122 protein-coding genes (1 of these 122 running past the window's edge) are annotated in these 115,343 nt (G+C 47.9%); 76 read left to right on the plus strand and 46 right to left on the minus strand.

All coding sequences use genetic code 11. The features are described from left to right. From N836_RS76285 to N836_RS42360, 3 genes are all read left to right on the plus strand, one after another. The coding region (locus N836_RS76285) for a hypothetical protein (RefSeq protein ID WP_023070615.1) at positions 1–381 on the plus strand (381 nt) is incomplete at its 5' end. Positions 382–537: 156 nt separating this feature from the next. Further along, on the plus strand, positions 538–981 hold the full coding sequence (locus tag N836_RS42355) for a hypothetical protein (RefSeq protein WP_023070616.1): 444 nt from the start codon (positions 538–540) through the stop codon (positions 979–981). Positions 982–1,084: 103 nt separating this feature from the next. Then, positions 1,085–1,438 carry a hypothetical protein gene (locus N836_RS42360; protein ID WP_023070617.1) on the plus strand — a complete coding sequence of 118 codons (354 nt, stop codon included), beginning with the start codon at positions 1,085–1,087 and terminating at the stop codon, positions 1,436–1,438. Here the strand turns inward: N836_RS42360 and N836_RS42365 are convergent. Together N836_RS42365 and N836_RS42370 are read right to left on the minus strand one after the other, a co-directional pair. Then, a complete protein-coding gene (locus N836_RS42365) occupies positions 1,435–1,857 on the minus strand; it encodes a hypothetical protein (protein WP_023070618.1) in 423 nt (140 codons plus the stop codon). The genes N836_RS42360 and N836_RS42365 overlap by 4 nt on opposite strands. Further along, positions 1,854–2,150 carry a hypothetical protein gene (locus tag N836_RS42370; protein WP_023070619.1) on the minus strand — a complete coding sequence of 99 codons (297 nt, stop codon included), beginning with the start codon at positions 2,148–2,150 and terminating at the stop codon, positions 1,854–1,856. Before N836_RS42370 ends, N836_RS42365 begins: the two co-directional genes overlap by 4 nt. 157 nt (positions 2,151–2,307) lie before the next feature. On the opposite strand from N836_RS42370, the gene N836_RS42375 reads away from it, so the two are divergent. The 16 genes from N836_RS42375 (at position 2,308) to N836_RS77835 (ending at position 17,370) form a co-directional block, all read left to right on the plus strand. Continuing rightward, complete coding sequence (locus tag N836_RS42375; RefSeq protein WP_023070620.1) at positions 2,308–2,724, plus strand: hypothetical protein; 417 nt, start codon at positions 2,308–2,310, stop codon at positions 2,722–2,724. Continuing rightward, positions 2,721–3,158 carry a hypothetical protein gene (locus N836_RS42380; protein ID WP_023070621.1) on the plus strand — a complete coding sequence of 146 codons (438 nt, stop codon included), beginning with the start codon at positions 2,721–2,723 and terminating at the stop codon, positions 3,156–3,158. Before N836_RS42375 ends, N836_RS42380 begins: the two co-directional genes overlap by 4 nt. Positions 3,159–3,161: 3 nt before the next feature. Beyond that, the gene (locus tag N836_RS42385) at positions 3,162–3,410 is read left to right on the plus strand and encodes a hypothetical protein (protein ID WP_023070622.1); all 249 of its coding nucleotides are present in this window, start codon (positions 3,162–3,164) and stop codon (positions 3,408–3,410) included. A 29-nt stretch (positions 3,411–3,439) separates the two neighbouring features. Further along, positions 3,440–4,390, plus strand: coding sequence for a hypothetical protein (locus N836_RS42390; RefSeq protein WP_023070623.1), 951 nt, complete (start codon positions 3,440–3,442; stop codon positions 4,388–4,390). Beyond that, positions 4,378–4,623 (plus strand): hypothetical protein, encoded by a 246-nt coding sequence (locus N836_RS42395; RefSeq protein WP_023070624.1) that lies wholly within the window; start codon positions 4,378–4,380, stop codon positions 4,621–4,623. The genes N836_RS42390 and N836_RS42395 overlap by 13 nt, the downstream gene beginning before the upstream one ends. Continuing rightward, entirely contained in the window at positions 4,610–5,293 is a 684-nt protein-coding gene (locus N836_RS76290) for a hypothetical protein (RefSeq protein ID WP_023070625.1), read from the plus strand. Before N836_RS42395 ends, N836_RS76290 begins: the two co-directional genes overlap by 14 nt. A gap of 53 nt (positions 5,294–5,346) precedes the next feature. Beyond that, positions 5,347–5,589 carry a hypothetical protein gene (locus N836_RS42405; protein WP_023070626.1) on the plus strand — a complete coding sequence of 81 codons (243 nt, stop codon included), beginning with the start codon at positions 5,347–5,349 and terminating at the stop codon, positions 5,587–5,589. After that, a complete protein-coding gene (locus tag N836_RS42410; protein WP_023070627.1) occupies positions 5,586–11,072 on the plus strand; it encodes a phage tail tape measure protein in 5,487 nt (1,828 codons plus the stop codon). Before N836_RS42405 ends, N836_RS42410 begins: the two co-directional genes overlap by 4 nt. Next, entirely contained in the window at positions 11,072–11,569 is a 498-nt protein-coding gene (locus N836_RS42415) for a hypothetical protein (protein WP_023070628.1), read from the plus strand. The genes N836_RS42410 and N836_RS42415 overlap by 1 nt, the downstream gene beginning before the upstream one ends. After that, positions 11,566–13,716 carry a hypothetical protein gene (locus N836_RS42420; protein ID WP_023070629.1) on the plus strand — a complete coding sequence of 717 codons (2,151 nt, stop codon included), beginning with the start codon at positions 11,566–11,568 and terminating at the stop codon, positions 13,714–13,716. Before N836_RS42415 ends, N836_RS42420 begins: the two co-directional genes overlap by 4 nt. Before the next feature lies 1 nt (position 13,717). Further along, positions 13,718–14,059, plus strand: coding sequence for a hypothetical protein (locus N836_RS42425; protein WP_023070630.1), 342 nt, complete (start codon positions 13,718–13,720; stop codon positions 14,057–14,059). Positions 14,060–14,148: 89 nt separating this feature from the next. Further along, complete coding sequence (locus N836_RS42430) at positions 14,149–14,808, plus strand: endo-1,4-beta-xylanase (RefSeq protein ID WP_161634922.1); 660 nt, start codon at positions 14,149–14,151, stop codon at positions 14,806–14,808. After that, positions 14,808–15,491 carry a hypothetical protein gene (locus tag N836_RS42435; protein WP_023070632.1) on the plus strand — a complete coding sequence of 228 codons (684 nt, stop codon included), beginning with the start codon at positions 14,808–14,810 and terminating at the stop codon, positions 15,489–15,491. Before N836_RS42430 ends, N836_RS42435 begins: the two co-directional genes overlap by 1 nt. Continuing rightward, a complete protein-coding gene (locus N836_RS42440; RefSeq protein WP_023070633.1) occupies positions 15,491–16,294 on the plus strand; it encodes a hypothetical protein in 804 nt (267 codons plus the stop codon). Before N836_RS42435 ends, N836_RS42440 begins: the two co-directional genes overlap by 1 nt. Then, the gene (locus N836_RS42445; RefSeq protein ID WP_023070634.1) at positions 16,294–17,211 is read left to right on the plus strand and encodes a hypothetical protein; all 918 of its coding nucleotides are present in this window, start codon (positions 16,294–16,296) and stop codon (positions 17,209–17,211) included. Before N836_RS42440 ends, N836_RS42445 begins: the two co-directional genes overlap by 1 nt. 33 nt (positions 17,212–17,244) lie before the next feature. Continuing rightward, entirely contained in the window at positions 17,245–17,370 is a 126-nt protein-coding gene (locus tag N836_RS77835; protein ID WP_268744296.1) for a hypothetical protein, read from the plus strand. A gap of 301 nt (positions 17,371–17,671) precedes the next feature. On the opposite strand, the gene N836_RS42455 is transcribed toward N836_RS77835, so the two are convergent. From N836_RS42455 to N836_RS42505, 10 genes are all read right to left on the minus strand, one after another. Beyond that, complete coding sequence (locus N836_RS42455) at positions 17,672–18,004, minus strand: hypothetical protein (protein ID WP_023070636.1); 333 nt, start codon at positions 18,002–18,004, stop codon at positions 17,672–17,674. Continuing rightward, the gene (locus tag N836_RS42460; RefSeq protein ID WP_023070637.1) at positions 18,001–18,324 is read right to left on the minus strand and encodes a hypothetical protein; all 324 of its coding nucleotides are present in this window, start codon (positions 18,322–18,324) and stop codon (positions 18,001–18,003) included. Before N836_RS42460 ends, N836_RS42455 begins: the two co-directional genes overlap by 4 nt. Positions 18,325–19,014: 690 nt before the next feature. Further along, complete coding sequence (locus N836_RS42475) at positions 19,015–19,524, minus strand: hypothetical protein (RefSeq protein ID WP_023070640.1); 510 nt, start codon at positions 19,522–19,524, stop codon at positions 19,015–19,017. After that, complete coding sequence (locus tag N836_RS42480; protein ID WP_023070641.1) at positions 19,521–19,805, minus strand: hypothetical protein; 285 nt, start codon at positions 19,803–19,805, stop codon at positions 19,521–19,523. Before N836_RS42480 ends, N836_RS42475 begins: the two co-directional genes overlap by 4 nt. Positions 19,806–19,935: 130 nt before the next feature. Beyond that, a complete protein-coding gene (locus tag N836_RS42485) occupies positions 19,936–20,484 on the minus strand; it encodes a hypothetical protein (protein WP_023070642.1) in 549 nt (182 codons plus the stop codon). A 46-nt stretch (positions 20,485–20,530) separates the two neighbouring features. Next, positions 20,531–22,300, minus strand: a complete 1,770-nt coding sequence (locus N836_RS42490) for an ATP-binding protein (protein ID WP_023070643.1) — start codon at positions 22,298–22,300, stop codon at positions 20,531–20,533. Next, a complete protein-coding gene (locus tag N836_RS42495; protein ID WP_152532038.1) occupies positions 22,300–23,136 on the minus strand; it encodes a hypothetical protein in 837 nt (278 codons plus the stop codon). The genes N836_RS42490 and N836_RS42495 overlap by 1 nt, the downstream gene beginning before the upstream one ends. A 10-nt stretch (positions 23,137–23,146) precedes the next feature. Next, on the minus strand, positions 23,147–23,728 hold the full coding sequence (locus tag N836_RS0136945) for a hypothetical protein (RefSeq protein ID WP_031291493.1): 582 nt from the start codon (positions 23,726–23,728) through the stop codon (positions 23,147–23,149). 210 nt (positions 23,729–23,938) lie between these two features. After that, on the minus strand, positions 23,939–24,448 hold the full coding sequence (locus N836_RS42500) for a hypothetical protein (protein WP_023070646.1): 510 nt from the start codon (positions 24,446–24,448) through the stop codon (positions 23,939–23,941). 2 nt (positions 24,449–24,450) lie between these two features. Continuing rightward, entirely contained in the window at positions 24,451–24,705 is a 255-nt protein-coding gene (locus N836_RS42505) for a hypothetical protein (RefSeq protein WP_023070647.1), read from the minus strand. 192 nt (positions 24,706–24,897) lie between these two features. On the opposite strand from N836_RS42505, the gene N836_RS42510 reads away from it, so the two are divergent. After that, on the plus strand, positions 24,898–25,239 hold the full coding sequence (locus tag N836_RS42510) for a hypothetical protein (protein ID WP_023070648.1): 342 nt from the start codon (positions 24,898–24,900) through the stop codon (positions 25,237–25,239). 581 nt (positions 25,240–25,820) lie between these two features. Here N836_RS42510 and N836_RS42515 read toward each other — a convergent pair. After that, entirely contained in the window at positions 25,821–26,327 is a 507-nt protein-coding gene (locus N836_RS42515; RefSeq protein WP_023070649.1) for a DinB family protein, read from the minus strand. Positions 26,328–26,605: 278 nt separating this feature from the next. After that, complete coding sequence (locus N836_RS42520) at positions 26,606–26,992, minus strand: response regulator transcription factor (protein ID WP_023070650.1); 387 nt, start codon at positions 26,990–26,992, stop codon at positions 26,606–26,608. Positions 26,993–27,117: 125 nt separating this feature from the next. Here N836_RS42520 and N836_RS76895 point away from each other — a divergent pair, with 125 nt between their 5' ends. Beyond that, complete coding sequence (locus N836_RS76895; protein ID WP_023070651.1) at positions 27,118–27,273, plus strand: hypothetical protein; 156 nt, start codon at positions 27,118–27,120, stop codon at positions 27,271–27,273. A gap of 68 nt (positions 27,274–27,341) precedes the next feature. On the opposite strand, the gene N836_RS42525 is transcribed toward N836_RS76895, so the two are convergent. Continuing rightward, positions 27,342–27,536 carry a heavy-metal-associated domain-containing protein gene (locus tag N836_RS42525; protein WP_023070652.1) on the minus strand — a complete coding sequence of 65 codons (195 nt, stop codon included), beginning with the start codon at positions 27,534–27,536 and terminating at the stop codon, positions 27,342–27,344. 1,150 nt (positions 27,537–28,686) lie between these two features. Here N836_RS42525 and N836_RS42530 point away from each other — a divergent pair. After that, positions 28,687–29,472, plus strand: a complete 786-nt coding sequence (locus tag N836_RS42530) for a hypothetical protein (RefSeq protein ID WP_023070653.1) — start codon at positions 28,687–28,689, stop codon at positions 29,470–29,472. A 278-nt stretch (positions 29,473–29,750) separates the two neighbouring features. After that, the gene (locus N836_RS42535; protein ID WP_023070654.1) at positions 29,751–30,641 is read left to right on the plus strand and encodes a restriction endonuclease; all 891 of its coding nucleotides are present in this window, start codon (positions 29,751–29,753) and stop codon (positions 30,639–30,641) included. A gap of 74 nt (positions 30,642–30,715) precedes the next feature. Here N836_RS42535 and N836_RS42540 read toward each other — a convergent pair whose 3' ends face one another. The 4 genes from N836_RS42540 to N836_RS42555 all read right to left on the minus strand — a co-directional run bounded on the left by N836_RS42540 (position 30,716) and on the right by N836_RS42555 (position 32,985). Then, on the minus strand, positions 30,716–31,297 hold the full coding sequence (locus tag N836_RS42540) for a hypothetical protein (RefSeq protein ID WP_023070655.1): 582 nt from the start codon (positions 31,295–31,297) through the stop codon (positions 30,716–30,718). After that, on the minus strand, positions 31,294–32,193 hold the full coding sequence (locus tag N836_RS42545; RefSeq protein ID WP_023070656.1) for a hypothetical protein: 900 nt from the start codon (positions 32,191–32,193) through the stop codon (positions 31,294–31,296). Before N836_RS42545 ends, N836_RS42540 begins: the two co-directional genes overlap by 4 nt. A gap of 174 nt (positions 32,194–32,367) precedes the next feature. Next, positions 32,368–32,652, minus strand: a complete 285-nt coding sequence (locus N836_RS42550) for a hypothetical protein (protein WP_023070657.1) — start codon at positions 32,650–32,652, stop codon at positions 32,368–32,370. A 12-nt stretch (positions 32,653–32,664) separates the two neighbouring features. Continuing rightward, the gene (locus N836_RS42555) at positions 32,665–32,985 is read right to left on the minus strand and encodes a helix-turn-helix domain-containing protein (RefSeq protein WP_023070658.1); all 321 of its coding nucleotides are present in this window, start codon (positions 32,983–32,985) and stop codon (positions 32,665–32,667) included. 185 nt (positions 32,986–33,170) lie between these two features. On the opposite strand from N836_RS42555, the gene N836_RS42560 reads away from it, so the two are divergent. The 5 genes from N836_RS42560 to N836_RS42575 all read left to right on the plus strand — a co-directional run bounded on the left by N836_RS42560 (position 33,171) and on the right by N836_RS42575 (position 35,290). Next, positions 33,171–33,596: a hypothetical protein gene (locus N836_RS42560; RefSeq protein WP_023070659.1), complete on the plus strand. Its 426-nt coding sequence runs from the start codon at positions 33,171–33,173 to the stop codon at positions 33,594–33,596. Next, positions 33,593–33,802, plus strand: coding sequence for a hypothetical protein (locus N836_RS42565; RefSeq protein ID WP_023070660.1), 210 nt, complete (start codon positions 33,593–33,595; stop codon positions 33,800–33,802). Before N836_RS42560 ends, N836_RS42565 begins: the two co-directional genes overlap by 4 nt. A 61-nt stretch (positions 33,803–33,863) precedes the next feature. Beyond that, the gene (locus N836_RS76295; RefSeq protein ID WP_023070661.1) at positions 33,864–34,040 is read left to right on the plus strand and encodes a hypothetical protein; all 177 of its coding nucleotides are present in this window, start codon (positions 33,864–33,866) and stop codon (positions 34,038–34,040) included. 4 nt (positions 34,041–34,044) lie between these two features. Then, positions 34,045–34,359 (plus strand): hypothetical protein, encoded by a 315-nt coding sequence (locus N836_RS42570; RefSeq protein ID WP_023070662.1) that lies wholly within the window; start codon positions 34,045–34,047, stop codon positions 34,357–34,359. A gap of 52 nt (positions 34,360–34,411) precedes the next feature. Then, positions 34,412–35,290, plus strand: a complete 879-nt coding sequence (locus N836_RS42575; RefSeq protein ID WP_023070663.1) for a hypothetical protein — start codon at positions 34,412–34,414, stop codon at positions 35,288–35,290. Positions 35,291–36,124: 834 nt separating this feature from the next. Here N836_RS42575 and N836_RS42580 read toward each other — a convergent pair. The 3 genes from N836_RS42580 to N836_RS42590 form a co-directional block, all read right to left on the minus strand. Continuing rightward, complete coding sequence (locus tag N836_RS42580; protein ID WP_023070664.1) at positions 36,125–37,321, minus strand: RNA-guided endonuclease InsQ/TnpB family protein; 1,197 nt, start codon at positions 37,319–37,321, stop codon at positions 36,125–36,127. Positions 37,322–37,521: 200 nt separating this feature from the next. After that, on the minus strand, positions 37,522–37,851 hold the full coding sequence (locus N836_RS42585) for a hypothetical protein (protein WP_023070665.1): 330 nt from the start codon (positions 37,849–37,851) through the stop codon (positions 37,522–37,524). Between the two features lie 29 nt (positions 37,852–37,880). Then, entirely contained in the window at positions 37,881–38,126 is a 246-nt protein-coding gene (locus tag N836_RS42590; protein WP_023070666.1) for a hypothetical protein, read from the minus strand. A gap of 432 nt (positions 38,127–38,558) precedes the next feature. Here N836_RS42590 and N836_RS42595 point away from each other — a divergent pair, with 432 nt between their 5' ends. After that, complete coding sequence (locus N836_RS42595; RefSeq protein WP_023070668.1) at positions 38,559–39,446, plus strand: helix-turn-helix domain-containing protein; 888 nt, start codon at positions 38,559–38,561, stop codon at positions 39,444–39,446. A gap of 128 nt (positions 39,447–39,574) precedes the next feature. On the opposite strand, the gene N836_RS42600 is transcribed toward N836_RS42595, so the two are convergent. Beyond that, the gene (locus N836_RS42600) at positions 39,575–39,967 is read right to left on the minus strand and encodes a hypothetical protein (protein ID WP_023070669.1); all 393 of its coding nucleotides are present in this window, start codon (positions 39,965–39,967) and stop codon (positions 39,575–39,577) included. Further along, positions 39,951–40,145 carry a hypothetical protein gene (locus N836_RS42605; RefSeq protein ID WP_023070670.1) on the minus strand — a complete coding sequence of 65 codons (195 nt, stop codon included), beginning with the start codon at positions 40,143–40,145 and terminating at the stop codon, positions 39,951–39,953. Before N836_RS42605 ends, N836_RS42600 begins: the two co-directional genes overlap by 17 nt. A gap of 733 nt (positions 40,146–40,878) precedes the next feature. On the opposite strand from N836_RS42605, the gene N836_RS42610 reads away from it, so the two are divergent. Beyond that, complete coding sequence (locus N836_RS42610; protein ID WP_023070671.1) at positions 40,879–41,241, plus strand: hypothetical protein; 363 nt, start codon at positions 40,879–40,881, stop codon at positions 41,239–41,241. Positions 41,242–41,251: 10 nt separating this feature from the next. After that, positions 41,252–41,593 carry a hypothetical protein gene (locus tag N836_RS42615; RefSeq protein ID WP_023070672.1) on the plus strand — a complete coding sequence of 114 codons (342 nt, stop codon included), beginning with the start codon at positions 41,252–41,254 and terminating at the stop codon, positions 41,591–41,593. Positions 41,594–41,599: 6 nt separating this feature from the next. Here the strand turns inward: N836_RS42615 and N836_RS42620 are convergent, their stop codons facing one another. From N836_RS42620 to N836_RS75585, 13 genes are all read right to left on the minus strand, one after another. Next, entirely contained in the window at positions 41,600–41,788 is a 189-nt protein-coding gene (locus tag N836_RS42620) for a hypothetical protein (protein WP_023070673.1), read from the minus strand. Then, positions 41,788–41,940, minus strand: coding sequence for a hypothetical protein (locus N836_RS76300; RefSeq protein ID WP_023070674.1), 153 nt, complete (start codon positions 41,938–41,940; stop codon positions 41,788–41,790). Before N836_RS76300 ends, N836_RS42620 begins: the two co-directional genes overlap by 1 nt. Beyond that, positions 41,937–42,221 (minus strand): hypothetical protein, encoded by a 285-nt coding sequence (locus tag N836_RS42625; protein ID WP_152532039.1) that lies wholly within the window; start codon positions 42,219–42,221, stop codon positions 41,937–41,939. Before N836_RS42625 ends, N836_RS76300 begins: the two co-directional genes overlap by 4 nt. A gap of 75 nt (positions 42,222–42,296) precedes the next feature. After that, a complete protein-coding gene (locus N836_RS42630; protein WP_023070676.1) occupies positions 42,297–43,130 on the minus strand; it encodes a hypothetical protein in 834 nt (277 codons plus the stop codon). Beyond that, positions 43,127–43,303, minus strand: a complete 177-nt coding sequence (locus tag N836_RS76305) for a hypothetical protein (protein ID WP_023070677.1) — start codon at positions 43,301–43,303, stop codon at positions 43,127–43,129. Before N836_RS76305 ends, N836_RS42630 begins: the two co-directional genes overlap by 4 nt. Positions 43,304–43,350: 47 nt before the next feature. Beyond that, the gene (locus N836_RS76310; protein WP_023070678.1) at positions 43,351–43,515 is read right to left on the minus strand and encodes a hypothetical protein; all 165 of its coding nucleotides are present in this window, start codon (positions 43,513–43,515) and stop codon (positions 43,351–43,353) included. 220 nt (positions 43,516–43,735) lie between these two features. After that, positions 43,736–44,086, minus strand: coding sequence for a hypothetical protein (locus N836_RS42635; RefSeq protein ID WP_152532040.1), 351 nt, complete (start codon positions 44,084–44,086; stop codon positions 43,736–43,738). Positions 44,087–44,137: 51 nt separating this feature from the next. After that, positions 44,138–45,517 (minus strand): recombination directionality factor, encoded by a 1,380-nt coding sequence (locus N836_RS42640; protein ID WP_023070681.1) that lies wholly within the window; start codon positions 45,515–45,517, stop codon positions 44,138–44,140. A gap of 223 nt (positions 45,518–45,740) precedes the next feature. Next, a complete protein-coding gene (locus N836_RS42650; RefSeq protein ID WP_031291500.1) occupies positions 45,741–46,004 on the minus strand; it encodes a hypothetical protein in 264 nt (87 codons plus the stop codon). 99 nt (positions 46,005–46,103) lie between these two features. Next, positions 46,104–46,316, minus strand: coding sequence for a hypothetical protein (locus tag N836_RS76900; RefSeq protein WP_023070684.1), 213 nt, complete (start codon positions 46,314–46,316; stop codon positions 46,104–46,106). Between the two features lie 73 nt (positions 46,317–46,389). Next, complete coding sequence (locus N836_RS42660) at positions 46,390–46,650, minus strand: hypothetical protein (RefSeq protein ID WP_023070685.1); 261 nt, start codon at positions 46,648–46,650, stop codon at positions 46,390–46,392. Between the two features lie 70 nt (positions 46,651–46,720). Next, a complete protein-coding gene (locus N836_RS42665) occupies positions 46,721–47,155 on the minus strand; it encodes a hypothetical protein (protein ID WP_023070686.1) in 435 nt (144 codons plus the stop codon). 150 nt (positions 47,156–47,305) lie between these two features. Continuing rightward, a complete protein-coding gene (locus tag N836_RS75585) occupies positions 47,306–47,506 on the minus strand; it encodes a hypothetical protein (protein WP_152532041.1) in 201 nt (66 codons plus the stop codon). A 268-nt stretch (positions 47,507–47,774) separates the two neighbouring features. Between N836_RS75585 and N836_RS75590 the strand changes: the two genes are divergently transcribed. Both N836_RS75590 and N836_RS42675 read left to right on the plus strand, forming a co-directional pair. After that, positions 47,775–48,467, plus strand: a complete 693-nt coding sequence (locus N836_RS75590; RefSeq protein ID WP_152532042.1) for a hypothetical protein — start codon at positions 47,775–47,777, stop codon at positions 48,465–48,467. 2 nt (positions 48,468–48,469) lie between these two features. Next, a complete protein-coding gene (locus N836_RS42675) occupies positions 48,470–49,702 on the plus strand; it encodes a helix-turn-helix domain-containing protein (protein ID WP_023070688.1) in 1,233 nt (410 codons plus the stop codon). Between the two features lie 2,056 nt (positions 49,703–51,758). Here N836_RS42675 and N836_RS42690 read toward each other — a convergent pair. From N836_RS42690 to N836_RS42705, 5 genes are all read right to left on the minus strand, one after another. Next, positions 51,759–52,502, minus strand: a complete 744-nt coding sequence (locus N836_RS42690) for a hypothetical protein (RefSeq protein WP_023070692.1) — start codon at positions 52,500–52,502, stop codon at positions 51,759–51,761. Positions 52,503–52,686: 184 nt separating this feature from the next. Further along, a complete protein-coding gene (locus N836_RS42695; protein ID WP_023070693.1) occupies positions 52,687–53,367 on the minus strand; it encodes a Rho termination factor N-terminal domain-containing protein in 681 nt (226 codons plus the stop codon). Then, a complete protein-coding gene (locus N836_RS42700) occupies positions 53,358–54,698 on the minus strand; it encodes an AAA family ATPase (protein ID WP_023070694.1) in 1,341 nt (446 codons plus the stop codon). Before N836_RS42700 ends, N836_RS42695 begins: the two co-directional genes overlap by 10 nt. Positions 54,699–55,094: 396 nt before the next feature. Next, positions 55,095–55,244 carry a hypothetical protein gene (locus N836_RS76315; RefSeq protein WP_023070695.1) on the minus strand — a complete coding sequence of 50 codons (150 nt, stop codon included), beginning with the start codon at positions 55,242–55,244 and terminating at the stop codon, positions 55,095–55,097. A 124-nt stretch (positions 55,245–55,368) separates the two neighbouring features. Then, positions 55,369–55,728 (minus strand): helix-turn-helix domain-containing protein, encoded by a 360-nt coding sequence (locus N836_RS42705; RefSeq protein ID WP_161634923.1) that lies wholly within the window; start codon positions 55,726–55,728, stop codon positions 55,369–55,371. A gap of 494 nt (positions 55,729–56,222) precedes the next feature. Between N836_RS42705 and N836_RS42710 the strand changes: the two genes are divergently transcribed. The 18 genes from N836_RS42710 (at position 56,223) to N836_RS42780 (ending at position 65,782) form a co-directional block, all read left to right on the plus strand. Further along, the gene (locus tag N836_RS42710; RefSeq protein WP_023070698.1) at positions 56,223–56,459 is read left to right on the plus strand and encodes a hypothetical protein; all 237 of its coding nucleotides are present in this window, start codon (positions 56,223–56,225) and stop codon (positions 56,457–56,459) included. Continuing rightward, positions 56,452–56,823, plus strand: coding sequence for a hypothetical protein (locus N836_RS42715; RefSeq protein ID WP_023070699.1), 372 nt, complete (start codon positions 56,452–56,454; stop codon positions 56,821–56,823). Before N836_RS42710 ends, N836_RS42715 begins: the two co-directional genes overlap by 8 nt. Beyond that, on the plus strand, positions 56,820–56,990 hold the full coding sequence (locus tag N836_RS76320) for a hypothetical protein (RefSeq protein ID WP_023070700.1): 171 nt from the start codon (positions 56,820–56,822) through the stop codon (positions 56,988–56,990). The genes N836_RS42715 and N836_RS76320 overlap by 4 nt, the downstream gene beginning before the upstream one ends. After that, the gene (locus N836_RS77380) at positions 56,987–57,229 is read left to right on the plus strand and encodes a hypothetical protein (RefSeq protein WP_235071019.1); all 243 of its coding nucleotides are present in this window, start codon (positions 56,987–56,989) and stop codon (positions 57,227–57,229) included. Before N836_RS76320 ends, N836_RS77380 begins: the two co-directional genes overlap by 4 nt. Further along, positions 57,226–57,525, plus strand: coding sequence for a hypothetical protein (locus N836_RS42720; protein ID WP_023070701.1), 300 nt, complete (start codon positions 57,226–57,228; stop codon positions 57,523–57,525). The genes N836_RS77380 and N836_RS42720 overlap by 4 nt, the downstream gene beginning before the upstream one ends. A gap of 66 nt (positions 57,526–57,591) precedes the next feature. Further along, entirely contained in the window at positions 57,592–57,768 is a 177-nt protein-coding gene (locus N836_RS76325; RefSeq protein WP_023070702.1) for a hypothetical protein, read from the plus strand. Between the two features lie 35 nt (positions 57,769–57,803). Continuing rightward, positions 57,804–58,898, plus strand: coding sequence for a hypothetical protein (locus N836_RS42725; RefSeq protein ID WP_023070703.1), 1,095 nt, complete (start codon positions 57,804–57,806; stop codon positions 58,896–58,898). Then, positions 58,888–61,263 carry a replicative DNA helicase gene (dnaB, locus tag N836_RS76330; RefSeq protein WP_023070704.1) on the plus strand — a complete coding sequence of 792 codons (2,376 nt, stop codon included), beginning with the start codon at positions 58,888–58,890 and terminating at the stop codon, positions 61,261–61,263. The genes N836_RS42725 and dnaB overlap by 11 nt, the downstream gene beginning before the upstream one ends. A 9-nt stretch (positions 61,264–61,272) precedes the next feature. After that, a complete protein-coding gene (locus tag N836_RS42735; protein ID WP_023070705.1) occupies positions 61,273–61,590 on the plus strand; it encodes a hypothetical protein in 318 nt (105 codons plus the stop codon). Beyond that, positions 61,587–61,826, plus strand: coding sequence for a hypothetical protein (locus N836_RS42740; RefSeq protein ID WP_023070706.1), 240 nt, complete (start codon positions 61,587–61,589; stop codon positions 61,824–61,826). The genes N836_RS42735 and N836_RS42740 overlap by 4 nt, the downstream gene beginning before the upstream one ends. Beyond that, positions 61,823–62,254, plus strand: a complete 432-nt coding sequence (locus N836_RS42745) for a hypothetical protein (protein ID WP_023070707.1) — start codon at positions 61,823–61,825, stop codon at positions 62,252–62,254. Before N836_RS42740 ends, N836_RS42745 begins: the two co-directional genes overlap by 4 nt. Before the next feature lie 10 nt (positions 62,255–62,264). Beyond that, complete coding sequence (locus N836_RS42750) at positions 62,265–62,975, plus strand: hypothetical protein (protein WP_023070708.1); 711 nt, start codon at positions 62,265–62,267, stop codon at positions 62,973–62,975. A gap of 39 nt (positions 62,976–63,014) precedes the next feature. After that, positions 63,015–63,251 carry a hypothetical protein gene (locus tag N836_RS42755; RefSeq protein ID WP_023070709.1) on the plus strand — a complete coding sequence of 79 codons (237 nt, stop codon included), beginning with the start codon at positions 63,015–63,017 and terminating at the stop codon, positions 63,249–63,251. Between the two features lie 3 nt (positions 63,252–63,254). Further along, positions 63,255–63,623, plus strand: coding sequence for a hypothetical protein (locus N836_RS42760; RefSeq protein WP_023070710.1), 369 nt, complete (start codon positions 63,255–63,257; stop codon positions 63,621–63,623). A gap of 2 nt (positions 63,624–63,625) precedes the next feature. After that, entirely contained in the window at positions 63,626–64,171 is a 546-nt protein-coding gene (locus tag N836_RS42765) for a hypothetical protein (protein WP_023070711.1), read from the plus strand. Beyond that, positions 64,171–65,286: a DNA-methyltransferase gene (locus tag N836_RS42770; RefSeq protein WP_023070712.1), complete on the plus strand. Its 1,116-nt coding sequence runs from the start codon at positions 64,171–64,173 to the stop codon at positions 65,284–65,286. Before N836_RS42765 ends, N836_RS42770 begins: the two co-directional genes overlap by 1 nt. Then, a complete protein-coding gene (locus tag N836_RS42775; protein WP_152532043.1) occupies positions 65,250–65,471 on the plus strand; it encodes a hypothetical protein in 222 nt (73 codons plus the stop codon). The genes N836_RS42770 and N836_RS42775 overlap by 37 nt, the downstream gene beginning before the upstream one ends. Next, positions 65,471–65,782: a hypothetical protein gene (locus tag N836_RS42780; protein ID WP_023070714.1), complete on the plus strand. Its 312-nt coding sequence runs from the start codon at positions 65,471–65,473 to the stop codon at positions 65,780–65,782. The genes N836_RS42775 and N836_RS42780 overlap by 1 nt, the downstream gene beginning before the upstream one ends. Before the next feature lie 52 nt (positions 65,783–65,834). On the opposite strand, the gene N836_RS42785 is transcribed toward N836_RS42780, so the two are convergent. Beyond that, the gene (locus N836_RS42785) at positions 65,835–66,998 is read right to left on the minus strand and encodes a tyrosine-type recombinase/integrase (protein WP_023070715.1); all 1,164 of its coding nucleotides are present in this window, start codon (positions 66,996–66,998) and stop codon (positions 65,835–65,837) included. Between the two features lie 227 nt (positions 66,999–67,225). Here N836_RS42785 and N836_RS42790 point away from each other — a divergent pair, with 227 nt between their 5' ends. From N836_RS42790 to N836_RS42810, 5 genes are all read left to right on the plus strand, one after another. Further along, positions 67,226–69,757, plus strand: a complete 2,532-nt coding sequence (locus N836_RS42790; RefSeq protein WP_023070716.1) for an EAL domain-containing protein — start codon at positions 67,226–67,228, stop codon at positions 69,755–69,757. 226 nt (positions 69,758–69,983) lie between these two features. After that, positions 69,984–71,267 (plus strand): polyamine aminopropyltransferase, encoded by a 1,284-nt coding sequence (speE, locus tag N836_RS42795; RefSeq protein WP_031291509.1) that lies wholly within the window; start codon positions 69,984–69,986, stop codon positions 71,265–71,267. Between the two features lies 1 nt (position 71,268). Further along, positions 71,269–72,384, plus strand: coding sequence for an agmatinase family protein (locus tag N836_RS42800; protein ID WP_023070718.1), 1,116 nt, complete (start codon positions 71,269–71,271; stop codon positions 72,382–72,384). A gap of 210 nt (positions 72,385–72,594) precedes the next feature. After that, on the plus strand, positions 72,595–74,781 hold the full coding sequence (locus N836_RS42805) for an NHLP family bacteriocin export ABC transporter peptidase/permease/ATPase subunit (RefSeq protein WP_023070719.1): 2,187 nt from the start codon (positions 72,595–72,597) through the stop codon (positions 74,779–74,781). Positions 74,782–74,917: 136 nt separating this feature from the next. Further along, entirely contained in the window at positions 74,918–77,815 is a 2,898-nt protein-coding gene (locus N836_RS42810; RefSeq protein ID WP_023070720.1) for an NHLP bacteriocin export ABC transporter permease/ATPase subunit, read from the plus strand. Positions 77,816–77,835: 20 nt separating this feature from the next. On the opposite strand, the gene N836_RS75145 is transcribed toward N836_RS42810, so the two are convergent. From N836_RS75145 to N836_RS75600, 3 genes are all read right to left on the minus strand, one after another. Beyond that, complete coding sequence (locus N836_RS75145; RefSeq protein WP_081716786.1) at positions 77,836–80,841, minus strand: NACHT domain-containing protein; 3,006 nt, start codon at positions 80,839–80,841, stop codon at positions 77,836–77,838. 125 nt (positions 80,842–80,966) lie between these two features. Continuing rightward, positions 80,967–81,881 carry a metal-dependent phosphohydrolase gene (locus N836_RS42815; RefSeq protein ID WP_200867378.1) on the minus strand — a complete coding sequence of 305 codons (915 nt, stop codon included), beginning with the start codon at positions 81,879–81,881 and terminating at the stop codon, positions 80,967–80,969. A 161-nt stretch (positions 81,882–82,042) separates the two neighbouring features. Continuing rightward, positions 82,043–82,222, minus strand: coding sequence for a hypothetical protein (locus N836_RS75600; RefSeq protein WP_023070723.1), 180 nt, complete (start codon positions 82,220–82,222; stop codon positions 82,043–82,045). 440 nt (positions 82,223–82,662) lie between these two features. Between N836_RS75600 and N836_RS42820 the strand changes: the two genes are divergently transcribed. The 20 genes from N836_RS42820 to N836_RS42915 form a co-directional block, all read left to right on the plus strand. Next, on the plus strand, positions 82,663–84,528 hold the full coding sequence (locus N836_RS42820) for an AAA-like domain-containing protein (RefSeq protein ID WP_023070726.1): 1,866 nt from the start codon (positions 82,663–82,665) through the stop codon (positions 84,526–84,528). A gap of 32 nt (positions 84,529–84,560) precedes the next feature. Next, the gene (locus N836_RS42825) at positions 84,561–87,959 is read left to right on the plus strand and encodes a GAF domain-containing protein (protein WP_031291514.1); all 3,399 of its coding nucleotides are present in this window, start codon (positions 84,561–84,563) and stop codon (positions 87,957–87,959) included. A 687-nt stretch (positions 87,960–88,646) separates the two neighbouring features. Further along, positions 88,647–89,870, plus strand: a complete 1,224-nt coding sequence (locus tag N836_RS72775) for a HupE/UreJ family protein (protein ID WP_023070728.1) — start codon at positions 88,647–88,649, stop codon at positions 89,868–89,870. 59 nt (positions 89,871–89,929) lie between these two features. After that, positions 89,930–91,036 carry an ornithine cyclodeaminase family protein gene (locus N836_RS42835; protein WP_023070729.1) on the plus strand — a complete coding sequence of 369 codons (1,107 nt, stop codon included), beginning with the start codon at positions 89,930–89,932 and terminating at the stop codon, positions 91,034–91,036. A 30-nt stretch (positions 91,037–91,066) separates the two neighbouring features. Next, on the plus strand, positions 91,067–92,215 hold the full coding sequence (locus N836_RS42840) for an acyl-CoA dehydrogenase family protein (protein WP_023070730.1): 1,149 nt from the start codon (positions 91,067–91,069) through the stop codon (positions 92,213–92,215). Positions 92,216–92,224: 9 nt separating this feature from the next. Further along, positions 92,225–93,838 (plus strand): amino acid adenylation domain-containing protein, encoded by a 1,614-nt coding sequence (locus N836_RS42845; RefSeq protein ID WP_023070731.1) that lies wholly within the window; start codon positions 92,225–92,227, stop codon positions 93,836–93,838. 85 nt (positions 93,839–93,923) lie between these two features. Beyond that, on the plus strand, positions 93,924–94,163 hold the full coding sequence (locus N836_RS42850; protein ID WP_023070732.1) for an acyl carrier protein: 240 nt from the start codon (positions 93,924–93,926) through the stop codon (positions 94,161–94,163). Positions 94,164–94,165: 2 nt separating this feature from the next. After that, positions 94,166–99,640, plus strand: coding sequence for a non-ribosomal peptide synthetase (locus tag N836_RS72780; protein ID WP_023070733.1), 5,475 nt, complete (start codon positions 94,166–94,168; stop codon positions 99,638–99,640). Next, the gene (locus N836_RS42860) at positions 99,640–102,417 is read left to right on the plus strand and encodes a non-ribosomal peptide synthetase (RefSeq protein ID WP_023070734.1); all 2,778 of its coding nucleotides are present in this window, start codon (positions 99,640–99,642) and stop codon (positions 102,415–102,417) included. The genes N836_RS72780 and N836_RS42860 overlap by 1 nt, the downstream gene beginning before the upstream one ends. A gap of 1 nt (position 102,418) precedes the next feature. Continuing rightward, complete coding sequence (locus tag N836_RS42865; protein WP_031291520.1) at positions 102,419–103,144, plus strand: methyltransferase domain-containing protein; 726 nt, start codon at positions 102,419–102,421, stop codon at positions 103,142–103,144. Between the two features lie 2 nt (positions 103,145–103,146). After that, a complete protein-coding gene (locus tag N836_RS42870) occupies positions 103,147–104,523 on the plus strand; it encodes a glycosyltransferase (RefSeq protein ID WP_023070736.1) in 1,377 nt (458 codons plus the stop codon). Further along, complete coding sequence (locus N836_RS42875; RefSeq protein WP_023070737.1) at positions 104,520–106,457, plus strand: condensation domain-containing protein; 1,938 nt, start codon at positions 104,520–104,522, stop codon at positions 106,455–106,457. The genes N836_RS42870 and N836_RS42875 overlap by 4 nt, the downstream gene beginning before the upstream one ends. 2 nt (positions 106,458–106,459) lie before the next feature. Next, positions 106,460–109,060, plus strand: a complete 2,601-nt coding sequence (locus N836_RS42880) for an alpha/beta fold hydrolase (protein ID WP_023070738.1) — start codon at positions 106,460–106,462, stop codon at positions 109,058–109,060. Between the two features lie 265 nt (positions 109,061–109,325). Further along, positions 109,326–110,486 (plus strand): glycosyltransferase, encoded by a 1,161-nt coding sequence (locus tag N836_RS42885; RefSeq protein ID WP_023070739.1) that lies wholly within the window; start codon positions 109,326–109,328, stop codon positions 110,484–110,486. Positions 110,487–110,566: 80 nt separating this feature from the next. Then, positions 110,567–111,577 (plus strand): sulfotransferase family protein, encoded by a 1,011-nt coding sequence (locus tag N836_RS42890; RefSeq protein WP_023070740.1) that lies wholly within the window; start codon positions 110,567–110,569, stop codon positions 111,575–111,577. Between the two features lie 335 nt (positions 111,578–111,912). Next, the gene (locus N836_RS42895; RefSeq protein ID WP_023070741.1) at positions 111,913–112,407 is read left to right on the plus strand and encodes a DUF1097 domain-containing protein; all 495 of its coding nucleotides are present in this window, start codon (positions 111,913–111,915) and stop codon (positions 112,405–112,407) included. Between the two features lie 36 nt (positions 112,408–112,443). Continuing rightward, positions 112,444–113,427 (plus strand): CobW family GTP-binding protein, encoded by a 984-nt coding sequence (locus N836_RS42900; RefSeq protein WP_023070742.1) that lies wholly within the window; start codon positions 112,444–112,446, stop codon positions 113,425–113,427. Positions 113,428–113,558: 131 nt separating this feature from the next. Further along, positions 113,559–114,302, plus strand: coding sequence for a nitrile hydratase subunit beta (gene nthB / locus N836_RS42905; RefSeq protein WP_023070743.1), 744 nt, complete (start codon positions 113,559–113,561; stop codon positions 114,300–114,302). Positions 114,303–114,341: 39 nt separating this feature from the next. Continuing rightward, entirely contained in the window at positions 114,342–114,965 is a 624-nt protein-coding gene (gene nthA / locus N836_RS42910; protein WP_023070744.1) for a nitrile hydratase subunit alpha, read from the plus strand. Positions 114,966–114,968: 3 nt separating this feature from the next. After that, on the plus strand, positions 114,969–115,343 hold the 5' portion of the coding sequence (locus N836_RS42915) for a nitrile hydratase accessory protein (RefSeq protein WP_023070745.1). The gene runs 6 nt beyond the window's last position; 375 of the gene's 381 nt are visible here — the first part of the coding sequence; the start codon lies at positions 114,969–114,971; the stop codon falls past the right edge of the window.

Genomic DNA, 115,343 nt, shown 5'->3' on the forward strand with positions numbered 1-115,343 from the left:
AAAATAAAACCAATTATCTTTGGGGTTGTTTTATGGATACTTATTGTCATACTTGTATCAATACAAGCCCTCATCTTCCCTATTCAAGATGCTGGAATTTGGTCACCAGTGCCACTAACAATACATTTCGTCACTGTGATTCTTGCTGTTTTAGTTATGTCATTTTGGTATTATAAATCAAGCGAAAAACCAAACGGATTTCTCTTAGGTTTTATCTGGCTTGTTATAGATTTGATTTTAGAATCCGCTATAACAATTCCAATGTTTGTCCTTCCATCTGGTCAAACCCACCTAAGTTATTTTTTCAGATGGGACTTATTGGTTGATTTTGCAATCATAGTAATAACTCCTGGAATATATAGGTTGGCAAAAAAGAGATAGCAAACCCACCCCTGACGCTCATTGCTTCGGGGGTTATTTGTTGGGGATGCTCAATACCCTCAATAGATAGCATTAACCAAAAGTCTCGTATTGCAAAAACGTCCTGATCGCTGAACACGCTCCGGTAACCTTGGATGCAGTTTCCCAGGCATTACCATGAGAGCCCCCACAGTTATCGCTTTGTTGTCAGTACTCACGATCGCAGTCCCCACCCCTGTTCGTGCCTGCTACATGGATATGGGAGGCGAGCGCATCGATCTAAGTCATATGTGTGGGGATGGTTCGGGGTCTACACCTGCGCCTGCACCTGCTGCTGAGCCCACACCCCCTGCCAGAGAGGAGCCAGCATACATAAGGCGGGAGGATCTGGCGAGCTTTCAGGTAATCCGCATCAACTCTAACGGAGAAGCAACAGGGCGGGTAAGCTTCACCCGGTCTGCGCCACAAGGGGCCACTGTCCGGGCTTATGTCCGTTTCATGGATGGCACTCGGCGCTATGTTGGGCGGGCTACTCGCACCCGAGGCCAACGCCGGATAGAGATTCAGTTTTGGTTACCCCCTGGCACGTCGGTTAGTGAGGTTGAGGGCGGGGTGAGATAGGTTTGGGTGCGATCGCACTGGCCAAAGGTCTGGGGTTGTGCAGACGCCCGGACAGCTAGGGATCAGATGTGGACAATGGGGGTGCTGAGTTTGGTGTGTAGCTATGCCTGATAAGCCAAAACCTAAAAGCTTTCAATTGACCGGAACAGAGGCCATCACGCCGGAAGCCCTTCGCGGGTTGTTGGGGCTTTTGCTGCTTGGTGGCGTAATTTCCTTCTACTTCTTGGGTGGACTGGATTGGTTGACAGCTAGGGAGGTTGACAGCCTGTATGTGGAAACTGCCGAGGATCTGGAAAGCCAATATCGCTTGATGGGCTCTGAATCTTCAGAAATGGATAAATGCGTTCAGGCTGGGGTTGTTGCACAGGCATGGTTGCAGGCGGAGGATCAAGGCAGTTATCGAACCTGGAAAGCTACTGAAAAAAGTCACTGTGAAGCGGCTGGGATTCAAAATTAGCAGATTACTGAGAGAAGATCTTCATAGTCAACAATCTTTAAGTCGTGCCACTCGTCACTCATCAGTCCGATGCGGTCTTCAGCCGTAAACTTGACTGCTAAGTGATCTACGGCATCTTTACCATACTTGTATATCAAGTCTTCGTGTCTTGGTAAATTCCCAAGCAATGGGCACTCTCTGAGTTTATCCACTACATAGTCATATACCGGCCATGCTGTTTTCCAGTGAGCGCTAGAAGCCAAATCCACGGCGTTCAAACCTGCATCCGTGAAGCCCTCGCTAGACTGTTGGATGTCAGCGAAAACGCTGTTCCAGGAATCCCATTTGTAGATAAAGTCATTAATTGCGGGCTCGCAAAAAGAATCTACTGGGAGCCGGATAAGACAGGCTGAATGTTGAACTTTGCAAAGTAAATTCATAGCCGAATCTGCTCCTGTAAGTATTTACTCCACACCTGTCCATGGGTCAATCCATAACGCTGTTGTGCTGCTGCTAATCGTTGTTTGGCCATCGGTATGGTGCAGTCTAACGCCTGAGCTATCTGTTCCCACCGCTCCACACCACATTGGTGGAGCAGCTCGGCAAACAAGGCTACGGGGTCTACTCCCCAGGACTGAGCCATCATCAGCAAATCGACCAACTTAATGTCAGTACGACCGCTTTCTCTATCCCTTAGAAAGGTGTCTGCCATTCCAAGTTCAGCGGCAGCCATATACCTAAGGGATTTGCTGTATTTTTCGCGAGTCTTTTTTAAAGCCTCTCCTAATTGTTTGTCGTTAGGTAACAATTGGTGATCACGATTTGCTCAGGAATGCCCTATTTTAGCTTGCACATCTGCAAGATTGTAGGCGTAGGTCTATTCCTTGCCTGTGTCTCTCAAGTGGAAGCCGCCCAAACTACCCGCTAACAAAACGGCTCAGTACGCGAACACGGCTGACCATGCACTGATTGTGCATAATGGCGCTGTGCTGCGAGGTGGGACGCGCATTCCTGGACGCAAGTTTATGCTGAATGCGATCGCGGGTAACTTTGGCTTTGATGATGACTTCAGAGCGGTTGAGGTTTTTGCTGATGCCTACCAAGAGACAGGTAGCTTTGCTCGTGCATTTAGGGCAACCGCTCAACAGGGCCAGAAAGAGATTAAAGCCGCCTTTGGGTATAAGTGGGCTTGGCCTTCCGGTAGAGCCACTAAACGCCGTAATGGCGAAGTGGTGACATCTCCCAGAAACATTATCGATACAGGTGAGCTTAAGCGGTCTCAGCAGCCAGTGAGGTTCTTGCCATGAGTGCAAATTTTGCTGATGCGGTTGAGTTGAGTGAATACCTGGCCAATATCTTGAGACCGCACTTAGGAGAGTGGAAGGATGGTAGCCCCAGAGTACATATCATCCCGCCCGAGCCAGAACTGCCGGGCAAGGTTAAAGCTGATACCGCCAGCCAATCAGAGCTGGAATGCATCATTTTTCGTGTGGCTGAAGGTGAGCCCAGATCAATGAGTGGTGGTCAGAAGTATCGAGAGCCAGTGTACCAAATCGAGCTAGTCAATTACCTCGACAATACTAAACTTGCTCACGCGATGAACGTGATTGACGCGGACGCTCGCATTATTTCAGCCCGTCCTCGAACGTATCTGCCTGCTAACACCCAAACCTATGAGCAATGTCGTTATTACGTGCGGACTGCTCAAGTGATCAACAAAGTCGTTTACACCCCTTCTTAACTCATGCCTGAATTAAAAGATTTCTACGTCGTTCGTCATCCCAACAATCAATTTGAGCCAACCCAAGGCAAAGAGCCCACGGGGTTTATTGCAAGCGCTAAACGTTTTTCAAGTATTGCCGAGGCTGAAAAAGGCGCTAGTGAGGGCGCTGTTGGCATCAGTCTCTATGGTTATGAAGGTGGTAAACCTATTCCCCTGAAACACATGCCCCTAAGCCAGGGCAAGACTGACAACGCTAAGCCCACCACATAAATCTATTTCTCATAGGAGTTCTCAAAACCATGGGTTTCCCTACGATTTCTCAGCTCGTATCAGATGACCGAGCGAGTGTATGCCCTATCCCTGATAGTCGCACTTTGCCAATCCCTTATACCATTGACTCTGACGCAGCAGCGGGGGCAGGTGCAGGCACGCTTACATTGTCTTTGACGACGGCTGATGGAGCAGCAGCGGGGGCGAGCGATCGCGCAGAATTAGAACATGATTCAGAGATTTTCTTCCCTAGCTCTAATACAGTCGCCGTGGATGGCGCTGGAGTATTAGGGAGGCGTACGATCAGTGTTGATGATGGGGCGCTTGGATTGCCCACAAATTTGGTGCAGGTCGGCGATTACATTAAATTTGCTGGCCATGCTCAGAGGTACTTGATCAAAGAACGAACTGCAGGTGCTACTGAATATACGCTTCGCCTTGACCCTGCTCTTAAGGCAGTTCCCGCCGATGATGAAGCCGTCACCGTTTACAATGTTGTCCGACTAAATCTGGGCACTGGTATTCAGTTCGTAGATATTACCAGTGCCGGGGCAGCGGTCCCAGTAACAGGCGTCAAGTATCCTATGGCAGGCCCTGTGACATCGCTGACGGTCTATGAGATGCGTCAACTGTTGGGTGTAACCGACATGTCTCCTACGCCGACGGTGGCCTCCACGGAAGTGACCGACATGAAGTCTAAGGCCAACATTCAAGGCGACACTACGTTTGACCTGTCCATCTCTGGGGTTGAATTCAACGGAAATAGTGGGCTTGGTGAAGTGGTGCTCCCATCGTTGTTGGACGGAGATGACACGAGCATTGGCGTCTATTTTATCTATGTGAACCAAGACGGCAAACGTATTCAGGATACTGGCTCATTCACAGCCTCTGGCGGTGCTGGCCCTGTGGAAGCTGCTCGGACCTATGAGGTAACCGTGTCTGCAAACCTGGGCGACAACTTTGAACGATGGCAGCCATAAAGCTATTGCAGTCCCCCCGCCTGACCTTGGTCAATTCTGTGATTGAAAACGGGTTAATCAAAGCAGGCTGGGTGTATTCACTCGGCTTGCTCGGCTCCGTGGAACCAGTACAGGGAGATGGCCAGCAGTATCAGGTAAGCATTCCCGAATTCATGCAGCAAGACCCCAGTGGTGGGGAGTTGTTTGAAGCTAACGACACTATTGATTTTTTCTTAGCCAATGGACAACAATGAGTTCCTAGAAAATCTACGCAAACAATCCCGCCCAGGATTCAACAAACTGGAGCGAGATTGGTACTTTAATCGGTTTCAGGCTGAAGCAGGAAAAATTGAGGCACTGAAACAACTAGCCGAGCAAATTTCAAAAGCTCTTAATGAGCCATTGGACCAAGTAACGAGCTGGATCGTCCGGTCTTCGGCCAATGACACCGAGGCTATGGGTAAGCTTACTAAATGGCTTCCTGATATTGCTCGACTAGAAGATGAGGCTAAGCGCTCCAACCAAGCTGCCAGCCGGGATATGGCAGGGATGATTCTGTGCTCCCGGTTATCTCTGGAGTGGGTGGTTAACCACAAAGAACGGCTTGAAGAGACCTATTTGATTGAGTTCCCTAACGCTGATTGGGAAGGGTTGCAATCTCAAAAACCTAGCAAGTTCCTTGGCTCCGAAGGACGCTGGAAGGTGATTAATGCCATTACAGATATGCTCCCTGGCAGCATCATCGAAGAAATTGCAGACTATGCCATGAACGAATTGTTCGATGGCAAACGCCCAGAACCAGAGCCCGAGGAAGCGCCTGAGGATGTCATAAAAAAGCCAGTACCCGAGTCCAGCGAGCCAGAGAGAATAGGGCTCGATTCGATGAGTATTTCTGGGGGCTCTACCTTACCCTCTGCGAGCTAAAGATCAGCGATCCGTTGTGGCATTGGGACAGCATTCTTACCCTACCCATTCGAATGGTGCATGACTTTGTTGAAGAGATGCGTCGCCGTGACACTGCAACTCAAAACCGTGCTCAATTTGCGATCGCATCCTTTGCGGCCACCCATGGCAAAGACTGGAAGCCTCAAGATTTCCTCCCCTGGGCAACTGAACAACCTGTAGCCGCTGACACCTTAGCTGTTCTCCAAGAATTGGTCGATGCTGGAGAACTTAGTCCACGGGCAGAAGCCGCCGCTAGAGCGAGACTCAAGGCATGACTTCCTTAGGCGAATTAACCCTAGATTTAAAGCTCGACGACAAAGCCTACAACAAAGGTATTGCTGAAGCTCGCAAAAAAGCAGAGGCAATGGACCGAGAGTTTGTATCTGTGCTTCGGGCAGACACTAAGAACTTTCTGGCAGCCTTTGAGCAAGCGGAACGGGTTAAGAATCGGCTAGACCGAGTTATCACGGCTGAATTCAGAGTAAATACTAATCAGATCCGTGGAGCGCTGGAGATTGCCGAGAATGCTCGACGTGAGTTCAAGAAAACTCAAAACACAACATTTACAGCTGACAATAGTCAATTCCTGGCGGCTGTTAAAGAGATTCGGGCAGCTCGCCGGAACATTGACAAACCCATCAAGGTAAAAATTGGGGTTGAGATCCAAGGATTATTTAACGCGGTCAATAATGCGACTAGGGCCATTGCCAGGCTTAGGAAGCCAGTCGCGGTCACATTCACTGCTAACGATCGCGCCCTACGACGCACGCTCAACAGCATTGACAAAGCAACAGCGCGATTGGGTAAGCCGGTTAGTGCCAACTTCAGGGCCAAGGCGGATCAGTTCTTTAAGGTATTTCGCAATGTTGAGGCTGCCAAAAAACAGGCATCAACTGACGTTGTTGTTAATTTTAAGCCCAGGAATGAAAGCAGCCTGCTGAGCACTTTAGAGCGAGCAGAAGCCGCTCGCAAACGATTGACTGGCACATCTACGGTGGTATTGCAGGCAGACGCCCGAAAGTTTTTTAGGGCTATTAAGCTGACTGAGTCCGCAAAAAAGGACTTCCGATCTGCTGCTACCACCACGCTAAATGCCAACGCCACTAAATTCTTTAGGGCTATCAAGGCAGCCAATGAGGCTCGCAAAACACTGTCTAAAACTATCACGGTAGAGATCCGTGCAAATGCGACTCAGTTTTTTAGAGCGGTCAAGCGAGCTGAGAAGGCGAAGCAAGATTTTCGATCAGCCGCTACTACCGAATTTAAGCTAAACGCTAATAAGTTTTTCAAAGGCATTCAGCAGGTTGAACGCGCTCGCAAAACGGTAACCAAGGATGTCACGGTCAATATCCGGGCTAATGCTACTCAATACTTCAGAGCAGCTAAACGCATTGAGCAGACCAAGAAAGATATTCGGTCCACGGCTACCACTGAGTTAAGACTGAATGCCAATAAGTTTTTCTCGGGGCTGAAGCGAGCAGAACAGGCCAAGAAGTCTGTTGTGAGAGATGTCACCGTAAGGCTCAAGGCTGACGCTGGCCAGTATTTCCGCACCACCAAGCGGATAGAATCTGAGAAGAAAAAGTTTCGTGGGACGGCTACCACAGAATTAAGGGCCAACGCCAGTCAGTTTTTTAGAGCCACCAAAACTGTCAAAGAGCAGAAAAAAGAATTAGGCAAACCAGTCTCTACAACGCTGCGACTCAATAAAGAGCAGTACCGACAAGATCTTAGGGCAGCCCGCACCGACACCCGAGAGTTTAAGCGTGAATTTGGAACTGGTCAGTTTCGATTACCACGGGTTAATAGCCGTGAGTTTGAGCGCAGCATTAGGGATGCTGGGAGTCGAGGGCGAAACGTCTTAACTGGGATCTTCCAGGGGATCGGGCAAGAAATATTTCAGACAATCACCACTGCGCTCACGGCTGCCTTATCTGCACCGATCCGGCTGGGTGGAGGTGCGATCGCAGCATTCTCTGATGTAGAAGCAGGATTGGTAAACTTTGAGGCCAAGGCCCGTAGCTCGGTTGACAGTGCAGAAGAGTTGGCTAGAGTGTCTGCTAAAGTCGCTGATGAGGCTGAACGTATTGGTATTGAAACCAGCAAGACTCCGGCTCAGGTGGCTCAAATTGCTACCCGCATGATCGAGCTGGGGGCAACAGCAAACCAGGCAGCCAACAACGTTGATGGAGTTATTACAGCCTTAGAGGCTACCGGCTTTACAGACATCGACAAGACTGCTAAATCATTTCAGTTAGCGGCCAATGTATTTGGCGAGTCCTCAGAAGAGTTTGCCGATAAACTGGCCTTGCTCACTTCGAGCACAGCCGTCACGACAGCAACCGATGTAGAGCAAGCCTTTGGTAAAGCTGGGGGTGCGTTTCGGGCAGCTGGCCAGGACTTAGAATCTTTATTGGCATTGTTCTCTGGCTTCAGATCGGCAAGTGGCCCAGAGATTGCGGCAACGGCCACCCGAAACGCTGTAGCTAAACTGCTGCCCCCAGCTGAACGGGCTACCGAGATTATCGATAAATTGGGCATCACCTTATTCGACTCTGCGGGTGAGGCACTACCCATCCTGGATGTCTTGGAAGACCTTAAGAGCAGGATTGAGGATTTACCTCAAGAAGAACGCCTGAGATTCTTACAGCGCGTCTTTGACCGTCGTAGCGCCTCTGAGATTGCTCTTATCCTGGAGCAGCTTGATACTGTTAGATCTACCTACGATGGACTGCGGGAGGACTCCGAGGGCGTTGCTAAGCAGCTGCAAAAAGATCTGAATCAAGGTATAGGCGCAGCGGTTAACCGTTTGGGCGGAACCATCCAAACACTGGCAGGAGCCTTTGGTGAAGCATTAGGGCCTGGAGTAGAAGCTTTGATTCGGGGGCTGACTGGGGCATTAAACACGGTAACGGAGGCCGCAGCTGGTGGTTTATTTGATCCCTTGACTGAATCGGTCGAACGGTTTTTTGTTGCAATCAGTGGGACAAGTTTATCTAACCTACTGGATCAACTAAGAGCTGGGGAGGGACCAGTAGACGGACTGGGACGCGCATTTGTTCGCGTTGCCGACACAATTCAAGGTGCTTTGGCTTCTGTGATTAATGGGTTTACTAACTTCATCCAAAACAACCCTGATGCACTAGGTAATTTTGTGGATGGCTTCGCTGATGGATTTAGTCGGACATCAGAAACGATTGGTCAGATTGCTGGGCAGCTGATACGCATTATTCAGCCTATTGGTGAGATCTCTCAAAATCTATTCTCTGGATTACTTAATCAATCTAAATCGTTGGTGTCAGTGTTCAGTATTTTTGGGAATGTCGTTACGCCACTGCTAGGGATACTTGAGACCTTGTCTGAGAATTCTGTTCTCGTTGATTTTGCATTCAAAGGTATCCTTGCCCGAATGATTGCAATTAACGCCGTGAATTTTGCTGGGACTTTAGCGGGCATCGCAACAGGGCTAGTCACTGTTGCTTCAAAAGGTTTAGCTGCAGTCAAAATATTGACAGGAGCGGCAGCTGCAGGAAAAGGCTTAGCGGCATTCTCGGCGGCGGCTGGCCCAGTCTCTGCCTTAGCAACAGCATTAGGAGGGCTAGCGATCGCAGCAGGCGTTGTGACTGCCGCTCTTGGCGTATTAGTTGGGGTTTTAGCCGTCATAGAATCCATTCGAATTACGGCAATAAATAATGAGATTGAAGCCTTGGCAGGTGCGACAAACACATTAGGCGATGCCAGTATTAATGCGGCTCAGGGGCTGAAAAATGCCATAAAAGAAGCCAACGCAGAACGAGCTGAAGGGCTAGATATTGATCAGCAGGCATTGCAGCAGCGCATTAAATTAGCTGAGGAAGAAAAAAAGGCATTGCTGGCACAGCGCCGAGATCTAGAAGAGCGTTTGTCTAAGGCAGGGAACGGATTATTTGGTAACGCTTTTGGTATTGCCGATGCCCAACGTGGGGCACTTGAGAACCAGATCAAAGAGACGGAGGCTGCAGAAAAAGCTCTCAACAGTCAGATTGAATCTGCCAATGAACTTCTGCAGGTTGAGCAAGATCGACTACGGAAAACAGACGAGTTGCGCCAGCAAGACCTAGAGTCATTCCAGGAAAATGAGCAAGCCAAACAGGAGTCTGCTGAAAAACGACTAGAAGCCGTTGAAGCCGACGTTAAAGCGGCCAATGCCCGCATCAATCAATCTGAAGCGGAGGCGATTAATGCCGTACTAGAACAGCAGCTTAATGGACTGGATGAGGATACGGCGGCCCAACGCATCCGAGAAATTGAGGCTAGAGCTGCTGAAGAACGGGTTGCCCAAAAACGCAAAGAGCTGGATGAGATCATTCAACTCGAAGCTGATGGTGTTTTAGAAGCCGAGAAAGCCTCTGAGAAAAAAGCTGAAATTGAAGCTCAGCGAACTCAGTTAGTAAGGCAGCAATTAGAAGCTCAGATTCAGGCCCAAAAAGAAGCTGAAGATAGGCGGCGTGATGAGGCGGTCAGGGCATTTAATGAATTTAATGAAGCCGCTAATCGTGCATTTGAGGAACAGTCCAATGCATTGCAAAAACAGCTAGATGCTCAGATTGATGCAGAGAAACAGGCATTTGAAGAGCGCGAAAAGCTGCTAAAAGATGAATTTGAATTTAGGGAGGAACAACTCAAAAAGCAGCAAGAAATTGAAGACGAAGCCCTTAAGAAGCGGCTTGATGCTCAGAAGGAAGCCTTAGCCGAGCAACAGCGGCTTGAAAAAGAAGCGAACGACCAAAAACTATCGGCTGTCGAGCGGTTTGTGGATCGACAGCTGCAATTAGAACAAGCTGCCGACAGTGAAGAACGGAAGCGGCTAGAGGAACAGTTTGCCAATGAAGATGCCCAAGCTAAACGCCGTAGCGAACTAGAAGAGAAGGCGTTACGGAGATCTGATCAAATTGCTGGCCGAGAGCGTCGTCGTCGTGGGGACCCAGTTAGCCCCATCGATCAAGCCCGGCGGGAATTTGACGACGATCAGCAAGCCGAGGCTGATCGGCTGGCAGCTCAACAAGAGGCTGTTCAGCAAAAAGTAGAGGCTCGCCAGGCTGAGGCTCAAGAACGGCTAGCCCAACAGCGTGAGGAACAAGAGCTGAGGCTGGCTCAACAGCGGGAAGCACTGGAGCAGCAACAGCAGCAGCGCCGAGAGCAATTAGAAGCCCAAATAGCCAACGATCGCCGCACACTAGAAGATGAGCTGGCTCAACGCCGCATTGAAGCCGAAACAGGACTGCAGCAGGACCGAGCCGCATTCGCAGCAAACCAACGCCAGCTAGACATCAACGCCGCTAACGAAGTCGCCCGTATACTGTCAGCCGCCAGACCCCAGACACTAACCGCCCGTCGTCATGGTGGTCCGGTCAGCCCTGGTAGTTCATTCCTCGTAGGAGAAGCCCCACACATTGGCCCTGAGTTGGGCGTATTTAGTGGTAAGCCATTCTTATTCACTCAGCCTACAATCCTGCCCAATCCACCCCAGGGACAAATCTACAGTCCAGAACAAACCAAACGAATCATGAGGGCTACCCCGTCGGCTGCAACCACTGGTGGGAATGGTGAGAGTGCTGCGATCGCAAACGAAATCCGTCAACTTCGCCAGCAGGTGGGCCGCATCCGTGAGGTGATGCCTTTGCTAGATGCCCTGGCCCAGAACATAGCCAACGATACAGGGCAGATGGAGCGAGATCGTCTGTTTGAAAATGCCCGCTGGCGGCTAGGGGGCATTTAATGGCGTTGTATTTGCAGTTGAAGTTAGGATCTCTGACTGTTCGGTTCAAAGGAGCCATTTTTGAAGATGGTGAGCTCCCCAGGGCTGTCGATCCTGAGCTAGCCGGAGAAACCACTTATTCCAATGAGGGCGGGGTGAGTGTTAGCGGTAGCTCTTTTCACCCCAAACATTTGTGGACTTGGGCCGTGGCAACACGAACCATTTGTGTTACGCAACCGGATTTACCTGATCAAGTCCGAGAGCTATGGTCTGAGTACGATCGCTTGCGGAGAGCTAGACTAAATCCCCAGATTGAACTAGAAGATGGGACGCAATACTTCTTTGAAAACACTCCGCGCACCCGAGCCCTTGCCACAGATGCCAGTGAAATTGCAACATCCACAGGACGCATAAAGTACTATTCAAAATACTATGTGACTTTTGCTAGGCCACCTGTTTTTCAACAGGGTGAAGGTTTCACAATTCAGCTAGCTGAGGGGGATATCTTCTCAGCATGACTATCGCCAACACTAGCGCCCGCTCCCTTCAAATCCTCATCGGCCCCGATCTACAAGACTGGTCGGCCCACTACGGCGCGTTCACTCCCGGCTACACCTCCCTGGGCGATGAAAGTGATCCTGGCAAAATCCCCATCCAAGCCCAGCTAGAGATAAAGCCCGCCTACAACACCCCCGAATCCATCGATCCACTGCTCAACCCCATCCGATGGCGTGTAGGACAGGATGTGCAAATACGCCCCCGCAACGATGCGAACACCGCGTGGCTGACAGTGCCCTGGACACACCTAAAGATTGTCGCCAACCCCAGCCGACCAGGGCGGGGCAGTCTGATCCTTGAACTGGGCTGTAAGGTGCTGTGGAGTAATCAGAGCAAGTTCGACGACGATCGCTCCGGGATTATTTACGGCCAAGCAGAGACCGCTGATGCAGTAGGACGTCGTTTGCTTCTGGCTAGCGATGTCAACCCAGCGAACATCAACCTTGGAACGTGGCCTTATTCAATAGATCGCCCCATCGGCAAACGGGGCCAGAATAGCTACCTCAATCAACTGGCGGACCTGGCCTATGCCAATGACTGGCGCTATCTCCATCAGAACTCCAGTGGCCAAATCACAGCCACTGAATTGTCGTTGGCTTCGACGGGAGCGATCGCAACCATAACCCGTGGCCAGAACGATCTCGTCTACGAACCCAACCCTGACCCAGAGCGTCCCGCAGAAATCACCAAGGTGGCTGGGCTGGGGTATGAGTTGGGGACCATCGAAAATCCGTCGGTGGACATTCAGGATGAGACCATAAATTTCAACGACCTGAGCTCTAACAGCTTTGGTGAGGGAATCGCTGTACGAACGATCACTACCACAAGTTTCACGACTGGCGCAAACCCCACGAAGACAACGCGGGTGCAGATCTTCCAGGCTGAAGCGTTGATGTTTCAGAACCCAACTATCCCCTCACAGTTGAGGGAGTTCAGCGATGAAACAGAAACCGAATATTATGAAACAGGCAAACAAGACCCAACCACAGCCCGTCTCACACAACGCATCCGCACAAAACTTCAGAACGGGCGGACGCTAGACCCCCGTGACGAGATCTTCAACATGCGGGAGATCGAACGGGACCAGGAAGACATCACCTATGGCTCGGGCGAACCGATGGAGCGCTACCGGTTCACGGCGAGCCAAGCGGCTATCATCCTCGATGAAAACGCCGAAAACCCATGGGACAGAATCACGGTTGAAGATTTAGATTTTTCGTGGTCTGAGCACGCCACCGGCAAGTACGACCGAGTTGATAAAGCCAAAGAACCACTGATCAGAATTCGCTCAAACATCAACCGAGAGTTGGCGAACCCCGATGCTCTCCTTACCAAAAACCGCAACTATAATCGCTCCCGCCCCAACAAACCATTTGACACCCAGTATTTTGATGCTGGTATTGATGAAAACCAGTCCGAGTTCACCGGCACTGCCAATTACATGCCCCCCGGTGGCCCATCCGGCTACGAGAAAGAACGACTTTACACCGTGGCCAATGGGATGGCCTTTAGTGATACCCAGATGCAAACGCTTGCGGCTAAACACCGCGACCTAGCTATTGGCCGAGAGCGGGGGTACGCGATCGAGCTGGCGATTAATGATGCGCTGTTGATGTCTCCGCCGTTGCCTGAGATTGATGTGGTGGATGTCGACGGGCGCACCTACGCCTACAAAGGAGATGCGCTGACATTTGAATTCCTCCAGGCCAGGGCAACGGCGGGGTGTTCTGGTATTTGGATTGGTGGGGGGTATCAGCAGGCGATTAACCTTGCCGGACAGCTACCTGCTATTCAGGTTTCTGTTGATATCTTCCGAAGCAACATTGATATTACTGGGCAACTACCTGCCATCAGGGTGGACGTAGCGGTTGTTGCCACGATTGATATAGCTGGACAGTTGCCTCAGATCCAGGTTGAGGTCGATGTGCAGGAAGACGTTGGCGGCGGCTCCAGCTGGTTTGATATTGATACAAATCAGGACTGGCTTGACATCGACACAAATCAAGATTGGCTGGGGATTGGCACAGGCTCAACAAGTTGGGCGGGGATAAGTCAGCAAGAGTGGCTAGCGTTAAATACAAATCAAGACTGGATAGGAGTCGAGTGATATGGCGGCAGGTTCAACGGTGGCTGATTTCACGACATTAGAAGGATTGACTGGGGTTAGTGACAATGACTGGTTTCTTGTTATTTCCCAAGGCTATGGCCGATATGTTTACGACTCGGCGGGCACTGCGGCGGCCAATGGTGATATCACAAGAGTCCATGGGGCAGGTGGCCGATGGTATGCGAGCGGACAAATTTTCTCAGACAACATTCCTAGCGGCCCCGCTGAGCTACCTGTTCAGGTAAGCCGAACAGAGCCTGGCTCAACCGGAGGTAAGGAGATTAATCGCATTTACTGGAACGGCGGCGGCGGTAATTCAACATGGAATAGCGAATCAATTTGATGATAATAGGCTCCAAATATATTCACAAAAATCCACTCCTTCATAAGGATTTCCAGCACATCACACTATGCGCATGGTCAGAGGGTTCGATGCATCGAGGGAGTGCCAAAGAATTACTCAAAGATCTGCAAAGCCAGGGCAACATTATCCATGGCCACAACATCCTAGATAAACGCCACAAGCCTAAGGTTTCCACCCTAGAAGAACTTATGGGATGGGTTCGCAATAAAATTGAAGGTATTACAGGGGTTCATTCCTGGGATGTGTTGAACGAAGTTATGGGCAATTTCCCTGATGATTGGCTTTTAGCTGTGCTGGAAGAGATGCGAAAACTACAGCCAGATAGTCTTTTGCTTTGGAATGAATACGCTCTTAAAAACAGGGACTATTGGGATCGACTTATACAATTGGCTGCGATCGCAAAATCCCATGGGCTGTTAGACGGAGTGGGCATACAGCGACACATCAATCTTCGAGGAAAGCTCCCATATTCTGAGGTACTCAAGCCAGCTTATTCGTTAGAATGCCACTTAAAAAGCTGGGTAAACGAAAGACGATTGAGCTATGAAATAAACCGAATTCATGAGCTAGGGTTGCTATGCCATATTTCAGAGGTTTCAATTTGTTGCTTTCCATGGCAGAGATCTGTCGCTCAGAGGTTTCTAGAAAGGCTGATCGAGATTTCCAGAAATAACGATGCATGGAAGTTAACACTATGGGGTTCCCCTGCAATTAAGGAGATTAGCTAATGCCTTACTCAACAGCGGCAATCAATGCAGCCATCAATGCAGTTGGGGCGCTTCTAGATGTGGGTAGCGCAGGCAGCCCAACCGCTGAATTCACTAACCAAGATGGCTCAATTGTTTATCTTTCGCAACCCTTAGAAAACGATGCATTTGGCGCTGCTGTTGGGGGGCAGATAACCGCCAATATCCCAGCAGGCAGCATAACTGGATTGGTAGATGGTTCAGCAGGGTATATCCGATTCAAAAACAGGGATGGGGTTGTTGTTGACGCTGAAACTGCTGCAGCTGACGCGGTGACAGCGTTAATTGCGGTTGGAGCTGGCAACCCTACAGTAGAGATAACTAATAGCGATGCTTCGATTGTTTTTGGCAGCATCAACCTAGATGCCACACCGTTTGGAGCTGCGGTTAGCGGGGTGGCTACTGCTAATTCACTCCCCAAAACATGGGCAGCCACAGCAACCGGGACCGCAACACACAAACGCTGGAAGGATGGGGATGGGTTCGTTGTTGGAACTGAAGCCCTGGCCTCTCCCGCTACGATTGAAAGTGGCAGAGCCTATACCTCAAATAGCATTACCTTTTCATCCCCTGGGATAAACTCACTGCTTACAAATGCAATCTCGGTGACAACAGGGAACTCCTACACCACCAACTCAATCACTCAGACTCAACCCGCAAGCTAATGGCCGCTATTGATAGAGTCCTAGAAGCCACAAAACAACGGCGACAGGCAACCCTCCAATTGATAACTCAGCGATCTGATCTGCCAGTTGAGGAGATTTATGCAGGCGATCGCAGGTTCCGCCAGGTTGGTGCTACAGGTGGGTACCTTGGTAGGAATCGGCCAAAGCGCATCAGTCGTAGCATTGGCGAATCCGTCGACTCACTGCTATCTGGTGAGAGCGGGGATGTGGATGACCAAGAGCTTAGGCGAATTGTTGATGACCTATCCCAAGCCTTACGGGTGGTGGCCAATCGGCGCGGGATTCTCCTGTATCAAGGCGATGAAGCCACTAATCCAAACGACGATCCTAACGATGAAGATAACGAGGGCGAGAACAGGGCATATCAGCAGTACGATAATCAGCTAGTGGCTACTGGCAGTGAGCCCAGAGAGGGGGCGCTCTACCGACATGTCCCAGCAACAGCGACTGAACCCGAGAAATTTGTTCCAGTGGCCATGCATGAGGACCAACATGGGCAGATTCAGTCACCAACGGTCAGCCAGACAATATGTGTGATCACTGGTGCAGAATACCGCAGTAAAATCACTAAATTCTCGCTTAAGCTAGTCGGGGGAGCGACAGTGACAACGCGAGTAGACGACGATACCAATCTAACTGTCGGCACCTCTCCGGACGAAACTACGGTGACTTTTAGTCAAGGCATTGGGACGGTGATTGATAAAGACCAAAGCCTTGAATTCACTGTCACAGCTACGAATGGTTCTGCGATCGCTTGGTCTGTTGGTTATACAAAAATCTGATGAGCCGACGCTGGTTTAATTTAATTGAATCTACAAAAGGCCGTCTTGAATTTTTGGCTTACAAAATAGTTGGCTCCACACGCGAAGAATGGTGGATAGGAGGGATTGAAGATCCCAGGCTGTTGTATGCAGTCGACTATTCATTTGTCGACACAGGTAGCCGTTTTAGCTTTCACCAGCGTGGCAATAGCGGCAACGCAATTGTGATTGTGACAACCGAGCCAATCAACGACGACGACGATCCAAACCTTAACTTTCAGTTTGATATGTCTGGGGCTGTAACGGCTCAGTTTGCTCCAGGTGTTCTCCCTCCTAATTTAATGGTTGTGGACCGAGGTTGGGGCATGGGCTACCAGAGGGATGTACCAACGGAAAATGAAGGCAATCGAATTCATACGGCCTACCTTAACTTTTCTGAGGTTAGGCAAGATAGCTTGAATTCTTTGGGCTACGCAATCCCGCTTGGTCTGCCTGGAAGACTATATACACTCCCGTCTTACCCAACACCTGAGGCTGACTACAGAACCAATGAAACTGCGTTTGGTCGCGGACTACCTTCAGTAGCATACGATCACGCCTTAATCACTAACTCTGCGACAGGTACATTCAACCTGCAGGCTTACTACAGTGCAGCAACCGGGGAGTTGCCATTAGTGGGCGACACCATCCAAACAATTAGAACCTCTGTTGCTAGAGGCGTCGCCCATAATGCATACTACAACCACCCGTTTGTTTATGTCGTTGATGGATTTGTCTCAAACTCAAACCCAAACCCACAAAACATTACGCTGAACACATACAGACTGGAAGTAGGACAGGCAAATGTCACCGGCTCATTGGAGTCAACAGAGGTACTGCAGCCGAAAGGGTTTGATGATCCGGATTTGATTGTTTTTGGGGTACTGATCCGGGTTTAAGCTTGAGATCAGTCTCATCGCCAATCGCATCCTATGGGTGGCAGCACTCCCCAACGAAGCCGCCGCACTCGACCCAAACGGGCATTCGGTGATTCAGTACGCGGTGAAGTAGCCACCTCCTGGGCACCCTACAACCAACCCCACAACCACAACCCATGACCACCCCCGAAGGACTCACCCCCACCGAATACAAGGAAATCGTATCCGACGCCGCTGCTGATGCCGTAATAGACTGCGGGGCGTATTGCTTCGGCGGGGGTGATGTGGGTGTTAGGCCCATCCTCAAATCGGGAATTCTTGATTTGGCAAACAATAAAACCATCGCCCCCGCTAGGACCCCTGAACGCTAGTGGGGGTTTTTGTTTGATCCGAGTCGATTGCGTGCTGACAACAAAAAAGCCGCTTACTACAGCGGCTCAGACTATCAGTGAGATCGTCAATCAAATATCTAAGCAACAGCTTATCCTTTGGTCACCATATGTGACAAGTCTTCCCCGAGGATATCCGAAACAGCTTCATCCAGCCCCACCTTAAACCGGTATCCATTGGGGCACCATATCCAGCAGGTGGGATAGCCAGGGGCGGGCAGTGCATCATAGCCACGACCTTGGATTCGGAACCCAACAGAGACTTCACCCCCGACCCGATCCGCAAATAACGCACCATTACACTTTTGGGCGACCACTTTATTAACCAATGCCAAAACACTGCGGATGTCTTGGGGATTGCGGTTGGCAGTTGCGATCGCTTTTCGAGCGAGATTGATGCCTGCGAGGATGGAACCTAGTCTCATGCCTGCCCCCCGCTAAATACATCCCCAAACTTTTCTTTGATTGAGAGGATCTCATCACGCATGGTTTGCACTTCTGCGGGGGAGATGATGTCGTCCTCTAAGATTTTCTCAAGCCCATCGACACGGCTTTTGATGTAGCCGAGTGTACTTTCTAGCTGAGAAAAGCGCTTTTCAATCCTGGATTCAACTTGATCAGCGAGAGTGTCTAATTGCTTCAGCTTATCCTTGACAGAATCCCTGGAGAAGATGGCAGTCGCAGCGACAGAGACGAGGCCCACTGTTCCAATCAGGGCTTCTAATACGGCTGGATTTTCTAACATAGTAACGATTGAAAGCGGAGTATTCACCCACAGGATAGCCTAGATGCTTGCGATGTGGCTGTTCCTATTTAAAGACAAAACAAAAAGACCACCCCGAAAGGCGGCCCTAACCATGATGAGGCATAGCCCCACTTGTTCCCTTGTACGCCCCCATTCTAGCCAAAGAAAAAGCGCCGCCGAAAGCTCCCAGGCAGCGCTTATGATTGTTCCCGTTGCGGAGTGTTGGTTGGTACTACAGCGGGGTGGGTGGGGGTTCCGGGGAGATTATCTAGGTTGCCCTGTCGCTTAACTGATTAACGATCTCCGCGCAGAGATCTGTTAAGCCTGATTTCTTAATTCGACCACCACCCCATGGAAGTGCCGCTGAGTACCCAATAGCTCTACCTGGGTCTACTTCGGACATTATCGGTTTAATGTCGAACTTGCTAAAAATATTCTGGGCCGCAGCCAACTTGATCGTTCCTTTCTTCCACATAATCCTATTCTCCAATTACACTACACAACCCATTTGCTATTTAAATAAACTTGATCGTTCGCATGAACTGTTTTTGACTTTGGCCACGCTTCATTGATTGCGTCGTAAGTTATTCGGTAATGAGCACATGCTTGATTCATCGCGTCGTAGTCGTCCTCTGCATAACAGAAGAATGAATCGCCGTTTAGTAGCCCAACAAAATAAATTTCCACCATTCAACCTCCAATCACTTCAAAAACTAACACCCCAACCCCCACCAACCCGACCCACACCAGCAATGTCCCCAGGGCATCTCGCAGCCGCACTCGTCTCCGCTGCTTTCGTTTCGCCCACACCAGCCACCCCATGGCACCCAGTTTGCCAAGCCAGGGGCGATCGCAATTCCAAAACCATGGATAACTCGTATCGTTCCATGGGGGCCGAAATTCTTTGATGTATCGATTTTCTTGTCGTACATAGTCCAGGGTCTTTATATAGGCGATGTGTGATGCCCTGAGAGACGCCAGCCAATACCGCCCATGCCTGCGATCGCCTGTGGCATTCCAGCGCTGGTGGATATTTTTAGATAGGCCAATGTATAGAGTTTGGCGGCCACGCATAACAGCGTATAGCCCTGGGATTTCAGGTAACTGATCATGGGCGGAAAAGCGTATCCGTTGCCATCGTCGGGGATGGGCTAGGGTGGAGAGGGGGACGGATGGCCAGAGGGGGATTGGGAGTGTCATTCGAAATCAGGCCCCGACGCATCGCAATCCCATGGCCAGACAATATCACCACTTTCATCCCGCGCTGCCTCGCACCGCAGCTCATTACCTCTAGAATCCTGCGTTGTGGTCGTCGATGACTCAGGGCTATCTGTCGTCGTGGTCACAGTCCCATTGTCGTTATTGGTCGTCTCAATCCGATGGGGCCGACCGGTATTACCCGCACCCTTGGCTAGGACAGGGGGTGTCAGGGCAGGGATGATTAGGGTTAAAGACAAGAATAGAAAGATTGGGTTTTTCATTGGTTTGTTTTCCACCAGTAACAACGGTATTCAATTTCACTAGCTGCCGACGCCTCAACGCAAAAGTTGGTATTGGCGTACCAGCCTATTAATGCGCCGAGGATGAGAGGGATGAAGAAGGGGCGGGGGTTCATTTCATCCCCCACTTGGCTAAGCGCTTGAGTACGGTGGCCCCAGCATTAACAATAGGATTTTCGTATTGAATGTCTTCAAGACTGACAGGCTCAAGCTCCCAGCTTTTTTTCGTGGTATCCCATCCCTTTACCCACATCAAGCGCCGGTTGAATGACACTACATCCCCAGCTTGTAATTGATGCGATCTCAATAAAATGGTCTGATCTCCTCTTTGAACGCTGATAAAACCTTCTGGAAACTTTCCTCGAAATTCCGTTGGCTGTGCGCTTCTCGTTTGATGAGGCGATATGTTGCTCTCTATGTATTCAAACAATGGATAAAACATCTCATCGTCGACATCTAGCGCAATTGCTAGTGCATCAACGCAAGTTTTAACCTCGCTATCCGAAAGTTTGATAGCCGAAACCTGACCCAAACTCTCAATGCCATCAAGAAGCTGTTGATATTCGCTGCTCAGGTTAGGAACCCCAGATTGATGTGCGAGCTCTTCTGCTACCTGCAAGGCATCTATCAGCAAATCTATGTTTTTCCCTTTCAATATCATGAACCTGTGCTCCCAGTGAATTGAGGTGTGTAGGGTTAGACATTTGTTATTCAATGCCGTAAGCTTCAGCGGCAGGCAGGTACATGATGCGCAACCCAGGCGAACCCTTAATCACCTTGAACTGATCTGGGTACATGCTCTGGAGAGACCTGCAAATATCTTCCATAAGGGGATAATAACCCTCTCTTTCAGACGGTTCTGTTTCAGATTTTTTTTCACCGCTAAAGCACTGAGCTGCCATCTTGATGGTGATACTTGATGTACCGTTTCCGATAGCGCACTGCTTACGAATTTCGTTAGCGACCCTTTCTAAGGCATTGACCCACTCTTCGATTTCGTCTTCGTCGCCTCCGTCATCGAGAAAATCAGAAGGAAGCTCGTAATTATTTGGCTTATCTAATCGAGCGTCTAACTCAGGAAATAGCTCTAAAGCGCTGTGAACATAACAAGGGACCATATCTCCTTCGCGGCCTTCCACTTTGACAAACTTCAGCCAATCAGGCAGCTTAATTACCTCTCCTGTGCTCTCGTAAGCATTACTTTGAGCTTCCAAGACGTGGTATGTCCCTGAAGGATATTTGCCAGTTTTTTTATAGTCTGCACCCACGCTTCTGGCCCATAAAGCGCCTAACATCAGAAGTTCAGACTTGGCTTGATCTGAATATCCAGCAGGAATACCCATGGATGTGGCTGTTTTGCCATGCATCACTAGCCGAACGCAGCCCCCAGTCTTAGCAAACCCTGTCATCAAGTTGTTCCAGAGATCCGTACTAGACTGTTTGCCCATGGACCTCAATGTCTTAGTGCATTCGTCCAGAAACCAAATCCGATCCCTGGCTGAGCCCTTCTTTAAAGCACTAATTTCTTTGATGACCGCCTGATACCCTTGTTTGCCAGTGTCGATATCGCCGCCATAGATTCGCGTAAATTTAACCGGATAGATATCATCATCGCAGGTCACATAGGTAATCTGTTTATCATTGAGCGCTGACTCAATGATGGCCAAAATCATCAAGATAGTAGATTTTCCTGACCCTTGATTTCCGGTTGCACCAATCATGCGATCGCCCACAAATTGTTCTATGTCGCAGCCAGCGGATTTTAGCTCACGCAGCAAAATGGTGGCCCGCTCCTGTTTGGTTTTTGAAAGAAACTCAGGGGATACCCCGTGGTCATCAAAAATCGACCGTGGAGCATTGTCGTCTATACTCCAATCGTTATCGGATGATTTAGTACTGTACTGAGGGGTCCAAGACGATATTTCGCCATCCGGTTCTTCCTCATCGTCATCAATCGTCAAAACTTCGTAATCTGTATCAATAGCAGGTTCAATAACGTCTTTCTCTCCTTCAGCAGATTCTTCACTATCGCCTTCAAGCATGTTTTTTAAGACTGAAGACGTTTTTTCTTTAACTAAGGGATCAGCCGTTTCCGGAACTCCTTTACAAAGAGCTTCTAAGTCCTCCCACTCATCATCTGTGAGCCAGTCCCCAATCATGTCATCACGGATGTCTTCCTTAAACTCAAAGAACCGCTTGATAGCAAAGTAGCCGTTTCCACCCGTCCCGACACCAAACAAAATTACCGCTAACAAGGCTCCGCCTCCGCTAGCAAGCGCAACCGCACTGAGACCCAAAGATGTTGCAGCTCCCCAAGTCAGGAACGAAAACATTCGCGATGTCTCTCGCTCCTCAGCAATATCTGCATAAATATCGGTTGGAGAAACCCTCCCCTCCCTCAAATTCTGAGATAATTCTGCGATCGCTTGAGATTTTTCCTCAGGCAGCAATGCGTCAATGGACGGATGTGACAGCATCAATTGACATCTCCTTTAAATAATCGAACTCCTTTACGAACCAAGCAGAAACACCAAACAGCAAGCCATAGGAAGAACAACGTTATCGAGCCACGCATGACGTTAGTCCAGTCGATTCCGGTAGCCCATACCGACCAACCGCCTTTAAGCGGTGGAGCGGCATACAGTACAACTCCCCCATCAATGCAGAAGCAGGCAAACTGAACGACCCTCAAGCCAAAAATAAAAGATTCATAGTATCGGTTGTAATCCTCAATCATGGATGTCACCAATGATGAATCCCCTTGCTGAGGGTTGATTTTTTTAAATTTACGAAAGCTGCTAATGATGGACTTTCTTAATCGTGGTGAATGCTTGATCACCGTTGGAGCAATTTCACCTGACTGCAGCAACAAGAAAATGATGATGAATCCAAAACCGTAGGTTGTGATAACCAGTGCGTGAAGCACACTGGCGGCAATATCTAAAAAGAACGCCAGGAGATCACGCAGGAAACTCCCATACTTCCAGTCCTCAACAATACCAGCCCCCATGCGTTTCCAATCGATCACCTGCGACTCGCCAACTTTTCGCCCAAGCTCCGCATAGATATGGGCTCCTTGAAACAGGAGCCACCCAATCAACACGATTAGCAAAAAGCACAAAATAATACATACTGTGCTGCCTGGCGTGAAAATAGCTCCTAGCTTTGGAGCCTTGAATTTAGACGTTTTACGAGAACGAGGGGTCTTAGTATCAGACTTCTTTTTTTTGGAGTATTTCTCCCTCAAGTTACTGAGTTTTTGGGTTGTTGTGTCGGAACTTTGAGTTGCTCCATCGCCAGCAGCAGCTACCACGGCTTTCTCCTTACTGATCAATTTGAATCTCTGAACGATGCGCCCTTGGGTTCCAGTCCGCTGCACTGGCAAACCTGTTGTTTACGATGTCCATGTCCGTCGCCCTGGCCACGGTGCTCATATCCACATAGCCGTCCGGACCAATTTCAGCCGTTGTGCCGCGATCGTCACAGACTTCTGTCTTCGGCGGAAACGGCTTGCCCGTGTTTTTATCGATGGGTCGAAAATCCGTCGTGATGACGGCGACCTTGCTGGCATAGCGTTCGCCCGGCTCTTTCGGGAGAAACGTAATGATGCACCCAGAGTAAAAACGAATATGGGCTTGACGAGCTTCCAGCTCACGAGCTTCTAACTCGGCTTCCAGCGCTTCAGCTTTCGCTTTTGATTCTGCAGCCAGCACTCTGGATTGAAATTCTTGCCGATCTTGCAGCTGGCTAACCTCAGATTTCATCTCCCGGAAGTTTCGGCTCGACGGAGTGAATTGCATGGCGATGGAAACAGCAATCGCAGCTCCACCAACGAACAATACCGGTCCACGGTCTGCTGTCCGTTGCGGGCGTTTTCTATTGACGGCTTTTTGACGACGTGACATGACTTTAAAATCGACCTAGTTCGCTAAACAATTTATAAGTTGACAATGAGCAGGACAGGACTGAATTTAACCCCCTACAGGGAACCTTGCCTGCTACGATCTCCTGTGCCTGCTAAAACCTTCCTGTTCCTTTAGATGAAGGGTTTCGGCTGTTCCTGCAAATTATCTACAGGAGGTCAACCAGGATCTTGACACTCCTGTAGATCCTGCTCACTTTGCAGGGCCTAAAACAGCCTGATCTAGCCGCGCTTTTTGGGCGGGGCTGAGGAGATTTGCAAACGTTTTCGGGTCTGGGAATTTGGGCGCTGATAAATTTGTCAACAAATCCCCTCCTTCCAAACGCTCAAACTCAATGGACACCGTGGCGTCAGCTTGAACCGATTCTCCTAATTGGTAAGTTGAACGCCGTTTGGCCAGCATGCTTTCTAGCGTTGAGCCATTTAGCATACATTCCTCTCTATACGCGATCGCATCAGCGGCGCTCTCCAGTTTCCGCTCAAGCCCTGTGATGACATCAACTTTTTTCTGCAGTTGGTGCCCAAGAGCAGCCGCTGCAGTATCAGAGAAGGCCAGGGATGCCTCTTTAGCTTGTTCTGCAGACTCGCTAGGGGCAGTACTGGGTGCTTGTACCTGATGTGATGCTTGAGATTGAGTGCGATCGGTCGAAAAGCCTTGACCTGCAGTGGCTTTAGCTTTTTTCAAGTCTTCTGTTGTTCTCACAATTAAATCTCCTTAAGTAAATCGAAGTGAACGTCAATGAAGTGGTTGATGTTTCTGCCTGAGCGCAGCCAACCAGCCAAACTAACCAGTGCATCCAGCTGTTTGCCGGTATAAGTCCCAAACTCGCAAGGATGAATGTCTAGCTTCTGACGCCAACGACGAATTGTTCTAGAAGCAACAGATCTTCCAGTTTCTGACTTGATGCAGAGCTTAACTTCTGCTGCCGTAAAACCATCATTTAAGACCTGAACATTCATTGCCCCTTAAGTCTCTCCTTTAAAAGGTTTCAGCGATTTGGTGACCTACCTGTGTCCGGTCGACGACCTAGGTCATGCCTAGGTCATGCCGCCACTAAAGACAAGGATAATTCAGAAAATAAGAAATAGCAATGCTATCTCTATGCTTTAGCTATACAATTGCCTAAACCTCGTTCTTCAATCAAAATTGAGATGCCCAAAAATATAGAAAAAGCGATGCCTGGGAAAAACCAACGGAATATAAGCTTGTCCGATGCAGCGTCTGAAGAATTCCAGTTGGTAGCAGATTGGTTGGGGGTACCCCAAGCGTCGCTAATGAGGCAAAAGCTAGAAGAAGCACACCAGTCACCAGCTTTTGCGTCGGTGGTGAGACGAGCCAAGGCATCTCAACGCGCGTCAGCTGAAATCAGTCAGCTGACAAGGGAACTGAGAAGTGAAATCGCCAGCAACGAAAATGCGATCGCGCTGCTTGACAAACTGGAATCAGAATTAGAAACGCTGCTAGGGAAAGTACCCGGATCTGATAGTCATTAGCCACCCTCCCCACCAAAAAACCTGGGAGCCAGTCAACCCCCAGGCAGTCAGTGTGTGTTGCGGCAGCCGGAGCGCGGCGATCAGCTCCAGCCGTGTAATCCAGGTTACCCAAAGTAACCCGTTATATGTCCTATAGTATGACAGTCATTTGCCACTTATAGTGGTTGCGCCTGGCCTTATGCTGGGCGTTTTCTGTGGGTGGGCAGCCTCCGAGATAAAACCCCCAGAAGTATTGGCGGACTCCCAGGGGGTTATGTCGTGCTATGTGCAGCTAGAGATGCTTGCTGTGCTCTAGCCGCACATAGTTTGCCCAGGGAGGGTTGGGGTTAACGGAGGAAAGCTTAAAGGAATGGGAAGGCACTGCCTCCACCCACGGACATCGGCTGATCGCTGAAAGCCCTATGTTTTGGTTGACATCCGTGGGGCCTTATTTGACAAGGGTTTCAGTGCTTGAGGCCGTAAATCCTGCAGGCTGATAGGATAGGACTATCGACATCCGTGGTTTAGCTGTCTGACAGTTTCACTCGTTACAACCAGGGAGCTTCAGCATTCACGGAACCAACGTTAGCCTTTGGGCATTGTTATTCCGTTGTGAATTGCGGCATGAACGGAATATCCGTACTGCCAACATCTAGATTTAGCTGAGATAATAACGTTGTCACTTGTCCCCGGTGATGGGTTTGGTGGTTAAACATGTGCATAATCAGAAACCTTCGAGATACTGAACGCACTTTCCCATCGACTTTGCTCTTGTAAGTCTGCACCTGGTCAAGCCAGGAATCTTCAAGCGTTGATACCCAATCGACAAGCCGAATATCAAGAGAAGAACGAGCAGATTTAAGCTCAGAAAATGTGGAGAAAAGCTCTGCCCCAAGTTCCGGTACCTGAGGTGGATTTTCGGTAAATCTTGACATAAAGGCCAGGTCGCCATAGGTGATGTGGTTGAGTGTCAAATATATAGAGCCAAAGAATGCTCCCCTATCTAACCTAAGTTCATCCTCTGGTAGCTCTGAACACACGTCGTAAATCTTGCTATTCATCCATTGGTTATACTCAGCCAGCAACAGAAACAGGGGTTTGTCTAGCATACTTACCTTTTGATCAGTAAACTTCGAAAACTATACCCCAACCAACCTCTGACGCTCACCCCTACCACAGCCCTATGGAGTACTCGGGAGCAAGTTACATCAACTGCAACACTTGATATACGCATTAAATAGCCCCCAATACACAGGTACCGAGGGCGGCTTTGTTATAGGAAGTTACTCATAATATGAAGGAGCAGTATGTCTGCTCTCAGTGTCTAGAGTACCCAGTTCTGTAGGGAGAGATCGCACCTTTCAAGTGTGCACAATCCCTCAAGTTCTTATTGGGTTTGAGGGGTTGAGCTCACGCCTTCTATAAGATGGGAACGAACACACGTCAATAGACTGTTAAACCGGAAAGGCTTGGCAATGAATGCTTGAGCCCCTAAGGAGAGAACGTCTTCTCGAATTTCGTCATTGTCAAGAGCCGTCACAACAATCACAGGAATCTGCACTGCTTGCGCACGGATTTCCTTTAAGACTTCCCTGCCATCCATTCCAGATAGCCCTAAATCTAGCAATATAAGGTCGAATTTTCCTGATAAAGCTAAGGGAAGAGCTTGATTCCCATTTGAGGCTATCTGGGTTTGATAGCCTGCTTTTTTCAATCCTTTTGACACAAAGTCTGCGATCCGAGGTTCATCTTCAACAATTAAAATAGTCGCCACAGTGCAAACTGTAATTCAGGTCGTCAACCCTGAAGCTTAAAGGGTTTTTTGGGAAGAAGATGTAAGCATTGACTCAGAATTTGCAGAAAAGTGTCAATTATTCGTTTAATAGGACATCTTATCGGATGAATGCAACCACTCTCGGCACTGCACGCCCGTTCACTCCCCAACCAACCGCTGCCCCTGCCAATCCCCTCAAGAGTAACTTCATTCAGGGGTTTGAGCTTAACCGAGTAGGAGCGACAGGATTTGCTGGCATTTCTGAATATGTTGACCGATGAAACTTTTATTCAGAATCCGGCCTTCGGCGCTCCCCACGACGATTAACTATTAAGCAGGATAAGAAATCTTACTCCACCGTATGACCTTTTGCAGTAATCGCTTCCCGCACAGCATTTTCAGAGGCGCTGGTTTCGGCAGATACCTCCTTCGTCTCAACATTAATGTTGACCTTTGCACCGGAGTCCAGCTCGGTGATGGCTTTGGTAATAGTGTCAGCGCAACCATCACAAACGATGGAAGGAACCTTGAGTTGCATAGCCATAGGGATAGGGTGTCCTCTTCGAAACAGTGGCACCTTTAATGTAGATCGTTTTTAACACAGACCAGAGTAGATATCTGGGTAGAGATTGTAGCAATCCCATTGAGTTGTGCGAGTCACCTTGACGGGCTTTTCCTCACGGCAAGGGCCAACGCTCTCCGACCAAGAACAGCGCCAACCCTCGTTGCCTCTAGGTTTCCTGAAAGCCTATGGACATTCCCGAACACCTCAGTTAAGCTAGGCGAAACCACCTCATTTTCTGAGGGGGTCTGCCGAACCTCGAAAACTGCATTATTTCGTTGACCCCCTCAGATACATTACTGGGCAAGGGCTTCAGACGTTTTCCACAGGGCTTTATTGGGAATAGCTTCTATTTATCTGGGCTTTTCCAGACCCCCTCAGAAATCGGGTTCTAGAGGACTTGTATAGTAAGGGTTCCAGAAGGTGGGGGTTCAGAACCCATTACCCCGCAAGGGGACGGAAACTTCTCGCCATCGGTGTGGTCGCACACCTCTGTGTTTTGTTCAGAACCCATTACCCCGAGAGGGGACGGAAACAAATAACCTCAGTTTAAGTAAAACTGCTCAGGAGGCTGTTCAGAATCTACTACCCCGAGAGGGGACGGAAACTAGTGCATGTTTTCCTTAACCTCTGTGTAGGGGGCAAGGGTTTAGATCCCATTACCCCGAAAGGGGACGGAAACGCGATCAGATTAATCTCTCCCATCATGAACTTTAGGGGTTCAGACCCCACTGCCCCGAAAGGGGAAACTACCCACACAAAAACAGGGCATACGCATGACGCACGCCCCTTCTGAATTCCTATTGTTCATGTGTCAGGCTTGGTGAATATCTAAGCCGCCACCAGCCTTAATAACCAAATACCCCACCCCCGACCTTAGTCTCGTATCTCAGCCCCAAAGCCTCCCAAATGCTCCACTAAGGTCTGACCGACAATGAAGGACGATGCCACGACAGAAAGTCTTTAGGAAATATACAGAACCTTTCAGGCGATCGTTTAAGGCTGCATGGTAGACCGAAATATTTCAATCTAACCAATTGTTAGGCTCCAAGTGCATTTGTAGAGTAGTAGCTTCCACATATCGGATTTGTGTTTATCATTCAATTGCTGTGAGATTATTGGAAGGCTTCAGATGGAAGCGTTAATTGTTCGGATCGTCAAGGAGATTAGGCGTGGAGAAAATATAGACTTATACATTGCAATAGTTACAGCTATTGCATTACTAATACTAGGTATCTTTGGTATATCAAATCCTAGCTGGATTGCCTCTATCAACATATCTGTGCTAATACTTATTACGGTTTCGCTACTAGGAAATCGTTATCGGATCGAGAATATACAAAAAAAGCTTTCAGAGTCTAGCCATGGTGTTTTCCAGGAGAAATTTCCAGAAGATTTTGAGGAAAGTATCTCACAAGCACAAGAGCTATGGATTGTTGGTATTAATCTAGGAACAACTTCAAGCATATACTTTAAAAACTTTCGCCGCATATTAGAAAGCCGTAGAAAAATAAAGATACTTATACTAGAGCCGAATGGAGTAGCAAATAGCCTTGGTGCTGCTAGATATGATATGCAGACATCATCTCAATGGCACAGGATAAAGATTTTAGAATCAATCACGATATTTTGTAGGTTAAAAGAGAAAAATCCTGAATTCCTAGAAATTCGAACAATTGACTATATACCTAGTTTCGGCTTTTTTGGCGTTGATCCTGAATCGTCAAAAGGTACTCTATACATTGAACACTACGGTTATAGATTAAGAGAAGGTGACTTACCCAGAGTTGTTTTGAGACCTAAAGATAGTGCTTGGTATGTTCTTTTTCAAGAACAACTTTTTACATTGTGGAATGATGGTAATGAGTGGAATCACAATGTAGCTGAGACAGAAGCGATGATTCAAAACTCCCCCTAGGGTCAATATGCTTTTGATTACTGAGTTACAAGCTACATTGAGTTGTCTTTAGCACAGTGACCTAATCGGTATAGGGATAATCCTCACGAATGCAGGGCTGCACCAGTCACTTCAGCATCACGGGGCAAACATGCCCTAGAGCGTTGGAAGTTATATGGAAAATTCCGTACAGCTGCCGAATCTAGGCGTAATATACCGGCAAGTTCCATATAGCTAGCCTTATAAGGGGTAGCTATATGGAAAAGTAGATTTAATAATAGTTATGTAGCAGAGAAAACATGAGCGATCTTGCGTGGGAAGCGATTAATGATCAACTCTTCGTGAAGCTCACGGGTACTTTGCTGTCACGTTACGGGTTCATTGATCTTGACTACCAAGGTACTGGTCCGGATGGCGGCATCGATTTATTCGCAACCGAATTGGTGACGTTCACGGTACAAGGTTCCGTACCTTTCCGATGGGCAATCCAATGCAAATACTCTTCTGAGCCAAGTGACAAATCGGTCAAGGCATCTGAAATCTCTGACATCAGCGGCATATTGCGTTCTCAACGCTATGCCGTTCAGAAGCCTCAAGGTTATATGTTGGTTACGAATCGACGCATTACTCAAACCGTGGTGGAACGCCTACGGGGCATCAATGACACAACAGAGTTCCGCACCGCGAGGATTGATGGAGATCGTGTTGAGTCTATGCTGTCTGAGAAGCCAGAGATTAGTGATGCATTCTTCGGCAGTCAGATTTTGGGAACACCTGCCATTACAGCACGCAATCCCAAGGGACGATATCTTGAATCACGACCAAAAACTTCCGTCACATTTCGACTAATTGAAGGGATGCAGGCGACAGGGCCGTGCGCATCCTGGGTCTGTCGTGAATTGCTGATCGACCCGCATTCTATCCAAACGACGCTCAACCGCTCACAATTCGAGGCTTTGGGGGCAATTCCGTACCCACGCAGTGAAGAACCGGAGTGGTCGAAGCACAAGGGTCAGCCTGCCGCAATTCTGGAGCTTGAGATTGACGGTATAAAGCACTTCTGTCGGGTGACGATGGTGGAAAACGATCAAGAGTGTGTTCTGGGCTCTGAGATATTGCAGAAGTACATTACCGTAATTCACCCGGATGGAACTTGTCACCTTCATTCAGCCGGTCCACAAACTGCCTAATAGGGATAGGGAAAATCGCACGAATCCCCCTCCCACACTTCCCAGTGCGGGTCCATGCCAGGGTAATAGGTTCATCATTTCACCCCTAAATTTCTGCAATACGATTGGGCATAGAAAAACCAGCATTCACAATTCTTGCCAGCGATATAAGCAGACTCATGAGGTTCTCCATAGCCAACTTGCAAGACTAACTCGCCACTGTCGTACATTGAGATCTCTGCCCATTGCAAACCCTGGATGAAGTAACGGATAAATTCAGGGGTAGTTTCCATATCCCATTCACCACCATCTCTAGACTCAATTCGATAACACAAGTAGTATTGACCAGCCGCTATCTGCTCAAGGAACGCCTCCACTACCCGAAACCTGGCAGCTTCTAAAACCTGCATGTCGCCATCGACCAAATCTAATTGATCATGTTGGACAGGAAAACGAATCACAGAACCGTCAGGCAATTCGCGAGTTTCGACAACAACACCGCTAATTCCATGCTGCTTTTGATAAGCATGCACTTGCTCTCGAACCTCGTGATAGCTGGTAATGGCTGCAAACTTTTCTTCAATGCGATCGAGCCTGACAAATTCACGCTCTCCTTTAATGTGCGCCATCATCTCAGAGTCAATGATTTCGATCAGCTGATCGGTGGTGTAAGTCATGCCGCCACACCTCCATCAAATACCTCCAGCACTCGCTTACTCCACTTGAGATGCTGATAGGTAGTCATGTCGCCGTCACTTCCATTAGCGGTAGTCATTCGGCCATACTCCTGCCCCCATTCAGTTGGCAGATACTTAGGTTCACCCTTGGCAGGTTTATCAACTTTAATCTGAAGCCCCATGTCTGTTAGTGCCCGATTCACTTTTACGGCACTTAGCCCAAGATACTTACCCAAAGAAGTTGGGGTTAACCAGACAATATCTTCGGCGTCAACAGTATTAGTGGCTGCCAGCATACTTTGTGCAGGCTTTAACGCTGGTGACAGTTCAGGGTAAAGTGCTTGCACTGCGGAAATCTCTGCCCCAGCTTTTAGGCTTTTAGACTGTTCCTCTGTCTTACCTAGGGTTAGGGGTTCAAGAATGTATCGAGTTAGCTCAACAACTTCTTTGGGAGATGGCAGCGCTAAGGTGCTTTTTGAAGCCGTTGCGGGAATTTCCGTATCGGTAGGTGACTGTATTTGAACTAACCCCTTAGCGGCATAACAAGTAGCCCGAATACCCATCTCCTGAAATTGATCACAAGCATATTCAGCTTGAACCGTGCATCGTTTGCCAGCTTTATAGGCATAGTATTTAAGAATTACTCCAAGAGCTTGATCTGGGACTCCCTCCTCAGAGAAGCGGAAAATTTGCCCCCCATCAAAGCCTTTATTTTCAAGCATTACAGCTAATTCAGACTTGTTTTTTTGCCCCCCATTAAAGTGGTATCGTAACGACCCTGGTTCCTTCCCAGCCAAACGCGCAGCAGCCTTGATGCTAACAATTGCCACACCGTCACTTTCACGTATGGTTATCTCGTCTGCGATATTTCGAAACTCGATTATTTCACCACTCATTTGTTAATCCTCAGAAACTTCATTTCGTAATTCAAAACTCTTTTTTCCTTCCGTCCCTTTAAAATCCCACTACCAACAGCACGTCCCCCGACCGCTGCCGACTGCTCTATTTCGTTGCTAAAATCTGTTGGCGCTATTATAGCGAGAAAACAGAGAAAAGAGAGAAGAATGCAATCAAAAAAGAGTGCTTTCTTTTTGATTCTCTTTTGACTTTTGGGTGCTGTTTGGGCGGTACTCTATCAGGTCTGAAAACGACAGCGGATAAAGCTCTAACTTCTCTTTGTTGCCCAGTGCAAGAATCGCATCCATAATTCGGTCAACGCGATCTAACTTGGGGGTTTTGGCTCCTGATCGATATTCAGAAATTAGAGCATCACTTTTTAAGCCGAGGTATTCAGCCAGGGCAACATTGCGCACGTTGTATCGAGCTTGGACTTCTTTGAGTTTGAAGATGATCATGACGCCCTCCTTCTAAAATGGCGCTTCCCATTCGGTGCCATCATCCGAAATAATTTTCTTTTTGCCTTCTTCGGGCTGCTGGTCAAAACTTACGCCGAAAGAAACACCTAAAACCCTTTCTATTTCTCGGAGCGTTTCAAGCGGCAAAACTTTAGTGTCTTCATTTTCTATTTTGTACCAGTTCGCTGGGGTCATCCCTGCATCTGTAGCAATCTTGGCCACGCTAAGCCTCTCTGGGAGTTGCTGCCGCTGCAACTCCTCCCTTGCTTCTTTAATGCGTCCTCCAAGCCCAGGGAAATCGACATCCTTGCGAACCTTCATCATTACGGCCATAGACTGCGTACTCCATCATAAATTGTCGGTTGTAATTATATATTAATCAACAATCTATAATTGTCAACTGGCGGTTGACGACTGTTGATTGTCGGTTTATAGTTATGCTATAGCAAAGCCCCAGGTCTCTCCGTCCAAAGATCGACCCAGGGCTAAGCAACCCAAACCACTTAGCAATTTGGATTATGCAAACTATACCCAAGTTTTCGACTAGTCCCAATGGTGATAGCCACACCGTTTTCTGGGGCGATCAGGTTATTGGAAAGATCGACTTTAATATCACCACGCTGAAGTGGGAGTACAGCCGCTACAGCCAGTACCCCGCTATCACCTCTGGTGCCACGGCTGCGGAATGCCTGAAAGTAGCTGAGCAAGATCATGCGCTAGTTCATGCGTCCAATGAACCCTGCCTGGCTGAGGCTGGATACGTTAACAGCATTCGTCTGGTCCGTGCGACTGACATGGCCTCACTGACAGGGCACATCAATCAGGCTAAGGCAGATGGGATTCCAACCATCATCTGGCTGGCCGGTGAAGACGCTCCGCTGTGGTGGAGTGAGTGCCTACAGGCTTCCGTGATGGCTGCCTACAAGGGGAGGGCTCACCAATGAAAATCACCAAGAACCCTACCTTTGGCCAGCTCTACGTCGAACACAACGGCTACGAGTACCGGGTACCCAAGCACAACGTTCAGCACTTCCTACGGGGTATCGACCTGGAAGAGGTGCCTGACGAAGGGTGCCATCACGACAGCTCATTAGCGGATGAAGCGCTGGAGCTGTTTGCTGAGCTGGTATGCCAATTGCCTGACATGTAAGACCTCACCGCCGGTTCCATCGCTACGGGACCGGCCCCGCCAACCCTACGGAATTAGAACGATGCGAATACTCCTATACACGTTGTTGTGGCTTGTTGTTTGTCCCCTATGGCTGCTGACTCAAGCTTTAGATGCAGGTAGCTACATCGAAGGTCAGCTTAGTGATCTTGAAGTACGCCTGAAGCTTGAGATTGAGTCTCGGATCAACGCCACCATCAAAGCTTGGGCGGAGGCGTAGATCGATGACTAACTTCACCTTGCAACTAACCAAAGAAGGCTACATTGCCGCCTTCCCCTCTCGAATGAACCACGGGGCTTCTTATGAGTCGTTACCCTGGCCCACACCCGATCAAGCCATTCAGAGTCTGACGGATGACTACGACTGGGATAGCCAGGTCGGTGAGGCGATGGATGTGATTCGTCCTGTCATTGAGAAGCACGGGGCGGGACTGATTATTGATGCTTTGCTCCGACTGGAAGAAGTGCTTTCTGATATTGCCCTGCATGAAGCCAAAGGGGCATTGGAAGTGACTCAGAAGATTATGGACCGCTATTAATCCTGCGCGATCGCTACCGGTTCTCCGATGAGGGGAACCGGTTTGCTGTGCTATGTCTCTACAGCTAACCACCCGTATCTATACCCGCATCCTTGACTGCGGCAGAGAAGAGGCCAGACTTTGGCATGTGCTTCGGGCCATGGACCCGCAAGGCACTGGCAAGGTACTGACAACACCTGCTGCACTCGCCCAGTTAATGGATGTTGGTTGCTCCACTGTGTACCGATGGCTCAAGAATGGCCTCGGTACCTTTTGGCGTGGAAGACGGGTGGTTAATGACCAGACGGAACTCTATCTATCCGGCATTGCTCAGGTAGTGCGATCGCTCAGCTTAGGCAAACTGGGTGCGATCGCAGAGGTTCCAATAAGCCTCCTGACCCGAGCAGGGGCAAAGGCATTGTCCACCCAGTTAGATGCCCAACAACGACAACGACAGGCGTGGTGGGCGGCGAATGCAGAAGCCAACAGAAATGCTAGGAAATTCATATTGAAGCCATGGGAGCGCGTCGCCTCTGCTATATCGACAGGGGCAAACGAAGGTGGGGAGGCAAAACCCTTTCCCAAATACGCTCTCATTGATGGTCAATGGCAATTACCTGGTACTTCTTTAGCAGGCATCCGAAAACAAACTGATTGGAAGAGCGATCGCACCATCCAACGCAGACTATCCAATACCTGGAGAAAAGAGAGAGACCTTGAACCGGTGGCTAAACTGAGGGTTGCTGAGGACTTGAAAGACCCAGCATTAATCTATCAGTTGGCTCAATCTGGTGTAGGTTACTTTGCTACAGATAAGCGAGTCTATAAGGTATTGCCTCACACCACTGGCAAGTACTTTGTTCTGTTGCATAACATCTATGCTGAGGAGTATGAGCTACTGAGCTGTAGACGGTTGAGAGGGAAAGTGAAGAAGATGGTTGAACGAATATAGTTAGGACAGAAATGAGAATAAAAAATGAGGATTCTGCTCAAGCGATCGCAGCACTAGAAATTATTGAGGCTGAGTAGTAGATCTAATAGCGCTAGCTAAAAACCCTCCGATTTCAACTGATCGGTAAAGGTGATGCAAGAGCTTACCGAAATGGGTAAGAAAAATGGACTATTATTTCCAACTATTCCGATTTCAACAATCGGTAAAGCGTGGTGATGGGTAAAGGAAGAATGGAAGAGTTTCTTTCATTCTTCCAACTATTCCGATTTCAACTAATCGGTAAAGTGAACGAAGCTAGCGTAGTAAGCTATGGCCATCCAGACTATAGCTAGTTTCCAACTATTCCGATCTGAGTCGATCGGTAAAGCAAGAGCCCGAAGAAAGTGAATTGCAGCAGCACAGAGGTTTCCAACTATTCCGATCTGAGTCGATCGGTAAAGACACCCCCAGCAGAAGCCCGTCATAGAGCACGCCCCAGACAGCTAAACCACGGATGTCGATATAGCCATTCTATCAGCCTACAGTTCTAGCCACTTCCAACGCTGAAACCATTGCCCTGTAAGGCCCCACGGAGGTCAACGGAAAACCAAGGTTTTCGAGGATCTGCTCACCTCCGTGGTCAACGCCAATTACTAACAGTTAGTCCCCCAACAACAAAACCCCCAGCGCCACCGCCAGGGGGAGAGCAGGATTAGCTTCGACATCTACAGCGTATCGACTGGGCACAGGCCACACCCTAGCCAAAGGTCTAGAAAGTTGGAATGTACGGAACTATGGCTGTAGGGTGCGTCTTTACTAGTGCTACGTTGACTACTCCCACCGCTAAATCAAAGATTATAGCGGGGGATTCCCAGGCTCACGCTTGAGAGTTTTCTGCTTCGTAGCACTAGCCTTAACAGACTTGCTCTGTTCGGGTCTTACAGTTGCTCCACAGACTTCGACCGCTAGACCAGCGGCAAGAATATTTATCGCAGCATTTATATCTCTATCATGGCTATGGCCACACTCAGGACAAACCCAATCTCTAACATTAAGCAGCATTTTGGGGCTGATATGCCCGCAATTACTGCAACGTTTAGAGCTTGGAAACCATCGGTCAATCTTGACCACAGTCCGACCATACCAATCAGCTTTATACTCAAGCTGCCTAACCAGTTCACCCCAACTTGCATCACTGATAGAGAGTGCAAGTTTGTGGTTTTTCTTCATGTTCTTCACTGCCAAATCTTCGACTGCAATTACTTGGTTTTCGCGTATCAGTCGAGTAGTCAGCTTATGAAGAAAATCTCTGCGAGTGTCAGCTATTTCAGCCTGGATTCTCGCTACTTTCAACCGTGCTTTATGCCGATTGTTAGAGCCCTTTTGCTTCTTAGCGAGACGCTTTTGAGCCAATGCAAGCCGCTTGTGCTTTTTGCGAAACGTCTTAGGATTAGCAACTTTCCCGCCATTGCTGTCAGCAATCAGGCTTGTTACACCCAAATCAACCCCGATTTTATTAGGAGACTTAGGCAATGTCTCAATACCCACGTCCACCAACAGGCTTACAAACCAACGACCAGACGGATCAAGCTTGACCGTCACAGTCGAAGGTTTAGCACCTTCAGGCAATGGCCTAGACCATCGAATCGGCAATGGTTCGGAACATTTAGCCAAGTAAATCTGATTGTCTCTGAACTTGAACGCCGACTTAGTGAACTCAGCACTTCCACCATTATGCTTCTTTTTGAAGTTGGGGTATTTCGCCCGACCTGCAAAGAAGTTGGTGAAAGCCTTTTGAAGGTGCCTGAGACATTGTTGCAAGGGGACACAGCTAACCTCATTCAAGAAGTTCAGCGAGTCCTCTTTTTTCCAGAGCGTAAGCATAGCGGACGTTTCTTTGTACCCAACCCGTTTTTGATGCTTATACCAAGCGTCAGACCGTGCAGCCAATGCGCGGTTGTAAACGAGTCGAGCGCAACCCATAGTTCTTCTCAGCAAGTTTTCTTGCTCAGGAGTTGGATAAAAACGATATCGAAATGCTTTTTGGCTCATAGTCACATTATAGTGTTTAGAATGTGAAAGTGTGATCTGCCACGCTCTTTTGTTTTGTGAGGGGTGATTTATTCCTCTCGTCGCTAAGCTTCGCTATAGCGAGAGTCTCCAAAATCTGCCCTCACACACCCACGATCTGGATGACCCGCCCCCGGTTTGCTGTCGGGGGTTTTCTGTGTGTTGGGGCGAGCCCCTTAGAATTAATCGGTGAGCGCTTGTAGAATATCGGATGCGTTCGTGCCGACTAGTTGCAAGTTCACACCCAACCGCTGAAAATCTTCAAGAGTTCTCTGGGTGTGGGTGCCATTTAAGGCATTTGAGGCTAACTGAGTAGCTCTATAGGCAGAAAACCCTTGGCGCTCTAGCTCGTTGCGAAGCAGTGCATGTTGTCTCACTTGGTGGCGATTTGGGTAGTCATGGTGCGCTTCCTCCTGGGAATGTGTCGTGGTGGCCCGTTGCGGTGGGCCAGTCCGGTTCCTTTCCGTACTAACGACCAGATGGCCTTGCACGCCCTGAATAAGCTCCAGCATCAGGGGGCTGTTCCCTGGAGCAATATTTGTTATTCCGCCATCTCCTCCATCTCAGCGTCGGAGTGGCTAGATGTGACAAACTCGATCGCTTCCTGCAGCGTGTCCACTTCATCAAAATAGGAGCTCTCACTGTAAGGCTCGTCAGCCAAGCCCACCCGCCAGAATGTATCGTCATCATCCTGGACACTCCAAATGCACTGCCACGTATAGCCATGAACAATGATGGATTCGTCAGCGCGGGTGATTGTAGCGGTAGCAGTAGTAGTGACGCTCATGACGATTGGCTCCAGAAAAACGACAAAGTCTTTTAGTCGCTGACCGGCTCCGGTACGCTCGCTGGCTTATGCCCCGGTGACGCGCCTCACGTCCTGCGCCCCGTTTGCCCTGGGGAGGGGTGGGCATCCCGTGCCCGGTTGAATTAAATATAGCGAATCCCGCTTTATTCATCAACCCTTGCTATAAATTCATTTTTAGATACAATGGGATTCAGATGTCAAAGGGTCTTATGAAAGAAAGGACACAAAAAACTATTCGCATGGGTGAAAAAACACCCATGATCGTCGCTTACTACGCCGCCCGATGTGGATTGTTGTATGGCAACAAAGGTTCTATCGGACTACTGCTGGACGTAATCTCAAATTTTCGAGGGAAGCGATTGGATACATTTACTCAGTTAATCAAAAATCAGATGGCAGAGGACAAAGAAAATGATAGGCATTGATTCTTTGAATTTAGGCGACTTGCCGACAGTAGATTTCGAAAGAAAAAATGCCTTGCCATCTGTGTGTGGAGTTTATCTTGCTATTGATTCAAGCAATAAAGTCCAGTATGTGGGGAAAGCGAAATCGATTAAAGACAGATGGGACTCTCACGAAAAAGCCAAAGAATTAGAAGCAAGCAATAAAATTGCATACATCCGGTGCTCGTACAGGGCTTGCAATCAAATTGAAGCTGACCTAATCAGCTTCTACCAACCTAAACTAAACAAAAGCTTCACTCAGAAGGAGTATTTTAATCAAAAACCAAAAACAACACTGAACTGGAATTTTAGGTTTATTTTTAACAGGCAAAAAAAGAGTGTCGCAGATATTGCAAAAGCCTCTGGTTTGACTAAATCTAAAATTCAGAACTTTGTGGAAATGGAGAACTGCCCAAATATAAGCACACAGGTTTTGCACAGGCTATGCATTTCCTTGGATTGCCAGCCAGGAGATCTAATTTCAATTGAATACGAAGACATCAAGCATTCACAAAGTGTACAAAAAACAAAAAATCCAGCAGAGCCTAGGCTTGGGAGCATTTATAGGTACAAAAATCACGGCCAAAATCCATTGATATGGTCAGAATTCAAAGTAATAGGATTAATCGAAAATAGCCTAAAAAGCTATAAAAGTCTTGTTTGTAATGGGGCTGCAGATTATGCATTAATACCGGGACTGCAAGAAATGGTCAAAAGAAATTCTTCTGGTTACACAATTGTTTCAAAAACAAGAGGAAAGAATTCTTCGGTCTGGAATGCAAGATGGGCAATAAATACTGATTTTTTACTTTCCGAGAATTTTCAATTTATTGACAACTCATCTACTGTCCCCTGAGGAGTTAAGGCAGTTGGTGTGCTTCACCCGAGCCTTGGCTATAGATTGTGATGACGAGCTAAGGTTGAGCAACTAGCCCCGGCATACTCCACGGTGGTTCTTTGAGAATTCCGTAGCGTTGTCGGGGTTTAGGGTTGGCGCGGGGGCCTGGTGCGTCGGGGAGGCGAACTAGGGCCATCTTCCACCACCCCAACCAGTAAAAACGCATGCTCCACCACAAACCACTGTTTTACTAACAGGGTCATGTCATCAAACAGATAGACTTCTCCGTCGCCATCGCAGATTTCCGCCATCTTGCCCATGCTCATGGTTCTCGCCAAGACGATCGCTGAACTGAGCCCCTGATAATCATGGTGTGGATGAATAACAATGCCATCGACATCCGGATCATCAATCGTGGTGCAATAGCCAGCTGGGTGATTCTGGCCCAGCACACCATTGACAATGCCCGTGGGATTCTTCCAGGCTTCGTCGTGTTCGGAGTACAGCGGCGTGAATCGGGGGTCAGTGTAGGTTTTCATTACTTGTCAGTTTCTTGCAGATTTCATCCAACAGCGTGTAGTAAGCCTCTCTGCCCATCACTAATCGAGCCGCCCTAGAAATGGCCCTATCGACCACAAACGCTGTCAGCCAGATGAATGCCGCCAGTCCTATGACAGCATCAATAATCAAGTGGATCTTGGTGTAGTACTCCAGCATGGTTATTTTCTATATCGCCCAGACGTCAATTCCAAAGCGACCAACGCCCACCCAAACGCATTACAGTATCGAATCAGATCGCCCATCCTTAGGACTTTTTTGGGTCTAAGCCAAAACCACAGCGAGCAATTCATCCTGCTACCAGCCATAACTTTTAATCTCCTTCTTCAATACGCTTGCATATCCTCTCAGGCACCCACCAACACCTCCCATCGTCCTTCTCCACAAATAGATACCCTGGCAGTCTTTGGTCATTAGCGAAATACAAAAGGCCAATGAATACCCCTAGTAAAACTGCTTGGGCTCAAATCAAAGTCCCCAGGCTGAGACTGAAGATCCTTGACCACTGTTTTGCAGTGCTTTCGGAACCGCCACAATCCCACCACTATATTTTTAGTCTTGGGGGACCAATCATTGATTAAGTGCCGTTCATTTGTACACTGCCTATGAGTTGGCACAGATAAAACTGCACTGAATAAAAGAGAGCGTTGGGCTCTGTCAATTTTGAGGCAGTCTACCTGCCAATGCGTTGAGGTCTTCATTGCTTCAGTCAAGATAAATTCTTGCCGCCATCCTAGCACCCCCCAACCTGCGATCGCGCCAGGCTTCCGGCCCACCAGCAAGAATCTCCTGAAAGGCTTGGTTTTAAAGGGGTTGAGCAGCAAAAACTCTGGGTGTGCGATCGCGTGTGGGTTGGCTTATGATTTGGTGAAGAAGACAATCGCACTTTTAAATGAACAATCCATTCGGCATTAAGGCCAAAGCGCCACTCAGTATTGTTGCCCGCCCTGGAGAGGTGAGCCTGACTTTTAATCGCGTATGCGGGATGCAGATACATCACGAGATTCTAAGTATTGAGATTTTCGGCAACTTTCATGTGGGAGTACAGACATATGACAATGCTCCGTCTGAGCCTGAGCCATCACTTGCATACTGGATAAATTTTCCTCACAATCTGTATGACCCCAATCATGTCGCCACCCGAATTGCTGAGCGACTTAAGGCAGAGCATGGGATAGATAGCATTGTAAGCAGATACAACCCTAAAGACGATGACAACGAAGGGCCAATGAATGTGCTGGTGACTGCTCGGTAAGCTTTGATCTATGCTTCATCCCAACCCCACCCAGACCTACCGCCACCGAAAACACGACCCAGCCGCCGGACGCTGGCATGAGTATGAGGTGGTTGGCATCGTGGAGCCGTGGCCTGAGATTCCTTCAGGTGATGTTCGCACCCACTGGTATTTCCCTCAGCGGTATCGCCACACCGGCACAGGAGAGTTGGTCGTACTCATCGGCTGCGGCACCAAGATTTACGCAGAGGTGAATGAGCCTCACATCGCATACAGAAACACCCGCCCCGACCTGTGTGATCCGGAGTGGGTGTTTTGCCTCAGGCAAGTGAGTGAGTTTACCGATAGGCGTTTTTCTTTGATAGAGCCCTGATAGCTACTACGATCGCGTACCAATGCGAGCTGTTCTATTCTTCTTTATCCTTCCAGCGAGGTGGTAGGCGGTCATTAAATCTTTTTCAGTTAAATCCTGGTCTAAGTAACTGCTTAGCGCTTGCTGGCAAATACTGGCCTCTTCATCAGAAAGATAGATGAACCGATTAGGGGGTTGTTCTTGTGGTTGATCCATTATTTAAGCTCTCCACATAATGCTCTGGCCGCTCGGTAGCAAGTGCTCCAGCTCCACATCGGGTTGTAGTTTTGCAGCAGTAAGGCTGTCGTGTCTACATCGCCGTCGGTGACCGCAGCCTCTAAATCATCTGGGAGTTGTGGTTTGTTCATTGCACCCCTCCCAGTTTCTTAGCCAAATACTCAAGATTCCGAACGACAGCGGCAAACTGTTCTGTCGAATAGCATTCAATCTCGGGCAAGTCATTCCAGTTGCCATCAGCATCCACCACTCGGATGTAGGCATGGCCTGTTAGCTCATGAGCAACGACCTGGATCTCCAGAGGGCCTTCTAGTTCCGGTTGCTTGCTGTAGACACCCTGGTCAATCAGTTTGTAGCCTTCACGTTCTAGCCATTGCAGGGCCAAGTTGTATGCAGTCGTCAATTGAGGCATGAGAATTTCTCCTAAAATTTGATTGATTCGACGTCCTGATAAAATGTCAGAACTTTTGATGTGCACAACGTGAAGCTATGCTGCAGACTCCATCTCTTGACCACGAAGCTCGTCAATGATGCTGGCGTACCAGAGCAACTGATCCTTATCGGATTTGCTGTTGGTTGACACTGGCTTGCGATCGCTGAATGGCTTTCCTTTTTCGGTAGCACTCCATTTGCCTTCAATCTTTTCCTGATAACCCAATGCAGCCAGCATATTGTTAGCAGCCCTAGGATTGGGTTTACCGCTGCTTTTGTAGGTCATACCCAACTGATCAGCTATCTCAGTGGGAGTCAGCAGGGCTTCAGATGACTTAAGAGAGGCGCGTTCTTTGGCAGGGACTTCGGGCAATGCAACGTTAGGACAGTGTTTCTTGATATTCAACAATGCGAAACTCTCACCATAGGCAGGACCAAACATTTCACCAAGAGCTTTTCCTGCATCGACAAAGCCAGCAATTAATTTCGGTTCATTTGGTTGGATCTGTTGATTGAATTGATCGTCTGAAATTTGATTGAAAGCCGTTTTGACGCCAAATGCACCAAATGTATTGGCAATAGCCTTAGCGTAGACCGCCTTAGCCTTCGACTCATTGGCGAAATAGTCAATAGTCAACCATGTGGCAACAGGATTAAATCCTTCTTCAGCTAAGGCAGCGGACTCAAACCCTTTAGCCTCAAGCTTTTGAGCTAATGCAGCCGACTTAAAGGCAGCGCCCCGAATAATAGAAGTATCAGCAACACCGCAGAGGGCAGCAACTCCTTTAATACTAAGATTTTCACCCTGTAAATTCTCTCTAATAAATTCGACCAGACTTTCTGTGTCAATAGCCTTGCGTACTTGCAAGGTCAAAGTATTTTCACTCATTTTTCAATCTCTCCATTGCTTAAATAGCGTTTGGGCGAAATGCAATCAGGTTGTTTCGCATTCCGCAATATCTGCTGTCGTCGTTGCTGGCGCTGTTTGGCGGTTGCGATCGCTTCATCTAGATCGCATTCTCCAAAAGCTAGGGAGCCAATGATTGTCGTAAAGTCGTCCATGACCGTCTCCTGTGGTTTGTGGAGATCAGCCTCTGTGATTCTGAAAGTTAATTGCCGCTGGGCTGCTGCCAATTCTCACCCAGTTGCTCTAGTAATCCGATAGCTCGCTGGCGTTCACCCATGGGTTGAGTCTCGTCTGCTGCTATGCCCTTGAGAAACTGAATGTGATTGTCGATCTGGATTTTCTCAACCATCCCGCGCATGGTAGTCATGACCTCCACCCCGGAACTACTTTAGTGCTCTGAATGGTTACCTTGTGAGGGTTTTGCCATGGCTTTACAGGTGGCAACTGCGCCCCATTGCTGCGCTGAAGCTGGGCTCTGAGATTAAGAATCTCAGCCGATTGCTGTTTATTCTTCATGGTTATCCTTTGTCACAAATAGAGCCGAAGCTCAGGCCCATCGCCCTCATTGCAAGGGCAAGGCAGCGTGATTACTGCTGGGCGTTGATTAGGGCACGATTGAGCTTGATCATGTCAGAGTTAAATTGCAGTTGAATCTGTAGCAATTCAATCTCATTGCGAATGGTGTCCATCTCCGCTTCAATGGCAAGATATTCTTCGTCACTTGCCTTTAGCTCGGTGAGTGCAGCTTTCCGTTTATCGGCATTCGTTAAAGCTTTATCTACTGCAATTATCGAGTTAAAACGAGCAACCGCGATCGCTTCGCCCTTTTGTAAATGAGCTAATCGCTTACCCTGCTCGTGAATCTGCAATCGAATATCATGTGAGCCTTGAATCAAACGTTTAGTCTCTTCTGCCAAATTCATGGTTAAGTCCATCATGTCACCAAATTAAGTTCATGTTGTGTAGCCCAGCGATCGCAGCACTAAGCATCAATCAATCCCAACACCGTTAAACGTCGTTGGCTGTTCCTTCTGGGCAGGCCTAATGTGATTTGGTAGCTCAGAAATAAAGAGTTCAGCCAGTCCTTCATCAACAATCCCCAACTCATCCTGGAGACGTACGATTAACTTCATCGCATCTGTCTGCCTGACCATGTGGGACTCACCATAATGGAGCAGCATCAGCTCGATTAGCTCTGATGTTTTCTCGATGCCATGGAGGGTTTGATCAACTTGCCCCCAAAGGTCATCTTGGACTGATTTATCAAGCTTCGTAAACTCGTTAACCGCTGCCACTCGTTCCTTAGGAGAGCGCCCTAGCATCTGCTCTCGATACTCTGCTGCTGCATCTTGATCAGCCGCAGTAAACGTATCCACAATCGGCTCTGCCTCGATCTCATCCGACCCCCCAACACTAGGCTCTAATGCTGGTTTCTCATAGGCTGAGGCAGGTGCGATCGCTTTCTGCTCAACTTCAGCAACGGGCAATGCCTGAGGCGATGCCATGGGTAATTCAAGCTTAGACATCTCCTGATAAAGCGCTTGATCCTCTGGTTGCAACAATGCCAGTTGGCCTTGCTCAGCCATCTGAAGGATCATCTGCTTCCGGAAATAGGTATTCCAGAACGACAGCCATTGCTCATCCTCAGTAATCTTGATGGGCCATGCTTCACTTCTGCCATATCCACCTGTATACTTCTTGGCTTTTCCGTCGTACAGGGGACGAGCGATGTCTTTGGGAATCCGTCGAAGGACAAAAGGGATATACCCCCAAGTCATCGGAGATGGGATAGACGCCTTAGACAAACTACCGTACTTTTCTTCAAATCCTCTGAGTTGTTTGGTCACCCCAACGACGTCATTGATGCCGGTGACCGTCTGGACAATCACCTGCTGCATTCCAGCAATGCCAAACAATTCACGAATATAGAACTTCAGATAACCAGTAGACGTGCATTCAGAACAAATGGCTTCATCGGGTTTCCGCTGACATGGGCGATCGCAGTCCTGACCACAGCGCTTAGGATACGGCTTCCCGCCACGATAACTTGTCTTGGTGACAACCTCCCGAATAATCCGCTCGCCATTACAACGATGCTGAAGACCCTGAACAGTTACCGCATCGTTCCAGGTTTCAAAGACTTTGTCTGTCTCCTGGTGAGGGAAAAATACCCGTAGCTCAGTCGGTTGCATGGTGTTGTAGCTCGCCATGATCACCTTGTCAAATGGCGGTGGAATATCCAGGCGGAACTTGTCTTTAAGATCCGCTCCCGCTCGATTCTGCTGCTTTTTAGCCCCCTTCCAGGACTTACCCAGCTGGCTGGTCTCAATCGGCGTATCAGACTTTGTCGTTAATCCTAAAATTGGCATTATTCAGAAATCTCCTATAGTTAAGCTTCTGGCAGTTCGCTGTTTTCCAGCAGATATATGTAGCTGTTCTGCTCGCGCACTATCGAGCTAAGCGCCTCGATCACATCGCATGCAATCCTGATAACCTCTTCAGGGTCCTCGCAATCAGGGATCAAGCCCTTAAGTCGAGAGTATTGAACAGCGTCCACAGGGATACTCGTTGGAATCATTGGCAATATTTGACTCACCTCACCACCTCGCTGTTCTCATACATCTCTTTCATTAAACAAAACAAGAAAAGCCCTGACCGCATAGACATTTCAAAGATGGCCAGGGCAAACACTACTTCACCGCGGCATCCATCCATGGTCATTGAATAAATCGCCACCATCGTCGTAGCTACAGAACAGCTCCCACCCCCTTTCTTCCGTCGCCCTCCAGTGCAGGCGATAATGTCGGGCTCTAGCAGCAAAAGACCATGGCGGCGACCCTGTCTCAGATGGGCCATAGGCATACTTGCTCAATGAGTACCAGAACAATGCTCGCTTAGACCAAGTTGCCTTATTAGCAAAGACCAACTTTCTCCACTTCTCAAAAGCTCGCTTCATCACACCACCCACTCACCCACAATCTGCAGTCTGTCATGAGCCCCCGCGACCACAAGAGCCGCCCCATCCTTCGTGGGATACTGCCCAATAGGTAGATCCCCATTCTCTGTGGCTAAGTAGGCTGTCCAACGACCGGAGTGAGACTTATAGCAAACAGAGCCGATGTAGCTTCCGTTGCAGTGGACGTCGCCGTTGTCAAAGATCTCAAGCATAGTTATTTCTTCCTAAAAAACTAAAAACAGAAAAGCCCCAGCCCCATAGGCGTCAATCAGCTGGGGCGAAACCCTACGCAACCAACCCAAACTCTGGCAGCTGATCCCCTGCAAACGTCTCCAGGATGAACCAGTTGCCAGGGCACAACGCCCGCTTAGCCTTAATCACAGCGGCCAAACTATCGGGCTGCACCCACATCTCTAAATACTTCTCCTGCCCATGGCCATTGCCGACAAGAACAGCGACTCTCTCCAACTTGCAACTGGAGTTTGCAGCGGTGGCGGTGCTCAAGGGAGCGACTAATATTGCATCTGTAGCGGGATAGTTGGTCATGGTTCTTTCTATAAATAATTTGTTATTTGCAGCGCGAGCAGTATTCTCAGCTTGCTCAGAGCCTTTGGGCCTACGCCTTAGCCATATCAGCAGGCCACTTCTCGGTAGCCCAGGAGATGTACTCTTCAGCCTCAATATTCGGAGCCAACAACATCGCTAACTCCGTATCTGCCACGGGCTCAGCCGGAGTCTCGTAGCACAACAGAAACCGACAGGTTGCATCCAGTCCAGCCACCGTCATCGGCACACCATAGTCACACACCCACTGATAAACAGCCACGCCAGCAGCAGCCAGCACGCAGGCGATGAGCAACAGAACAAGAGCCGCCATGGTCGCGTACGTCCGACCGTGGTTCTCCCACCAACGCCGGGTGATGCGCCCTGAATCAATGGCATCCTGGGCCGCGCCGCGAGTCCAGCGATATAGGGTGATTGCAGTTGCCACGGCCTCGACGGTGGCGTCGTTGGTGGTGATTGTGTTGATGATTTCTTGGTAAGTTTTCATGATGAGTAAATAGCGAATGTGTCGTGGGAGTGAATGGTGGTGCAGCTCGGCCCGTGTGGTGGGGGTGGCTGCTGTGCATCGAGCACATTACCAATGTATATCAACAATATACAAATGTCAAACAAAGAATACAAAAACCACGGGCGCACATTAAAACGACGCTGTGAACTTACTGCACAGCGCCATCTCACCGGCCACCAAAAAATTAGCGATCGCATCCGACCGCACCGCCTTCAGTTCAGCACGACGGATCAGCAAGCGTGCGATCGCAGGGGCGAGGCTTGCGGGGCGAGGGGGTACCTGAAATGAGTGAGTATTTGTTCGCGGTGGGGTAAGGCAATTAATCCTCATTGGCATTCCAATGAGGAGATAGACCAGATCAACCAGGGATAACTGAGTTTAATGAGTGGTGGAAATGGGCTTATGGACAAGGACTAGTTATTGCATCACAGCAGATTGATGAAAAGATATGGGTTTGTACTACCGATCTAAAGTGGCTGAAGTTCAAGGAAATCGAAGCATTACACAATACGTCACAAACAAGGTGTTGACAAAAATGAGTTTTTTGGACAGAATTTTGACGTCGTGCAAACGAGTCAAAATTCAATAGGACCTGAAAATGTCGTCATCAACATCCAATTTTGATAATTTACTGTACGAATCATGCCCTACTGAGTTTTTGACTGGTTTGCTTCAAGCATTGGATAGGTCATATAAAGTGACTGAGAAAAATGTAAGTTATCCAACCTTTGAAAGACCTGAAGCGATGGATGTACGTGGGCATTACCTACGAGGAAAGTTTGAGACAGAATGGAAGAGATTAGCCGCAAGTTTTCCAAGCGCTTATGTTGAAAGTCGAAAAAATCATAGGAAAACCAGCAATTACACCTGGGTGCAATTTGGGCGTCTATTTTTAACTGCTTCTTCTGTTCCAGAAAGAGGTAGAAAACCTAGACCAGCTCAATTCAGAGGAAATTACGCTTCAGCAAATGGCCAGCTTGAACTCGAAATGGACTTATATGAGCGTCCGCAATTAGAAGGAGAGCCTGTTTATGGAATATTTCTTTATGGCCCCTTGAAAGCAACTTTACCCAGCATTGCTACAGTTGCCTTTCCAGACATTAAATGGAAAATTTTTCTTGACAAAATAGATTTACTTAAGCGGCATCCTGGCTTTTTTGGTACAAATGAACTAGATGTCGAGGTGCAGTATGAACCAAGGCCTGAAGTAGGAGATCTATCTCCAGAAGAAATCATTCCGGAGCCCGATTTGCCTATTATTCGCCGTCGTCCTGCAGAAGAAGAAGGTTAATTATGCTGTTAGAAAACATATCAGGATTTAATGGGGTCAACCTCATCGAAGCTAGAGAAGCTAGAGGACTCACTGGCAAAGAGTTTGGTAAGCTGCTTGGCGTAACTCGTCAAACTATTTCAAATTACGAAAACAACAAACGGAAGCCCTCTTTGCAGACTTTAGAAAAAATAAGTGAAAAGCTTAATTTTCCGTACTCATTTTTTCTTAATTCATCAACAGAAAACTCTGAAATAGTAGCGCCAATTTTTTACAGATCAATGAGTGGCGCTACGAAAAATGCTAGAAGAAAAGCTGAGATCAAGTTTAATTGGCTTGTAAAACTAGTTTTATATCTAAGTGTTTTCGTAGAAACTCCAGAAGTAAATTTTCCAGACTTTGATTTGCCATCTGACCCAAATCATATATCTGATGAAGAAATTGAAAGGATTGCAATCGAGGTTAGACGTTTTTGGGGGCTTGGAGATGGGCCTATAAGTAATTTTCTATGGCTTCTAGAGAACAATGGAGGAATAGTAGTTCGTAGATCCCTAGAAGCAAAAAAGTTAGATGCTTTTTCTCATTGGCGAGACGGGGTTCCCTACATTGTGATAACTAATGACAAACTTAGCTGCGCAAGAGCGAGATTCAGTGCAGCTCATGAACTAGGGCATTTAATACTTCACCGAAATGTTCCTCAGATATGTCTCAATAAACCTGAGTATTTCAAGTTAATTGAACATCAAGCCAATAGATTCGCCGCTGCAATTCAAATGCCTTCAACAGCTTTTTATAAGGAAGTTAAGCGGATTAACCTTGAAGCTTTTCGCTTTCTGAAGCAAAGGTGGAAGCTTTCAATTGCGATGTTCATAACAAGGGCAGAAGACCTAGGTTGTTCAGACTCAAAAAAGGCTTTGTCTTTATGGAAATCATACAGCCGGAATGGGTGGAAGACATTTGAACCATTAGATGATGATCTGCCATTAGAAGAACCTAAGCTAATCAAAAATACCGCTGATGTTTTACTAACAGAAAAAGTGATTAGCAAGCAGCAAATTCTTGATCAAATGGATTTATTTCATTTAGATGTGGAAGATTGTGCCGGATTACCAGAAAATTATTTGAACCCGAGACTAGGTGAAGTTCTAGATCTCAAGATCAAGCTACGTAGCAGAGATAAAAACAAGAAAGAACTTACAGAAAGGCACTCTGGAGATGTACTAATTTTTCCACATCCAGAAAAGTTGGAAAACTAGCATGCACGCAAAATGCGTGCATGCTGTATGGGCCGCGTGTGGGTCACCAGTCGGGCTTCCTATCCTAGGCTGCGGGGTCCAATCCCCCGGCGGTCACCTCTTATCATTGTACCGAAGAGGATCTAAGGCATGGATTTCATTGTTTAGATGCTCTAATACTCATCCTTCAGCCACCATCATCAACAAATCCGATGCTCAAAGCGCACGAATGCATTTCCCATATCTACGCGATGTCTCCGAATGCGCCAACCATAGTCGATGGTGGGCTCAGCTGTGACGTAAACATATCTGTTTCGCGTATCAACTAGATACCCACGTTCTCCAGGGACAAAGACGTAATATGCAGTCTCCCAATCATTTGATCCTGAAGGGATATATTCGATCTCAACTTGCATATCAGTAGCGCAGCGATTTCTGAGGTTAAAATTGTAGGAAGTCAAATTGTCTATCACATCCCTCCCTCCATTAGACCACGTCCCTGGATCAAATGGAGTATTATCAAGCTGAGCATAAGATGGTGTTTGAGCAACAGCAAACAAAATAACAAAGGGTAAAATTCGTTTCCAGATCATTGTTCTTTCCTCTCTAGCAAATTGACTGTCTTGCTAGGTACTGCAAAGGATAGGAAGCCCCTAAGTAAGTAGTCCGAACTTGAAACATTCAACTATTCTTCCAAAAGGAAACTAAGCTAAAGTCTTTGTTCCGCGTAGGGCTCAGCGGTACTTACATTTTGCAATCTAGGTAAGCTTTTCTACCCTTACCTACTTAGCTGTTAAAAATCAACTTCATAGTTTGGGCATACAGCTTTCGAATCGCCTGTGTCGTAGCCCTTTGAAGCTATTAGCTTATTTCTTGACAAGCCTTAACTATAAGGCTTGTCAAGAAATAAGAGCCTTATCACGCTAAAAGCATTGGCATGCAAGGGTTTGAGTCACTTTGTTCCCTTATTTCGCAACAGCTCTATAGAACCTAGAAGCTCAAGAAGATTCTAACGACTCTTCCGATGCTGGCCTCTCATTCGTTAAAGGATATACACAAGGCTTTTTATATATACCTCCTAAGTTTAGGATGAGAATATGAGAATCTTATGAAGAAATTAGAGGAACTGACAGGATACTGGCAAGAGGGAGAAAGCGCCAAAGCCAAGAGGAGGACAAAACTACCATCAATGGCTTTCTAGTCAATATGGCCTTCAAAAATTAATGCAGCACATTTGGCAAGTCATTGGTATGGCTAAAACTTGTGAAACTATGCCTGAGTTAAGGCAACGCATGGCTGAAACCTTTGGGACAGGGCCAATACAGCTGACCATCAAAATACCCAAACAAAGTCCGTAACTCTGTATCTCACCTATCCCAAACCAAGCTATAGCCATGAGCCTACATCTGAACCATCGGCACCTCATAACCAGCTACTAAGCCCCAGCCACCCCACACAGCAGCCAGGGCCACACACAGCTATTGCGTCACCTCCTTCTCAGGGCCGATGATCTCAATCTCATGACTGCTATCAGGCGAGCTGGACCTAATTGCGAATGAGCCTCCACGCCAAAGCACAGCAAGCCCAAGCAGGGTTACTCCAAAAACAATGGTGGGGATTATTATGTTGATTGAGTGTAATTTCATGGCCTGCTCTCCATTGAATGCACGAACTGAGGCCGCCTGCACCCTAGGTGGCCTTTGATGTTTTAAGTTCCCCTTGCGGGCTCATACAATCTTGAGCTTGTCAGCGAGTTTTCGCAAACTTTCCTAGCGAGTTTTCACAAACTTTCCTAGCGATAATATTGGCTTTTCACCAAAAAGATATAGATAATTTTAGGTTTTCCAGAGAATATTCTTCACAGGAGATAAATCTCTCTTTATCCCTGTTTTCAAAGCAGCATTGGGCACCCTATAACTAACCACAGGATGCCGCCCATGACCAAACCAAAGCCACACAAACGACCCCGCAATGGCGGAAATGGGTGACGTTCGTTATTGCTGTGATTACCTGGCCTTGGACGGTTGCTGAGCGGGTGAGGCGGGGGGTATATGGGCGGAAGTATCGGAGGTAGGAGTTAGCCTTGGTTTTCGTCGGAGTTCTCAGGCAGGCGTTTTGATATTTTTTCTCGAAGCTCTTGGGCTGTACAGTCGAGTGGTTCAATTTTGATATGTAGACTTGCTGCAGATTTCTTTGATGCTTCCTGAAAATTTCCTAAACCTCCAATCACTCCTCCACATACTGCCCAACAAGCAGCTATTGGAATCCCTACAGGTGGAGCTAACATTATTGGCGCAGTTAATGCTGCAACATGCAAAACACCTAAGCTGCAAAAAGCACCTCCAGTCAAGCCTATCAACCCACCTGCCATAGCATCACCCGCAATAGCAGATTGAAGCGCCTCGTGCTCTATTTCTTGAAGACTTTTAAGCACCTCTCTATCGAACACATCACAGTCACCTTTGCAAACTCCGTGGGATTTAAAATCCCTATCGTTTTCTTCTAAACACTCGCTACATCTAGCGGCGTAGAAATAAGAAATTAGCTTAGGGGTACCCTCATTTTGAGAAGCCGCTGCCTCAAACTTCTCGATAGCTTTACTTAAACTTTGACATGCCTCGGTAACATGATTGCGCTTAGCACGTTCAACCGCCTTTTTTATATGATGCAATCCCTCTTCTAGCGGCCCTTTCTGAATAAGATCGATAGCAGTTGGAGCATTGAGGCATACCTGAATACTTCCGGCAATTGCATTAAGGCACGATTCGAGCCCATAAGTGAGAAAAAATCCAGAAAAGGTAAATCCTTCAACCAAGGCCATAAGTCAACCTCATTTCTTCATTTTTAATTTTGATGAATGAATTATCTAAAGCAGAAGAACTTGACTTAAATCACCACAACTTTAGCCTAAATTTTTTTTTTGAGATACATTTTTCTGGATATATCTACAAAGTAAAATACCGGAGAACAAGCCTTTCAATGATTTCAGCTCAAGATAAAATCAGTTACTCAGCCTCTGACAGTCGTTTTATCAGGTCGGCTTTCTTAAGCTTGGAGTAGCCTGTTATCCCTCGTTTCTTCGCCCTTTTCTTTAGCTCTGTGGCAGTGAATGTATCAAGAAGTATAGGATCAGTGATCACCTCAGGTAGAGGTTCGGGCTCTAAGTAAAAAACCTTTCTCAGTTCCTTGAGCTTCCCTTTTGTAATTCTGCATTTTAATTTGGTAATTGGCTCCAGAGTCTTCCAGTACTTACGTGGAGCGCTGTCAATACGTCCAGCAGTTGTAGCTACACTAACTCCCTTAAGTAATGTCCCAGGCTGCTTAATCAGATAGTCGAGGGCAGCCGCTATCTGTTTGTGTGTAGCCTTAGATAGGTTAATACGAGGTACTGTGTCATGGGCTAGCACAGAGGATACCAAGGCAGTATCAGCAGAGTCATCAGCAATGATGCACCAGGCTTTCTCAAGTCCAGCTTCTGCGATCGCTTCGTAGACAAATGCATTCGCTACGACTTCATACTGGTCAACTCCAACCTCTTTAACAATGAGAGGTATCCAGTTTCGCTGACTTACTCGAAGCAAACTACTAGCCTCATGAATTAAAAACTCATGAGCTTCTGTCAACGGACCTGGCTCAATTTCGTCAAATGGCAAACACATAAGATTGCCAATATCTCTTATCCCCATAACAAATAATCCTTAATGAATTTTCTATATTGCTGAAATGCGACTTTTGAGCAAAATGCAGCTGGTGTGTGGAGAAAATCGGCCTTAGCAATGTTCGCCATATAGCGAATTTTCACCATTTCAAAATCTCGACGCCCCTTAGTCCATTTAGGGTAAAAATATGGTCTCAAATTAAATCCTTTTTTCTTCCCATCCTTGATGACCTGTTCAATAGCCTTATGCATAATTTCAGACAGGCTAGGTGAAATTTTAGATGGATGGCTATTAAAAAGTACTACTAAAGGTATAGGCCCAGCATCCCCAAAGCTCCTTCGTCGCCCCTTCTGTATTTCTGGTAATAAATCAGTGACTGCCATGCCTGCATTTTGCAGGGAATGGAGATTATCATGGCGCGCTGGCATCAGGACGACATCTGCCGCATAAACAGCCTGCTGAGAAAAAACTCGCCAGTTTGGAGGTACGTCGATCAGTATGTAGTCGTACTTAGTCTGTTTTACTGATTCCAGAGTCTTTAATAGCGAATGATCTTTAACATACTGCCTTAATCCAACTTCATCGGCTTCAGAAACCATTTTCGCGTCGGAAAGGATCAGGTCAAAGCCAACTTTTTCCCCACTTCGAAATTTATACTCATAGGATGTAATGCTTTCACAAATATCAGCATTCTTTTCTGTTAACATTCGCCACATCTGCCCTTGAGATGGAGGCAGACCCAAGGCATCGCCTAAATCCTGCTGGTTAGGATCAAAGTCAATAGCAAGCACACGCTTACCAAGAACCGTTAAAGCTGCAGCCAAATTGATGGTAGTAGTGGTTTTGCCAACACCACCTTTATTGTTGTAGATCGCTATCGTTAAACCCCTGGGGACGATATTCATCCGCTCACGAAACTTTCTAGCAATTCCGTCTGGGTCTGAGCACTCCAAGCACGGAGTCACTGGGTATATAACCTTTCCGTGTTTTCGGAATAGCTGAGCATGCAGCGAGTTTGTAATGATACCCCATTGCACCGACTCGGATTTATCGCCCAAGAGGTAGCGCTTCAACTGATCTACAACTTTCACATATTCCTTTTGACCTTCAGCCAAATCTTTGTCTTGCCCCTTGGTTTCGACATATAGATAAGGATCACGTCTTGTGTCAATAAACCTGCCATTTTCTGTGCTTTTGCCTGCTGCATGGTCAACCGGACCCGCTCCCGTAGGGAACTGAAAGAATATGTCGTCCTTAGTGAAACCTAAAGCCTGAATAAAAGCAGGGGTAAATTCGCGCTCAACAAATGCTTCTTCTGCCCCATCAGGCAATTGATCGATAATTTCCTTTAAACTCATCTAATAGCCTCTCGATATAACGTTAGGCTTGCGACTTTTGACAAGCAACTCACAATAAAATTAAAAACATAGATAACATCCCTATACACACCGTATACGGATACTCAGAAAAAGTTATGCGAACCTTAGTAGATAGTTAAAGACTCATACTAAAGGCTAAAACCCGTCATTTTCTAATAGAAAAAACAAGGAGCAAAGCATTAGTTAAAGTCAATACTTTGCTTCTTGTTTTCTTTATATCAATAACTGCATTGAAAGGAATCTATTCTAAGGATTGTTTCTTTGTAAGATGCCTTGCAGTTATAAATCAGCTAAATGATGGAATTTTCTACAAAATGCGATGAATTAAACGATGTATCCCCGAGACTTAGCAGAGCGCCCTGGTTTGTAGAAATGTCATTCAAGTTTTACAGAGAGATCAATTAACAGGTGAGTTAACTTTAATCTTTCTTCTTTTGAGAGGTTTTTGGCTCTCTCTAAAACCTCTTTGGCCAAAATAGAAAGGCCTTCAGGTCCACCTTCCTTTTCAAACGATTTACTTTTCATGAGTGAGTGATTTCAGGATACCGGCGTTTTTTACTGCTGTGCCCCCGATACTTTTTATTCGAAGGAAGTCACTAAAAGCACATTGTATAAAAAATAATCGTTACGTATGTATGTAGGTGCGGCGTCATGCTTTAGTCGTACCTGATTGTTGATGATCAAGAAGCATGTGCATTAGCCGTATTTGCTCTTCTTTGCTAATAGACACAGCTATTTCAAATACATCCTCAGCAGTGACGTAGGCTCTCAGATCTTCTGGTTTTCGCCCCTGGCTTATCGCCTTAAGTTCTACGTAAGTATATGGAACGACTTCCGAGAGTGCCTCCAGCACATCATCGGATACATCACTCAGGGATTTTTCAAGGCGATCAATTGTGCCGTGAGATACATCAACAAGTTCAGCAAACTTTCTTAAACTAAGCCCTCTGGATTCGCGAGCGGATCTAACTATTTCGGCTAATTTATCCAGCCCCTCTTGGGAGTCCATGGTCATTGGCAGCTCTAGTTTTCGCATCGTCAAACACATATCACCTCACCCCGTAATCTTCATATAGACAGCTGTATAGTGTTGCTATACAATCAAAACTGTATTACTCTATAGACAGACGTATACAGGCACTAGACAGTGAAACAATCAGGCCGCAAAAAAGGGCCAAAAACAAAGCCAGTTCCAATTAGATTTGCTCCGTGGCAACTTGTTTTGATGCAAAGCGCTGCAAGCAGGGAAGGGATACCTTTCGCTACTTGGGCGAGAAAAGTCCTCGTGAAAGAAGCTCAAAACGATAAAGCCGCCTAGTAATACATCAACAGAAGTCAATGCATTGAATTGACTCAAATCTATGTTACACGGGAGAGTGTGCAGAGATGTCCGCAACAGCAACAGTGTACGACAACAAGGACGTCTATACCCTAGGGGTCTTCCTAGTGAGGGGTCTCACCAATGTTGTTCAGTGTGCCCGTCGTAGGGGGAGATAAACAGCCATGAGTATTCTGTTCAGCCCACCGACCACAACCAAATTCGCCTCACTCCACGACAACACCAATTCCTTCGCTCTGTGGAGTGTTGGGGCTATTGAGGACGATGATCTCTACTGGGTGATCGCAAGTCCAGAGGGGAAGCCGCTAACCCAAGAGACCTGTCAACGGCTGAGGGCTGTGGTGGCCTTCCAGAATATTGCGATCGCCCAGGGTGGTTCGGGGAGGGGTGACCATGAGTGAGATTACTGTTCTCCCGATCTGCCCCGACTGGGCGGCCAAAGCCTCTGAGCTAGAACTGGCTTTTGGTCAGTTGTGGGTAGAGCTTTACCCCAGACTCGATCTTTATGTTGAGCAAAAGCTTATTCCTAAGCGTCGGTTTCGATTTGATTTCTGCCACTACCCAAGTCGGGTGGCGATTGAAATCCAAGGCTATGGCCCTGGGCACTACAGCAAAAGGGGAGTCGACCGCGACAACCTGAAGCATCGGTTAGCTGCTGAGAACGGCTGGCTGGTGGTGGCCGTGGAAGGGGAGAAGGTTCGTGATGCGGAAGAGCATCACAGGATAGCCAAGATTATTGACGGTAGGGCAAAAGAGGCCGCATGACCACTGCAAATTTACAGCTAACACTTGAAGAGCTGGCCTTTATCCATGGGTTGACTTGGGAGCATTTTGTTTTTGTGAGCGCTCCCGAGGGTAACCACACAATGATCCAGGGATTGCTGCAGAAGTTACAGGTAGCCGCTGGTGCAAGTGAGCAGGAGGCCGCATGAGATCTCCCTATAACAATCCCCGCCCCATTCTTCGACCCATCGCTAGGGCATTCCCCCATCAGGAGCGTGGATCGTGCCTGAACTGTCGCTATAGCAAAAAGCGGCAAGGTGGGTTGTTCTGCCATGGGTGTTATGGGATGGGGCAGGTGTTTAGCCCGAGAGTGAGCAGCGTGCTTACTGGTGAGGAGCGGTGGGCGTTGCACCGCATTGCCGCAGGATTAACGGAGGAAGCTTCATGAAGCACATTCACCCACCCACCGAATGCGATCGCGCGCTCAAGGAAAAGGTGATTACAGACGGAGATATCGCTAAGTCTGTCTCATGGTATGAGCAGAACTGGGAGCGAATATCGATCAGGCTGATTACGTCGCTGACTATTGAGGGCGTCACTTATACCCAGAGATGGCAAGAGATATTTGACTACAAGACGTTGCCTGCATGGCGATCGGGACAACTGAAGGGTCTAGCTGTGGCCTATGTCTATCTGACGCTACGGCAGCTTTGCAGAGGACTCAGAGAAAGGGCCAGCCCGTAGCCGCAAAGAGCGTTATTCCTTGGTGCATTTACTTTCATTGTTGTTTAGTAAGTAATTCCTGAAATCATGAGACAAGAAACCGCCGATAACGGGGGACGGGTTTGTGTGCTTGAAATTCCTCCGAGCACAGTGAACTTCGACCACATTAGCGATGAAGAGAAGCTTGAATTATGGGCTGTTCACCGTGGCTCCCCAGCAGGCATTAGACAACGCCTCATCGATTTTCAGGGGGTAGGGTTGTGAGAGAAACCTGTATTCGCCATCAACCAAAACAAATAATGGCAGTCATTAGGCAGGATTATTACGACATAACCGCTGATGCCGTAGCTTCAGCATTGATCAATTTTTTTGAATTTCGTGCCAACGGCGTTATCTCAAGCAACTCCAACCAAGCCAATTCGGAAGATATACCTCTAGGGGAAATATCAATAAAAGAGTTTCAAGAGGCTTTGCTAGGGCTTTCTACGGACAAGCAAATTAGAAAGCGACTAGATTATCTCATACAGCAAAAAATCGTCTCTAGAGCAAAAAAAACAGGACGTGTAACTGAATTTGTATTTCATATAGGAAACACGCAGAGCGCCATCGACCACCCCGGTCAAATGACCGCACCATACCCCGGTCATTTGACCAAAGAACCCCGGTCAAATGACCAAAGAACCCCGGTCAAACAACCGCACCAACCCCGGTCAAATGACCGTTCATCTATATATAAGAATAATTTAAAAGAAAAAGAAGAAAGAAAGAAGGATCCTTCCCCTTTTGAAAAGCCTGCTACGCAGCCCGAGGAAATCAATTCTTCTGTTCAGATTAATGAACAAAATTCTGGGCAAACGGGATCGGCTTCGCTTGATTTGGGTCAGGCTAAATCGGTAGGCAAAGATCAAGGGGGTAATGTTCCGCCGCCGCCAAAAGTTGGCGTTGTTACGTACAAGCAGTCTCCCGAGTCGATAGACCTTTCTGAGCTGTGGGAGGTTGCAGAGTACGAGGCCAAAGCCAAGGCTAGAGCTTTAGCTCCTGGCCACAGACATCCAGCTTTGGTCGCTCATGGGTTGGGAGATATCTGGGTAGGGCCAAACGTAAGCGATTTTGATGCAGGATTGTTGGCATTAATTGCTAAAAACAAAAAAACTGGCAATCATCCCGACAATCGGGCCGCTTGCGTGACGTTTATCACTAGGGCGATCAGGGATGCTGACTGGGCAAAGCTTGAGGCTCTTTGGCTGGATGTCCAACAGAAAACGCGACAACAGCCAGCTTTGACCGTCATTGATGCGCCTTTACCAAAGAAAGAAACAGGGAAATATTCACCTCCGCCTGAAAAAAATTGGGCAAAGAACGTACTAGGAGCAAGATATCGAAATGCAGGCTAACAACACCACACCCATTCTCCCGTTTCGGTCACCTAAGACGGCTGACCCTGCCAACATAGACGCTGAGTACGACATCATCGGCGCAATCCTGGTTGACCCAGGCGCGATCGCTCGGATTGCTCACAAGCTACCCCCAGAGGCGTTCTATGTGCACAACCACCGCACCATCTACCAGGCTTGCCTAGAGCTTCACAGGGATGGCCAAATTGTTGACCTGATGACCGTATGCACTGCGCTGGCCAATAACAAGCAGTTGGATAAGGTTGGCGGGAAGAGTGCGATCGCGCAAATGTTTGATCTATGCCTAACGTCGGCAAATGTCGAGCAACACGCCGATTTAATTCTTGAAAAGCACTTTCGTCGCTGCATGGCCCGTGCAGGCGCAGAAATCCAAGAGATTTCCAAAGATGTCAGTCGGGGGTTGGGTGATTGCCTAAGTGAAGCTCAGAGGTCACTAGGCAGACTTTTGGAATTGGGCGTTAGTGAAAGCAGTGTTATCAAGCTTGACCAGGTAGTTGCTTTGAATATTTGCAAAACTGAAGACGCAGCTGATGACAAGATCCCTAAAGGCATCCCGACTGGTTTTTATGACTTAGACGAAATGCTTCGTGGAGTAAAACCAGGTGAGCTAATTATCTTGGCTGGTCGTCCGTCGATGGGTAAATGCCTTGGTAAAGGCACCAGGGTTGTGATGTTTGATGGAACCCTTAAGGCGGTTGAGAATGTTGCCGTAGGTGATTTGCTAATGGGTCCTGATTCAAAGCCGAGGAAGGTATTAAGCTTGGCTCGTGGAAGAGAAATGATGTATTGGGTCAGGCAAAAAAGAGCTATTGACTATCGAGTAAATGAAAGTCATATTCTGTCTCTTAAATACAGTGGAGATAATGGGACAATCAAGCATGGTGACATTTTTAACGTCTCTGTTAGGGGATATCTTGATAAGTCTCAACGATTCAAGGAAAGAGCTAAGGGGTACAAAGTTGCTGTAGATTGGCCAGACCAGCCACTTAAGATCGATCCTTATCTGTTGGGTGTCTGGCTTGGTGATGGCTCCACCGGAAAGGGTTCAATTCATAACCCTGATCCTGAGATAGAAAACTTTTTGCGGGACTACTCAAGTAAAACTGGCTGTGAGTATCGTTGCTACGACAGAGAAAGTTGCCCTGAGCATGTTCTGATTAATGCGTCAAACGCTAAAGGGTTATGGACGTTGTTGGGGGAGTTGGGCTTGCAAGGCGATAAGCGTATACCAGACAGCTATGTCGCAAACTCAATAGACAAACGGATGAATTTGCTCGCAGGGCTTTTGGATACAGATGGATATTATTGCAGTAAGTTCAATTGCTTTGAAATCACTCTGAAATCGAAGATTTTGTCTGAGCAAGTCAAGTATCTGGCAGACACCCTTGGTTTCAGAACTAGCCTCAATTCAAAGCAGGGGACTATCAAGGAGGTCAACTTTTCCGGTACGTACTACCGAGTCAGGATCTCTGGAGATCTTGACTCTATCCCAACTAAAGTCGAAAGGAAGCAGGCCAGAGCACTAAAGACTAAGCGTGACTGGAGAAATACTGGCGTATCTGTAGAAAAAGATTGCGTAGACGATTACTACGGGTTTGAGATTGACGGAGATCATCTTTTCTTGCTTGAAGATCTGACCGTTACTCACAATACAGCTGGGTTGGTTAACGTGGCTGTTAATGTCGCAGCTCAGGGGCGCGGGGTCTACATTTCAAGCCTTGAAATGAGCGCTGAGCAACTTGGTTATCGCATTATGTCGGCTGACTCTTCTATTGAGTCTGGGAGGCTACGAGATGGCAAAGTAGGGCAACATGAATGGCCAAGCTTAGGTGAGTCAGTGACAAAGTTAGCCGGTCTTCCCGTCTGGATTGACGATAGTTTTCGCCAGACACCTGAGACTGTTGCAGCTAATATTCAGCGAATCAATGCTGAGAATGGGCCAGGCACGATCAATCTGGCCATGGTGGACTACATCCAGCTTATGGGAGATCGCGGTGCAGGCAATCGAGTCGCAGAACTTGGAAAGATCTCCCGTGGATTTAAAGGAATGGCGAAGGAGCTAGGGCTTAGTGTCTGGACGTTGTCTCAGCTGTCGCGTGGTGTTGAGTCGCGCAATCCGAAACGACCTCTAATGAGTGATCTGAGGGAATCTGGAAATATCGAAGAGGATGCAGATGCCGTAATCCTCTTGTACAGGGAGGATTATTACGATCCTGACACGCCTGACAGAGGGCTTGCCGAATGGATCGTTGGCAAGAACCGCAATGGTCCCACAGGTACGGTCAAGTTGTTATTTGAGCCTGCTTTCACCAGATTCCGTAACCTAGCGCCAAGGATTGGGTAGGAGACAACCATGGATATTTTGCTATCAGACCAACTCTCAGTCTTCGACGCCCCAATCATCATCGATTCAACCCCTATCCCACCCACCCCAAAGCCCGAACCAACGGAATATTCACCTGGTGACCTCGTTGTTCCCAAGGCTCGGGAGGGTCATCCGGTCCCGCTGTTTCCCGATCAGGTGTGCGAGGTGGTGCGCATTGGCCAGTCTCTTGGGCGCGATTGTTTTTTCTGTGTCCCGGTGAAGTGGAAGTCTCGGGGTGTGCCAGCGTTTCCCTGTAACCCGTTGGATTTGCTGTTGCTGGTACCAGCGAGAGGAGGTGAATCATGAATCTTCCAGTTGATTTATCCCCACAGCTGGGTATGGTCTCTTTCTTCCAAAAGCTAGATTCAACTGGATTTGATCAAAGTCTCAGGCTTTGGTGTCAGCAGCAGAATTTCAGGATTGAGGATGATTGGACGACAAACGTAATCGTTTCTCAATTAAGCGACGAGCTGGTGATTAAGTTGGGCGCATTGCCAAGGAAAAGGCTATTTAACAAAGTTCAAGAAAGGAGAGAGCTATGAGCGGTGTATCGATAGAGCCATTTATTCATGATGATTACGATCTTGACGACTACACCGAATATGACGGGGATGGGCCATATTTTGACCCATATGCGGGCTGCTATGACGATGAGCCCAACGATCTGTGGGACGAAGAAGATGATCACGAGTATTGGCTCCAAGAATGCGGCTTGGTTGAGGGCCAAGGCTGCCTAAAAGCGGGCTCTGAAGAATGTGATTTTGAGTGTCCGTTCTCGATGGAAATGGTTCAGCCGTTTTTTGATGATTCTGAGCCTAGCGGGCTCCTGTTGAAAATTCCTGTGTTCCTTCGCAGATGGTGGAGCGATGTCAAGTTTTATCAGCGGCACATGAGCGAAGACTACCAGGCCCATGCGTATTGGGTGCGTTATGCCTGGGGGCTAGAGAGTGAAGAGGATTGTCCATTTTGAGGAAAGAGTGATGAGTGAAACAGCAACAGCAACCAAACCCAAAGAACGCCCTATTCTGTTCAGTGGCCCTATGGTGCGGGCGATTCTTGAAGGGCGGAAGACGGTGACTCGGCGGGTACCTTCGACAGAAGTTTGCGTCAATCATGACGAGCATCACCCGTATGCCATTAGGGATAAAAAAGCCCTATGGCACACCTACAAGACGCTTGACGAATTCGTCGAACGACGTAGCCCACATGGAAGTCCAGGAAACGTTCTATGGGTTCGCGAGACTTGGCGTCCATGCTGGTGGGATGAAGATTTTGTTGATGTCAGGTTGGAATATAAAGCCGATGGCGAAAAGCGTGATGTATCGCCTAGCTACGAGGTGTGGAACCCAACATCGCTAGAGAATTTGCACATCGCTGTATCTAACCAGTCTTGGGTGGGCGATGACTGGAAGCCAGAGAATGTTAAATGGCGACCCAGTATCTTTATGCCCCGCGCAGCGTGTCGGTTGAAACTGCGTATCACTGACGTACGGATGGAGCGCTTGCATGAGATCACAGCCGCCCAGTGCATCGCTGAAGGGATCGAGATCGAGCGAAGTATTAACACGGCCTGTGGAGAGGCCGAGGCTTTTAACAAGTTTATAGAGCTGTGGGACGGCATCAACTCTGCTCGGGGATATTCGTTCGAGTCAAACCCGTACGTGTGGGTTGTTGAGTTTGAACGCCTCTGATTACACCACCCACTAGAACCCCAACCAAAGGAGGAAGGAGTGAACGAACAATTTAGCGCTGACGATCTTGATTTTAGCTTTCTAGAAAACATCTGCCAGCTTTTTCAAATTGCATCAGGAGAACATGGCGAAAACGTTGGAGTTTTCACGATTCATCAGGGTAACGAGCAAGAAGGATTTACCAAGGGATACATCATTGCGGTTGATCCAAGAAATCTTAGGAGATCAACGCAGCTGCAATTAGAAGCACTGATAGCAAGACTTACGGAGGAATAAATCATGACAGCAACACTAACCACCGACACAGCCTCAGGGCAATTCGTCCATCTCGAGTTAGAAGAGAAAGTTGAATTAAAGTACAGCCGAGCGCCGGTCACCCTCTCGATGCATGAGTTAATCCGAGATTGGTCTGAAGGGCTGATCAACGACGATGCTTACATTCGATTCGCCTTAAAGATTGAGCGAGTCGGCCAAGAAGGCTTGGAAGAATTCGACGTAACTAAGTTCTGTGAGGACTGGGAGGGCTATACAAATAGCGACAAACCCAAGCGGCTTAAAGAGGCGAAGGTGACTGGATACATCCAAAAGTTGCAACAGAAAGGTGCGGCAACGGTCGAGATCAAGATGCAGTTGAGCTTGGATATTTAGTTATGCCACTTAAAGACAGCCTGAAGGTCGGCCCATGGCCAGGCGGAGCACCATTTTTGTCTGAGATAGAAGGAGAGCAAGCAATGCCTGATAACACGATTACACCCAACCCTAACCCCCTCACCCCAGCTCAATTGCGGGAGGCCCTGGATCGGTGGGCGGAGGAGCAGCCAGGCGTGATCCGGTTTGACCATGAGGATGGCTTGCAGCCTGGATGGGAAGCTCAGATCTGGTCTCCCCGATGCGATATCCAGTCAACAGACCGCTCTGGTTACCACTGGGAATTTATTGCGTCCCAGCTTGAGAACGGCGGAGCGATCACGTTTGATGTCAAAGACTGGATGCTGTTGCTCTCACTAGCGATTCAGCATCAGTACGCCCCATGGCTGCGATTAGTGGCAGAGCTGGATTGCACCGGGGCTAAGGCAGCGCGGATGGTGTTAGAGGCGATGAATGAGTCTATCTCTGGCCCTGGCAAAGACCTAACCCAGATCATGGGGCAGGTGCAGCGGGATTTGGCGGGAAGAGTGAGGATTGAGGAGGGGTGATGGTTTTATTTCAAGGTGAGCAGATCAGTCAAATTATCCAAGGCGATTGCCTGAATATTCTCCCCCAGCTTCCCGAGAAGCATTTCAATTGCTGCGTGACATCCCCGCCATACTTTGGCCTGCGTGATTACGATGTCAACGGGAGTGATTGGCCAGAGATGTCTTATCAGCCTATGCCAGGATTGCCAGAGATGATTATTCCCCCATGGCATGGTTGCCTTGGGCAAGAGCCCACCCCAGAGATGTTCACCGCTCATCTTGTCCATGTATTTCGTGCTGTTTGGCGAGTACTTCGGGATGACGGGTGTCTATGGCTGAACCTGGGTGACTCTTACGCATCTAAATGGGCTGTATCTCGCCGCAACGTGGTGGGCAACGACAGCTTAGAGGATGGGAAAAGACAAAACCGTCCTGATCGGCTCACTAATGGGCTCAAAGAGAAAGACTTGATCGGGATTCCATGGCGGGTGGCGATGGCATTACAGGCGGATGGGTGGCACCTCAGGCAAGATGTAATCTGGCAAAAGGTGAACCCCCTCCCAGAAAGCGTTAAAGACCGCTGTACCAAAGCTCATGAGTATCTGTTTCTGCTAACTAAGCAACCCCGTTATGCCTTTGACCATGAGGCGATTAAGGAACCTGCGATCGCGGGCTATAACGGTTCAACTTTTACCGGCGGCAAAACATTGGCGGCCGCCGAGCATTTAAATCCAGTTGGTCGCAGGCCTCGAGTTTTTGATAATCGTAAAGAACTAAGAACCGACACCGAATCACGACACAGATCTTCTATCCCCGGTGGTCAGTCGTTACAGTCGAACCCCAATGGCCTCAAGAATAAACGCTCTGTATGGCCTATAGCTTCCGAGCCCTGCAAAGAGGCGCACTATGCGGTGATGCCCAGTGCTTTGATCGAGCCCTGTATTCTGGCGAGTGCTCCTATTGAGGGCTATGTTCTCGATCCGTTTGGGGGAGCGGGGACAACTGGGATGGCATGCAAACGCCATCGGCGCAATTACACGCTGATCGAACTCAGTCCAGAGAATTGCGCGATCGCTCGGCGGCGCATTGATAAAGAGCCATGGCCACAGTTGAATTTGTTGGAGGCAGCCGCGTGACAGCTATTTTTATATTCCTCGGAGTCACCACCGGCACTACCTACCTGGCCCTGCGTTTGCTCGGTACCCACTTCGATCGCCAGTCGGAGCGGGCGCGGCGGGGTGAAATCGAGCTGGTGAACCCGGATAAGGCGGGGGAAGTGTTGGGGCCGGTTGAGGTGAAGGAGCGGGAGGTGGAGGAGTGATGAATCAACAATCTGATTTCGCCAAACAGCTAGACCAAATAATCTTTGCTATAGCTACTTTGCAAAAAGAGAATAGACAGCTGCGAGCAGATTTGCTAAATGCACCAACGACAGGTTGGGTTGATCCTCTTCGTGCAGGCGTAGCCCTTGGTTTCTCTGGTAAAGACGTCACGATAGTCAAAAAAATGCATCAACTCAGAAAAACTGGTGCATTTAACAAATACGGGACGCACTACCGAACAATTGGCGCTGATTATCAGTACCACATTGAAAATTGCAACAAAGCATTAAATAAGGGTAAGGCTGCGTGACGCACTCCCACCGCTAAGGACAAGCCTATAGCGTGGGATGAGGGCCGAATAGTTAAATATCGAGTTCTAGCCAAATATCCTCAGACTGAGTGCGATTGATCCACTTGCTGTAGATATCCCGGAATGTGACGATGCTATGCCCCATCCATTTGCTAGAAACAGCATCAGGCAACCCAGCTCGAATACATCTGATCGCATAAGCATGGCGCAAAGAGTAGGGTTTCCATTTGGGCCTTTCGCTAATCACTTCTTGATCAATAATGCGATCGCACTGCCTCCAAAAAGCGCGAGCTGATTTCTCGCCATGACGGATTTGAGACACTGTTAGCTCAGGTAAATTTGGTTTATCTAATTTGAATAGTTCTACCCAATAGGAAGGCATGGGATACACTTCACGGCTCCCCGTTTTTCCAGCGGCCACCAAGCATACCGGGAAAGTCCTACCCTGCTTTGTACGATACTCCAAGGACGAATTCCAAACCTCGTGATTTCGTAGGCCATAGGTTGCCATCATGCAAAAGACATATCGCCATTTGGGGTTTATTAATTTAGGTAGTAGCGCCTCAATTTCTTCATCCGCAGGAATTATTTTTTGGTTTTTAGGTTTTTTAGGACTATAAGTACCTTGATATGGCTTAAGGCATTCATCAACCCTATCTAATCCACAAAATTTAGCAAAATGCCTAAGTTCAGTGACGACGTATCGCGCCTGAGCTGTTTGGGGTGTAAGAGCCTGCGCGATCGCCTCAAAGTCAGCTAAAGACAGTGGTCTTTCTACATTCAGCTTGAGCAACCCCCGGTCTAAAAAACGACGTCGCCATAACGCTTCAAGCTCGTCAGGTCCATACTTTTCTCGGTTCAACCGATGTTCAAACACTTCAACTTTATAAGCCTTAAGTTGGTCAGCGCCTGACTTTTCGGACACGGGTGCTCTGGGCTTCCACCAATCATTCCAGTCAAAGCTTTGATTGATGAGCTGAGTACCCAAGAGCCTAGCTTGTGTTTCTGCTCGCCTTAATCCGGGCAAACTGATCGGGTACCCTAGCGAAATTCGCTGCTGATGAGCCTTGGCTTTTTTGCTACCTGGCTTTGGGGGTAGTGTAGCGGTGAGGTACAAGTAGTTTCGCTTACCTCTAGTTTCTAGAGCGACCCTGAAGCCATCCATTTTTAGCCGCAGGTTGATTTCTGAAATTTTGTCACTCCGTGCCTTATCCATGGCTTAAAATCAGTCTTAATCTCGCCAGATTTCTCTAGATTAAGATAGCATTAGCAAAATTGAAGTACTGGCAATTCAAGGTAAAACACCACAAAACTCAAGTCTTGCAAGGTTTATTAAGCGAAATTGGTCGGGTTTTGTGATGATCGGGAATCCTTGGTAGGTACATTTACACTTAAACTGGTGTGCCTGTACCTCTATTTGACTACCTACTTTAAAGAGATCCATTGCGCTTTGGTCGCTCTTACCGTCGTTACCTAGGTTACGTACAGCTGTTGCTATGGCGACAGCTACAGAAATATGGCTACATATTGATTGCTTTGGGGATTGCGCTTGCTGTCATCGGTGTTCGACAGCTGGGGGGACTTGAAACCCTAGAATTAAATATGTTTGACAGCCAAGTTCGTTACTATGCAGCGGAGTCAGGTCTGCCTGAGGTGGTCGTTGTCGGGATTACTGAGGCGGATATTCGTCACTCTAATCAATGGCCCCTCAGTGATCAAACAGTGGCTGAACTGTTAGAGCATTTACAGGGGTATCAGCCGGCAGCAATTGGACTCGATCTTTATCGAAACATCGAACATCCTCCTGGACGTCAGCGTTTGCTCGAACAACTAACCGCTGACAATGTCTATGTCATTTATGATGTTGGGTTGGATGTAACTCGTGACAACCTGGCCCCTGAGGAGGTACCTGCTGAGCGTTGGGGATTTGCTGATTTTGTGGCCGATACGGATGGAGTCATCCGCCGCAACTTTATGTTTGCATCAGTCGAACCCGATGAGTTTTACTCCCTCGGCCTCCGGTTAAGTTTACATGTGCTGAAACGTCGCTATGGCCCGCATGTTTTTGCCAAGGGGTGGGATGGGCTGACGATTGCCAATACCTTTTTTCCAAGAGTGATTCCGACGACAGGGGGCTATCACGATGCTGATACAACCGGATATCAGGTGATGTTGCAATATCAGACTCGTAATGAGGCTATTCGACAGGTATCTCTAAGGGATGTACTGAACGATGAGGTGAATCCAGATTGGTTCAAGCATAAGGTTGTTTTGATTGGGACGGTGGCTTCTAGTATTAATGACCTCTTTGTTACTCCCCTAAATACCCAAATCACGGCAGATGTGAAAACACCTGGAGTACTGATGCATGCCCGAGCTGTCAGCCAAATTTTGTCGGTGGTTGAAGGGAAGTATGGTCTGATATGGAGCTGGACCCAATGGCAGGAAATCCTTTGGATTGGGAGTTGGTGCTTAATTGGGGGAGCGTTGGTTTGGTACATGCAGCGGTTGATGGTGCTGACATTGTGTAGCGCGATCGCACTCTCAATCTTAATCGGCATCGGGTGGGGGCTATTTTTCTATGGTGGTTGGATTCCTGTTATCCCTGCTGCCTTAGGCTTTGCCATTACCTTCAGCAGCACGATTGCCTACCAAGTTTGCGATCGCACCTTTTACGATTCACTGACTAGCTTACCGAATCGCCTATCTAGCCTGAGATATCTACAGCGATGCTTAGATCAGCGGCCTGATTCTGCCCCTCTGGTGGCGCTGCTTCTGATCGATCTAGATTTATTCAAATCAGTGAACGAAAGTTTAGGCGTCACGGTTGCCGATCAACTGTTGAAAATTGTGGCCGAGCGGCTGGTACAGCATCTACCTACCGCCTCAGTCGCTCGGGTTGGTAGTGACCAGTTTGCCGCCATTGTGCCAGCGGTTACCCATACCCAAGCTGCCATTTCCACCACTGTCCATCTGCAGAAACGCCTGATGGACTCGATTCATATTAACGGTCAGTTAGTTAGCACAACCATCAGCATTGGTATAGCGCTACATCAAAAAGGATGGGGGTATCGGGCCCATGAACTTTTGCAAGATGCCCATCGAGCGCTAGCAAAAGCTAAAAATTTAGGACGCGATCGCCATGAAGTATTCAATGAGAACATGCGCGTCAAATCAGTATCGCAGTTTCAATTAGAAATGGACCTGCGTCATGCCAAAGACGATCAACAATTTCAGCTGTATTACCAGCCAATTATTGACTTAACCTTAGGGGAAATAGCCGGTTTCGAAGCCTTGATCCGCTGGCATCATCCTGAGCGTGGTATGGTCCCACCCAATGATTTTATCGGTATTGCCGAAGACACCGGTATAATTCTGTCCATGGGAGAGTGGATACTCCATGAAGCCTGCCGTCAAATTCAACAGTGGCAACAACGCTTTCCAAAACCCAGGCCTTTGTTTATCGGTGTCAATCTCTCAAGTCGTCAGTTTGTGCAACAGGATCTAGCCACGACGATTGCCACAATTGTGCAGCAGCATCAAATTGATCCCTGTGGCCTCAAACTGGAGTTGACCGAAAGTGTCGCCATGGAAGATGTCGATGCAGCCATCCAACAGCTGGTGCGACTGAAGAATAAAGGATTGCAAATTAGTTTGGACGATTTTGGTACCGGCTATTCATCCTTGAGCTATCTTCACCGGTTTCCCATTGATTCGCTCAAAATTGATAAATCATTTGTTGATCGAATGGAAAGCATTAGTGAACATGCCGATATTGTTGGCACCATCGTTTCGTTAGGTCACCGTCTTCAGCTCGATATTATTGCCGAAGGTGTAGAAACGATGGCGCAGGCTCGCCTCCTAAAACAGCTGCAGTGTCAATATGCTCAGGGTTATTTCTTCGCCAAACCCCTACCCGAGGAGCAAGCTGTTCAGCTACTCATTCAGAATCAACGCTGGCACATCGAGGGTTAGACCCATATAAAATCGCAATTGTTGCGATGAAGATAGCGCTTCAAGTTAGTCCAATTTAGTTATAAACTAATCTAGCTAAGTTACTGAGACAGTCTATTATTGCTGGTTTTCATCTCTCTATTTTTTGGTTTGTCATAGCTCTGCGTAGGCTGACTTGTAGGATGACGATGCTGAATCCTGTTAAACGTGACTGGTTTACAGTAGGTTATATTGAGGTTGTACGTGCATGAAATCTCTTGGCCGCCATATTTTAGTTGAATTCCATGGTTGCTCCTCGGAAATACTCAATGACGTACCCTGTATCGAGTCTAGTATGGTGAGTGCAGCTAAGGAGTCCGGCGCTACCATCATTAGCTCAGTTTTTCATCACTTCTCCCCTTTTGGCGTATCCGGAGTTGTCGTGATCCAGGAAAGTCACCTGGCGATTCACACCTGGCCAGAATACCGATATGCGGCGGTTGATCTGTTTACCTGTGGTGATTCCGTTAACCCATGGACCTCTTACAAAATCCTGAAAAAGGCCTTTCAGGCTGAACATGGCTCAGCTGTAGAGATTAATCGTGGACAGATGGATTTATTGGAGAAAGCCAGCATAGAACTGGGAGAGCTTAGGGATGAAGCCGCCCAGCAGCTGGTTGTTCCCAAGTATAGCCGCAGTGTTTGGTTCACCGATCGCAACGAAAATATTGCCTTGTCAATTCGCCATAAAGGAGACTGCCTGTTTCGGGAAAAGTCTCCTTACCAGACAGTAGAGGTATTTGACACCTTTGAATATGGCAAGATGTTGGCCGTTGACAAAATGGTCATGTGTAGTGAAAAGGATGAAAAGGGCTACCATGAGATGATTATCCATGTGCCCATGGTTCTCCATCCAGACGTCAAGAATGTTTTGGTGATTGGTGGGGGCGATGGCGGCAGTATTCGTGAGATTTTACGCTATGAATCTGTTGAAAACGTGACCATGGTCGAAATTGATGAGGCTGTTGTTCGAGCGTCTAAGGAGTTTTTACCCAGCCTGTCATCGGCCTTTGATCATCCTAAGCTCAAGCTGATTATTGATGATGGCATTGAATATGTGAAACAGTCTCCAGATAGCTGTTTTGATATGATTGTTGTTGACTCCTCTGATCCCGTAGGCCCCGCCGAAGGCTTATTCTCTGAAGCATTTTATCAAGACGTTTATCGCTGTTTGCGACCGGGAGGGGTGATGACAGCCCAAAGCGAATCGCCCCACTTTAATCAGAAAGCGTTTATAGAATTAAATTCTTGTCTAAACGATATTTTTAATCCTCAGAATGTTTTTTGTTATCTAGCATTTATTCCTACATATCCGACGGGTATGTGGAGTTTTACATACTGTACCAAGGGGGGCAAACACCCTGTGGCTACCCTCGATAAACAACGAGCCCAGCAAATTTCCCGAGAGTTTAATCTGCAGTATTACAACAGCGACATCCATGGGGCAGCGTTTTGTTTGCCCACGTTTATTAGCACCATGCTTGAGGCATAGTATGGGTAAAGAGTCTGGAAAAGTGACGTCTGAGCGAGAGCAAAGCATTGTTGAGAAAATCGCTAGCTTTGATCCAGGGGGGGTGGGAGCTGTTAATGGTAATTTGTTTGGCTTCCCCCATGACTATACCCATGCCAGCACCATAGTGCTGGGTGTGCCCTGGGATGTAACAACATCGTATCAGGATGGGACATGCCAGGGACCAGAGGCAATTTTGCGAGCATCACCCCAGCTAGATTTCTATGATTTTGATCATCCTGATGCGTGGCGACAGGGAATTTATATGCTGCCGGTGCCAGGGTGGTTGCTAGCTGAAAACCGTCGCTTGAGACCGGATGCGATCGCAATTATCCATAGTGCTGAGCGCGGCATTACTCCTAGCGATAGTTCAGATTTAGCCGCCGCTCTGGCCCGAGTCAACCAGGGCTGTCGCACCATGAGTCGCTGGGTGCGCTCTCAAACCAAAACCGCCCTGCAGCACCACAAAAAAGTCATCATCATTGGTGGTGACCACAGTGTGCCTCTAGGTGCTCTAGAGGCCCTAGCTCAGGAATATCTCAGTTTTGGCATTCTGCACCTTGATGCCCACGGTGATTTACGCAACGCCTACGAAGGATTTCAAGAATCCCATGCATCGATTATGTTTAATGCGATGCAGCTGCCTCAGATTTCAAAGCTGGTGCAGGTTGGGATTCGAGACATTTCCCATGGTGAAATGGCCTTGATTGATCAGTCCGATGGCCGTATCGTTACCTACCTGGACACCCAGCTCAAGCAGGCGGCCTATGCAGGGCAAAGCTGGCTGCAGCAATGTCAGGATATTGTGCGCAATTTGCCTGAGCATGTCTACATTAGCTGTGATGTTGATGGTCTTGATCCCAAGCTATGTCCCCATACAGGTACTCCGGTCCCCGGTGGGTTAAACCTTGAAGAAGTCTACTGTTTGTGGCGTGAAGTAGTACGCAGCGGTCGGCGCATCATTGGCTGTGATATCTGTGAGACCGGCAACCATGAATGGGATGGCAATGTGAGTGCGCGAATATTGTACAAGCTGTTTTGCTTGATGAATATGCCTACAAGCGTAGCCGGAAAGTGTGAGGCAAAAGGAGGAGATTAAAGATTCATGCTTCCGTCCTCATGGTGCTTGACTTTGCCCTATTCTGCCTGCAGCTACCTCAGACTGAACTCCGCAAACGTATCACGTTAAGAAGTATTGCCTTCTCAACGTTTTCTAATTATTTATTTAGATGCTTATTCAGATGCTGTTTTTGTTGCGGTTAGCAATTCAAACTGGCGTTAAGTGATTTACTCAGAGGAGTAACATTGGATGGCGCGTCGGATTAAATCCCCAACGGTTTTGCAAATGGAAGCGGTGGAATGTGGTGCCGCTGCCCTCAGTATGGTGTTGGGGTACTATGGGCGCTATGTCCCCCTGGCAGAATTGCGCCACGCCTGTGGTGTGTCGCGGGATGGGGTCACCGCTGCCAATGTGCTTAAAGCTGCCCGTACCTATGGTTTAGAGGCTAAAGGATTTAAAAAAAGCTTAGACAGCCTGAAACAGCTCAAGCCGCCATTTATTGTATTTTGGCATTTCAACCATTTCTTGGTGGTAGATGGGTTTGAAGCCAACTACGTTTACCTGAACGACCCCGCCACTGGTCCTCGGCGGGTCACCCTGCAGGAATTTGATGAGGGGTATACCGGAATTGCGCTGACCTTTGAACCCGCAGACACGTTTGAACCGGGGGGGCGCAAACCCAATGTGATGGGCTCTCTGGTTCGGCGGTTGGCAGGTTCAACCGGAGCGTTGCTGTACTGTACGCTAGCGGGCTTTTTGTTGGTGCTGCCAACCCTGGCCCTACCGGCATTTAGCCGCATTTATATTGACAATATTCTGTTGGCTAAACGTCTGGACTGGCTGCCCTATGTGCTGTTAGGGATCGCCCTGGTCGTGCTATTGCAGGCTGTTTTGACGATGCTGCAGCTACGCTATTTGCGAGCCCTCAGGATCAAGTTGGCAGTAGGGATGGCCAGTCGGTTTGTTTGGCATGTGCTACAGCTGCCAGTAGGGTTCTATGCTCAGCGGTTTGCCGGGGAAATTAGCGGTCGCATTAGCCTGAATGACAGTGTGGCCAGCGTGCTGTCAGGGCGCTTGACGACAACCCTGATTAGCTCAGTGATGATCGTATTTTATGCGATCGCAATGTTGCAGTACGACATTCCCCTCACCATTATTGTGATTTCCTTTGCCGTGATTAACGTCGGCGTTTTGCAATGGGTGTCCCGCCAGCGTAAGGATGCCAACTTACGCCTGGTGCAGGAATACGGTAAAGCATCCGGGATCGCCGTAGCCGGATTACAGGGGATGGAAACCCTGAAAGCCGGTGGTTTAGAGTCTGACTTTTTTGCGCGCTGGGCAGGCTACCACACCAAAGCCATCAATGCTCAGCAGAACCTGGGGCTGGCTAACCGCGTGATTGGCCTACTGCCAGCATTATTATCCACACTGGCTACCCTGTCGTTGCTAATTATTGGTGGCTGGCGCATTATTCATGGCAGTCTCACCATTGGTATGCTAGTTGCTTTCCAACTCCTGATGCAAAGTTTCCAGGGGCCAGTTAACACCCTTGTACAGTTTGCTGGCACCTTGCAAACACTGCAAGGTAATCTGGACCGACTGGATGATGTACTAGAAAATGAAACGGACATTGCATTTTGTTCCCACTGCAAACAAAATGTCTCCGAAGCAGAGGAAGCAGCCCGTCACCATCGACTTTCCGGCACCATAGAGATTCGTAATCTCTCCTTTGGCTATAGTCCATTAGACCCGCCTCTGATAGACGACTTTAACCTGACGATTCAACCCGGACAGAGAATAGCGCTTGTTGGCGGCAGTGGTTCGGGCAAATCCACGCTAGCTCGGGTAATCGCCGGACTATATCAGCCCAGAAGTGGCGAAGTTAGTTTTGACGGTCGCCCCCGGCAAGAGATTTCCCAAGCAACCCTGACGAATTCCATTGCTATGGTGGAGCAAGATATTTTATTGTTTGCAGGCAGCGTCCGCAACAACCTTACCCTTTGGGATGACACAGTATCTGATGAAGACTTGAAACAAGCCTGTCGAGATGCCGAAATTGAAGAAGCAATTTTGGCCATGCCCTATGGGTATGATGCCATGCTATTAGAAGGTGGCCAGAACCTCAGCGGCGGTCAGCGTCAGCGATTAGAAATTGCCCGCGCCTTGGTAAACAATCCATCGATTTTGATTATGGATGAAGCCACCAGTGCTCTAGATACAGAAACCGAGAAGATTATTGATCAAAATCTACGGCGACGTGGCTGCACCTGTATTATTGTGGCCCATCGACTGAGCACAATTCGCGATGCCGATGAGATTATTGTGCTAGATCGAGGCAAAGTCGTGCAGCGAGGCACCCATGAACAACTTTGGCAAAAGGATGGCCACTATGGAGATTTGATTCGGAGTTCAGGCTCAGCATTAGCGGTTGCTTAGGCACCCGCGCTTAAATAAATTCCCTGTTACCCCATCACTCATCTACCCATCTACAGCCTCAACCTGGGAATTTATTTAAGCGCAATCCCCTGAGTGAGAGTTTTGAAGTTTATTGTTATCTCGACGACTTGATCCTATGGTTCTTGCAGATTCCCAAAGCCCCTCTAGCACCTCTAGCATTCAGTCCATTAACAGCAATGATATCTTCCCCCTGGTGGCGGCTGGGCTTTGGCGCGTCAAATCTGGCCGTTTAGGTATTTTTGTAGTGGGTTGGCAAGATGGAGCACCTGTGGGTGAACGTCGTTATCTGTGGACGGTCGATGTTGGAGATTTGATGGTTGGAACAGATGCCCGGTCCTGTGATCTGGCTCTGATGGCGGTGGCCTTTGAGGCAAGTGAAATAGAGACCATCGTCACAATGGCCGATGACAGCAGCGATATCTGTGGTCATGTCACCATCCCCTTACTGCGACAGGTCGAGCGTTGGGTAGAGGCATTGACCCTGGTGAAGGGATTTCCTGGCAGATCGATTGCAGAAGTCTCCGATATGGTTGGAACTTTAAGTCTTCAACCCGCTGATGGCTATAGCCCTAAAGCCGCCATGATGTGGGTAAAACCAACCAATAACTCGGTGTACTGGCTCGATACTGAAGAGTTTGTTCTACAGCCATCGGCTCCCCTATTTCCGATCTCACGCACCACCTGGGTACAGGCGCATGATCAGCCAGTCGATTTACAGGTGGTATCAGCTAATCAGCTGTGTTCCAAAATCTCCTATGGTGAATTTATTCAGGGATTAAATCTCTTTCATCAGTATGCGCTAGAGATCATTGAAGCGGGTTGGCAATCGGATCGACAGCGAGGAGAACAACAGTTTACAGCTCGACAGCAGCTCAATCAGGAGGTGACCCAAACAACGCTGCAGGGATTGGTCTCTGTCTTACAGCCCAGTGCAGGCGATTATCTACTGGCAGAAACGCCTCTGCTCAGAGTCGCAGGCGCAGTTGGGCATGCCTTGGGTGTCAAGATTGAGCCTCCGGCAGAGTCAGAACAGGCCCATCAGGTTAAAGAACCGTTAGAAGCTATTGCCAGGGCCTCGCAGCTACGGCTGCGGCAGGTGTTGTTGCGGGGGCGCTGGTGGCGGCAGGATGCGGGGCCGCTGGTAGCCTATACGCAAGATGGACGACGTCCGGTGGCGCTACTGCCGATCCGCCAAACCCATTATGAAATGATGGATGCCACCGGCCAGCGGGTGATAATTGATGAGGCTGTGGCCAACACGGTGGAGCCGGTGGCGTTTATGTTCTATCGGCCTTTACCTGAGGGCCACCTGACGGCTTGGGATCTGTTGAAATTTGCCTTTCATGGCCGTCAGCGAGACCTAACGGTGGTCGGCCTGGCTGGGGTCGTGGTGACCTTGCTGGGTATGGTGTTGCCCCAGATGACGGCGGTATTGGTGGATGATGCGATTCCGTTTGGTAGTGCGGGTCTACTGTTGCAAATTGGGTTGGCATTGGTGGCAGTGGCGATTGGTCGAGCCAGTTTTCAGCTGGTGCAGGCAATCACAACGATGCGATTGGAGACCGGGTCTGATGTGACCTTGCAAGCGGCGGTATGGGACCGCTTGCTGAAGTTGCAAACATCATTCTTCCGAGACTATTCCACTGGAGATTTGCTGTCGCGGGTGTCGAGTATTACGTCTATTCGGCGTATCCTCAGTGGTTCGGCGTTAGATGCGATTTTGTCAGGGACGTTTGCGCTGTTAAATCTGGGGTTGCTGTTTTACTACAGTGGGAAGCTAGCCGTGCTGGCATTAGCTGTAGCGTTGTTGATTATGGTGGTCACGGTAACGTCTGGAGCCCTTTTGCTTAAAAAACAACGACCGATGTTGGAGCTGCGAGGTGAGTTGTATGGTCTGATGGTGCAGCTGATCAATGGGGTGTCGAAGCTGCGGATTGCTGGGGCGGAGTCGAGGGCGTTTGCCCAGTGGGGTGATAAGTATCGACGGCTGTTGCAGATAGAGCTGAGTACCCAGCGATTGGAAGACTCGGTTAATGTGTTTAATACTGTTATTCCGACAGTGACGACGATTGCCCTATTTTGGGTGGCCAGTACGCTGGTTGGACCGCTAGAACTATCAACGGGGCGGTTTTTGGCCTTTAATGCGGCCTTTGCTATCTTTATTGGCGGTGTCACTAATCTGAGTTTGACGATGATCGATGTGATGGATGTAATTCCATTGTGGATGCGATCGCAACCCATCCTGGCAGCATCCCCTGAAGTCACCACCGAAAAAACCGACCCTGGACAGCTTACCGGAGCCTTTTGCGTTGACCACATTACGTTTCGCTATCGAGACGATGGTCCGCTAATCTTAGACGACGTCACTTTAGAAGCAAAACCAGGGGAGTTTATTGCCCTGGTGGGACCGTCAGGGTCGGGCAAGTCAACGGTGCTACGTCTATTGTTAGGGTTTGAACATCCTCAATCGGGCACCGTATATTACGACGGTCGCGATATGTGCGGTTTGAATTTAACCGCCATCCGTCGACAGCTGGGCGTGGTGCTGCAAAATGGCCACATCAGCGCCGGATCAATTTTTGAAAACATCTCTGGTGGGGCGTTAATTACCCAGGATGATGCATGGCGGGCAGCAGAAATGGCAGGCTTTGCCGACGATATCCGCAGCTTTCCCATGCAGCTACACACCGTGGTGAGCGAAGGCGGCAGTAACCTGTCTGGGGGTCAGCGTCAGCGATTGATTATTGCTAGAGCCCTAGCCCTGAATCCAAAACTGTTACTGTTGGATGAGGCAACCAGCGCTTTGGATAACAGAACCCAGGCCATTGTCAGTGAAAGCCTTGACCGGCTTAACGTGACTCGCGTTGTTGTCGCTCACCGGTTGAGCACAATCCGCAATGCCGATCGCATTTATGTGATTAAAGCAGGGCGAGTGGTACAGGTTGGTAGCTTTGACGAACTGGCAAAGCAGCCAGGAGTTTTTGCAGAATTAATTAAACGTCAGCTAGCCTAGAATTTTACGTGACACTCAATTTATTTTTGCTCTTCTTTAATAATTTGGATACTTTCCCATGCTGGAAGCTTTTGCGCTTGTCGTAATTGGATGATTAAGAACATGATGTAAAAGTCTGCTGTATCACTAAATAGCTGAATTAAAATATCCCTGTCATGGTTATACTTCTCAGTCTCTTTATTGTCCCAAAGCATCCAATCTTGAGGCTTTAAAAATTGACCATAAGCCTCAATCAGAAGCTCTAAAATCAGTAAAAAGGTATTTAAGTAAGCACGAACAAGATCGAACTCAAGATTAATAGTACGAGTATTGACCAAATTAAGGTCGAGATTAAAGTTCAGATCAAGCACACTAACAAGATCAAGAGTATTGTTACGTGCAGTCTCAAGATCACGTGCCCGTGCCCGAATGCTAGCACTTGTACGGGCACGGGCAAAAGCTAAGCTTCGGGATTTATCGCTAATGCTAACACGAGCACGATTACGGGCGCGATCACGTGTACGTGCAAAGCTACTAGCAAGTGCAAGAGCATAAGCACGGGTATCCGTATGAGCGCAGGTAAGATCAAAGTCAATGCTATGAGCCCGGTCAATGTTATGCGCACGTGCATAGATACGGCTAAGAGCACGCTCAATAAAAGTATGATTGTTGCGGTCAAGTTTTGTCTTTGAACGTGTTCTTACACGTTCAAGAGCCCTAATGCGATCAAATGCAGGATCAATAGCGACAGCATAGTCTGGAGCAGCATCAAAATCTGATATAAAAAGCTGTTCTATTGATTGAGCTAAAATATCTTTCCATTGTTGCCATTGTCTTGTGGGCACCCCTACTAGTTTGTACTCTGTTGATTCCAAATCTATACTCCATGTACCAATATCAGCTTGTGTTATGGGGTAAATTTTCTCTTCTTGAATATATGGTAATCGATAAATTTGCCCAGTTTGTTGGCTTAGCCATTGGCAAAAAGCTTGAGCATCACTAGCCCTAATTCCTTGGATAGATTGAGTCGCGATACCTGAAGGGAAATGATATTGACACCAGTGATCAGGTTGATGGTTTTTTCCTTGTTGATGCTGCTCATCAACAAATAACTGATATTCTGCACAGGTGATATAGCTAGTATCAATTGCGTTCTTTTCATCGACTCTGAGCAATCTTTCCAGGCGTCGAGATAGTTTGACTTTTGCAGCTAACTTGAACAAGTCTGGATTATGAGATTCTAGTCCTTGGATTAGGCATGCTTCAAGCTCCTCGCGCGTATGAGGCTGTATACTTAGACTTTCTTCTAGACAATCGAAAGCTAATGATAAGGTATCAATGTTTTCAGAATAAAGAGCTGCTTGGATGATTCCACTAGCATCTGTTTGAGCAGAATAAAGTCGAATCGTTTCAGCCCACCAGGAAAGTTGTTCTGGAGCTTTAATTGCATTAATCAATATTGATTCTTCCTTTAAATCCTTGATTTCAACTGATGCCAGATATTCTTGTAGGCTCAGATGAGCAAACTCATAAATCCCTTCTTCTTTAGCAGTTAATAATCCGCTAATTTCTCTCATTTGTTTTAGGAATTGAGTTGAGGCTAATGTGTCAGAAGACACTAAAATCAGTCTCTCCTGCAGTATTTTATCAATTTCAAGATTAAGTGAAAAAGAACGTATTTTATTCTTCATAAGAGCAAAAGCCAATGATTTTAGAACAGATATCTTTTGAGAAGCTGTCAAATTATCAGGAATACGCTTTGCTCGTTGTCGCTTTTCTAATAAAACTTGGCAAATCTCTTTGTAAAGCTCAACTCGTTTGCCAGGCAAAGCACTACCTCGACGGTGAACATTAGTAATCATTGTTAGCAGCAAAGGATTTACAGCCATTGCTGCTAATGGAGCATTATCTCGAATTCTCTTGATCAAATCATCTGCTTGTTGTTTAGCATCTTCTTGCACTCCCAAATCGTCGTAATTTTCTTGATTTCTGATTTCTGTTTCTAAATACCAATTTTGAATAAAGCGTTCTACTTGGCTAAAGCTAAAGGGTTGTACCTCTAAAATCGTGACATCTTGCTGGAGGTTAGCATGTTGATATCCCAATGGACGGGAAGAAACAATAAAGGCTGTTTCTGGATACTCTTTCATTTGGAAATCGACCCATTCACTAACCTGTTGTCGTTCAGCTTCATCAGCAATTTCATCTAACCCATCCAACAAGATTAAACATTGACTATGCTTTAACTTGTTGGCGAACCAATTCGGGGGTGGCTTTAGTGGATCAATCTTCTGCAATTGCTGCAGCCAACAGTCAATGAGATCAGCCAATGATAAATCTGGTTTGTTGATAATAACTTCTCGTACATCTCTCAGATATATAAGCACCGGAATATATGATGGTGCTTTAGGGTACAAGAGTTTTCGTTCTTGACGACTTGTATAAATTAGTGTTAGATATCGTAACAAAGTGGTTTTACCCGAACCAGGTGCACCTAAAATCGCCAGACGCCGAAATGCATAGTCATTAGCCATTCTCATCAAAATCTGACCAATATCTTGGCGCTTCGATAGCTTTTCTGGAAGGTTCTGAATTAAATCGGGGGAAATCTTAGCGAGACTTTTTTGTGAAATCTTGAGAGGAACAAATACTTTCTGCAACTTTAGGACCTGATCCTTATCCAGTCCTTGAGTCTCATGGTTACGGCAAATATAAGTCAGTCTCTGATAATACTTATCCTCAAAGTCTGATGTTAAATGTCTCCAAATGCTCAGTGCTTTTGCCTTTGAAGCTACAGCAACTTGATCACCTATTACAAACATCCACTTAGCTAAGCCTCCCCCCCTGACTTCAGCTTCCTTGCCAGCTTCCTCCATAAACTTGCTGCTGAACTTTACCCATATTGATGAGCAAGCTGTTACGAAAGAGGCAAGAATTGCTTGTATCCAATCGCCAGTTAAAAGTGCATGGGCTGTCATACCCATACCCACACCAGAAGGAGTCCACTTCACAAGGTTTGTGATAGCCGATTGGATAATTTTTTCCATGGGTAGATGGCGGCAAAGCTATATTAAGCCTAAATATAGCTACTTCAAGCCGCGACTTCTACTATTAGGATAATGTTGTAAACCCAAGTAAAGAAAAGAATCAGACCGTCTTTCTGGGTTAAAGTTCAGAGTCTGGATAAAGCTGGCTCATTACTGCTCACCGCTTCTATATTGGCCTCCAGATTCTCAACAATCTGCTGGCCCAGAGGCGTTGCCTGCAAATAAGCCAAGGCGGGCTGAATGTAAGAATAAACCTGAGTACGATAAAACTTAGGGAACCCCAGTTTCATGTCATCTGGGGTGCGATAACCCAGTTCCTGGTTTTTGCCCAACTCCTCAAATTCGTAAAAAAGCGCCACCGTCTTTTGCAAATAACTCGGGTCGCTGAGCTGACCGATCAGATCGGCTGCACGGGTCAGACCGGGATAGTGATCGGTAACCTGATAGGCAGGCACATCGGGCACGGGGAACTGAGTAAACCCAATATTTCGCTGAATCGCCTCTAAATCTAAAACCTGATAATGACTAAAGTTTTCCTGTACAAACAGCTTGCTGCGCTCCACATGATAGGGCGCTAAGCTGGCATCGGTTGTGCCTGGTGCTAGCTTAACCCAGGCCGTTTCTGACGTTTGGCTGGCGGGTATTTGTACTTGACCTCGCACATAGCAGCGCCGTGCTGTATCATCCTGTCGACAAACACCGCCCACATAGCCAATATCATGGCAGAGCAGCGACACCATAAAATTGAGCCAGTCCTCACAGGTAACATTACCTTCAAGCTGGTGCTTACCATGCAAAATTTCCTGGCCTACCAGACAAACTAGAATGGTGTGTTCAACATTATGATAAAGAGCCGTGCTAGCGCTCAGTTTATCCAATACTTTAGCTGCAAATACCCGTAATAGAACACCGTAGTCTGGTTGAAATTGCTGGTCAAGGGTAGTGGTCAGATACCCTAATGGCTTTCCCAGCATCTGAATGTATTTCTCATGCAGCTGATTAACACAGGCTTGCTTCATCGATGTGGCAGGATATAGCACTGTTACCTCAGTGAAACTTGGTTGCAGACTAGAGAGTTTTCTACAAGGACGAAGAACATTATGGGCTGTGGAATATGTATCTTTATACTCTAGCTCACCCTTCCCGCTTCTGATGTCAAAAATGTCGAACTTGGATGAGCTAATACAGATATCGGCCTATATTAAGAGCGTTTCTTTTGGCGAACAATAATAATTTCATCGCCATCCTGACTGTCAATGATATCTATCACTTTTTCGATGGTTGGTTGGGCTGATTTGGGTTGGGCTGACTGAGTATTCATTCCTCTAGATAGCAGCAATAGCAAAATAAAGGGGAGTGAGACCAAGAAAACTGGAGGCATTGTTTTTTCTCCTTTGGGGTAATAGGCAAGACAGAATATAGTGCGTTCACGCCTTAGCTATGAGAAAGTTATGTCCCTGGTTGAACTGATTGCAGACAGCCATACTGAAAAGAAGTCAGGAGTTATGGGTAGGTTGTACCTATCGTGTATGCAACCCCTTGTGTTCCTGATGGCTAACTTCTCAAATCGTCTGTCTAACTTTTGTGTATTTGCAGTATCTAGGTTTGAGCGCCGTGACGTAACCAGAAAAGCTCACAACCTAGAGCAAAAAATATTAAGTAATAATAAAGCACTACCCGCTGGCTTCATCAAAACCTCATAAAACCTCAGCAAAGCCCTGTAAACCTCAACTTTAGCTTTGCCAGAAAATAAACGACAAGGTTACCTTAAAACCGTGCATCATACCCTGCTTAAAATCAATTCCATGATCTGTCACACCCATGTCCAGCAGCAGTTTTTCAATAGATGCAGACGCCGCCTTAGAATTTGTCGACAGGCTAGTCTATAGCAAGACTGAAAAGCATCTAAGTGATTTAGAACGCAAAGTCTTTGTAGGGTCTTGGGAAGGCAAAACCTACGAAGAAATTTATCCGTTTAAACCAGACTACATTGAGAAATCTGTCGGTTATAAACTGTGGCATAAAATCTCAGATGCTTTAGGTGAAAGGCTTACGAAAAAACGCCTTAGGGGAGCGATTGAGCGCGCGATTAAACAGCAGACACCAAAACAGATTACGATTATCTATCGCGATCAAGTACCGGATGCCCAGCTAGCAGAGACTATCGGGAACGCAGTGCAACCTGATAGCTATCCATTTTTAGCCAATCTAGATACCGTATCCAATAATGGCAGTGGCTGGGTCAGTCATCTAGAGACAAAGCTCACTAGCTGTCACTATTTTATCTTACTGTTGTCGGCTCAAATGGCTATGAGTGAGATGCTGATTGAGCTACTACAACGGATTTGGGAACAGCATATTAATAACTACAACGAAAAACCTCGATTGTTGGTCTTACATCTGCAAACTGGGTCATCTTTTTCTCTGAACCATGCTCTGCGAAATTATCTCAAGCAGGCACAGCAGTATCTTTGGACGCAGCCAGGGGATGAGAATATACTTTATCGAGATCTGTTGCATGGTATTCAAACCGGCCATTTCCCCCAATTGCCATCTGGATATCAGACAGAACATGATCAGCAAACACCTCAGATCATTTCCACTGCTGCCAATCACGCCCACACCCTACTGCATACCCCACCGCCATCTCCTGTTGCTGATCCAGAAATTCCTAGGGGACAGGTCCGGCTGGAGTCTGCCTTTTACATCGAGCGTCAACCTCAAGACACTCAGTGTTATGACGAGATCCTTAAGCCTGGAGCCCTAATTCGCATTAAAGCTCCCAGGCAGATGGGCAAAACTTCGCTCATGGCTCGCATCTTGAGCAAGGCCGAAGACCAAGAGTATCAAACAATTCCCTTGAGTTTCCAACATGCGGATCGTGAAATTTTTAATAGTCTTGAGCAATTGCTGCGCTGGCTTTGTCTGCGAGTTGCTCGTAAGCTCAATGTGCCGCCGCGCTTAGAGGATTTTTGGACAGATGCTTATGGTAGTAAAGATAACTGCACTGCTTATTTTGAGGATTATCTGTTGCCAGAAATTGCAACCCCTTTAGTATTAGGCATGGATGAGGTAGATCGAGTTTTTCAGTACACCGATATTGTCGATGACTTTTTTGGTCTATTGCGAGCCTGGTATGAAGAAGCAGGGTATGGGGTGGGTGGCAGTAGTCTCTGGGAAAAACTACGGCTGGTGGTTGTGCATTCAACCGAAGGATATATCCCTTTAGACATTAATCAATCGCCTTTTAATGTTGGATTGCCCATTGAACTCAAGGAGTTCAATCTGGAGCAGGTTACCGATTTAGCTCATCGCCACGGCCTCAGCTGGAATACGGAACAAATCCAACAGCTGATGCTGCTGATTGGTGGTCATCCTTATCTGGTTCGATTTGCGTTTTATCATATTGTGCAGCGTGAGCTGACCTGGAAACAGCTGTTAACAACTGCACCAACAGAATCAGGTATTTATGGTGACCATTTGCGTCGTCACCTGTGGAATTTGAATCGTGATCCTGTTTTAGCGGCTGCGTTTAGCCAGGTTTTGGCCAGTCAGGCTCCTGTTTCTCTTGAATCAGCCCATGGGTTTAAGCTCCACAGCTTAGGCTTGGTTAAGCTGCAGGGAAATGGTGTGGTGCCCAGCTTTGATCTTTATCGCCAGTATTTTAATGAGCGTTTGCAGCCATAAGACGACATTTTTAGACATTCAGGTGAAGGTAGATGATGAAATACAAAGTTGGGGGACATTTGCCCCTGGATGCTCCTAGTTATATTGTCCGAGAAGCGGATGAGGCTCTATATCAGGCGTTAAAAGCGGGTGAGCTATGCTACGTTTTCAATTCACGCCAGATGGGTAAAACGAGTCTGCGTGTGCGTACATTTCATCGTTTGCAACAGGAAGGCGTGGCCTGTGCTGCTATCGACCTCAACAAAATTGGCAGTAAAGATATTACGGCCCAGCAATGGTATGCCGGTATTATGCGGCGATTGGTGACGAGCTTTTGCCTGCCGGTAAAGCTACGGGATTGGCTCAAGGAGTATGACTATCTCTCGCCGATTAAAGTACTTAATGAGTTTATTGAGCAGATATTGCTCAAGCATGTGACTCAGCCGATTGTTATTTTTATTGACGAAATTGATAGTATGCGGCGTCTGCCCTTTGAAACGGATGACTTTTTTGCCTGCATCCGTTCTTGTCTAGATTCAGGTCAGCTGACGTTTGCACTGTTGGGGGTAACAACACCCTCCGATTTAATTAAAGATAAGTATTGCACTCCCTTTAATGTGGGACGAGCTATTGATCTACACGGGTTTACATTTGAAGAAGCACGTACCCTGGCTAAAGGGTTAGTCAATGCCGAGTGCCCAGAAAAGCTACTGAAATGCATCTTGGATTGGACGGGTGGACAACCGCTATTGACCCAAAAGCTATGTCAGGCGATAACGGCACAAGATGAACCCATTAAAGCAGGGGTAGAACGACGCTATGTAGAGGTTTTGGTAGAGCGTCGCATTTTGGATAATTGGGAAGCTCAGGATGAGCCCCCCCATTTGAAGACTATTCGCGATCGCTTACTCAACATCGAGAAACGCACAGGTCCCTTATTGCAGCTTTATGAGCGGATTCTCAAAGATGGCGATGTTTCTGCTGATGATAGTAGCGAACAATTAGAACTGCAGCTAGCCGGGTTGGTGGTCAAACGAGATGAACAACTGCGCGTCTACAACCGCATTTATGCCACCGTATTTAATAATCAATGGGTACAGCGGGTTTTGTCGAATGTTTACGAGGAGTTTATGAAAACTGTCTCCAAACAGGAGCAAAAGCTGTTGTCGATGCTCAATGTCATGGAGGGCAAAGGGTTTGATTATATTCTAAATGAGATTTTGAGCGATATCACTCTCAAAATGAGTGTGTTATTGAGTGCTGATCGCACCACCGTTTTCTTTATTGATCCAGAAAGGAATGAGCTATGGTCGATTGAGGCCAATAGTGGCAATGCTAAATACCCCACTATCAACATTTTGACTAACGAGGCCAATACGGGGCAACTGACAGAATTCAAGCAGTTTATCCATGCGACTAAGGGAGCTGCTCAGAAGACTGAAAATTATCCAAGCCATAATGAATTATTCTTTCATCTACCTAGCTCCCAGGGTAGATTAATAGCGTTTGTTCATTTGGTGAACAAACTCAAACTTTCTCATAATCCGACAGCTCCCCTGGAAGAACGGATCGATCCAGTGGGATTTATGCAAGAAGATGAAGCTCAGCTGCAAGAATATGCTGAGCCCATTCAACGAATTCTGGAGCGATGTCATTATTGCTATCGTCTGACGCAACAAATTCAGACTTCAGAAGCGCTGACAAATGCTACAACATCTGTGTCTCAAAGTAATCTTAATCCAGATGAAGTAATTGGGCGGGTGATTGATGCGGCTAAACGATTGATGAATGCGGATCGTGTAACTCTCTGGTTAGTGGATCACGAAACCCAGGAACTTTGGTCTAACATTCCCTTTGAAAATGGCGAGTTTAAGGAAAAACGAGTTCCCATTGGGCATGGTTATGCCGGTATTGTTGCCCAGACTGGAGAATCTCTCAATATCGGATTTGATTTATATGACCATGCCCAATCTAGTTTTGCCAAGTTAACGGATCGCGAAACAGGGTATCGCACCTGTAGTTTATTGTGTATGCCAGTACGCGATCGCAACGGTAAGTTACTCGGTGTGACACAGCTAGTAAACAAACGCCGTCAAGGAAGATTTCCATCTTATGACCCTGACACCTGGCCTGAAGCTCCAGCTTGTTTCCAGGCCAGTTTTGATCATACCAGTCAACAACACATGGAGGTGTTCAATACTCAGGTTGGTATTGCCTTGCAAAATGTTCAGCACTTTACTGAGCTAGAACGTCAGTCGACCCATCCTCAGAGTGTAGTTAGCAAAACTCTAGAGCTGTTAGACCAGGTGATGGATAAACAAGGCTTTGATGAAATTTTGGATACTACCCTGCGTTCTATTACCCTCAAGCTAGGTCAGTCTTTGGGGGCCGACCGGACAACAATTTTTCTGTTTGATTCAGACCATCAGGAATTTTGGTCAATTGTGGCAGAAACTGACAATGAGGCAAATGATCTCGAAATCCGAGTACCGCTTAATCAAGGTATTGTCGGAGAGGTAGCGGCTCATCGTCGGATGATCAACATTCCCTACGACTTTTATGATGATCCCCGCTCGGAGTTTGCCCAAGAGCAAGATTTAAAGACAGGCTATCGCACCTATACCTTGTTATCGTTACCGTTGATTAATCATCGAGGTGAACTGATTGCGGTGGTGCAACTGCTCAACAAGCTGTTACCCTACCTGCATCCAGATATGCCGTTGGCGGAACGAATTGACCGTCAAGGATTTACGGCAGCGGATATTGAAACTGTCAATGCTAACTCTGCTGCCATTAAGATTATTCTGGAGAGTTTCTTCTCGTACCATAAGACGTCGCGGGGGCAGCGAGTAGCGGCAACCTTGATGGCAGCTGTGCGCTCCTGTGATTTGAATACAGCAGAACCCGAGGAGATATTGGGACGTATTGTTGATGCAGCCAAGGAACTGATGAGTGCAGATCGAGGAACGCTGTGGTTGCTGGATCGCGATCGCAATCAACTATGGAGTCGCATCCAATTTGATGACAATAACGTACAAGAAATTCGCCTTAATGTTGGTGAGGGATTTGCAGGAGAAGTCGCTAAGCGCCGTGAACCGTTGAATATCCCCTTTGACCTCTACCATCACCCAGCGTCAGAACGTGCCAAAGCCACCGATGCCAGCAGTGGTTATCGCACCTGCAGTCTGCTTTGTATGCCCATTCTCAATCAAGACGGTGAGCTGATTGGCGTGACACAGTTGATCAATAAAAAGAAAGCGGGACATTATCCAGACTTACCCTTAGTACATGATCGACCAGTCCCAGAGCTGTATCGTACTAGTTTTGATGACAGCGATCAGAAGTGTCTCTACATTTTTAACAATCAAGTAGGCATCATCATTCAAAATGCAGAGCTATTGGCTGCGGTGCGACAGCAGGAGCAGATTCTCAAAGAGCATTTGTCTGAGTAACAATCATCCATCCACCCATCCACTCATCCACAGTTAATAGCGGGCAAACTGACGCCATAAAACATGAGGCTAAAGACCTAATCTAAAACTTAGGTCTTTAGCCTCATGTTTTATTACCTAAAGCTTGTCTAGATTACTAATGTTAACCCATAGCGCTGATGGAATGCCTATTTTATATACTACAAGGACAATCCAGAATAAGCGCCGCTGCTGCTTGAGAGGATGAACAGATCGATGAGAAAGGTTATACAACCATATCTTCAAGACAAAATCATAGTTCGGAGCAGCAATGCCGAACAAGCAATGGCCGTAGAACCCGCTTTTGCAAGGTAGGAATAGTTGCTACACAGTAGCGCAGTTGTCTTTATATCAACTTCAAACATAGTTCATACAAAGTTCATATGAGCTTTAAAACCATTATCAAGACCTATCCGTACTGTCTGTAGAAACACGAGGACACGTTTAACTTTAGATACAAAGATATACGTATGATGTTTTGAGAACAGGAAATCTAATGTATATTTCTTGAAGAACGGTCAAGCGAGACTTGTGTAAGCAGGCCTGGGCATTAAACAATTGCTGATGGGCTGAGGTTTGATAATAGGCTTGTTTTAAGACAACATTCAGTTCTTTCTCATATTTCATTGATATTTTGAGGAGAGGCCAATTTTTGGCCTGGTATGAATCATGCTTGGTAAGCTGACGGGGTCCACTGCAGTCAGAGTTTTACTTGCTACTCTGACCTGTTTATTGTGCATTGTTAGTTCATCTTTATTACCGGGTGCGACAGCGCATAATTTGGGTCAAAGCTATATTTACCTTCAGATTAGGGAAGATGCTATTTCGGCACGGGTGGAGATGCCCGTTAAGGAACTCAGTGAAGTACTTGAGCTTGATCTCCCTGTTGAACAAAAAGTTCGCAGAGATGATATTGAGCCCTATATAGAGCAGATTAGAGCCTATGTAGATGAGCATCTGACCCTTAGCTGTGCTCCTCAAGCCTGTAGTCCTGTATTTCAGGAGTATGGATTCTTAAACACCACATTTTCCCAATTTTTGACCCTTGAATATAACTTAAATGGTTTTCAGGCTATGCCTGAAGCTATCGATGTTACATACGATGTGATTCTAGAACAGCTGCCGCAGCATACAAATATGTTGCTAGTAGAAGAAAATTGGATGACAGGAACCTTCCAGAATGAATCTACACCGCTAATGATATTTAGACAGCCAGGACAGACTCAGACATTAGATCTGACATCTGGTAGTCTGTGGCAGGGCTTTTCGGCAATTGTTTATCTTGGGATAATACATATCGTAGAAGGTATTGACCATGTTTTCTTTTTAGGTGCCTTACTGCTGCCATCAGTGCTAAGCCGACAGGAAGATTCAATATGGCAACCAGTGGACAAGTTTTCAACTGCATTCATCTATATTGTTAAGATTGCTACTGCTTTCACCATTGCTCACAGTGTTACGCTTTGTTTAGCAACACTACAGATTGTTCAAGTGCCTTCTCGGATAGTGGAGTCTATTATTGCGGCTTCCATTGGCCTGGCAGCGGTGGACATTTTCTATCCTATTTTTCGGGGACGCTCATGGTTAATTATTTTTCTCTTTGGGTTGTTTCATGGATTTGGATTTGCTGATGTATTGGCAGATTTGGGGGTAACCAGTCAAAATGCAGCTTTATCCTTATTTGGGTTTAACCTAGGTGTGGAAATCGGACAGTTAATTATTATTGCTGTCATCTTTCCTGTACTTTATTTGCTACGTAATCAGTGGTTTTATCCAAGCTTTGTGATGAGGACTGGTGCTTTGTCATTGGGCGCAATGTCACTCTATTGGTTTATAGAGCGGGCGTTTGATGTCAATATTCGAGTTTTACCAATATTGCAGGGTCTGTTTTAGAGCCCTGGTGCGGTAAGGCCTTATTTGTTAGAGACGGCGAGTTAGCAAACAGTTTTCCCATGGTTTCTTTGGCGCAGTCTAGCGCGATTAATAACGTTATTGTGGCGTCTATGCCGCCGTTACAAACACTGATACTCACAGTGGAGGATACTCGACGCATTGTTGAGCATGTGGGTTTGAATGCATTGATGGATGAGATGATTGCTCGACTCACCCAGGCATTTGAACAATTTGATCCTGCAAAAACGGTGGTCCCTGTGCGCACCGGCTTCAGCTATGAGCAACCCCATGTAGGCTTAGTTGAATGGATGCCATTGTTTGAGAAGCACCGGCAGATTGTGGTGAAGGCGGTAGGATATCATCCTCAGAACCCGAGTTTATATAATTTACCGACGGTCCTTTCCACGGTTTCTGCCTATGATCCGGTATCAGGGCATCTGTCTGCGGTGATTGATGGGACGTTTCTGACGGCGTTGAGGACAGGAGCGGCATCTGCGATCGCAACCCAACTCCTAGCCTCACCCAACAGTCAAGTCCTTGGCTTGATTGGTGCAGGAGCCCAAGCCGTTACACAACTTCATGGTCTTTCCCGCTGCTTTGATCTTAAGAAGGTGCTCATTTTCGATAGCGATCCAGCCGTAAGTCAATCATTTGCTGAACGTATAGCGTGTTTGGGGTTAGACCCTTTAGAGATTTGCCAGGCAGACGTTGCTGATATTGTTGCCGCAGCTGATATCCTCTGCACAGCAACGTCAGTGGATGTGAATGATGGACCGGTCTTTCCCGATCAAAATCTGAAACCCTGGCTACACATTAACGCAGTGGGGGCTGATTTTCCTGGTAAGTTTGAGGTACCCTTAAGTCTTTTAGAGCGCAGTTTTGTGTGTCCTGATTTTCGAGATCAGGCCATTCGCGAAGGCGAATGTCAACAGTTTAAAGACCTGCAGCAGATTGGAGCTGAGCTATCTAACGTAGTCAAGACTCCAGCCCAGTATCGTCACCATCAGCAACAGACCACTGTTTTTGATTCCACCGGATTTGCCCTTGAAGATCAGGTGGCCATGAATATGCTGCTGGACTATGCAACTGAGCTGCAGGTCGGCACCTTAGTTGAGCTAGAAAGCGCCACCGCTGAGGTCAAAAATCCCTACAGTTTTGTCCTGTAATCTACCCACATCTCGCCCCCAAGCTTTGTCATGGATTTTTCCTGGTCAGACGAACAACTCGCTTTTAAGAATCGTGTCATTCAGTTTGCGCAAGAGAACCTTAATGGTGACGTGGTTGAGCGCGACTACCATGGCAAATTTTCCTGGGAGAACTGGAAAAAATGTGCCGAGTTTGGTATTCAAGGCATGTGTATGCCGGAAGACTATAGCGGATCGCCTGCACTGGACATTATGACAGCGGTGCTGGCGATGGAAGCCCTCGGCTATGGCTGTGAAGATAATGGCCTTACCCTGGGTCTGAATGCCCAGATGTGGACGGTGCAGATTCTTTTGCAGCAGTTCGGGACTGATGACCAAAAGCAGCGATATTTGCCACGACTATGTCGAGGTGAATGGATCGGTGTACATGCCTTATCTGAACCCAATGCTGGGTCAGATGTTTATAGTCTAAAAACCCATGCCCAAAAGTGTGACGGTGGCTATATGCTCAACGGCAGTAAAAAGTTTGTCACCTGTGCTCCTATCTGTGATTTGGCCCTCGTGTTTGCCACCATTGACCCGAGCTTGGGCAAGTGGGGAGTAACTGCTTTTCTGGTGGAGCGGACAGCAGCGGGTTTTTCCACGGGTCCAGTAAAAGACAAAATGGGTTTGCGTACAGTGCCGTTTGGAGAGATCTTCTTCGACGATTGTTTTGTGCCTGAAGAAGATCGTCTGGGCCCAGAAGGTGCTGGGTTTAGTTTCTCCCATAGTTCGCTGGAGTATGACCGTTGTTTTAACCTGGCCAGCGAACTAGGCACCATGGAGCGTCAGTTAGAGAAGACGGTTGAGTATGCCAAAGCGAGGGAGCAGTATGGTCAACCCATTGGTAAGTTTCAGTCCGTGTCGAATCGAGTGGCTGATATGAAGTTACGCCTAGAGACGGCGCGGCTGTTGCTGTATAAGGTGGCTTGGTTAAAGGAACGCGGGCAACCGGCCATGCTTGAGGCGGCATTGCTCAAACTGTATCTGAGCGAGTGTTTTGTGGCCTCAGGGTTAGATGCGGTGCGGATCCATGGCGGTAATGGCTATCTCACGGAGTATGGGGTGGAACGAGATTTACGGGACGCCATTGGCGGGGTGATTTATGCGGGCACCTCGGATATTCAGCGCAACATTATTGCGCGCTCATTGGGATTGTAGGAGGTGGATATGATTTATTTGTTGTCTCAAATTTTAGATCGTTCTGCCGAGCAGTTTCCTGAGCGCGAAGCATTTCGTTGTGATGGTGCAAGTCTTACCTATGGCGAACTGTTACGGCGTGCAAATGGGTTGGCCCATAAGCTGGTTGATCTGGGGGTAAAGCGGGGAGATCGGGTAGGGATTTACTTGCATAAGAGTTTGGAGAGTGCGATCGCAATCTATGGTATCTGGAAAGCCGGTGCGGCCTATGTGCCCCTCGACCCCAGTGCCCCTGTTACCCGCACCGCCTACGCCATTAACCACTGCGGTATTCGCCACCTGATTACCCAAAAATCCAAGCGGATGCGAATGCCAGATTTGTTGGATGCAATCGCCGTAGGGGCGCAGCATGCTGCGCCCCTACGGCACGTTATCGGTTTGCCGGAGACGTTTGTTCTAGACCATGGGGTGGGCCATTGCGATTGGTCGGATATTCTCCCCAGCGACACATCACCGTCGGTGCGCGTGATGGAACAAGACCTGGCCTACATCATGTATACCTCTGGCTCCACGGGGACTCCTAAGGGCATTATGCACACTCACCGCAGCGGTCTAGACTATGCGCGCATGGCAGCCCACACCTATGGGTTGACCCACGCAGATCGCCTGGGCAATCACTCGCCGCTGCACTTCGACATGTCCACCCTGGATTATTTTTCAGGGCCGTTGGTGGGGGCAACAACGGTGATTATTCCTGAAGCCTATATGAAAATGCCTGCCAGTCTTTCGCAGTTGGCCCAGGATGAAGCCTTAACCATTTGGTACTCGGTACCGTTTGCGTTAATCCAGCTGCTGTTGCGGGGTGTGCTAGAAGAGAGAGACCTCAGCTCGCTGCGTTGGGTGCTGTTTGGTGGAGAACCTTACCCGGCAAAGTATATGTATGGCCTAATGGAACGCTTGCCCCAGGCTCGTTTTAGCAACGTGTATGGACCAGCGGAGATCAATCAGTGTAGCTACTACCATGTGCCTCCCTTAGTTGAGGGACAGACTATCCCCGAAGAGGTTGCACCCATCGGTCAAATCTGGGCCAATGCGGAAGAGATTGTGGTGGACGACCAGGACGAACCAGTGGTTTCTGGTGATGTAGGTGAACTGCTGGTGCGAACATCGACCATGATGATGGGCTACTGGCAGCGACCTGACTTAAATGAGAGTGCTTTTTACCGGACTGAAATTGCTCATCAGACGGCTGTATTTTACCGCACAGGGGACTTAGTGCAGCAGCTACCGGACGGTAACTATCAGTTTGTGGGCCGAAAAGATCGTCAGATAAAAACTCGGGGCTATCGCATTGAGCTGGACGAAGTAGAGGCAGCCCTGGTGGGTCATCCCCAGGTGGAAGAAGCGGCTGCCTATGCTGTACCCGCTGAAGCCGGTAGCCATCAGGTAGAAGCAGCAGTGATTCTCAAAGCTGAGGCTACCTTGAGTGATGGTGAATTGCTTAATTATGTGGGGGAACGATTGCCTGCCTATGCGGTGCCGAGAAGGGTTGCGATCGCGACCACATTCCCTAGAACGGGCACTGGCAAAATTGATCGGCGGGCGTTGCAACAACAGGCGGAGAGGAGAGTTATTGGTTATTAGTTATTAGGGATAGAAATAAGGTAGTTTCTCTTGACGGGCAAACTTTAACTCAAAATTCAAGACTTAAAATTCAAAACTCACAGTGATGGATAACCAAGAAATTCTTAAACAATATATTAGTCAAACTCTGCTTAACGGTCGGATGCAAGTCGAGGCAGACGACGATCTCCTCGGTGAAGAGATTATCGACTCCATGGGAGTGATGCAGCTGGTGGCTTTTGTGGAAGATAAGTTTGGCTGTGATGTGCCCCAATCGGACATCATCATCACTAACTTTAGGACTATCAAGGCCATTGATGCCTACCTTGCTAAGCGGAGCCTGTAATCATGACCGTTGTTGCAATGCCACTTCAATCCACTGCCGCCCAGTCTAATCTGACAACGGCACAGCATTTGCTGTGGCTGGGGCAAAAGCTGGCACCAGAATCACCGCTTTACAACATGGCGTTTTTGTTTACGTTATCGGGTGAGATTGAGCCTGTTCATTTTCAGGCAGCATTTCAGGCATTGGTAGAGCGCAGTGATGCGCTGCGGATGGTGATTGAAGAAGTGGATGGTGTGCCACAGCGGCGGGTGTTACCTCAAGTAGACTATGAGGTGCTGATACTTGATTTTAGCGACAGAGAGAATCCTCAAGCAGAGGTACGTATCTGGGCAGAGAATCGTAGTCAGACACTGTTCAATTTATCCGAGAGACTTTTTGAAACAGCTCTAATACGTCTTAGCCCTAACTGTTATGCCTGGTATATCAGTCAGCACCATGTGATTACAGATATTCAGTCAGTTCAACTGATTTACCAAACAGTAGGAGACTTCTATCACCGTTCGATAGCAGGCACTTTATCAGACGCTCCAGCATTACCAGCATACGGTGATGTATCGTTACCATCGCCCTCGTCTCGCGCCATTGACTACTGGCAACAGCAACAGGCAAATTCAGTCGACCTTTATCATCGATCAGCAAGCCAGATATCCTCTCGTACCCGCCGTGTTTCATGGGAACTAGGCCCGGAAAGAACGGCTGCCTTGAAGCAGCTGGCGATGAATTCGGATGCACGGGCGTTGACGCCCCAGCTTTCTCTGTTTAACCTGGTGGCTGGTATTCTGTTGGCCTATCTCCATCGGATTAGCGGTAGTACTCAGGTTGCTTTTGCCACCCCTGCCCATGGTCGCCCTACAGCGCTACTAAAAGAGACTATCGGCGTGTTTATTGAACTGTTTCCTTTGCAGGCTGACATTGAACCAGGGGAAACCTTTGCATCGCTGTTGCGGAAAGTGAGCCATGCCAGCGGTGGTATGCTGCGTTATGCCCAGCCCGGTGCTAGCCAGTTTGCCCCCAGCCGTGATGTCAATGTAGTCCTAAATTTTATCCATGCTAAACTGTCGGATTTTGATGGCCGTCCAGTGTCTTCAGAATGGATTCATCCAGGGGCTGGCGATCCAAGACATCATTTGCGACTACAGGTGCATGATTTTGATGATCGGGGCAGTCTGCAGCTACATTTCGACTTTAATTGTGACCTGTTTGAGCCAGAACTACAGGAACGGGCCACAGGCCATTTTCTGGCATTAGTGGATGCAGTGTTGGCTGATCTTAACCAACCCATTGCTGAGGTGGAGATTGTTACTGGCTTGGAAAAGGCTCACCTCCTAGAACTAGCGCAGTGTGAGCGGATTGGTATTAGCAAAACTGTAGTACAGCAGTTTGAAGAACAGGTTGAGCGGACGCCGAATACTGTTGCGATTTCTTGTAACAGCGAAACCCTTACCTATGAACGGCTCAACGCCCGAGCCAACCAGCTGGCTCACTACTTACGACAGCAGGGAGTAACAAGTGAAGCACCCGTCGGTGTCTGTCTGCGTCGCTCTATGGAAATGCTGGTGGCTATTTGGGGAGTGCTTAAAGCCGGAGGAGCCTATGTGCCCATTGATCCCAGCCAACCCAATGAGCGCATTGCCCATATTCTGAGAGACACCCAGGTACGTTGGGTGCTGACCCAGTCAGAGTTTACGACATGTCTAAATGGCCATGCCGTGAATATCCAGTTGGACACATTAGATTTAACGTCGCAGCCAAACAACAATTTAAATAATCTGTCTGGCATTAATCAGCTTGCTTACCTACTCTACACATCAGGGTCTACGGGTAAGCCCAAAGGGGTAGAAGTTGAACATCGTGGATTAGCCAACTACGTTAACTGGGCGATTCAGCAGTATGTGCGGGGGAGAACCTTAGCATTTCCCCTATTCTCTCCATTTACATTTGATTTAACGGTTACCTCTATCTATGTGCCTTTACTTTCAGGTGGACAGGTGGTGATTTATCCCGAAGGGAATGAGGCCATCGATCTCTCCCTGCAACGAATCTTTCAAGACAACGCAGTGGATGTGATTAAACTAACTCCTTCTCACCTGGCTTTGGTAAAAGGAATGACCATTGGCTCCCGGGTGAAGACACTGATTCTAGGTGGAGAAGATTTGAAAACATCGTTGGCAGGTGCGATCGCCAATGCTAGCGATCATCCCATTGAGATTTATAACGAGTACGGTCCAACAGAGGCCACGGTTGGCTGTATGATTCACCAATTTGAACTGGAGCCTGATGCACCCACCTCTGTTTCCATTGGTAAACCAGCAGCTGGATCGGAAATTTATCTTTTGGATGAGCGGTTAAACTTGGTGCCCCAAGGAGCGGTGGGTGAAATCTTTATTGGCGGGCCTGGTCTGGCGCGGGGGTATCTCAATCGACCTGAACTAACGGCTAAGCGGTTTGTTTATCGCGGTGATCAAAGACTATATCGCACAGGCGATTTGGGGCGCTGGCAGAAGAATGGGCAGCTAACGTACCTTGGGCGCGGTGACCGTCAGGTAAAGATTCACGGTACCCGGATTGAGTTGGGGGAGATCGAGGCGGCCTTAGTGGATCATCCTGGGGTCACTGCCAGTGCCGTTAGTTTAGTTCAGTCGGCTGTTCCCGTGCAGAGTGGTCCTGTGACCTACTGCACTCGCTGTGGCATTGCCTCCACCTATCCTGGCATCACCTTTGACCATGAGGGTGTTTGTGATATTTGTCAAACCTATGAGACCTATCGCGATCGCACCGAGCAATACTTTAAGTCGATTGACGAATTCAAGTCTCGTCTGGAGGCAGCCCGTCAGCGCAAACAGGGTGAGTACGACTGTATGATGCTGCTCAGCGGTGGTAAGGATAGTACCTATGCCCTAGCTCAGCTGGTAACCATGGGCTTCAAGGTGTTTGCCTTTACGCTAGATAATGGCTATATTTCTGAGCAAGCCAAAGACAACATTCGTCGCGTGGTTGACACATTAGGGGTGGATCACCAGTTTGGCACCACACCAGCGATGAACGACATTTTTGTAGATAGTCTGAACCGCCACTGTAACGTATGTAATGGCTGTTTTAAGACTATCTATACCCTGAGTATGCAGCTGGCCTACGAGCGGGGGATTCCCTGCATTGTGACGGGTCTCTCACGGGGACAGTTTTTTGAAACCCGCCTAACAGAAGAATGGTTTACTGAACTGTTTGGCCAGTCTGAGTTTGATGTAGACCAGATTGACGAGACAATTCTGGCCGCTCGCAAAGCCTACCATCGCACTGACGATGCCGTATCGCAGCTGATGGATGTGGAGGTATTTCAGACCGATGACATTTTTGAAACGGTTGAGATTATTGACTTCTACCGTTACTGCGATGTTGAACTAGCCGAAATGCTCTCTTTCCTAAAGGATCAGGTGCCGTGGATTCGTCCGTCAGATACAGGACGCTCCACCAACTGCCTGATCAACAATGTGGGCATTCATTTGCATACTAAAAAGCGTGGCTATCATAACTATGCTCTGCCCTACAGCTGGGATGTGCGCATGGGGCATAAAACACCGGAAGCGGCTATCGATGAGCTCAATGATGAGATTGATGTGGCCGAAGTGGAGAGGATTCTGCAAGAGATTGGCTACGAAGACGCGCAAATAAACAAAGCCCAGCTAGCGGCCTACTATGTGGGGCAGACCTCGACAGCGGACCTGAGACACTTTTTAACCCAGCGGTTGCCTAACAATCTAGTGCCTGCCTATTTTATTCAGCTGGAGCACATGCCATTAACTGCAAATGGCAAGGTGGATTTTGCTGCCCTGCCTGATCCAAAGGCCAGTCGTCCCGAGCTACAGTCAGAGTTTGTTGCGCCTGCCACTGCCGTGGAGAAGACGTTAGCCAAGCTTTGGCAGCAGGTACTCAAGGTGGATCGCATTGGCATCCACGACAACTTTTATGAGCTGGGCGGTGATTCGATTATGGCCATTCAAATTGCTGCTCGTATGTCAGAGGTTGGTTTTAGGTTGTCCCCAAATCAGATTTTTCAGCATCCCACCCTGGCCAAACTGTCTACTGTAGTGGCCCCTGAGCATGAGTATATGGCCTCAGAAGATTTGACAGGGATAATCCCTCTCACACCTATTCAGCAGGCATTTTTTGAGCAACAATCGCCGGAGCCAGAGCAGTTTACCCAAACAGTTATCCTGGATGTGGCCGAGATGTTAAACCTGACCATTTTGACATCTGCCCTGACGGCGATGGTAAATCATCACGACAGTTTACGGCTGACCTATACCCCAACCGATGCAGGCTGGGAGCAACGTTATGGAGAACCTGTTTCTGATGTGGTCATCATCGAAGTAGATGTCTCGGCGCAGCCCCATCCTCAAGAAATCATTACTAAAACCATTGCCAAACTTCAGACCCAGCTTGACTTAACCAAAGGAGATCTTGTTCGAGCGGTTCTCTTTGATTTAGGTGACCGCCAGCAACTAGGGCTGGTCATACATCACCTGGCGGTAGATGCGCTGTCTTGGCTGACGTTAATTCAGGATTTAGAAACGGCTTATCAACAGTTGAGTCAGGGTGAAGAACTTTCATTGCCATTGAAGACTAGCTCCTTTAAAGCATGGGCGCATGGGCTTAAAGCGCTTTCCTTACCCCCAGCAGAGATGGACTACTGGTTTTCTCAGCCTGATTCTGCCGTTCGGTGGGATAGTACTGCTCAGCCTGAGGCCAATGCTCGTACTATCTCTCGACAGCTAAGTTATGACCTGACTCAAGCCTTCCTGCAAACATCTCGTGCGCGTCCTCAGGAAATGTTGTTAACGGCTTTGACGTTAGCTGTCAAACAACATACTGAGCAGTCTGCTGTACAAGTTGCTCTGGAAGGCCATGGACGAGAAGAATCCATACTTCCTAATATGCGCTTAGTGCGGACCGTCGGCTGGTTTACATCACTCTTTCCGGTAACGCTTGTAGCCCAATCCGATTCTAGTGAGACATTGAGGTCAATTAAAGCAACCCTAGAACAGATTCCTCAAAATGGTATTGGGCACGGTATTTTGCGCTATCTCGGAGATGCGAAGGTTGCTAAACAGCCCCAGCCTGAGATTTTATTTAACTATCTTGGGACTCTAGAGCAGCTGTTGCCACCTAAGTCAATGTTCCGATTTTCTCAGCCATTACAGGTATCTCGAAGTCCGAGGCAGATGCGATCGCACCCCCTCGACATCAGCGCCTTTATCAGAGAAGGCCAGCTCCATATTGACTGGTGCTACAGCGGTCTAGACGACTCTACAGCCCAGGCAGTCGCTGATGGCATGATGCAACATCTCCAAACACTTCTTGAGAGTCCAGGCAACAAAGCAACCGCTACAGACTTTCCCCTGGCAAAGCTTAACAGCAAAAAACTCGATAAGCTTTCAGCTTTATTAAATAAGGCAGATCGTGCAGGAGGTCAGGGCTAATGGAAAATGTTGCCGATATCTATCCGCTCTCACCAGTTCAGCTGGGTATGTTGTTTCACACTCTAGCCGACACCCAGGCTGGTGTTTATGTAAATCAATACACCTGTAAGCTCAGCGGTAATCTCCAGCCAAATCTGTTACAGCAGGCGTGGCCACAGACGGTGGCACGGCATCCAGTTTTGCGCACGGCGTTTCTGTGGGACGGTTTGGATGAGCCGCTACAGGTGGTTCGTGAGCAAGTGGAGCTGCCCTGGCGGTCATGGGATTGGCGTGGGATAACGGATGCTGAGCAGATGACTAAGTTGGAGGAGTTTTTGGAGTGCGATCGCACCCAAGGCTTCAACCTAGACCAGGCTCCACTGCTGCGCCTTACCCTGATTCACCTACGCGACAACGTCCATCAGTTTGTCTGGAGCTCTCACCACCTGCTATTTGACGGCTGGTCGCTGCCCCTCATCTGGCAAGACATGCTGACCTACTACGGCGCATTGCTCCAGGGAACCGTACCCCAGCTGCAGCCCACACGTCCCTACCGCGACTATATTGCCTGGCAGCAGGAACAAGATCTCAGCACAGCTGAAACCTTCTGGCGCAATCAGCTTCAGGGGGTTGTCGAACTCACACCGCTGCCTGCTGCTCGTCCTGGTACATCCCAACGCTACCAGCAGCAACATCAATCCCTATCACCGTCTTTGACCACAGCTCTCAAAAACCTGGCACGACAACATCGACTAACACTGAATACCCTGGTTCAGGGAGCATGGGCACTACTCTTAAACCACTACAGCGGCGAGGACCAGGTAACCTACGGTTCGGTAGTTTCTGGTCGTCCGGCTGATCTGGTTGGTATGGAAACCATGGTGGGATTGTTTATTAACACCCTGCCTGTGCGGGTAAGCATTAAGCCTGACCAAACTCTTGTCGATTGGCTACAGTTACGCCAGCAGCAGCTACTAGACCTGCGACAGTACGAAACCACAGCCCTCACAGATATTCAACGCTGGAGTGATGTACCCCAGAAAAACCCTCTATTTGAAAGCATTGTAGTGTTTGAAAACTATCCAGCGGCAGCAGCTACAGACCTTGGGTTTGATACCAGCGACGTGCGCTATCTGGAGCAGAGTAATTATCCGCTGGCGCTGTTGGTGGTTCCTGGTGAATCGCTGGAACTATTGCTGTTATTTGATTCGGGTAGGTTTGAGGAGGGTGCGATCTTGTGCCTACACGCCCACCTGGAACTATTGCTCACCGCGTTTGTTGAGCAACCTCAGAGCAAATTGGCTGAGCTACCACGTTTAACACCAACAGAACAGCAACAGCTAACCACCTGGGAGACGGTTGACTATCCCCGTGATTTAACCATTCATCAGCTGATTGAAGCTCAGGTACAGAAAACACCAGATGCGCTGGCAGTTGTTTTTGAGGGACAAACACTGACCTATGGCGAACTGAATCAACAGGCTGATCAACTAGCTGATCTGTTTCGTTCAAACGGAGTCATCCCCGGTGATCGGATTGCTCTATGTCTAAACCCCTCTCTGAGCAGAATCGTATGTATTCTGGCTGTACTTAAGGCAGGTGCAGCCTATGTACCTCTTGATCCGGCATATCCGGCTGAACGCCTTCAATACTGTTTAGAAGATACTAACCCCAAATTCTTACTGACGCAGCGTTCTGTGGACTTACCAGATATATCTATTACCGTTTTATATCTGGATGGAGAAGGAATGGAGCAATGTCAGACACAAGGGTGGGCACAAGGCCAGCCCCTACAGTCACCCCATCACCCCATCACCCCAGACGATCTCGCCTACATCATCTACACCTCCGGCTCCACCGGCACTCCCAAAGGAGTTATGGTTAGCCACCAGAATTTGGTGCATTCTACAACTGCTCGCGCCCACGTTTACCCAGAGCCTGTGGGTCGATTTCTGTTGCTCTCGTCTATCGCCTTTGATAGTTCTGTGGCTGGTATCTTTTGGACGCTCTGTCAGGGGGGGACTCTGGTCTTACCGCCTGAGCGCATAGAGCAAGATTTGCAGCAGCTGGCTGATTTGATTGCTCGCCAGCGAATCACCCATACACTCTGTGTACCAACGCTGTATTCATTGTTGTTGGCATCTGCTGATCCGCAACAGCTGGCTAAACTCCGCACGGTGATTGTGGCAGGTGAGGCCTGCCCGCGGGCGCTGGTGCAGAATCACTATGCCAAGCTACCGGCTACGGACTTGTATAACGAGTATGGTCCTACTGAAGCGACTGTGTGGTGTACAGCGTATCGTATTCTAGCAGAACCTGGACCTGTGGCGATTGGTAAGGCAATTCCCAATACGCAGATTTATCTGTTGGATAAGGATTTGAATCTGGTTCCTACTGGAGCGATTGGTGAGATTTATGTCGGTGGTGATGGGGTGGCGCAGGGGTATTTGCATCAACCGGAGAAAACGGCATTGTCGTTTGTGATGTTGGAGGGTGGGCAATGCCCACCCTCCAGGGGGCGTCTTTATAAAACTGGCGATTTGGCACGGTATCGTTCCAACGGCACCCTGGAATGGTTAGGGCGGTGTGACCGGCAGGTGAAAATTCGTGGTTATCGGATTGAGCTAGGAGAGATTGAGGATGTGCTACAAGATCACCAGGCAATCCAGGAAACCGTAGTTGTTGCTCGAAACACACTCCAGCCATCGGATGTAGATAGTTTAGTCTCTGCGCTTGCATCTCTTCCCCCTGATAAAGCAGATGCATTATTAGCCAACACAATGGGAGAAGGTGCTTAGCATGTTAATGAAGGAATCATGGCTAAAATACACTCTTGTTAGAGGTTTAAAAAAACTCAAGCTTCGACGCGACAGTGCCCTAAAGCAAAAACTATTAAAGGAAGGTCGAATCCGCTGGCTAGATATGGGTAGCCGCCGGTTTGAAGAGGGTTTTATGTGCTTGGATTTGGGCTCAGCTGATGGTCTATCTTCTGACTATGCTGAGAGATACTATCAAGCAAATATAAGCCAGCTGGGAGAGACCGATTGTGAGAAATTAGGGCAGTTTGATCTAGTCAGAATGCAGCATGTTTTTGAACACTTTAGCTTTGAGGAGGGGGTAAACCTGCTCAAATTCTGCTCTAGCATTCTTAAGCCAGATGGCTATCTATTGATCACCGTCCCAGACTTACGAATCCATATCAATGGATATTTCACAAACTATCGTCATATGGATTATTTTGTGAACTATGCTCGACGCAGAATTCCGAAGGATGCACCTCCAAGTTTTATTTTTTCATTCCATGCTCACCAATTTGGATATGCGCCTGTCGAAGAACCGGGGCAAGTCCATCGGTGGAGCTATGACTATGAGGGTCTTAAGTATCAGCTAGAGAGAGTTAATCAGTTTAAAAACATCAAACACTTGGATTTGCTGCATCCTTGGGCTGCTGTTCCATTTACCCACAACATGCCCATTGAGGATCTGTGTGTGATTGCACAGAAGAACTCAATGGAGGGAGGGTAACTATGGCCCATATTGTTTGTATGACTGGAGGGCTAACCGGCATTCTTAATGCCAGTTTTGCATTAGTGAAACAGCTGGAACAGGCTGGCCATCGAGTCACCTATGCGAGCCCGGCTCAGCTACGGGAGTCGGTTACAGCTCAGGGTATTTCCTATGTGCAGCTTGACCCCTGGGGGATTCAAGCAGGCGAACCGTCAATGGGTCGCTGGCAAAAGTGGCGAACACTACGAGAACGACAACAGCGAGCAGTTGATGCCCTCGGTGTGCAGAACTTTGTTCAGACTATACGAGATCTAGCTCCAGATTTGCTGTTAATTGATATGGAGATGCACCCTCACATTATGGCTGCTGTCACTGGCCAGTTTTCGGTTGCGTTGCTATGTCAGTTTCTCTCTATTTGGAAGCGTCCCAGCCTACCGCCGATTCATACCAGTATTGTGCCAGGTGTCGGATTGTCAGGGCAGCGACTCGCCATTGAATGGAGCTGGTGGTGCTATAGCTGGAGAAAATGGTGGGAATTTCAGCGAGAGCGCTGGCGGCGCATGGGCATTGATCGAGTCTCGATACTGCGTTGCTATGCACGACAGATCGGCTATCCCTGGCGTAATCAACGTGATCAGTGGCTGGTGCCGTATCCCCATGCATCGCTGCCTATACTTTGTTTTAATGCGCTGGAACTGGACTTTCCCCATGACCCTCATCCTTCTATGAATTATGTTGGTCCTATGGTTTTAGAGAACCGTCAGGAGTCAAAGATTGAGCCCGCAACAGAAGCAGCTCTTGCACAACTTTTTGAAAGGCGTAAGTCTGGCGAAAAATTTCTTATTTATTGCGGTTGCAGCACTTTTGTAAAGACTGACCAACACTTTTTACAACGGCTGATAGAGGCAGTCTCGACCCGCTCACAGTGGGATTTGGTGTTGGGTTTGGGAGGAAAGTTGAGTCCTCGTAAACTGCCAAACTTGCCACCTAATGTCCATGCCTTTAGCTGGGTACCTCAGTTGCAGGTGCTTAAACATGCAGACTGCGCCATCAATAATGGCGGGATTAATAGCATTAATGAGTGTCTGTACTTTGGTGTGCCGATGCTGGTGTATTCCCTCAAGCATTTTGATCAGGATGGGGATGCAGCTCGTGTGGCTTACCACGGTCTGGGGATTGCTGGGGATATTGTTCAGGATCAATCAGCGAAAATACGCCAGTATATTCAGACCTTGCTGAGTGATCAGTCCTATAAAAAACAGGCCGAGCGCATGGGTGAGTGCTGTTATCGCTATGGGCACCGCGCCGCTCGGGTCGTTGAGTCTTTATTAGAGTCTCAATGGGCAGAACGCGATTTCTTAGCCGTTAGCAACCAGCGGGGAGGAGGTGCATCATGACAAAAGATAACTATGAGGAACTACGTCAACGGGTGATGCAGCTCTCGCCAAGGCATCGAGTGGCGTTAGCACAACAGCTGTCTCATTCTTCCCAACGGCTAGTTGCCTATGTGGTGCCTAAACCGGATAACAGCACTCTAAATCCTTCTACATTAAAGGATTTCCTCAAATCCAAACTGCCCAATTACATGGTGCCTGCGGCCATTGTTCCTTTAGAGACCCTACCGCGTACTGCCAATGGCAAGATTGATGTTAACGCCTTGCCTGAACCAAAGATAGCTACCTCTGATGCAGGTGAGACTCCGCGCAATGCCGTTGAAGAAACCCTGGCTCAAATTTGGCAAGATGTGCTGAGGCTCAACGCCATTGGTGTCCACGACAACTTTTTTGAACTGGGTGGGGATTCGATCCTTAGCATTCAAATTGTTTCTAGGGCACGAGAGGCGGGACTACGGCTAGCGCCCAATCAACTGTTTGAACAGCCGACAATAGCGGAACTGGCAGCTGTTGTGAACCTTACCCCTGAAGTGGCTGCCACCCAGGACGTGGTTACTGGAGAAGTACCCCTGACTCCGATTCAGCAGTGGTTCTTTGAGCAGGAGATGGAATCTGCACACCACTGGCATCAGGCGATGTTGGTGGAGGTACCTGACGGGGTGAATAGTGAGATGGTGGAGGGTGCGATCGCAACCCTCTGGACCCACCACGACGCCCTCAGACTGATCTTCACCGACAAGCAAATAAATACCGACGCTAGCAACCCACCAAAACTAGCTCACATAGATCTCACACACCTAACCGCATCCGATCAAGTCCAGGCGATTGCCGCCCATGGCACTAAGCTGCACCAAAATGTGACTTTAGCCGCAGGTGGCCTCATGCGGACAGCCCTGTTCACTTGCAGTACAAACCAGTTGCGGCTGCTGCTTAGCTTGCACCATCTGGTCGTAGATGCTGTTTCCTGGCAAATTCTTCTTGGTGACTTAGGAACATTGTTAGGTGGAGCGACACCGTTGCCTGAGAAAACGACTTCGTTTAAGAGCTGGTCTGAAACTCTAAGAGCACAGACAGCCGCACAACAGTCTGAAGCTGACTTTTGGGTTACCCAGGTTGAACAGCCCATTATCCAATTGCCGCGCGACTATGCTGAGACGACACTACCTGTAGAGGCAACGACACAAACGGTTACTGTCGCTTTGAGTCAAGAAGATACTCAAGCACTACTTCAGACTGTTCCTGCTGTTTACAACACTCAGATCAATGATGCACTGTTAACAGCCTTAGCTCAGACTTTATTGCAGTGGGTAGGGGCTACATCAGGCAATGTCCGTATTGAAGTAGAGGCCCACGGTCGAGAGCAGATTACTCCTGAGATCGACGTATCAAGAACCGTGGGCTGGTTCACAACTACCTATCCATACAGTCTACAGGTGAGAAATACTGAAGACTGTATGGAGTCACTTAAATCAGTCAAGGAGCAACTGCGCCAGATTCCTGATCGGGGTATTAGCTATGGGATGTTGCGCTATTTAGGAAATGAGACAATACGACAGAGATTGGCTCAAGCATCTAACTCCGAAGTCTTGTTTAACTACTTAGGTCAGCGAGACTCTACATCTACAGGTTTACAGATAATCCAGGATATTGATGTTGGCACGCTGAGAGATCCACGAAACAGGCGTGGCTATCTCTTAGAGATAAACACCTGGGTTGCCAACGGACAACTGCAGGTTAACTGGCGTTATGACACCAAGATTCATCGACCAGATACCTTGGAAACCCTGGCTAATCAATATCTTAGTGCTCTGAAATCTCTTATTGTCCAATGCTCTGACACAGACAGCGGCGGTTTTACACCATCCGACTTTCCTGACGCGGAATTTAATCAGAGTGAATTAGACGACTTTATTGGCCAACTTACTGGGGAGGTATAACGATGGATAAGAAGAATATTGAAACAATTTATCCTTTAACTCCCCTACAGCAAGCATTTCTGTGGCATAGTCTACAGACCTCTGTCCAGGATGGATTAATCCATATGCGCTGTACGTTGCGCGGTGAGGTGAATATTAGTTTGCTGCAACAAGCGTGGGAGTTTGTTGTAGGTCGCCATCCGGCATTGAGAACGTCGGTCCATTGGGAAGGCGTGAAGCAGCCGCTACAGGTGGTAGCGCGTCAGGCTTCTATTCCTTGGACACAGCTAGATTGGCGTGGTCGTGAGGATCAGCAGGCGGCATTGGCAGAATTTTTAGTGGAAGATCGCGATCGCAGCTTTAACCTCACCGAGGCCCCAATCTCACGCCTGGCCTTGATTCGTCTGAGTGAAACCAACTATGAACTAGTTTGGAGCTGTCATCACTTGATGCTGGATGGCTGGTCTGGCGCGCTAGTGTTTAATCAGGCATTTGATGCTTATGAGTCGTTGCGACAGGGGCAGTCGCCAGTTCTGGAGACTGTTCCCAGCTATCAAAAATATGTGCGTTGGCTGAAACAACAAGATGAGGCGGCAGCAGAGGAGTTTTGGCGAGAGGCATTGCAAGGGTTCGGTGGAGCGACGGAGTTACCGGTTTATCGAGGAGGGAGCAATGGAGAGAAAGTTAATGGTTATCCAGGCCCCCAAGCCCCGAAATCTGGGGGCTTTGAATCTTATCCTCCTCAGCATTGGAGGGCTAGGGAGGCCTTCGATAACCAGGTTTCATTTCCGTCTGTTACGTTTTCTCCTAGAGTGACTGCTGGAGTGCAGGAAATGTTGCGATCGCACCACCTCACCCTCAATACCCTAATACAAGGCATTTGGGCCTTACTTCTCCATAGCTACAGTGACAATCCAGATGTTGTATTTGGTGCAACGGTCTCTGGTCGTCAAGCAGATCTAGATGACGTGGAATCCATTGTGGGGATGCTGATCAATGTTTTACCAGTGCGTGTCAAGATTGCGGTTGGACAAACCGTACTTGACTGGTTACAGACGCTTCAGTCTCAGCAGGCGATGGCCAGTCGCTATGCCTATGCCTCGCTGGATCAAATTCAGGGTTGGAGTGAGACTTCTGGGCGTTTGTTTGACAGTCTGTTGGTGATTGAGAACTACCCAATGCAGACAGCAGCACGTAGTCTGCAGGTGGAGAATATGCAGTCTGGGTTGGTGAGTACCTATGGGCTGACCGTAATTGTAAAACCGGGGGATGCGCTGACGATCATGCTGCAGGCAGATGAACCCTACAGGCAGGCGCTACTTATCCTATTAAAGCAGTTCGAGCAAGTTTTATTGACCATTATTAGGAATCCGGAACAGTCTGTTGGTGGAATTGTGCCACCACAGGACCTGTTAGTGGTAGAGCAACCTCCTAAGTCTGTAGAAGACTCTGCAGTTAATCTCAGTCGGGATCAATTAGAAGGCAGTTTCTTTGCACCAAGCAATCCGTTAGAACTAAAACTCACTCAAATTTGGAAATCTGTTTTAGGGGTGAGTTCTCTCAGTGTGGAAGACAGTTTTTTTAATATGGGGGGCAATTCGCTGTTAGCCGTGCAGCTATTTAACGAGATGCAGCAGCAGCTGGATTGTGCGCTACCGCTGGCAACATTGTTTCAGGCTCCTAACGTACGTCAGTTTGCAGCACTGCTCAGTCAAGACCAGCCAGTTTCACAATGGTCAAGTCTGGTACCAATTCAAACCAACGGTGCTCAGACACCATTGTTCTTCCATGGCGGCTCAGCAGATGCTCTCACCTGGGCCAGATTTTCCCACCTATTGGGAACCGAGCGACCGTTCTACGCCCTACAACGACCTGACCTTGATGGCAGTGAGGTGACTCATACCACCGTTGAGGCATTAGCAACAGATTGTGTCAAAGAAATGCGAATGGTGCGGCCAAAAGGTCCGTACTTGGTAGGTGGACACTGCCTGGGAGGGGCTGTCGCCTTTGAGATTGCCCAACAGCTACAGGCGGATGGCGAGGATGTTGCTAGCGTTGTGCTAATTGATTCTTATCGACCAGGGGAGTTACCTGAAACAGTGCTGACCCAGCTGCAAAGCCGTTTTCAGCTAGGAGTCTTTTGGGTGCGAAAGAATTATTATTATCATGGGGGATGGGAGAAACTGGCATCGTTGCCAGGGAAAGTTTGGCAAAAGCTGAGGCCGTCTGAAGTCCCCCCACTCCCTCCAATGCGGGGGGACTTTGAAACGGATCAGGATTCTTCTAACTTAGTGAATTCTGAAGATAGCTCCCCTGTTGCCAAAGCTGCTAATTCCGAGCAACCCACCCCCCCCTACGAATATCGCTATGCTCGGGCACAGAAGGCTAATGAGCTAGCGGCAGAACGCTATGTGCCTCAGCCCTATATAGGACGGGTGAAGTTGTTCCGAGCAGAGATCCAAATTTTAGATTGGTATTTTGGTCGTGAGCTGGGGTGGCAGGTAGTTGCGAAAGATGGTGTGGAGGTGACAAAGATTCCGGGATTCTTTGGAAATTTGTTTAATCAGCAGGCAACACCGCTATTGGTGGGGCAGGTGAGAGATTATCTGTCGCAGTTGGAGTGAGGGCGATGTGGGTAAATTGCATACCTATATCAAAGGCTTGGCGATATCTGGTTCCCCTTACGAAGGCTAAGGTGTACACACATTTAGGAGATCTACTGGAAATCAGCTCCATGCCCTGCATTAGCCCTCATCCTAAATCCTTCTCCCTCAGGGAGAAGGACTTTGAGACTAGCGCCCCTTCGTAAGGGAAGGACAACCTAAGGAACAGTTTTTCTATACGAATTCATTCACACATTAATTTCTAACATCTTCTTCTTACACACTTATGACTACTCAACCAACTCGAATTCTACAAATAGTGCCTCGCATCTTCCCCGACGTGGATGGCGTCGGCGACTATTCCCTACAGCTGGCTCACCAGCTATATAATCACTACCAAATTCTCTCTGACTTCTTGGTCTTTAGACCCAACCCTAAGCTACGGCCCCACGTGGACCAGTTCCCAGTGCATCGCCTCGAAAACCATACGGTGCAAGGGCTGCTGAACCGTGTACCAGAAAATATATCAACGATTTTTCTTCAATACAGTAATTATCCCTATCTGCGGGGAAAACTAGATGCGCCGATGTGGTTAGTGGATGCACTGAAGGTGCTGAAGCAAAGGGGGATGCGGATTGTGGTGATGTTTCATGAGCTGCCGACATTGCGCTATAAGCAAATTCGCTGTCCGAATTTTGTGCAGCGGCGGGTGTCCCGTGGGCTGGCCCAGGTAGCTGATGTGGTGGTGACCAACAATGTGGCATTTCAGCAGACACTGGCACGATGGACGGAGTCTCTAGTACATTGTGTGCCCAACTTTTCAACGATTGGAGAATTAGGGCAGGTGAAGCCACTTGCTAAGCGTCAGCGTTCGTTAGTGGTGTTTGGCAGTAGCGATCGCACCCGCGTCTACCGCAATAACACAGAGACAATCAATCGTATTTGTCACATTCTAGATATCAATACTCTCTACGATGTAGGACGCCCTGTGGAATGGGATGATCACTCACTAAATGTAAACGTAGTCAGAACGGGTTTTTTACCAGCGGCTGAGGTGAGCCAGCTACTGGCTGAGTCCTTAGCAGGAATTTTTGACTATCGACGATTCCCTCAAAACCTAGCAAAATCCACAGTATATGCAGCCTATTGCTCCCATGGGCTATTACCCATTTGTAATGGGTCTGAATTAAAATCCCAGGACAGAATTATGGCAAACCATCACTATGTAGTGACCTCATCACTTCACGAATTTGCCCAACCGTCATCGCTCCAGGCGATTGCACATAATGCCTATGCCCAATATCAGACCCGTACCCTAGCCCAGTCTGCAGCAAAATTTGCTCAGCTAATTAAGCCAGTAACCTCTGCCCAAAATACAGAGCCTGAAGAAAGTAACCGGCTCCAATCTCCGCCCTTTTTCTTAAGGGAACAAGTAAAGCCAGATTAAAAGTCATATTCATAGAGCGTTTGCAGGGTGGGCCAGTATCGCTAAGTAAGCCGTTTGCTAACCTTAGTTTTTATTGAGTGATGCATACACAAAAGGCTAGTAAAAATATTGATATGAGAGAATTGGCACCCTGTCCTAAGCTGTTTGTCGTAGGTTGCCCACGCTCTGGTACATCTTGGGTAACGTCGCTGATTGCTGCCCATCCAGAGGTGGTCGCCGTACCCAGAGAAACCCATGTTTATCGGCTGGTGTATGAACCATTTGTCGACTTACCAAAGTGGAACTGGCGGCGACGGTTGCGATCGTGGAAAGGAATTTTACGACGCTACGGGGTAAAGCCATTGCTGTTTGGCTTTGGACCTCAGGATATTTGGCAAGGCATCTTGCGGGATCACCAGATTCTAAATCGACTTGACAGTCATGGTCTCCATGGATTAGTCAGCTATGAAGTACTAAAACTATTGATCAAAGCAATCCGATCCCAAGTACCCGAGACTGACCGTGGTCTGGTGCAGGCAGAGGAACTGATTGCGGCCATGTTTGAGCGGTTTATTGAACAGTATGGTCAGCCGGGTCAGAGTATTTTAGAAAAGACTCCCATGCATATTCGTTATGCTGAGCAGATTTTGTGGCGGTTTCCAGAAGCTCGAATTATTGAAGTGATCCGCGATGGACGTGATGTTTGTGTGTCATATAATGCACTGGCGCAACAACAACGCTGGGCACAGATAGGCACAACAGGTGCCATTCGACAGTGGAAGAAATGTATCGAATGGGGTGAAACGATTCACGAACGACCTGGGTTAAGAGAGCGGATACATAGGGTACGGTATGAAGCGCTAAAAGCAGATCCAGAAAGAAGTCTGCAGCAAATTTTTAGCTTTGCAAAGCTAACTTGGGAAGACCAACAGATCAAAGAGATTGTTAAATCAGCTGATATTGGCCGCATAGCTAAGAAAGGCGAAGGACAGTATGTCAGGTCTGGGACAGTAGGAGAGTGGAAAGAAAAACTGTCTGAGACTGAGTTGGCCATGTGCCACGACATTGCAGGTGAGCAACTGGCTAGACTCGGGTATATAGCCGACAATTAAGCTGCTATTTTAAAGCTCTTCAGGCAGGGCAATATTTATACTGAGCAAAATTGTCACTGCTCAAGTTTTAAGAGAATAGAGAAAAAAGTTATAAAGCGTTACCAATACACATAGCGTTGAATTTCCGTAAATATACGGAGTTTTTCGAGTTCCTGGCGAATAAAGGTATTTTGTTTTACAGTTTTAGCCCTCAGAGGGGCGATAGGTTTTAGAGAGAAAATTTTTCACAAGAAACTTAGGCCATTGATTGAGTAGCCCTTGGTGATCTCAACTGTTTTTACACCAATTGCAGGGCTAGTCTGTAGTGTGGACATCCCTACAGGAGATATTCTGACATGAAACAATCTGAAGCTTTAACGATCAGTATTGGCGTCCTGGGGGGTGTTGATGTTCTTCTAACCGCAACGATTATTCCTGTGCCTGTTTGGGTAACATTTACTGCTTGGGCCTCCTTTTTTATTGTCGGTGGTGGCACCCGAGGCTTTGTTAAGTCAGTTACTTGTAACATTACCGGCATTATTATTGCGGCTCTATCGTTGTTGGCTATTGATTTGATTGGAAGTAGCCCGATTGTCGCTGCAATTTGTGTGGGTATTGGCAGTGCAGCGATGGTGCAGGCGTCAAAGCTGCCGTTTACCCACGGTATTACGCCTGCTATTGTCTGGGGGTTTTCACAAACTGTTGGTACCGTGGCTGTTACAGGGTTGCCGGTGACAGCCGCTCTGCCCAATAATCCTGTCTTGATTGCGATCGCAGCCATGATTATCGGTGCAATTTTTGGCTATTTGTCCGAAGCCTGGGGAAAGGCAATGACGACATCACCCGCCTAACATTTCTCACACACCCATCACGAGATCAATAAACCCATGGCCTTAATTCAAAAGATTCCTGTTACCGTACTTACCGGATATTTAGGAGCCGGTAAAACAACGCTCTTAAACCGTATCCTAACTGAAAATCATGGCAGACGGATTGCTGTGATCGTCAATGAATTTGGTGATGTGGGAATTGATCACCAGCTGATTATTGATGCGGATGAAGAAATTTTTGAAATGAACAATGGCTGTATTTGTTGCACCGTCAGAGGTGATTTAATTCGAATCATTCGCGATTTAATGACACGGGAAGATAGCTTTGACCATCTGGTGATTGAAACCACTGGGTTGGCCGACCCTGCCCCAGTAATCCAGTCATTCTTTGTGGATGAAGTAATGGTGCGACAGACACAGCTGGATGCCGTGATTACGGTTGTTGATGCTAAACATATCTGGAAGCATTGGGATAGTGATGAAGCTCAAGAACAGATTGCCTTTGCTGATGTTGTTTTGCTCAACAAAACGGATCTGGTAACGCCCGACCAGCTAAAAGAGCTAGAGCTAAAAGTACGAGGCATGAATGCGATCGCAACAATTCACGCTACCCAAAACTGTGAGATCACCTTAGATCAGCTGTTAGGTGTGCAGGCATTTGACCTCAAAAACGCATTGAGTATCGATCCAGAGTTTTTGGATGACGCCGCCCATGAGCATGACGAGTCAGTGTTCTCAATCGCTATTACAGAGGCAGGCACCGTGGATAGCGATAGGCTCAACCGCTGGCTTTATCAACTGGTGCAGGCGAAGGGGGCTGACATTTTTCGGATGAAAGGCATTGTAAATGTCGACAATGCCAATCGACGATTTGTCTTTCAAGGGGTGCATATGACCCTTGATGGTCGGCCTGGTAAACCATGGCAACCTGATGAGCCGCGTTGCAGTGAGCTGGTATTTATTGGCCGTAATTTAGATGAAGCCGAGCTGTTGGCAGGGTTTCGAGATTGTTTAGTAAAGGACTATGCGTATGTGCGCTAGCGGTTGACCCACCCCGGAGCCCCTCCCGAGAGGGGATAGGGTGTCGATCCTTGTATTCAATACCGCATTAGCCGTCTTCAGATTTTTGGCTTAATGGCTAACTTTCACACGATGAACAACAAAATACGCCCATGAAACTACAGCATACCCTTGGTGGATTAGAAGGTCTTGACCCCATTAACTTTGAAACAGAGGTTTTTGTCGAGCCCTGGGAGCAGCGGATCTTTGGCATTCACACCGCCATGATGGCCCTTAGCAACCATCTCAGCACATCGCTGCCTGACTATGAGATTGACCAGGTACCCACTGAATTTAAGAGTTTTTGGACCTGGGGACATTTGCGCATGGGCGCTGAGGGCATGCATCCCTTTGAATACTTCCGATTACGCTATTACGAAAAATGGCTGGGGGGTATTTCTGGATTCTTTGTGGAAGAAGGCTATATTAGCCAAACAGAGTTAGATGAGCGCACGGCTCTCTTTTTAGAAAGCGGACCAGGAGAGCTGCCCGCTGTAGATACTGAAGAGACCGCCATTGACACTCAGGTGGTCAAGTATTTAACAGAAGGAGACTCTCCACTACGGCCACTGCTCGCACCGCCTAAATTTGCAGTGGGTGAGCGCGTTAGAGTCAAGAACGTACCCTCGGGGGAGCACACCCGTTTGCCCGGTCACATTCGAGGCCGAGTGGCTGAAGTGGTAAAAGTATATGACGGAGCCTTCACCTATTTCTTTCCCACGACAGATGGTCTCGGTACCCCCATGCCTGTCTATAGCCTGGCCTTTAAGCCAGAAGACATTTGGGAAGAGTCGCTGATAGATTCCAAATCAATCTACTACAACGACATTTTTGAAGTATATATAGAGGCTCTCTAAAAGGAAATCCTCTAAAAGAGAACAGAAAAGGAGTTGCGAATGCCAAGTAATTATCCCGGATTTGAGCACTCACCCGATCGAGAAGCGCTAAGCGCCGCTAAGGTAAAAGCGTTAGAATCTCTCCTGATCGAAAAAGGAATTATCACCAGCAATACGGTTGATACCATTTTGGGCCATTTTGAAACCAAGATGGGGCCGTTTAACGGCGCTAAGCTGGTGGCACGGGCCTGGGTTGACCCTGCCTTTAAGGAGCGTTTGCTGGCCGATTGCAATGCCGCCTGTCAAGAGATGGACTTTCCCGACGGCATGTCTGGAGCAGAAGGTGAACACATGCGCATTGCCGAGAATACACCAGAAGTACACAACGTTATTGTGTGTACCCTGTGTTCATGCTATCCCTGGCCTACATTGGGCTTGCCCCCCTATTGGTTTAAAGATCCCACATTTCGCGCTCGGGTTACCCGTGAGCCTCGCAAAGTCTTATCTGAATTTGGCGTCGAGTTAGATAATTCGGTGGAAATTCGCATTTGGGACACTAGCGCTCAGATTCGTTGGTGGGTATTACCTATGCGGCCAGCAGGAACAGACGACATGAGTGAAGCAGAATTGGCTGAGTTATTAACTCCAGAAGCCATGATGGGTGTTGCCACAGTGAAGGTTTAGGGTATGTTTACAAAGTTTGAACATTTTGCTGCCACCAGTTTAATGAGCTCACCCGAGGAAGCACCTCCCCGAAAGGATGGGCATCTGCAGTTTGAGCGAGATTGGGAGAAAATGGCCTTTGGTGTCGCCATTGCCCTCTCAAAACAAGGTCATTATGAATGGGAAGAGTTTCGCCAAACCTTGATCGAAACCATTGGTGAATGGGAAGCAACCCACAACCTTGATGATCCGGAGTGGGACTATTACCAATGTTGGCTAACGACTCTAGAGAAGTTAGTTGTTGCCTCAGGGGTAATTAAAGCAGGGGAGCTAGAAACGCAAATGGCTCAGTTGCTGAACTGCAAAGCAATGTCTGACACTTCGAGCACCACAAATTTA

This window comes from Leptolyngbya sp. Heron Island J (assembly GCF_000482245.1).
Lineage (GTDB): Bacteria > Cyanobacteriota > Cyanobacteriia > Phormidesmidales > Phormidesmidaceae > Leptothoe.

Bases quoted from the DNA above. Each gene is read 5' to 3' on its own strand.
- N836_RS76320 (WP_023070700.1), top strand. From the start codon at position 56,820: ATGACCACTGCAAATTTACAGCTAACACTTGAAGAGCTGGCCTTTATC.
- N836_RS76290 (WP_023070625.1), top strand. From the start codon at position 4,610: ATGGACAACAATGAGTTCCTAGAAAATCTACGCAAACAATCCCGCCCA.
- N836_RS42710 (WP_023070698.1), top strand. From the start codon at position 56,223: ATGAGTATTCTGTTCAGCCCACCGACCACAACCAAATTCGCCTCACTC.
- dnaB (WP_023070704.1), top strand. From the start codon at position 58,888: ATGCAGGCTAACAACACCACACCCATTCTCCCGTTTCGGTCACCTAAG.
- N836_RS42875 (WP_023070737.1), top strand. From the start codon at position 104,520: ATGACAAAAGATAACTATGAGGAACTACGTCAACGGGTGATGCAGCTC.
- N836_RS42720 (WP_023070701.1), top strand. From the start codon at position 57,226: ATGAAGCACATTCACCCACCCACCGAATGCGATCGCGCGCTCAAGGAA.
- N836_RS42420 (WP_023070629.1), top strand. From the start codon at position 11,566: ATGACTATCGCCAACACTAGCGCCCGCTCCCTTCAAATCCTCATCGGC.
- N836_RS42615 (WP_023070672.1), top strand. From the start codon at position 41,252: ATGCTTCATCCCAACCCCACCCAGACCTACCGCCACCGAAAACACGAC.
- N836_RS42460 (WP_023070637.1), bottom strand. From the start codon at position 18,324: ATGTTAGAAAATCCAGCCGTATTAGAAGCCCTGATTGGAACAGTGGGC.
- N836_RS76305 (WP_023070677.1), bottom strand. From the start codon at position 43,303: ATGGACGACTTTACGACAATCATTGGCTCCCTAGCTTTTGGAGAATGC.
- N836_RS42860 (WP_023070734.1), top strand. From the start codon at position 99,640: ATGGAAAATGTTGCCGATATCTATCCGCTCTCACCAGTTCAGCTGGGT.
- N836_RS42565 (WP_023070660.1), top strand. From the start codon at position 33,593: ATGAAAATCACCAAGAACCCTACCTTTGGCCAGCTCTACGTCGAACAC.
- N836_RS42445 (WP_023070634.1), top strand. From the start codon at position 16,294: ATGAGCCGACGCTGGTTTAATTTAATTGAATCTACAAAAGGCCGTCTT.
- N836_RS75600 (WP_023070723.1), bottom strand. From the start codon at position 82,222: ATGCCTCCAGTTTTCTTGGTCTCACTCCCCTTTATTTTGCTATTGCTG.
- speE (WP_031291509.1), top strand. From the start codon at position 69,984: ATGAAATCTCTTGGCCGCCATATTTTAGTTGAATTCCATGGTTGCTCC.
- N836_RS42800 (WP_023070718.1), top strand. From the start codon at position 71,269: ATGGGTAAAGAGTCTGGAAAAGTGACGTCTGAGCGAGAGCAAAGCATT.
- N836_RS72775 (WP_023070728.1), top strand. From the start codon at position 88,647: ATGCTTGGTAAGCTGACGGGGTCCACTGCAGTCAGAGTTTTACTTGCT.
- N836_RS42805 (WP_023070719.1), top strand. From the start codon at position 72,595: ATGGCGCGTCGGATTAAATCCCCAACGGTTTTGCAAATGGAAGCGGTG.
- N836_RS42530 (WP_023070653.1), top strand. From the start codon at position 28,687: ATGGAAGCGTTAATTGTTCGGATCGTCAAGGAGATTAGGCGTGGAGAA.
- N836_RS42590 (WP_023070666.1), bottom strand. From the start codon at position 38,126: ATGAGCGTCACTACTACTGCTACCGCTACAATCACCCGCGCTGACGAA.
- N836_RS42410 (WP_023070627.1), top strand. From the start codon at position 5,586: ATGACTTCCTTAGGCGAATTAACCCTAGATTTAAAGCTCGACGACAAA.
- N836_RS42385 (WP_023070622.1), top strand. From the start codon at position 3,162: ATGCCTGAATTAAAAGATTTCTACGTCGTTCGTCATCCCAACAATCAA.
- N836_RS42695 (WP_023070693.1), bottom strand. From the start codon at position 53,367: ATGGGGATAAGAGATATTGGCAATCTTATGTGTTTGCCATTTGACGAA.
- N836_RS76300 (WP_023070674.1), bottom strand. From the start codon at position 41,940: ATGAACAAACCACAACTCCCAGATGATTTAGAGGCTGCGGTCACCGAC.
- N836_RS42435 (WP_023070632.1), top strand. From the start codon at position 14,808: ATGCCTTACTCAACAGCGGCAATCAATGCAGCCATCAATGCAGTTGGG.
- nthA (WP_023070744.1), top strand. From the start codon at position 114,342: ATGCCAAGTAATTATCCCGGATTTGAGCACTCACCCGATCGAGAAGCG.
- N836_RS42760 (WP_023070710.1), top strand. From the start codon at position 63,255: ATGACAGCAACACTAACCACCGACACAGCCTCAGGGCAATTCGTCCAT.
- N836_RS42750 (WP_023070708.1), top strand. From the start codon at position 62,265: ATGAGTGAAACAGCAACAGCAACCAAACCCAAAGAACGCCCTATTCTG.
- N836_RS76325 (WP_023070702.1), top strand. From the start codon at position 57,592: ATGAGACAAGAAACCGCCGATAACGGGGGACGGGTTTGTGTGCTTGAA.
- N836_RS75590 (WP_152532042.1), top strand. From the start codon at position 47,775: ATGTCGTCATCAACATCCAATTTTGATAATTTACTGTACGAATCATGC.
- N836_RS42675 (WP_023070688.1), top strand. From the start codon at position 48,470: ATGCTGTTAGAAAACATATCAGGATTTAATGGGGTCAACCTCATCGAA.
- N836_RS42735 (WP_023070705.1), top strand. From the start codon at position 61,273: ATGGATATTTTGCTATCAGACCAACTCTCAGTCTTCGACGCCCCAATC.
- N836_RS42620 (WP_023070673.1), bottom strand. From the start codon at position 41,788: ATGGATCAACCACAAGAACAACCCCCTAATCGGTTCATCTATCTTTCT.
- N836_RS76295 (WP_023070661.1), top strand. From the start codon at position 33,864: ATGCGAATACTCCTATACACGTTGTTGTGGCTTGTTGTTTGTCCCCTA.
- N836_RS42535 (WP_023070654.1), top strand. From the start codon at position 29,751: ATGAGCGATCTTGCGTGGGAAGCGATTAATGATCAACTCTTCGTGAAG.
- N836_RS42405 (WP_023070626.1), top strand. From the start codon at position 5,347: ATGGTGCATGACTTTGTTGAAGAGATGCGTCGCCGTGACACTGCAACT.
- N836_RS42740 (WP_023070706.1), top strand. From the start codon at position 61,587: ATGAATCTTCCAGTTGATTTATCCCCACAGCTGGGTATGGTCTCTTTC.
- N836_RS42605 (WP_023070670.1), bottom strand. From the start codon at position 40,145: ATGCTGGAGTACTACACCAAGATCCACTTGATTATTGATGCTGTCATA.
- N836_RS42840 (WP_023070730.1), top strand. From the start codon at position 91,067: ATGGATTTTTCCTGGTCAGACGAACAACTCGCTTTTAAGAATCGTGTC.
- N836_RS42585 (WP_023070665.1), bottom strand. From the start codon at position 37,851: ATGCTGGAGCTTATTCAGGGCGTGCAAGGCCATCTGGTCGTTAGTACG.
- N836_RS72780 (WP_023070733.1), top strand. From the start codon at position 94,166: ATGACCGTTGTTGCAATGCCACTTCAATCCACTGCCGCCCAGTCTAAT.
- N836_RS42785 (WP_023070715.1), bottom strand. From the start codon at position 66,998: ATGGATAAGGCACGGAGTGACAAAATTTCAGAAATCAACCTGCGGCTA.
- N836_RS42845 (WP_023070731.1), top strand. From the start codon at position 92,225: ATGATTTATTTGTTGTCTCAAATTTTAGATCGTTCTGCCGAGCAGTTT.
- N836_RS42480 (WP_023070641.1), bottom strand. From the start codon at position 19,805: ATGAAAAACCCAATCTTTCTATTCTTGTCTTTAACCCTAATCATCCCT.
- N836_RS42600 (WP_023070669.1), bottom strand. From the start codon at position 39,967: ATGAAAACCTACACTGACCCCCGATTCACGCCGCTGTACTCCGAACAC.
- N836_RS75585 (WP_152532041.1), bottom strand. From the start codon at position 47,506: ATGAGGATTAATTGCCTTACCCCACCGCGAACAAATACTCACTCATTT.
- N836_RS42360 (WP_023070617.1), top strand. From the start codon at position 1,085: ATGCCTGATAAGCCAAAACCTAAAAGCTTTCAATTGACCGGAACAGAG.
- N836_RS42725 (WP_023070703.1), top strand. From the start codon at position 57,804: ATGGCAGTCATTAGGCAGGATTATTACGACATAACCGCTGATGCCGTA.
- N836_RS42780 (WP_023070714.1), top strand. From the start codon at position 65,471: ATGAATCAACAATCTGATTTCGCCAAACAGCTAGACCAAATAATCTTT.
- N836_RS42425 (WP_023070630.1), top strand. From the start codon at position 13,718: ATGGCGGCAGGTTCAACGGTGGCTGATTTCACGACATTAGAAGGATTG.
- N836_RS42575 (WP_023070663.1), top strand. From the start codon at position 34,412: ATGTCTCTACAGCTAACCACCCGTATCTATACCCGCATCCTTGACTGC.
- N836_RS42430 (WP_161634922.1), top strand. From the start codon at position 14,149: ATGCATCGAGGGAGTGCCAAAGAATTACTCAAAGATCTGCAAAGCCAG.
- N836_RS42485 (WP_023070642.1), bottom strand. From the start codon at position 20,484: ATGATATTGAAAGGGAAAAACATAGATTTGCTGATAGATGCCTTGCAG.
- N836_RS42835 (WP_023070729.1), top strand. From the start codon at position 89,930: ATGGTTTCTTTGGCGCAGTCTAGCGCGATTAATAACGTTATTGTGGCG.
- N836_RS42365 (WP_023070618.1), bottom strand. From the start codon at position 1,857: ATGAATTTACTTTGCAAAGTTCAACATTCAGCCTGTCTTATCCGGCTC.
- N836_RS42475 (WP_023070640.1), bottom strand. From the start codon at position 19,524: ATGACACTCCCAATCCCCCTCTGGCCATCCGTCCCCCTCTCCACCCTA.
- N836_RS42880 (WP_023070738.1), top strand. From the start codon at position 106,460: ATGGATAAGAAGAATATTGAAACAATTTATCCTTTAACTCCCCTACAG.
- N836_RS42890 (WP_023070740.1), top strand. From the start codon at position 110,567: ATGCATACACAAAAGGCTAGTAAAAATATTGATATGAGAGAATTGGCA.
- N836_RS42455 (WP_023070636.1), bottom strand. From the start codon at position 18,004: ATGAGACTAGGTTCCATCCTCGCAGGCATCAATCTCGCTCGAAAAGCG.
- N836_RS42355 (WP_023070616.1), top strand. From the start codon at position 538: ATGAGAGCCCCCACAGTTATCGCTTTGTTGTCAGTACTCACGATCGCA.
- N836_RS42610 (WP_023070671.1), top strand. From the start codon at position 40,879: ATGAACAATCCATTCGGCATTAAGGCCAAAGCGCCACTCAGTATTGTT.
- N836_RS0136945 (WP_031291493.1), bottom strand. From the start codon at position 23,728: ATGTCACGTCGTCAAAAAGCCGTCAATAGAAAACGCCCGCAACGGACA.
- N836_RS42395 (WP_023070624.1), top strand. From the start codon at position 4,378: ATGGCAGCCATAAAGCTATTGCAGTCCCCCCGCCTGACCTTGGTCAAT.
- N836_RS42580 (WP_023070664.1), bottom strand. From the start codon at position 37,321: ATGAGCCAAAAAGCATTTCGATATCGTTTTTATCCAACTCCTGAGCAA.
- N836_RS42370 (WP_023070619.1), bottom strand. From the start codon at position 2,150: ATGGCTGCCGCTGAACTTGGAATGGCAGACACCTTTCTAAGGGATAGA.
- N836_RS42765 (WP_023070711.1), top strand. From the start codon at position 63,626: ATGCCACTTAAAGACAGCCTGAAGGTCGGCCCATGGCCAGGCGGAGCA.
- N836_RS42555 (WP_023070658.1), bottom strand. From the start codon at position 32,985: ATGGCCGTAATGATGAAGGTTCGCAAGGATGTCGATTTCCCTGGGCTT.
- N836_RS42380 (WP_023070621.1), top strand. From the start codon at position 2,721: ATGAGTGCAAATTTTGCTGATGCGGTTGAGTTGAGTGAATACCTGGCC.
- N836_RS42775 (WP_152532043.1), top strand. From the start codon at position 65,250: ATGGCCACAGTTGAATTTGTTGGAGGCAGCCGCGTGACAGCTATTTTT.
- N836_RS75145 (WP_081716786.1), bottom strand. From the start codon at position 80,841: ATGGAAAAAATTATCCAATCGGCTATCACAAACCTTGTGAAGTGGACT.
- N836_RS42700 (WP_023070694.1), bottom strand. From the start codon at position 54,698: ATGAGTTTAAAGGAAATTATCGATCAATTGCCTGATGGGGCAGAAGAA.
- N836_RS42560 (WP_023070659.1), top strand. From the start codon at position 33,171: ATGCAAACTATACCCAAGTTTTCGACTAGTCCCAATGGTGATAGCCAC.
- N836_RS42505 (WP_023070647.1), bottom strand. From the start codon at position 24,705: ATGAATGTTCAGGTCTTAAATGATGGTTTTACGGCAGCAGAAGTTAAG.
- N836_RS42715 (WP_023070699.1), top strand. From the start codon at position 56,452: ATGAGTGAGATTACTGTTCTCCCGATCTGCCCCGACTGGGCGGCCAAA.
- N836_RS42820 (WP_023070726.1), top strand. From the start codon at position 82,663: ATGTCCAGCAGCAGTTTTTCAATAGATGCAGACGCCGCCTTAGAATTT.
- N836_RS42550 (WP_023070657.1), bottom strand. From the start codon at position 32,652: ATGATCATCTTCAAACTCAAAGAAGTCCAAGCTCGATACAACGTGCGC.
- N836_RS42545 (WP_023070656.1), bottom strand. From the start codon at position 32,193: ATGAGTGGTGAAATAATCGAGTTTCGAAATATCGCAGACGAGATAACC.
- N836_RS42705 (WP_161634923.1), bottom strand. From the start codon at position 55,728: ATGGACTCCCAAGAGGGGCTGGATAAATTAGCCGAAATAGTTAGATCC.
- N836_RS42900 (WP_023070742.1), top strand. From the start codon at position 112,444: ATGGCCTTAATTCAAAAGATTCCTGTTACCGTACTTACCGGATATTTA.
- N836_RS42595 (WP_023070668.1), top strand. From the start codon at position 38,559: ATGATAGGCATTGATTCTTTGAATTTAGGCGACTTGCCGACAGTAGAT.
- N836_RS42635 (WP_152532040.1), bottom strand. From the start codon at position 44,086: ATGATGGACTTAACCATGAATTTGGCAGAAGAGACTAAACGTTTGATT.
- N836_RS42895 (WP_023070741.1), top strand. From the start codon at position 111,913: ATGAAACAATCTGAAGCTTTAACGATCAGTATTGGCGTCCTGGGGGGT.
- N836_RS42640 (WP_023070681.1), bottom strand. From the start codon at position 45,517: ATGCCAATTTTAGGATTAACGACAAAGTCTGATACGCCGATTGAGACC.
- N836_RS42515 (WP_023070649.1), bottom strand. From the start codon at position 26,327: ATGCTAGACAAACCCCTGTTTCTGTTGCTGGCTGAGTATAACCAATGG.
- N836_RS77380 (WP_235071019.1), top strand. From the start codon at position 56,987: ATGAGATCTCCCTATAACAATCCCCGCCCCATTCTTCGACCCATCGCT.
- N836_RS42390 (WP_023070623.1), top strand. From the start codon at position 3,440: ATGGGTTTCCCTACGATTTCTCAGCTCGTATCAGATGACCGAGCGAGT.
- nthB (WP_023070743.1), top strand. From the start codon at position 113,559: ATGAAACTACAGCATACCCTTGGTGGATTAGAAGGTCTTGACCCCATT.
- N836_RS42885 (WP_023070739.1), top strand. From the start codon at position 109,326: ATGACTACTCAACCAACTCGAATTCTACAAATAGTGCCTCGCATCTTC.
- N836_RS42440 (WP_023070633.1), top strand. From the start codon at position 15,491: ATGGCCGCTATTGATAGAGTCCTAGAAGCCACAAAACAACGGCGACAG.
- N836_RS76310 (WP_023070678.1), bottom strand. From the start codon at position 43,515: ATGACTACCATGCGCGGGATGGTTGAGAAAATCCAGATCGACAATCAC.
- N836_RS42745 (WP_023070707.1), top strand. From the start codon at position 61,823: ATGAGCGGTGTATCGATAGAGCCATTTATTCATGATGATTACGATCTT.
- N836_RS42665 (WP_023070686.1), bottom strand. From the start codon at position 47,155: ATGAAAACTTACCAAGAAATCATCAACACAATCACCACCAACGACGCC.
- N836_RS42690 (WP_023070692.1), bottom strand. From the start codon at position 52,502: ATGGCCTTGGTTGAAGGATTTACCTTTTCTGGATTTTTTCTCACTTAT.
- N836_RS77835 (WP_268744296.1), top strand. From the start codon at position 17,245: ATGGGTGGCAGCACTCCCCAACGAAGCCGCCGCACTCGACCCAAACGG.
- N836_RS42630 (WP_023070676.1), bottom strand. From the start codon at position 43,130: ATGAGTGAAAATACTTTGACCTTGCAAGTACGCAAGGCTATTGACACA.
- N836_RS42510 (WP_023070648.1), top strand. From the start codon at position 24,898: ATGCCCAAAAATATAGAAAAAGCGATGCCTGGGAAAAACCAACGGAAT.
- N836_RS76895 (WP_023070651.1), top strand. From the start codon at position 27,118: ATGAATGCAACCACTCTCGGCACTGCACGCCCGTTCACTCCCCAACCA.
- N836_RS42540 (WP_023070655.1), bottom strand. From the start codon at position 31,297: ATGACTTACACCACCGATCAGCTGATCGAAATCATTGACTCTGAGATG.
- N836_RS42850 (WP_023070732.1), top strand. From the start codon at position 93,924: ATGGATAACCAAGAAATTCTTAAACAATATATTAGTCAAACTCTGCTT.
- N836_RS42570 (WP_023070662.1), top strand. From the start codon at position 34,045: ATGACTAACTTCACCTTGCAACTAACCAAAGAAGGCTACATTGCCGCC.
- N836_RS42770 (WP_023070712.1), top strand. From the start codon at position 64,171: ATGGTTTTATTTCAAGGTGAGCAGATCAGTCAAATTATCCAAGGCGAT.
- N836_RS76315 (WP_023070695.1), bottom strand. From the start codon at position 55,244: ATGAAAAGTAAATCGTTTGAAAAGGAAGGTGGACCTGAAGGCCTTTCT.
- N836_RS42825 (WP_031291514.1), top strand. From the start codon at position 84,561: ATGATGAAATACAAAGTTGGGGGACATTTGCCCCTGGATGCTCCTAGT.
- N836_RS76900 (WP_023070684.1), bottom strand. From the start codon at position 46,316: ATGCTTGAGATCTTTGACAACGGCGACGTCCACTGCAACGGAAGCTAC.
- N836_RS42525 (WP_023070652.1), bottom strand. From the start codon at position 27,536: ATGGCTATGCAACTCAAGGTTCCTTCCATCGTTTGTGATGGTTGCGCT.
- N836_RS42490 (WP_023070643.1), bottom strand. From the start codon at position 22,300: ATGCTGTCACATCCGTCCATTGACGCATTGCTGCCTGAGGAAAAATCT.
- N836_RS42870 (WP_023070736.1), top strand. From the start codon at position 103,147: ATGGCCCATATTGTTTGTATGACTGGAGGGCTAACCGGCATTCTTAAT.
- N836_RS42660 (WP_023070685.1), bottom strand. From the start codon at position 46,650: ATGACCAACTATCCCGCTACAGATGCAATATTAGTCGCTCCCTTGAGC.
- N836_RS42810 (WP_023070720.1), top strand. From the start codon at position 74,918: ATGGTTCTTGCAGATTCCCAAAGCCCCTCTAGCACCTCTAGCATTCAG.
- N836_RS42650 (WP_031291500.1), bottom strand. From the start codon at position 46,004: ATGGCCCATCTGAGACAGGGTCGCCGCCATGGTCTTTTGCTGCTAGAG.
- N836_RS42625 (WP_152532039.1), bottom strand. From the start codon at position 42,221: ATGCCTCAATTGACGACTGCATACAACTTGGCCCTGCAATGGCTAGAA.
- N836_RS42865 (WP_031291520.1), top strand. From the start codon at position 102,419: ATGTTAATGAAGGAATCATGGCTAAAATACACTCTTGTTAGAGGTTTA.
- N836_RS42415 (WP_023070628.1), top strand. From the start codon at position 11,072: ATGGCGTTGTATTTGCAGTTGAAGTTAGGATCTCTGACTGTTCGGTTC.